This is a genomic window from Bacteroides sp. AR29, from assembly GCF_900217715.1.
Classification (GTDB): Bacteria; Bacteroidota; Bacteroidia; order Bacteroidales; family Bacteroidaceae; genus Bacteroides; species Bacteroides uniformis.
Map to the genome: position 1 here is coordinate 1 of NZ_OBMS01000017.1, position 96892 is coordinate 96892.

84 protein-coding genes are annotated in these 96892 nt (G+C 47.1%); 57 read left to right on the forward strand and 27 right to left on the reverse strand.

What is annotated here, in order from left to right:
- Together CSD97_RS11715 and CSD97_RS11720 are read left to right on the forward strand one after the other, a co-directional pair.
- The coding region (locus CSD97_RS11715) for an OmpA family protein (RefSeq protein ID WP_151882704.1) at nucleotides 1-546 on the forward strand (546 nt) is incomplete at its 5' end.
- Nucleotides 547-673: 127 nt separating this feature from the next.
- Nucleotides 674-1426: a YjbH domain-containing protein gene (locus CSD97_RS11720; RefSeq protein ID WP_098032441.1), complete on the forward strand. Its 753-nt coding sequence runs from the start codon at nucleotides 674-676 to the stop codon at nucleotides 1424-1426.
- An 82-nt stretch (nucleotides 1427-1508) separates the two neighbouring features.
- On the opposite strand, the gene CSD97_RS11725 is transcribed toward CSD97_RS11720, so the two are convergent.
- The 9 genes from CSD97_RS11725 to CSD97_RS11765 form a co-directional block, all read right to left on the reverse strand.
- Nucleotides 1509-2474 (reverse strand): PCMD domain-containing protein, encoded by a 966-nt coding sequence (locus tag CSD97_RS11725; RefSeq protein ID WP_057088318.1) that lies wholly within the window; start codon nucleotides 2472-2474, stop codon nucleotides 1509-1511.
- A gap of 25 nt (nucleotides 2475-2499) precedes the next feature.
- Nucleotides 2500-3606, reverse strand: coding sequence for a sulfotransferase (locus tag CSD97_RS11730; protein WP_022402110.1), 1107 nt, complete (start codon nucleotides 3604-3606; stop codon nucleotides 2500-2502).
- Between the two features lie 63 nt (nucleotides 3607-3669).
- Nucleotides 3670-5142, reverse strand: coding sequence for a sulfate adenylyltransferase subunit CysN (gene cysN, locus CSD97_RS11735; RefSeq protein ID WP_098032442.1), 1473 nt, complete (start codon nucleotides 5140-5142; stop codon nucleotides 3670-3672).
- A 40-nt stretch (nucleotides 5143-5182) separates the two neighbouring features.
- Entirely contained in the window at nucleotides 5183-6094 is a 912-nt protein-coding gene (gene cysD, locus CSD97_RS11740) for a sulfate adenylyltransferase subunit CysD (RefSeq protein WP_005826557.1), read from the reverse strand.
- A gap of 6 nt (nucleotides 6095-6100) precedes the next feature.
- Nucleotides 6101-6706: an adenylyl-sulfate kinase gene (gene cysC / locus CSD97_RS11745; protein ID WP_005836053.1), complete on the reverse strand. Its 606-nt coding sequence runs from the start codon at nucleotides 6704-6706 to the stop codon at nucleotides 6101-6103.
- 21 nt (nucleotides 6707-6727) lie between these two features.
- Nucleotides 6728-8281 (reverse strand): SLC13 family permease, encoded by a 1554-nt coding sequence (locus CSD97_RS11750; RefSeq protein ID WP_035448034.1) that lies wholly within the window; start codon nucleotides 8279-8281, stop codon nucleotides 6728-6730.
- Between the two features lie 7 nt (nucleotides 8282-8288).
- A complete protein-coding gene (gene cysQ / locus CSD97_RS11755; RefSeq protein WP_005826562.1) occupies nucleotides 8289-9113 on the reverse strand; it encodes a 3'(2'),5'-bisphosphate nucleotidase CysQ in 825 nt (274 codons plus the stop codon).
- 400 nt (nucleotides 9114-9513) lie between these two features.
- Entirely contained in the window at nucleotides 9514-10014 is a 501-nt protein-coding gene (locus CSD97_RS11760; protein ID WP_005826564.1) for an SPOR domain-containing protein, read from the reverse strand.
- Nucleotides 10015-10062: 48 nt separating this feature from the next.
- On the reverse strand, nucleotides 10063-10467 hold the full coding sequence (locus CSD97_RS11765) for a lipocalin-like domain-containing protein (RefSeq protein WP_022402107.1): 405 nt from the start codon (nucleotides 10465-10467) through the stop codon (nucleotides 10063-10065).
- A gap of 174 nt (nucleotides 10468-10641) precedes the next feature.
- Here CSD97_RS11765 and CSD97_RS11770 point away from each other — a divergent pair, with 174 nt between their 5' ends.
- The 4 genes from CSD97_RS11770 to CSD97_RS11785 all read left to right on the forward strand — a co-directional run bounded on the left by CSD97_RS11770 (nucleotide 10642) and on the right by CSD97_RS11785 (nucleotide 12867).
- Complete coding sequence (locus CSD97_RS11770) at nucleotides 10642-11919, forward strand: DEAD/DEAH box helicase (RefSeq protein WP_005826566.1); 1278 nt, start codon at nucleotides 10642-10644, stop codon at nucleotides 11917-11919.
- Between the two features lie 92 nt (nucleotides 11920-12011).
- On the forward strand, nucleotides 12012-12221 hold the full coding sequence (locus tag CSD97_RS11775; RefSeq protein WP_005826568.1) for a YtxH domain-containing protein: 210 nt from the start codon (nucleotides 12012-12014) through the stop codon (nucleotides 12219-12221).
- Between the two features lie 19 nt (nucleotides 12222-12240).
- Nucleotides 12241-12594 (forward strand): phage holin family protein, encoded by a 354-nt coding sequence (locus tag CSD97_RS11780; protein ID WP_005826569.1) that lies wholly within the window; start codon nucleotides 12241-12243, stop codon nucleotides 12592-12594.
- Between the two features lie 12 nt (nucleotides 12595-12606).
- Nucleotides 12607-12867, forward strand: coding sequence for a hypothetical protein (locus tag CSD97_RS11785; protein ID WP_005826570.1), 261 nt, complete (start codon nucleotides 12607-12609; stop codon nucleotides 12865-12867).
- Nucleotides 12868-12941: 74 nt separating this feature from the next.
- Here the strand turns inward: CSD97_RS11785 and CSD97_RS11790 are convergent, their stop codons facing one another.
- Nucleotides 12942-13913: a type I phosphomannose isomerase catalytic subunit gene (locus CSD97_RS11790; RefSeq protein WP_005836045.1), complete on the reverse strand. Its 972-nt coding sequence runs from the start codon at nucleotides 13911-13913 to the stop codon at nucleotides 12942-12944.
- 198 nt (nucleotides 13914-14111) lie between these two features.
- Between CSD97_RS11790 and CSD97_RS11795 the strand changes: the two genes are divergently transcribed.
- From CSD97_RS11795 to CSD97_RS11895, 20 genes are all read left to right on the forward strand, one after another.
- On the forward strand, nucleotides 14112-15209 hold the full coding sequence (locus CSD97_RS11795; RefSeq protein ID WP_034528954.1) for an aldose epimerase family protein: 1098 nt from the start codon (nucleotides 14112-14114) through the stop codon (nucleotides 15207-15209).
- Nucleotides 15210-15251: 42 nt separating this feature from the next.
- Nucleotides 15252-16562 (forward strand): sugar MFS transporter, encoded by a 1311-nt coding sequence (locus CSD97_RS11800; protein WP_005826573.1) that lies wholly within the window; start codon nucleotides 15252-15254, stop codon nucleotides 16560-16562.
- Between the two features lie 49 nt (nucleotides 16563-16611).
- Nucleotides 16612-17766 (forward strand): galactokinase, encoded by a 1155-nt coding sequence (galK, locus tag CSD97_RS11805; protein ID WP_005826576.1) that lies wholly within the window; start codon nucleotides 16612-16614, stop codon nucleotides 17764-17766.
- Between the two features lie 266 nt (nucleotides 17767-18032).
- Complete coding sequence (locus tag CSD97_RS11815; RefSeq protein ID WP_008663672.1) at nucleotides 18033-19172, forward strand: aldose epimerase family protein; 1140 nt, start codon at nucleotides 18033-18035, stop codon at nucleotides 19170-19172.
- A 27-nt stretch (nucleotides 19173-19199) separates the two neighbouring features.
- Nucleotides 19200-20894 carry a sodium:solute symporter gene (locus CSD97_RS11820; RefSeq protein ID WP_005826581.1) on the forward strand — a complete coding sequence of 565 codons (1695 nt, stop codon included), beginning with the start codon at nucleotides 19200-19202 and terminating at the stop codon, nucleotides 20892-20894.
- 59 nt (nucleotides 20895-20953) lie between these two features.
- Nucleotides 20954-21631, forward strand: coding sequence for an NUDIX domain-containing protein (locus CSD97_RS11825; protein ID WP_005826583.1), 678 nt, complete (start codon nucleotides 20954-20956; stop codon nucleotides 21629-21631).
- A 42-nt stretch (nucleotides 21632-21673) separates the two neighbouring features.
- The gene (locus CSD97_RS11830) at nucleotides 21674-22360 is read left to right on the forward strand and encodes an L-ribulose-5-phosphate 4-epimerase (RefSeq protein ID WP_005826585.1); all 687 of its coding nucleotides are present in this window, start codon (nucleotides 21674-21676) and stop codon (nucleotides 22358-22360) included.
- Nucleotides 22361-22398: 38 nt separating this feature from the next.
- Nucleotides 22399-23907 (forward strand): L-arabinose isomerase, encoded by a 1509-nt coding sequence (gene araA, locus CSD97_RS11835; protein ID WP_005836040.1) that lies wholly within the window; start codon nucleotides 22399-22401, stop codon nucleotides 23905-23907.
- A 124-nt stretch (nucleotides 23908-24031) separates the two neighbouring features.
- Nucleotides 24032-25630, forward strand: a complete 1599-nt coding sequence (locus CSD97_RS11840) for an FGGY-family carbohydrate kinase (protein WP_098032443.1) — start codon at nucleotides 24032-24034, stop codon at nucleotides 25628-25630.
- 23 nt (nucleotides 25631-25653) lie between these two features.
- Nucleotides 25654-27198 (forward strand): alpha-N-arabinofuranosidase, encoded by a 1545-nt coding sequence (locus CSD97_RS11845; RefSeq protein WP_009036827.1) that lies wholly within the window; start codon nucleotides 25654-25656, stop codon nucleotides 27196-27198.
- A 190-nt stretch (nucleotides 27199-27388) separates the two neighbouring features.
- On the forward strand, nucleotides 27389-29398 hold the full coding sequence (locus tag CSD97_RS11850; RefSeq protein WP_009036826.1) for a transketolase: 2010 nt from the start codon (nucleotides 27389-27391) through the stop codon (nucleotides 29396-29398).
- A gap of 91 nt (nucleotides 29399-29489) precedes the next feature.
- A complete protein-coding gene (gene rpiB / locus CSD97_RS11855; RefSeq protein WP_005826596.1) occupies nucleotides 29490-29927 on the forward strand; it encodes a ribose 5-phosphate isomerase B in 438 nt (145 codons plus the stop codon).
- 175 nt (nucleotides 29928-30102) lie between these two features.
- Nucleotides 30103-30378, forward strand: coding sequence for a tetratricopeptide repeat protein (locus CSD97_RS11860; protein WP_005826598.1), 276 nt, complete (start codon nucleotides 30103-30105; stop codon nucleotides 30376-30378).
- Nucleotides 30379-30394: 16 nt separating this feature from the next.
- Nucleotides 30395-30622 carry a 4Fe-4S binding protein gene (locus tag CSD97_RS11865; RefSeq protein WP_005826600.1) on the forward strand — a complete coding sequence of 76 codons (228 nt, stop codon included), beginning with the start codon at nucleotides 30395-30397 and terminating at the stop codon, nucleotides 30620-30622.
- A gap of 19 nt (nucleotides 30623-30641) precedes the next feature.
- Entirely contained in the window at nucleotides 30642-31727 is a 1086-nt protein-coding gene (locus CSD97_RS11870; RefSeq protein WP_005836032.1) for a 3-methyl-2-oxobutanoate dehydrogenase subunit VorB, read from the forward strand.
- Nucleotides 31724-31897 (forward strand): hypothetical protein, encoded by a 174-nt coding sequence (locus tag CSD97_RS11875; RefSeq protein WP_005826603.1) that lies wholly within the window; start codon nucleotides 31724-31726, stop codon nucleotides 31895-31897. The genes CSD97_RS11870 and CSD97_RS11875 overlap by 4 nt, the downstream gene beginning before the upstream one ends.
- 11 nt (nucleotides 31898-31908) lie before the next feature.
- On the forward strand, nucleotides 31909-32670 hold the full coding sequence (locus tag CSD97_RS11880) for a thiamine pyrophosphate-dependent enzyme (RefSeq protein WP_005836031.1): 762 nt from the start codon (nucleotides 31909-31911) through the stop codon (nucleotides 32668-32670).
- Between the two features lie 22 nt (nucleotides 32671-32692).
- Nucleotides 32693-33238, forward strand: a complete 546-nt coding sequence (locus CSD97_RS11885; RefSeq protein WP_005826606.1) for a 2-oxoacid:acceptor oxidoreductase family protein — start codon at nucleotides 32693-32695, stop codon at nucleotides 33236-33238.
- Between the two features lie 253 nt (nucleotides 33239-33491).
- Nucleotides 33492-35702: a putative porin gene (locus CSD97_RS11890; protein WP_005826610.1), complete on the forward strand. Its 2211-nt coding sequence runs from the start codon at nucleotides 33492-33494 to the stop codon at nucleotides 35700-35702.
- Between the two features lie 11 nt (nucleotides 35703-35713).
- Nucleotides 35714-36544 carry a transporter substrate-binding domain-containing protein gene (locus tag CSD97_RS11895; protein WP_044467289.1) on the forward strand — a complete coding sequence of 277 codons (831 nt, stop codon included), beginning with the start codon at nucleotides 35714-35716 and terminating at the stop codon, nucleotides 36542-36544.
- A 273-nt stretch (nucleotides 36545-36817) separates the two neighbouring features.
- On the opposite strand, the gene CSD97_RS11905 is transcribed toward CSD97_RS11895, so the two are convergent.
- On the reverse strand, nucleotides 36818-38743 hold the full coding sequence (locus tag CSD97_RS11905; protein ID WP_098032444.1) for an NAD(+) synthase: 1926 nt from the start codon (nucleotides 38741-38743) through the stop codon (nucleotides 36818-36820).
- A 297-nt stretch (nucleotides 38744-39040) separates the two neighbouring features.
- Between CSD97_RS11905 and CSD97_RS11910 the strand changes: the two genes are divergently transcribed.
- The 6 genes from CSD97_RS11910 to CSD97_RS11935 all read left to right on the forward strand — a co-directional run bounded on the left by CSD97_RS11910 (nucleotide 39041) and on the right by CSD97_RS11935 (nucleotide 42572).
- The gene (locus CSD97_RS11910) at nucleotides 39041-39475 is read left to right on the forward strand and encodes a transcriptional repressor (RefSeq protein WP_005826619.1); all 435 of its coding nucleotides are present in this window, start codon (nucleotides 39041-39043) and stop codon (nucleotides 39473-39475) included.
- A 26-nt stretch (nucleotides 39476-39501) separates the two neighbouring features.
- Nucleotides 39502-40059: an NADH peroxidase gene (locus CSD97_RS11915; RefSeq protein WP_005836026.1), complete on the forward strand. Its 558-nt coding sequence runs from the start codon at nucleotides 39502-39504 to the stop codon at nucleotides 40057-40059.
- A 124-nt stretch (nucleotides 40060-40183) separates the two neighbouring features.
- Nucleotides 40184-40708 carry a sigma-70 family RNA polymerase sigma factor gene (locus CSD97_RS11920; protein WP_005836025.1) on the forward strand — a complete coding sequence of 175 codons (525 nt, stop codon included), beginning with the start codon at nucleotides 40184-40186 and terminating at the stop codon, nucleotides 40706-40708.
- Nucleotides 40705-41163 (forward strand): hypothetical protein, encoded by a 459-nt coding sequence (locus CSD97_RS11925; protein WP_005826626.1) that lies wholly within the window; start codon nucleotides 40705-40707, stop codon nucleotides 41161-41163. Before CSD97_RS11920 ends, CSD97_RS11925 begins: the two co-directional genes overlap by 4 nt.
- 12 nt (nucleotides 41164-41175) lie before the next feature.
- Entirely contained in the window at nucleotides 41176-41646 is a 471-nt protein-coding gene (locus CSD97_RS11930; protein ID WP_005826627.1) for a DUF4252 domain-containing protein, read from the forward strand.
- Between the two features lie 20 nt (nucleotides 41647-41666).
- Nucleotides 41667-42572 carry an outer membrane beta-barrel protein gene (locus CSD97_RS11935; RefSeq protein ID WP_005826629.1) on the forward strand — a complete coding sequence of 302 codons (906 nt, stop codon included), beginning with the start codon at nucleotides 41667-41669 and terminating at the stop codon, nucleotides 42570-42572.
- Between the two features lie 111 nt (nucleotides 42573-42683).
- On the opposite strand, the gene CSD97_RS11940 is transcribed toward CSD97_RS11935, so the two are convergent.
- Nucleotides 42684-44324: an outer membrane protein transport protein gene (locus tag CSD97_RS11940; protein WP_061412056.1), complete on the reverse strand. Its 1641-nt coding sequence runs from the start codon at nucleotides 44322-44324 to the stop codon at nucleotides 42684-42686.
- A gap of 36 nt (nucleotides 44325-44360) precedes the next feature.
- Nucleotides 44361-45743 carry a hypothetical protein gene (locus CSD97_RS11945; protein ID WP_005826635.1) on the reverse strand — a complete coding sequence of 461 codons (1383 nt, stop codon included), beginning with the start codon at nucleotides 45741-45743 and terminating at the stop codon, nucleotides 44361-44363.
- Nucleotides 45744-46024: 281 nt separating this feature from the next.
- On the opposite strand from CSD97_RS11945, the gene prmA reads away from it, so the two are divergent.
- Nucleotides 46025-46867, forward strand: coding sequence for a 50S ribosomal protein L11 methyltransferase (gene prmA, locus CSD97_RS11955; protein ID WP_005836023.1), 843 nt, complete (start codon nucleotides 46025-46027; stop codon nucleotides 46865-46867).
- A 54-nt stretch (nucleotides 46868-46921) separates the two neighbouring features.
- Here the strand turns inward: prmA and CSD97_RS11960 are convergent, their stop codons facing one another.
- Nucleotides 46922-47794: a glycoside hydrolase family 25 protein gene (locus CSD97_RS11960; protein WP_005836022.1), complete on the reverse strand. Its 873-nt coding sequence runs from the start codon at nucleotides 47792-47794 to the stop codon at nucleotides 46922-46924.
- 69 nt (nucleotides 47795-47863) lie between these two features.
- Nucleotides 47864-49510, reverse strand: a complete 1647-nt coding sequence (locus CSD97_RS11965; RefSeq protein ID WP_005826644.1) for a diphosphate--fructose-6-phosphate 1-phosphotransferase — start codon at nucleotides 49508-49510, stop codon at nucleotides 47864-47866.
- A 307-nt stretch (nucleotides 49511-49817) separates the two neighbouring features.
- Here CSD97_RS11965 and CSD97_RS11970 point away from each other — a divergent pair, with 307 nt between their 5' ends.
- Together CSD97_RS11970 and CSD97_RS11975 are read left to right on the forward strand one after the other, a co-directional pair.
- Nucleotides 49818-50123 carry an RNA-binding protein gene (locus tag CSD97_RS11970; RefSeq protein ID WP_005826648.1) on the forward strand — a complete coding sequence of 102 codons (306 nt, stop codon included), beginning with the start codon at nucleotides 49818-49820 and terminating at the stop codon, nucleotides 50121-50123.
- A 79-nt stretch (nucleotides 50124-50202) separates the two neighbouring features.
- Nucleotides 50203-50700 (forward strand): cold shock domain-containing protein, encoded by a 498-nt coding sequence (locus CSD97_RS11975; RefSeq protein ID WP_098032445.1) that lies wholly within the window; start codon nucleotides 50203-50205, stop codon nucleotides 50698-50700.
- A gap of 90 nt (nucleotides 50701-50790) precedes the next feature.
- Here the strand turns inward: CSD97_RS11975 and CSD97_RS11980 are convergent, their stop codons facing one another.
- From CSD97_RS11980 to CSD97_RS11990, 3 genes are read right to left on the reverse strand one after another with little or no spacing between them, the layout of a single operon-like run.
- On the reverse strand, nucleotides 50791-52167 hold the full coding sequence (locus CSD97_RS11980) for an efflux transporter outer membrane subunit (RefSeq protein WP_005826651.1): 1377 nt from the start codon (nucleotides 52165-52167) through the stop codon (nucleotides 50791-50793).
- A 17-nt stretch (nucleotides 52168-52184) separates the two neighbouring features.
- Nucleotides 52185-55295, reverse strand: a complete 3111-nt coding sequence (locus CSD97_RS11985) for a multidrug efflux RND transporter permease subunit (RefSeq protein WP_098032446.1) — start codon at nucleotides 55293-55295, stop codon at nucleotides 52185-52187.
- Nucleotides 55296-55302: 7 nt separating this feature from the next.
- Nucleotides 55303-56577 carry an efflux RND transporter periplasmic adaptor subunit gene (locus CSD97_RS11990; protein ID WP_057097699.1) on the reverse strand — a complete coding sequence of 425 codons (1275 nt, stop codon included), beginning with the start codon at nucleotides 56575-56577 and terminating at the stop codon, nucleotides 55303-55305.
- A 303-nt stretch (nucleotides 56578-56880) separates the two neighbouring features.
- On the opposite strand from CSD97_RS11990, the gene CSD97_RS11995 reads away from it, so the two are divergent.
- The 3 genes from CSD97_RS11995 to CSD97_RS12005 are packed head-to-tail and all read left to right on the forward strand — an operon-like array spanning nucleotide 56881 to nucleotide 58535.
- Nucleotides 56881-57150: a hypothetical protein gene (locus CSD97_RS11995; protein ID WP_098032447.1), complete on the forward strand. Its 270-nt coding sequence runs from the start codon at nucleotides 56881-56883 to the stop codon at nucleotides 57148-57150.
- Nucleotide 57151: 1 nt separating this feature from the next.
- Nucleotides 57152-57706 (forward strand): 1-acyl-sn-glycerol-3-phosphate acyltransferase, encoded by a 555-nt coding sequence (locus tag CSD97_RS12000; protein ID WP_005826663.1) that lies wholly within the window; start codon nucleotides 57152-57154, stop codon nucleotides 57704-57706.
- Between the two features lie 22 nt (nucleotides 57707-57728).
- Nucleotides 57729-58535 (forward strand): amidohydrolase, encoded by an 807-nt coding sequence (locus CSD97_RS12005; protein WP_009036814.1) that lies wholly within the window; start codon nucleotides 57729-57731, stop codon nucleotides 58533-58535.
- Here the strand turns inward: CSD97_RS12005 and CSD97_RS12010 are convergent.
- A complete protein-coding gene (locus CSD97_RS12010) occupies nucleotides 58507-59208 on the reverse strand; it encodes an SIMPL domain-containing protein (RefSeq protein ID WP_005826670.1) in 702 nt (233 codons plus the stop codon). The two genes, CSD97_RS12005 and CSD97_RS12010, sit on opposite strands and share 29 nt — an antisense overlap.
- A gap of 497 nt (nucleotides 59209-59705) precedes the next feature.
- On the opposite strand from CSD97_RS12010, the gene CSD97_RS12015 reads away from it, so the two are divergent.
- From CSD97_RS12015 to CSD97_RS12045, 7 genes are all read left to right on the forward strand, one after another.
- Nucleotides 59706-61697: a glucosamine-6-phosphate deaminase gene (locus CSD97_RS12015; protein WP_005826674.1), complete on the forward strand. Its 1992-nt coding sequence runs from the start codon at nucleotides 59706-59708 to the stop codon at nucleotides 61695-61697.
- A 169-nt stretch (nucleotides 61698-61866) separates the two neighbouring features.
- Nucleotides 61867-62745 (forward strand): DUF4886 domain-containing protein, encoded by an 879-nt coding sequence (locus CSD97_RS12020; protein WP_005836017.1) that lies wholly within the window; start codon nucleotides 61867-61869, stop codon nucleotides 62743-62745.
- A gap of 148 nt (nucleotides 62746-62893) precedes the next feature.
- Nucleotides 62894-65824, forward strand: coding sequence for a xanthan lyase (locus CSD97_RS12025; protein ID WP_034523129.1), 2931 nt, complete (start codon nucleotides 62894-62896; stop codon nucleotides 65822-65824).
- A gap of 116 nt (nucleotides 65825-65940) precedes the next feature.
- Nucleotides 65941-66255, forward strand: a complete 315-nt coding sequence (locus CSD97_RS12030; RefSeq protein ID WP_005826681.1) for a hypothetical protein — start codon at nucleotides 65941-65943, stop codon at nucleotides 66253-66255.
- Complete coding sequence (locus tag CSD97_RS12035; protein WP_005826683.1) at nucleotides 66256-66474, forward strand: sulfurtransferase TusA family protein; 219 nt, start codon at nucleotides 66256-66258, stop codon at nucleotides 66472-66474.
- Complete coding sequence (locus CSD97_RS12040; protein ID WP_005826685.1) at nucleotides 66471-68309, forward strand: YgiQ family radical SAM protein; 1839 nt, start codon at nucleotides 66471-66473, stop codon at nucleotides 68307-68309. Before CSD97_RS12035 ends, CSD97_RS12040 begins: the two co-directional genes overlap by 4 nt.
- A gap of 35 nt (nucleotides 68310-68344) precedes the next feature.
- Complete coding sequence (locus CSD97_RS12045; RefSeq protein ID WP_005826687.1) at nucleotides 68345-68989, forward strand: hypothetical protein; 645 nt, start codon at nucleotides 68345-68347, stop codon at nucleotides 68987-68989.
- Between the two features lie 19 nt (nucleotides 68990-69008).
- Here CSD97_RS12045 and mfd read toward each other — a convergent pair whose 3' ends face one another.
- A complete protein-coding gene (mfd, locus tag CSD97_RS12050; protein WP_098032448.1) occupies nucleotides 69009-72398 on the reverse strand; it encodes a transcription-repair coupling factor in 3390 nt (1129 codons plus the stop codon).
- A 653-nt stretch (nucleotides 72399-73051) separates the two neighbouring features.
- Between mfd and CSD97_RS12055 the strand changes: the two genes are divergently transcribed.
- The 7 genes from CSD97_RS12055 to CSD97_RS12085 all read left to right on the forward strand — a co-directional run bounded on the left by CSD97_RS12055 (nucleotide 73052) and on the right by CSD97_RS12085 (nucleotide 79466).
- Nucleotides 73052-73807: a polyprenol monophosphomannose synthase gene (locus tag CSD97_RS12055; RefSeq protein WP_098032449.1), complete on the forward strand. Its 756-nt coding sequence runs from the start codon at nucleotides 73052-73054 to the stop codon at nucleotides 73805-73807.
- 44 nt (nucleotides 73808-73851) lie between these two features.
- Complete coding sequence (locus CSD97_RS12060) at nucleotides 73852-75198, forward strand: dihydroorotase (RefSeq protein ID WP_061412044.1); 1347 nt, start codon at nucleotides 73852-73854, stop codon at nucleotides 75196-75198.
- 40 nt (nucleotides 75199-75238) lie between these two features.
- Entirely contained in the window at nucleotides 75239-76165 is a 927-nt protein-coding gene (locus CSD97_RS12065; RefSeq protein WP_061412042.1) for a vitamin B12 dependent-methionine synthase activation domain-containing protein, read from the forward strand.
- 213 nt (nucleotides 76166-76378) lie between these two features.
- On the forward strand, nucleotides 76379-76864 hold the full coding sequence (locus CSD97_RS12070) for a sigma-70 family RNA polymerase sigma factor (RefSeq protein ID WP_057088092.1): 486 nt from the start codon (nucleotides 76379-76381) through the stop codon (nucleotides 76862-76864).
- Nucleotides 76865-76868: 4 nt separating this feature from the next.
- On the forward strand, nucleotides 76869-77495 hold the full coding sequence (locus CSD97_RS12075) for a hypothetical protein (protein WP_005836003.1): 627 nt from the start codon (nucleotides 76869-76871) through the stop codon (nucleotides 77493-77495).
- The gene (locus CSD97_RS12080; RefSeq protein ID WP_022402079.1) at nucleotides 77483-78658 is read left to right on the forward strand and encodes a metallophosphoesterase; all 1176 of its coding nucleotides are present in this window, start codon (nucleotides 77483-77485) and stop codon (nucleotides 78656-78658) included. The genes CSD97_RS12075 and CSD97_RS12080 overlap by 13 nt, the downstream gene beginning before the upstream one ends.
- 49 nt (nucleotides 78659-78707) lie before the next feature.
- Nucleotides 78708-79466, forward strand: coding sequence for a lysophospholipid acyltransferase family protein (locus CSD97_RS12085; protein ID WP_005826706.1), 759 nt, complete (start codon nucleotides 78708-78710; stop codon nucleotides 79464-79466).
- A gap of 83 nt (nucleotides 79467-79549) precedes the next feature.
- Here the strand turns inward: CSD97_RS12085 and CSD97_RS12090 are convergent, their stop codons facing one another.
- Nucleotides 79550-80299, reverse strand: a complete 750-nt coding sequence (locus CSD97_RS12090; protein ID WP_008663699.1) for a DUF4369 domain-containing protein — start codon at nucleotides 80297-80299, stop codon at nucleotides 79550-79552.
- 133 nt (nucleotides 80300-80432) lie between these two features.
- On the opposite strand from CSD97_RS12090, the gene CSD97_RS12095 reads away from it, so the two are divergent.
- From CSD97_RS12095 to CSD97_RS12115, 5 genes are all read left to right on the forward strand, one after another.
- Nucleotides 80433-81668, forward strand: a complete 1236-nt coding sequence (locus CSD97_RS12095) for an anaerobic sulfatase-maturation protein (protein ID WP_005826708.1) — start codon at nucleotides 80433-80435, stop codon at nucleotides 81666-81668.
- 52 nt (nucleotides 81669-81720) lie between these two features.
- Entirely contained in the window at nucleotides 81721-83886 is a 2166-nt protein-coding gene (locus CSD97_RS12100) for a S46 family peptidase (RefSeq protein ID WP_005826709.1), read from the forward strand.
- Nucleotides 83887-84025: 139 nt separating this feature from the next.
- Nucleotides 84026-86185 carry a S46 family peptidase gene (locus CSD97_RS12105; protein WP_098032450.1) on the forward strand — a complete coding sequence of 720 codons (2160 nt, stop codon included), beginning with the start codon at nucleotides 84026-84028 and terminating at the stop codon, nucleotides 86183-86185.
- A 71-nt stretch (nucleotides 86186-86256) separates the two neighbouring features.
- Entirely contained in the window at nucleotides 86257-86553 is a 297-nt protein-coding gene (gene trxA, locus CSD97_RS12110) for a thioredoxin (protein WP_005826711.1), read from the forward strand.
- Nucleotides 86554-86562: 9 nt separating this feature from the next.
- Nucleotides 86563-86991, forward strand: coding sequence for a thioredoxin domain-containing protein (locus CSD97_RS12115; RefSeq protein WP_005826712.1), 429 nt, complete (start codon nucleotides 86563-86565; stop codon nucleotides 86989-86991).
- A gap of 72 nt (nucleotides 86992-87063) precedes the next feature.
- Here CSD97_RS12115 and CSD97_RS12120 read toward each other — a convergent pair whose 3' ends face one another.
- The 6 genes from CSD97_RS12120 to CSD97_RS12145 all read right to left on the reverse strand — a co-directional run.
- The gene (locus tag CSD97_RS12120) at nucleotides 87064-87906 is read right to left on the reverse strand and encodes a histidinol-phosphatase (protein WP_098032451.1); all 843 of its coding nucleotides are present in this window, start codon (nucleotides 87904-87906) and stop codon (nucleotides 87064-87066) included.
- A gap of 44 nt (nucleotides 87907-87950) precedes the next feature.
- Entirely contained in the window at nucleotides 87951-89840 is a 1890-nt protein-coding gene (locus CSD97_RS12125) for an ABC-F family ATP-binding cassette domain-containing protein (RefSeq protein WP_098032452.1), read from the reverse strand.
- 70 nt (nucleotides 89841-89910) lie between these two features.
- Nucleotides 89911-90717, reverse strand: a complete 807-nt coding sequence (locus tag CSD97_RS12130; RefSeq protein ID WP_034528663.1) for a DUF3805 domain-containing protein — start codon at nucleotides 90715-90717, stop codon at nucleotides 89911-89913.
- A gap of 331 nt (nucleotides 90718-91048) precedes the next feature.
- Nucleotides 91049-92896: a SusD/RagB family nutrient-binding outer membrane lipoprotein gene (locus CSD97_RS12135; protein WP_005826719.1), complete on the reverse strand. Its 1848-nt coding sequence runs from the start codon at nucleotides 92894-92896 to the stop codon at nucleotides 91049-91051.
- A gap of 21 nt (nucleotides 92897-92917) precedes the next feature.
- Nucleotides 92918-96127, reverse strand: coding sequence for a SusC/RagA family TonB-linked outer membrane protein (locus CSD97_RS12140; RefSeq protein ID WP_005826721.1), 3210 nt, complete (start codon nucleotides 96125-96127; stop codon nucleotides 92918-92920).
- 461 nt (nucleotides 96128-96588) lie between these two features.
- The coding region (locus tag CSD97_RS12145; protein WP_143272421.1) for a transposase at nucleotides 96589-96892 on the reverse strand (304 nt) is incomplete at its 5' end.

Sequence of the window (96892 nt, forward strand, 5' to 3'; positions counted from 1 at the left end):
ATCAGCAGCCATCGCAAGGCTGAAGGTACAGGTATGCTGACCGCAGGCGTTAGCTACATCTTCGGCGGTAAGAAGTTCGTTCCGGTTTCTAAGATTGACGAAGACGCAGTCAATGCAGAAATCAACAGATATAGAAGTGAACTGGCTCAGGCTCAAGCTGACCTGGCTAACTGCAAGAATGCACTGGCCAACGCTAAACCTGAAGTTAAGGAAGTGACCAAGGAAGTTGAAGTTGCCGGTCCGCGTGCCATCTTCTTCAAGATTGGCAGCGCCCGTCTGGACGACTATGGCAAGGTTAACATCGAACTGGCAGCCAAGATTCTGAAGGCTAATCCGGACAAGAAGTACAAGGTTGCAGGCTATGCCGACAAGGCTACCGGTAGCGCTTCTTGGAACCAGAAGCTGTCTGAAAAGCGTGCTCAGGTTGTTTACGATGCCTTGATTGCTCAGGGTGTTGACAAAGACCAGCTCGAACTCGTTGGATTCGGTGGTACTGCCAATATGTTCGGCAAGAACTTCTTGAACCGCGTAGTTATCCTGGAATAATATACTCCAAGTGACAAATAGACTCTAAAAATGAAGGCGTCTGGGACTCAGACGCCTTTTTTTGGTACTATGTCCGATGCATGTCATAAAGCAATCCATTTTTTATCAGCGACTGAATTTATATGTGATGATGAAGTTTAAGCTATTCTTTATCGTTCTGTTTTGCAGCCTTTCCCTTTCGGCCTTTTCCCAGTTGACGTATGGTACGACCGGGCTGTTGCATGCGCCCTCTGCGGAGATGCAGCGTGACAAGACTTTCATGGTTGGCGGTAACTTCTTGAACAAGGAGCTCACACCGCCCACCTGGTACTATCATACCTACAACTACTTCCTAAATGTCACCATCTTCCCCTTTCTGGAAGTGGCCTACACGTGTACGCTCTTCAAGGCGGAGGCGTTAGGATTGAAGCCATACGGATACAGCGGATTCACGAACCAGGACCGCTACTTTTCCGCCCGTCTGCGTGTGTTGAAGGAGGGGCAGTTCTGGAAATACATGCCGGCTGTCGTGCTGGGGACGTCCGACCCGTTCACTTCCTCCGGCGGCGGCCAGGTCGGCACCACGGAAGGTAACGGCTATTACAGTCGTTTCTATATTGCCGCCTCCAAGCATATACCCGTTGCGGGTAAGGAGGAGATCGGTGTCCATCTTTCCTACCTTTACAACAACCGCAAGGAGTACAAACTGAATGGCTTTGCATTGGGTGTCACCTACAATCCGTCCTTTCATCCGCAGTTAAGGATGATAGCGGAATATGACTCCAAGGACTTTGCCTTGGGAGCCACTTATCTGTTGTTCAAGCATCTGCATGTGCAGGTGGAAATGCAGAGGATGAAATATTTCAGTGGAGGGTTGACATACAAAATTCATCTGAAATAAGAAATAAGAAGTAACCCAAAGTCTCAGTGACTCCATTAAAAAAGCAGCTAAAGTATGACATCCAACTTTAACTGCTTTTATTCTAATATACCAATTTTACATTGTCAATCCACAACGAATTACCGGGAGAACCTATGTAAGCACCACCGTGGCTGGAGGTAAACTGTAACAACAAATGAGTAGGCACATCATCTTCCGTTCCCCAGGCAACCTCCTTAATAGGTACGCTCTCTCCTTTACTATTAACTGCATAGCGTTCTTCAACCTGAAGACGCATCATGTGGGCCTTGTACGCAGGGTCACCGGTAATATCACCGTACATGATGGAATAAGTGGCATTATTATGCCAATCGGTAGTAGTATAATATCTTACGACCATCGTTCCTACGCGCTTGGCATAGATATTCCCCTTCTCATCTTCCCAACGCTTTTGCAGAAACAGATTCACTTCCGGGAAGTCCTTTCCTTCCACATCTGTGATACGGCTAAAGCCCGTTGCACGGATACGCTTCTCGCGGTCGGACATCTTTACTTTATAATCAAACTGTATGGCGATAGGTTTCTTTGTAAACGGTATGCCGGAATTCAGCATTTTCTGCGGATTTTTGGTTCCCTTGATAGGTTCGTGCACCTCACCCAGAAACATAGAGCCGGCAGCCAGCACCGTGATATCTACTATTCCAAAAACCTTCACACTCTCCATACGGGTGTCCATGCGGGCGCAGAAACCATCCCCTCGCTTTTCCGGAAAAACAGAAGTATTAGTTTTCGTGATACCGGCTACCCGGGCCATCACATTGGATGTCGCCCACGGCGAACCTCCCATATTCTTGTATGCCTTGGTTTCGGTGACAGTAGCAGTAGGGCCGATGGCATACACATTCTTCGTGGCACCGCCAATAATACCGGATTCCTTGATTTGGCGGTCAATCCATTGATCCATATTTCCGAAAGGAATCATCTCTACCTCGTGCTGCTGCGCAGAAACGGCTCCGCAACAAAGCATGGCAGACAGCACTCCCAACATACGAATTTTCTTTTGAATCATTTCTCTCATTGATAATTGACAATCATTATAAATCGTACTTCCACTGTTCCAGCGCAAAATTCCAGTTATCCTGAACCAACTGCACTGTACGCTCATCATACTTGTATTTATTCTTCTTATATCCTTTCTTTCCGCCTACATACTTCTCAATATCGGCACGCGCCTCTGCAAAGCCCGGAATGGACAAAGCCTTGTAGATATGTTCAGTCATTCCCATTGCGTCCGCTTCGAAGTCCTCAAACTTCACCTCTATCAAGTTTCCTTCAGGAATGCATGCCTTGTCCGCTTCGTACTTATGATACAGTTTGGCATAAATGGACAAAATATTCTTCTCAAGCTCCTCATGACTGATATCCTGCAGTTTCAACGGCTGAATGGTGTTAGTAAAGAAACTACGTGTGCTTTCGAAAACAGTATAAGGATTACGCATCAGATAGATAAACTTGGCATTGGGGAACATCTTGACAAGCTCTTTCACACGTCCCGTATGAGGCGGATTCTTACTAAGAAACTGGGTTCCGTTCGTATTCCAAAGAGAAATCTTTATCAGTTTGACGAAAGTCTCCTCAAATACTTTCAGCTCTTTCTCTGTGATGTCATCAAACAGCAGGTATTTATCGGCATACTCTTGCTGATATTCGGGCAGGAACCAGAAATTATAATAGGTGTAGGGCATCATATTTGCCAAAGCAAACTCCTCTTCTTGCGGAAGGTCAACGGCAAGTTCCATATTGTCCGTGGGACGTTTGTCCGGCATCAACCAACTCATGTTCTTCTTGAAGAAAGGCTGCCCCCACATCATAAGATGCGGAAATACAGTCTGGTATGTCGTGTTGTAGCCGAAATGCTTGTCGCAGGAGAAAACATTATGCACAAACGTAGTCCCGCTACGCCAGTGTCCCAAAATGAATACCGGATCATGCTCCAAGGGCTTATCTGCCAGGAGCTTTTCATAGCGTCTGTCCTGCAGAGGAGCCAAAGTGGACAGCAGGCGGCAGACGGCTTTTGTCAGCCGATACTTACCTTTGTAGGCAGCACCGATGTCACGACCGCCCGTTATATCCTTGAATGTTTTCCAATCCGCACCTACCAGGGTGTTTATCGGAAGCTTATTGAATTCTAACAATCCCATTATTATCTTTATATTAATATGTTATGGTTTTCTTCCGGTGATGCCGAGAGAGAACCGCAATACTTATAAAGAAGTACTGCGCTCTATCCGTACAGCCACGCCCTGGCGTTCCAGCTCTTTCACAGCCTTTTCTATAGCTTCGTAATGTTCGGGAGCTATACCCAGCTTAGGCAAATTCAGTATAGGCAGGTCCTCAGCTAAGTGCATGTCCTTATCCTCCACCCTATCGATAATCATACCTACAGCACTGGTATTGTTGGTTATCGGGTCTATCAAGATAAACGAACCGGTAGCCTTATTCTTCTGATAAGGGTCAAAGAAAAGCTCTTTGGCAGTAGTCAGCACCACACGCGCAATTTGATTGAGCTGCATCGGCAATGTTTCCTTGCTCAACTTTCCGTTGTCAATGGAAAGATGCTCCATCGTATTGACATCCACCTTATACTTGATGCTGTCGATGCGGGTACGGCTTATATTGGTGGTCTGTTTGATGAAGAATGATTTGTTGATATCCATCGGCTCTTCATCCATCCAAACCAGCATCGTTTCAAAATTGCGGTCCATGACGGGCAGGTTATCCGGATGTACCAGCATTTCCCCTCTCGACACATCTATTTCATCCTCCAGAGTCAGGGTGACGGACTGGGGCGGAAAGGCGTAATCCAACTCGCCGTCGTATGTAACTATACTCTTGATATGCGACTTCTTACCGGAAGGCAATGCCATCACTTCATCTCCCTTACGAACAATACCCGAAGCCACCTTACCGCAAAAACCACGGAAATCGAGATTGGGGCGCAAGACGTATTGAACCGGGAAACGAAAATCCTTCAAATTATGGTCGTTGTCAATATGTACCGTCTCCAGAAAGTCAAGAAGTGAAATACCCTCATACCAAGGAGTACGTTCCGATTTCTCCACCACATTGTCGCCATCCAAAGCTGACAGCGGAATGCAGTTTACGTCAGGAATACCCAATGGAGCTATAAACTTCCGGTATTCATCGACTATCTCATTAAAACGTTCTTCGGAAAAATCCACCAGGTCCATCTTATTGACAGCAAGCACCACATGCTTGATGCCAAGCAACGACACCAGAAAAGTATGCCGGCGCGTCTGCGTAATGACACCCATACGTGCATCCACCAGAATAATTGCCAAGTTAGCTGTAGAGCCCCCGGTAATCATGTTGCGTGTATATTGCTCGTGTCCCGGAGTGTCGGCAATGATAAACTTACGATTGTTGGTCGAGAAGTAGCGGTATGCCACGTCGATGGTGATGCCTTGTTCGCGCTCCGCCTTCAAGCCGTCCAGCAAAAGGGCGTAGTCAATGTGGTCGCCGGCATTTCCCATGCGCTTGCTGTCGCGTTCCAGTGCGTCCAGCTGGTCCTCATATAGCTTCTTGCTGTCGAACAACAGACGGCCTATCAATGTGGATTTTCCGTCATCCACAGAACCGGCAGTCAGTAAGCGCAACAAGTCTTTCTGCTCATCCTTATCAAGAAAAGCCTTTATATCAAGTGTAGAATCGTTCATCCTTAATGATTTAATTTTTAATTCTTAATTTTTAATTCCTTTAGAAGTATCCCTCGCGCTTCTTCTGCTCCATGCTTGCGTCTTGGTCGAAGTCAATGACACGGGTCGTCCGTTCACTCTTGGTGGTGGTCATCATTTCCTCGACAATCTTCTCGATGGTATCGGCATCGCTTTCCACAGCACCGGTCAACGGCCAGCAACCCAGCGTACGGAAACGCACCATACGCATCTTTATCTGGTCGCGGTACTGTTCCGGCAAGCGGTCGTCATCCGCCATTATCAGATTTCCGTCAATCTCCACACAAGGACGTTCCTTGGCAAAATACAACGGCACAATAGGGATGTTTTCCAAACGTATATATTGCCAGATGTCCAGCTCCGTCCAATTACTTAACGGAAATACGCGGATACTCTCTCCTTTATGTACCCGGGCATTATAAATATCCCACAATTCGGGACGCTGATTTTTGGGGTCCCATTGATGGAACTTGTCGCGGAAAGAGAAAATACGCTCTTTGGCACGTGACTTCTCCTCGTCGCGACGAGCACCACCGAATGCCGCATCAAACTTATACTTATCCAATGCGTGGAGCAAAGCCTGCGTTTTCATCAAGTCCGTATGCACCTTGCTGCCATGCGTAAAAGGCCCGACACCTGCATTGAAAGCTTCCATATTGCTTTCCACTATCAGGTTCCAACCATACTTCTTGGCATACTCGTCACGGAACTGTATCATCTCCTTAAACTTCCACTTGGAATCGATGTGCATCAACGGGAACGGCACTTTGCCGGGAGCAAACGCCTTTTCGGCCAAGCGCACCATAACCGAAGAATCCTTGCCGATACTATACAGCATCACCGGATTTTCAAACTCCGCTGCCACTTCACGGATAATATGAATGGACTCTGCTTCGAGTTCCTTCAAATGGCTCAATTTATATTCTTCTTTCATTATATCTTATTTCTTCTGAATTCTTGGTAAAATGAGTTCCAACAGTTTATTGACCGATTCTTCCAGGCTGAGAACAGAGGTGTCCAACGTCAGAGCCGGATGAGCCGGCTCCTCAAAAGGCGCGGAAATACCAGTAAAATTCTTGATTTCTCCCTTACGTGCCTTGGCATAAAGTCCCTTCACGTCACGGCGTTCACACTCTTCAAGCGGGGTACTGACATAAACTTCCAGAAAATCGTCTTGTCCGATAATATCAGCCGCCATTTCACGAATATCGTTATTAGGACTGATAAAAGCCGCGATTGTTATAACACCCGTATCAAGAAAGAGTTTGGAAACTTCGGCTATACGCCGGATATTCTCCACACGGTCGGCCTCCGTAAAACCGAGGTTATTGTTGATGCCACTGCGGATGTTGTCACCATCCAGGATACGGCAAAGCAATCCTCTTTTATGAAGTTCGCGCTCCAAGGCAATGGCTATCGTACTTTTGCCGGAGCCGCTCAAGCCGGTAAACCAAACCATCACGCTGTGCTGCTTCAACAAGTCTTCTTTGTCTTTCCGCATCAGCATTTTGTCAAATATCGGATATATGTGGTTGTTTTCTTCCATATGTTATTATTTCTTCTTTTTTTAAAATGGCCAAATTAAAGGAATCAAGAAAATGGATATCAGGAAAGTAATGATATTCAAAGGTAACCCGATGCGTACAAAATCCGTGAACTTATAGTTACCGATACCTTGTACAATCAAATTAGTCTGATACCCTATAGGAGTGGAGAAGCTGGCAGAAGCCGCCATACAAATTACAACGAAGAAAGGCATCGGACTGACTCCCATCTGTGAAGAGATGGAAAGTGCCAACGGGAAAGCGAGTGCCGCGGCCGCATTGTTCGTAATCAGTTCTGTAAACAAGTTCGTTATGATAAACACAGCAGCCAGCAACACATGGGGGCCATAATGATGGCTCATGCCTATAATGAAACGCGCCACAGCATCTGCCACTCCGGAATTCACCATCGCCTTGCTGATAGCAAAAGCACAAGCAATCGTTATCAGAATATCCCAAGATATATATTTGGTATACTTGCGGGCCGGAAATATCTTTGTCCAGGCCATAATGATAGTAGTAATGGAAACGAAGAAAAACATATCCAACTTGATTTCCGGAAAAGCTTCCTTGACAACCGGAAGTTCACCAACCGTTGCACCCACTATCATCAATATCAGCAAAGCCAAGGCAAACCAGCGCTTTCCCTTTCCGGGCACCGGTTCCGTATCCTTGCCATTGGCCAGCAACACGAACACCGAAGATTCCCCCCAGGTCTTTACAAAAGAGTCATCAGCCATCACCACCAGCGTATCCCCTTCGCGGAGATATTCATTTTCCAGATTTCCAACAATGCTCTGACCGCTACGCTTAATCTCCTTCACTTCGGCCCCATAATGCCGCTTGAAGTTAAAATCACCAAGTTTCTTGTTGATACCGGGAAAACGGGCGCCGAGTACAGCTTCCACCCGATGTAAATCTCCATGCTCCTCCGGTTCCTCATCCAGCTTTACCGCATCCGTACGAACATCCGGCAAAAGCCTTGAGGAAAAAGCGAACAGATAAAGGATGCCTGCAATCGCGACGAAAATGCCCACTTTACCCAACTCGAACATAGTAAAGCCTTCATATCCGGCTTCCAATATCATACCATGCACCACCAGATTGGTCGACGTCCCTATCAGGGTGCAGATTCCGCCAAGTATCGTCACATAAGAAAGGGGTATAAGGAACTTGGTAGCAGGCAATTTTACAGATTCGGCCCAACGCTTGATAATGGGAGCAAAGATAACAACCACCGGAGTATTGTTTAGAAAAGCTGAAATAAAAGCAATGGTGGGCAACATACGGAACTGCGCTTTAAAGACCGTAGTCTTACCTTGGGGAAGCAGCTTCTTGATTACTTGCCCCAAAGCACCCGACTGCCTGATGCCTTCACTGACCAAAAACAGCATGGCAACAGTCATCATCCCCTTATTACTGAACCCTTCCAGCATCTCCTTAGGAGTGAGGATACCTGCACACAAGAACAATACTACGACAGAAAAGAGCACCATGCCCGGACGCATTTTATCCAGAACCAAGGCAATCACCATGCCCAACAATGCCAGCAGCACAAACAATATCTCAAATGTCATAAAGTCGTTATTTTATTTCGGTATGCTTGGGTTCTACGATAAACCACGGATTCAGCAAATCCTCCTTATTATATTGCAAAGGTTCTTCCTTCCCCGCCTGATAAATTTCCATTCCGGCAGCACGTGCAATAGCATGCCCAGCCGCCGTATCCCATTCCATCGTAGGGGCAAAACGAGGATATACATCAGCCTTGCCTTCAGCTACCAGACAAATCTTGATGGAACTTCCACTTGATATAAGCTCAACTTCCGCATGGCTGCATTTCATTTTCTCGATATAATCTTCTGTCTCGGGCGTCAGATGCGAACGGGAAGCCACAATTACAAACCGTTCGTGCACGCTTGTTTCCGGCAGCCGGACAGCTTTCGCAAGCAGTTCATCCCACGACATTCCATCACGTGCAGTAATACCGGATAGCTTATAAGCACCCGAATCATGCACTCCAAAATAGAGCTCCTTTTTTACCGGCACATAAATGACTCCCATTACCGGTACTGAGTGATGCACCAAAGCTATATTCACTGTGAACTCACCGTTCCTCTTGATGAACTCCTTCGTACCGTCCAAAGGGTCTACAATCCATAAAGTTTCCCAACTCCGTCGTTCCGAAAAAGGCAAATGTTTGCCTTCCTCGCTTAGCAGAGGGAAAGGTGTATCAGCCAAAAAACGGCAGATAGTTTCATGAGCCTTACGGTCGGCAATAGTAAGAGGAGAATTATCCGCTTTTTTTTCTACCTGAAAATCCGATGCCGGATCATCGTAAATGGAAAGAATTTTCTCGCCAGCCTGCAAAGCGGCATCAATCGCATTCAGTATATATCGTCGTTCCATACTATATTCTTCTCAAAGATAAGGCACAAAATTAAAAACTTTTTCAGGTCTAAAAGTTTCCACCTCTTGTTTTATAACTTCTTTTAAACGAAAGAGAGAATATTATAAGCACTTTTCACAATCAAGAAAATCAATCCGGAGCAGAGAAATAGAGTGAAATATTCACGAAGGAAGAGGAACTAAAGAGACTGTGACAACATGAGTTTATCTGGGTCTTTTCTCAATTAGTCCGTTAGTTCACAGTACTGAACACTTTGTTTTGCCAAACCAAACACGCGACAGCGCCAGCCTTCACATTCTTTCGGCATATCATGAAAAAGGCAGTAACTTCGCAGTTACTGCCTCATCTTGAAAGGAAACATACATTCCTTTCTGTTATGAATTACCAAAAAGAATTCTATTAATTGACGCTATACAGCAACCATGCCTTCTGGAAGTCATCATTCGAAGGATGTTTAGCTTTGAAAGAGTCGCGCAGATTCTCGGCGGATGCTCTGTCATCGAATGTACCGATAACTACACGATACAGGTTTCTTTCTGCATTGTAAACCACCATTGCAGTATAGCCTTCATTCACCAATGCCTGCTTCACACCTTCCGCATTAGCTTTCACGCTATAAGCTCCGCAAACTACACTAAAGGTTTTCAAGCTGGTACCACCTGATACCACAGTCACCTTTTCCTGACGCATGCCGGCAGGTGCACTTTCCACCACCTTTACTTCTACTGGAGCGGTAACCACTGGAGCCACCTCTTCAGCAGGGGCAGTTGTTTGCGGCTCAGCCAATTCCTGCTGTTTTGCCTTTTCATATGCTTTCTTATAAGCACTTTCACTTGATTTACAAGAAGAGAATGCCAGAGCTATGCATACTCCCATTCCCAATACGGCTAATTTTTTCATCTTTTCTATTGTTTTTATTAGTAAAATCGTCTATTCTTATTCTTTATCTCAAAATTTTCGAAAAATAGATTTCGTGCCCTCATATTCCAAACGCAATGAAGAGTAGGACAAATCTTCTACTTTAAAGGTACATTTTCCTTCCGGCCACCCGAAATAAGTATCATAATTTTTATCGTTAACACTTTCAGGCAACAAAATAATGGAAATTTCAGCACCTTTCAAAGAATAATTTCCAAAAAACGTAGTCACCCCTCCATCTTTCAACAAACATATGGCAGAAAAACTTCCTTTTTGAAAATTATAGAATACACTGTCCACCTTCTCTGATGTACCGTCGGCATATTGATACTGACGCAACTGCCACTTACCGGCCAAGTCACCCCCACCATTCATGCAAGCGGTCAAAATACAAGCCACCAATACAATCCAAAGATATTTTAAATGCAATTTCATCATTTTTCCATGCCACTATCTAAATATGGAACAAAAGTACACCATAACATGCGATTATACCTCAGCATCCTTAGTTAAATATAATTAAACCCCTCCATAAAAAGAGATTTCCCGGAAGACTTGACGTATATTTGCCAAATATAAACAGGGCATGAGGCTCACTTAATTGATTACATGACATTTGAAAATTTGAATTTGATAGAACCTATATTGAAGGCTCTTCAAGAAGAGGGGTATTCCACCCCTACCCCAATCCAGGAAAAATCGATCCCTATATTACTTCAAGGAAAAGACTTATTAGGATGTGCTCAAACCGGAACAGGCAAAACCGCCGCATTTTCCATCCCTATCTTGCAAAAGTTGTATAAAACGGATAACCGCAAAAGTATCAAAGCACTCATTCTGACGCCGACCCGCGAGTTGGCCATACAGATAGGAGAATCCTTCAGTGCATACGGTAAGTATACCGGACTGAGACATGCCGTCATCTTCGGCGGTGTAGGACAAAAGCCACAGACAGATGAACTGAAACGTGGAGTACAAATACTGGTTGCAACTCCCGGACGACTGCAAGACCTGGTCAACCAAGGTTTCATTAACCTAAAAGCACTCGAATTCTTCGTATTGGACGAAGCAGACCGGATGCTGGACATGGGATTCATACATGATATCCGACGCATATTAAAGCTATTGCCCGCAAAACGGCAGACTCTCTTCTTTTCGGCCACAATGCCTCCGGAAATAGAGACCTTGGCAAACTCCATGCTGACGCACCCCGAGAAAGTGGAAGTCACCCCTGCATCGTCTACGGTTGACACAATCTCCCAATCAGTCTATTTCGTTGAGAAAAAAGAGAAAAAAGACTTACTGATTCATCTGCTGAAGAATCCGGCTATCAAGTCCGTACTTATCTTCACCAGAACTAAATATGGAGCAGACAAACTTGCACGTACCCTTAGTAAGTCCGGAATAAGAGCCGAAGCCATACATGGAAACAAGTCGCAGAATGCCCGACAGCGAGCACTGACCGGCTTTAAGAACCATGAACTGCGTGTACTGATAGCAACCGATATTGCAGCACGAGGTATCGACGTGGACCAACTATCACACGTCATCAACTATGAGTTGCCCAACATTCCGGAAACATACGTGCACCGTATCGGACGAACCGGACGTGCCGGCCACGACGGTATTGCCCTCTCCTTTTGCGAATCGGAAGAACTGCCTTACCTGAAAGATATCCAAAAATTGATAGGGAAAAGTATCCCAGTAATAAAAGAACACCCATTTGTCACCGCCGATGGTTTAAAAGCCCAGAAAATCAAGACTGAAGAAATTAAGGCCAAAACCAAGGAAAACAAAATCTATCGCGGGAGCCGTACGAATGGAGACTTTTGGAGAAGAAAAAAGCAAACCTCGCAAAACAACACCCCAAAAGGAGTTGGAAGATAAAGACAATCATAAAAAAACTGATATTCCGAACAAAGTTTCAAAAAATTTGTTAGTTTTGTCGTACGAACCTCAAAAAAGAAAGGAATATCATTATGAAAGGATTAAATGTTTTAGCAGCTTTCCTGGGTGGCGCCGCAGTAGGTGCAGCCCTCGGTATCTTATTTGCTCCTGAAAAAGGAGAAGACACCCGTAACAAAATCGCAGAAATTCTCCGTAAGAAAGGGATTCGTCTGAACCGAAGCGAAATGGAAGACTTGGTAGATGAAATTGCTGCGGAAATCAAAGGTGAAGTAACGGAATAAGGTAAAAAACAGAACCACTATGTTTGCAGACGACAAAAGTATAGAAAATATGCAGCAGCTCTTCATTGAATTCAAGAAATACCTGGAGCTGCAAAAAGAATATACCAAACTGGAAGTCACCGAAAAACTGTCCAAACTGCTTTCTACGCTTTTATTGGTGCTATTGGTCGTCATACTCGGCGTAGTGGTTCTGTTTCATCTGTCGTTTACGCTGGTCTATATTTTAGCTCCGCTGGTAGGCGGGCTAATGATGAGTTTTGCACTTATCACGTGCTTCCATATCCTACTCATCGTTCTGCTTGTCCTATTCCGCAAAAAGCTCATTATTGATCCGACAGTAAAACTTATCGCAGAATTATTCTTAGACAATTAATTCGAAATATTCATGGATAATACGACCAATACGACTCCCGTCACTTTAGAAAGCATCGCCCAGAAAAAAGCCATGCTGCTACAAGAAATACGACTCCAGAAAGAAATCATGACTGGGCTTACACAAGAAATTTTTGCTCCGCTGGAACCAGCTACCAACAAGGCAAATGCCATGATGAGAGCATTCAACACGGGTATGGCTGTTTTTGACGGTATAGTATTGGGGGTAAAGGTAATGAAGAAATTCAGAAAAATATTTGGAAGAAAGAGATAGAATATCGGATAAAAAAAGAGGGGATGGCCATAACAGTCATCCCCTCTTTTTTATCCGATATAGTCTGAGCACTTTTATACGTACGTCTCAAGCAACTTCACTGCTCCTTCAGGCACAATCGTCACTTCTTGGGTTGCAGCTGGCAGCAGGATTGTTTCGCCCGCTTGTACGGAAACTTCATTCTTCTCATTATCAATAATACGGCAAGAACCCTCCACACAAATAAAGATAACAAAAGAATCCAGTTCAGAATAGTCACAAGTGATTTCTTCCGTCATGTCATAGATGGAAGTCGTGAAATACGGGCTTGCCACCATTTCTACCGGTTCATTCTGCACCTGCTCGTACTCCGTACGAAAATCGTCCTGCACATCTGCAAAATTAATGGCATCAATGGCCTGGCTTGTATGCAGTTCTCTTGATTTACCATCCTTATCCTTACGATTGTAATCAAAAATACGGTAAGTGATATCCGACGTTTGCTGTATTTCTGCTACAAAAGCTCCCGCACCGATTCCATGTACCCGACCTGCAGGCACATAAAACACATCGCCCGGTTTAATGGCGCAAGTCTGCAGAACATCCGCAAACGTACCATTATACACTCGTTCCTTATATTCTTTCGGAGTAATCTGCTCTGCAAAACCGGAAATCAGCTTGGCACCCTGGTCAGCAGCAATAACATACCACATTTCATTTTTACCAAAACTGTTATGACGTTTCTTAGCCAACTCGTCACCCGGGTGTACCTGAATCGACAAGTCCAACTTGGCATCAATAAACTTTATCAATAAAGGAAACTTATTTCCGAAACGTGCATAGTTGGCTTCTCCTACCAGGTCTTCCTTATATTTTCTGACCATATCCGGCAGCGTCAATCCTTTGTCTGCACCATTGGCCACTATAGACTCACTGCCTTCTACTGCCGACACTTCCCAACTCTCGCCTACATTGGCAAGGGTATCATTCAAATGTTTGAATGGAATAATCTTGTCGCCTCCCCAAAGCGTCTGCTTCAGAATAGGCTCAAATTTTAGAGGATACATTCGTTGTTTTTATTAGAACTTTCTGTTAATGATGTGATTTTTTTAGATTCCGGGGGCAAACATACAAAAAATATCAATTTGTATTCCATTTGTTAAACGCTAAACTTTCCTAAAATGTTCTCCACATTTCCTTCCAATTACTTGGGGGAACAAAAGAATTTCTTTTTATTTGCAAGAAATTTAATTAATACCATGGATATGATAAACACTACTCCAACAGAAAGTAATTTGTCCGGTTTGAACCAAAAAGACTTTCAAAAGGATATAAATAACAAAAAGACAGATTTGTTTATCCTGAAGAATGCCCAGGGAATGGAAGTTGCAGTTACTAATTACGGCTGTGCAATACTTTCCATCATGGTACCCGACAAAAATGGCAAATATGCCAATGTTGTATTAGGACACGACAGTATTGAACATGTAATCAACAGCCCGGAACCTTTTCTAAACACTACCATCGGACGCTACGGTAACCGGATAGCTAAAGGAAAGTTTACTTTATACGGCGAAGAGCACCAATTGGCAATCAACAATGGTCCCAACTCACTGCATGGTGGTCCGACTGGTTTTCATACCCGTGTATGGGATGCTGTCCAGCCAGAGCCATCAACAGTCATCTTCAACTACACATCCGCTGACGGCGAAGAGGGCTTCCCCGGAAATCTCGAAGTAGAAATGACTTATCGCCTGGAGGATGAGACCAATGCTCTGGTCATCGAATACCGGGCTACTACCGATAAAGCCACCATCGTCAATCTGACCAATCACGGTTTCTTCAATCTTGCCGGTATAGCCAATCCCTCCCCTACAGTCTTAAACAATATCGTTACCATCAACGCAGATTTTTATGTACCCATCGATGAAGTATCCATTCCTACCGGAGAGATATTGAAGGTAGAAGGTACTCCTATGGATTTCCGTACTCCCCATACTCTTGGTGAACGAATTGATGAGAAACATACACAAATTGTGAATGGCGCAGGATATGACCATTGCTATGTACTGAACAAGACTGAAAGTGGAGAGCTGAGCCTTGCAGCCACCTGCATAGAGCCCAACAGCGGGCGAACGATGGAAGTATATACCACTGAAAATGGCGTCCAGCTCTACACAGGAAACTGGCTCGGGGGCTTTGAAGGTGCCCATGGAGCCACTTTCCCTGCAAGAAGTGCAGTCTGCTTTGAGGCCCAGTGTTTTCCCGATACGCCCAACAAGTCCCATTTTCCGTCGGCAGTATTGCTACCGGGTGATGAGTACCAGCAAGTGACAATCTACAAGTTTGGTGTACAAGAATGAAATAACTAATCCAATTTATAAACTTATTAATTTTACAAAACCATGACACAACAAAAACAGAATGGTAAACTCATCGCAATTATCACGATGATCTTCCTTTTTGGTATGATTTCATTTGTTACCAACCTTGCTGCCCCTATGGGAATCGTACTGAAAAATCAGTTTTCAGTATCCAACGCTTTAGGGATGTTGGGTAACTTTGGTAACTTTATTGCATATGCAGTGATGGGAATACCAAGCGGCATCTTACTACAACGGGTAGGGTATAAAAAAACGGCATTGATAGCAGTAGCTGTAGGCTTTATCGGTGTAGGTATCCAATATTTATCAGGTCATTCAAGCCCTGATATGGCTTTTGCCGTATATTTGATTGGCGCTTTCATCGCCGGTTTCTCCATGTGTTTGCTTAATACGGTAGTCAACCCGATGCTGAACAAGCTCGGCGGCGAAGGTAACAAAGGAAACCAGCTTATCCAAGTGGGTGGTTCTTTCAACTCCGTAATGGCCACCATTACTCCGATGTTCGTAGGTATCCTGATTGCCGGTTCCATTGAAAAAGCTACTATCTCTCAGATATTCCCTGTAATGTACACAGCAATGGCTGTATTTGCCATCGCGTTCTTCGTTCTTTTGATTGTGCCCATACCGGAACCCAATGCTGCAACTTCAACAGAACCTATCGGTAAGTTGATGTCAGGCGCTTTAAAATTCCGCCACTTCATTTTGGGAGCTATAGCAATCTTTGTATATGTAGGTGTCGAAGTTGGTGTACCGGGTACTCTGAACTTGTTTTTGACCGATCCGATTGAAAAGGGAGGAGCAGGCATTTCTTCCACCATTTCCGGTTTTGTTGTAGGTACATATTGGTTCCTCATGCTGATTGGACGTCTGGCCGGCGCTTCATTGGGTGCAAAAATCTCCAGTAAGGCAATGCTTACCTTTACTTCCGCATTAGGCTTACTTTTGGTGTTCCTTGCCATCTTCTCATCTACCGGTTCGCTTGTCAATCTGCCGGTACTCCAACAAAGTGCTACGGGAGGTCTCTCTTTCGGATTTGCAGAAGTACCTATCAACGCAATGTATCTGGTACTGGTAGGTCTGTGTACTTCCATCATGTGGGGTGGTATCTTTAATCTGGCCGTAGAAGGATTGGGTAAATATCTGGCAGCGGCTTCCGGTCTGTTCATGGTATTGGTATGCGGCGGCGGCATCTTGCCCGTTATCCAAGGTTTGGTGGCCGACATTGCAGGTTTCATGCCGAGTTACTGGGTTATCATCGCAGCCCTTGGCTATCTGTTGTTCTACGGTTTGGTAGGCTGCAAAAATGTCAATAAGGACATCAAGGTCGATTAACAAGAAAATATAGGTAATTTATTTATTCACCTTATAAAATATAAATATCATGGATATAGAATACGTAAGAAGCCGTTTCATCAAGCACTTTGACGGAACAACGGGAGCTGTTTATGCTTCTCCGGGTCGCATCAACCTTATCGGTGAGCATACAGACTATAACGGTGGTTTTGTATTCCCCGGAGCAATCGATAAGGGAATGATTGCAGAAATAAAGCCCAACGGCACAAACACAGTAAAAGCTTATTCCATCGACTTGAAAGATTATGTGGAATTTGGCTTGAATGAAGAAGATGCACCCCGCGCAAGCTGGGCAAGATATATCTTTGGCGTGTGCCGGGAAATGATGAAACGCGGTGTAGATGTAAAAGGTTTCAATACCGCTTTTGCAGGCGATGTGCCTCTGGGTGCAGGAATGTCCTCGTCAGCAGCTTTGGAAAGTACCTATGCCTATGCTTTGAACGACTTGTTCGGTGACAACAAGATAGACAAATTTGAATTGGCAAAAGTGGGACAATCTACAGAACACAACTATTGTGGCGTAAACTGTGGTATCATGGACCAATTTGCTTCTGTATTCGGAAAGAAAGGAAGCCTCATCCGCCTGGATTGCCGTTCACTGGAATATCAGTATTTCCCATTCGACCCGCAAGGCTATCGTCTGGTTCTTGTAGATTCTGTAGTGAAACACGAACTTGCATCTTCAGCATACAACAAACGTCGTCAAAGCTGCGAAGCTGCTGTTGCCGCTGTTCAGAAGAAGCATCCACACGTAGAATTCCTGCGTGACGTTACCATGGGCATGCTGGAAGAAGCCAAAGCCGACATCAGCGCAGAAGACTATATGCGTGCAGAATATGTCATCGAAGAGATTCAACGCGTACTCGACGTTTGCGACGCCCTGGAAAAAGGCGATTATGAAACTGTAGGCCAAAAGATGTATGAAACACATCATGGCATGAGTAAGTTGTATGAAGTAAGCTGCGAAGAACTCGATTTTCTGAATGACCTTGCATTCGATTGTGGAGTTACCGGTTCACGTGTCATGGGCGGTGGATTCGGTGGATGTACAATCAATCTGGTAAAGGATGAATTGTACAGTACATTCATCGAAAAAGCAAAAGATGAATTCAAGAAGAAGTTCGGCAGAAGCCCAAAAGTATATGATGTAGTCATCAGCGACGGTGCCCGCAGATTAGAATAATAGACATCAGCATTCAAATAAAAGGCGTTTCCCTTTGCAGGGAAGCGCCTTTTTCTTCTCCCCTATTCCACCGTTTTCCACTCTAAAAACAAAATCATCCGAGAAGTTTATTCCGAACACATCTATCTGTACAGCCAGTTGGCACAGATATGTTTCTTGACACTTATGTTGCATAACATATAAAAGTGTACAGCCTACACTAAAGAAAAGTGTTACTTTTACACCCAAAGAAAGATAATCATCTCATTTACATTAAATACAAAACCATGAAAAGACATGTTCTACTTGCAGGAATTGCCGCAATGATGCTAACTGCGTGCAATCAAAAGACAGAAACAACGCTTACGCTGTCCGGTCTTGATCCAGTAAAATTCCAAACAACAGTCAATGACGCCCAGACACAGCTTTATACGCTGAAGAATAAAGCGGGCATGGAAGTATGCATCACAAACTTTGGAGGACGTATTGTATCCATTATGGTACCCGACAAAAATGGAGTTATGCAGGATGTAGTATTGGGCTTTGACAGCATTGCCGATTACATCAACATACCAAGTGACTTTGGTGCTTCTATCGGACGCTACGCCAACCGGATTAACCAAGGGAAAATCGTTCTTGACGGAGATACCATACAGTTACCACAGAACAATTTCGGACATTGCCTGCACGGTGGCCCCAAAGGATGGCAATACCAAGTATACAGTGCCAATCCCATTGACAGCACAACTCTGGAGCTCACCCGCATTTCACCGGATGGAGACGAGAATTTCCCGGGTAATGTTACGGCAAAAGTACTTTTCAAGTTAACGGATGACAATGCCATTGATATAAAATACAGTGCAACAACAGACCAAAAGACGGTTATCAATATGACTAACCATTCTTATTTCAATTTATCAGGTGATCCTTCAAAGGCAGCAACAGACCACATCTTATACATCAATGCAGACAACTATACTCCGGTAGACAGTACTTTCATGACAACGGGTGACATCATCTCCGTCAAAGAAACACCAATGGACTTTACCACTCCCAAGAGTGTGGCACAAGACATCAACCGGACGGACTTTGAACAAATAAAGAATGGAAACGGATATGACCACAATTGGGTACTGAATACTAAAGGTGACCTATCCCAAGTGGCAGCCAAACTGACATCGCCTATAAGCGGCATCACCCTGGAAGTTTATACCAATGAGCCAGGTATACAAGTATATACCGGGAATTTCCTGGATGGCACCGTAAAAGGTAAAAAAGGCATTACTTACAACCAGCGCGCTTCCGTATGCCTCGAGACACAACATTATCCGGATAGCCCCAACAAATCCCAATGGCCTTCTGTCGTACTGGAACCCGGACAAATTTACAACAGTGAATGTGTTTTCAAATTTTCCGTAGAAAAATAACAATAACCTTATAAATCATTTATTATCGTGGAAACATTAGATTGGTTAGTCATTGGAATCTTTTTCCTGGCTTTAATTGGAATTATTGTCTGGGTTGTCAAACAGAAACAGAATGACTCAGCAGACTATTTTTTAGGTGGTCGTGATGCCACATGGCTCGCTATCGGTGCATCTATCTTTGCATCCAACATCGGTTCGGAACACTTAATCGGATTAGCCGGTGCCGGTGCTTCCAGCGGTATGGCGATGGCACATTGGGAAATACAAGGCTGGATGATCCTTATCTTAGGTTGGGTATTCGTACCGTTCTATTCGCGAAGTATGGTATTCACAATGCCTGAATTCCTAGAACGCCGCTATAATCCACAATCACGTACAATATTGTCTGTAATATCTTTAATCAGCTATGTACTGACAAAAGTTGCCGTGACGGTTTATGCAGGAGGATTGGTATTCCAACAAGTATTCGGTATAAAAGAACTTTGGGGAATCGACTTCTTTTGGATTGCCGCCATCGGTCTGGTTATACTGACTGCGCTCTACACAATCTTCGGAGGAATGAAGTCGGTACTTTATACCTCCATCCTGCAGACCCCCATCTTGCTGTTAGGTTCACTGATAATCCTTGTACTCGGCTTCAAAGAATTGGGAGGCTGGGATGAGATGATGAGAATCTGCGGTGCAGTCACAGTGAACGATTATGGCAACACAATGACAGAACTTATACGCAGTAATAACGACCCTAACTTCCCTTGGTTGGGTGCACTGATTGGTTCAGCCATTATCGGATTCTGGTATTGGTGTACAGACCAGTTCATCGTGCAACGCGTACTTTCCGGAAAGAATGAAAAGGAAGCACGGCGCGGTACCATCTTCGGAGCTTACTTGAAATTATTGCCCGTATTCTTATTCCTTATCCCAGGCATGATTGCTTTCGCATTACACCAAAAATATCTCGGAACCGGGGGAGAAGGTTTTCTACCTATGCTGGCAAACGGAAATGCCAATGCAGATGCTGCTTTCCCAACTCTAGTAGCAAAATTGCTTCCTGCAGGAGTCAAAGGTTTGGTTGTTTGCGGTATTCTTGCAGCATTGATGAGTTCTCTCGCATCTTTGTTCAACTCATCTGCTATGCTTTTCACCATTGACTTCTACAAACGTTTCAAGCCGAACACTTCTGAGAAAAAGTTGGTAGGAATTGGACAGATGGCAACTGTTGCGATTGTGATATTGGGTATACTCTGGATTCCCATTATGCGCAGTGTAGGCGATGTACTTTACACCTACTTACAAGATGTACAATCTGTATTAGCACCAGGCATTGCCGCAGCCTTCCTCTTGGGGATCTGCTGGAAACGCACCTCTGCACAAGGCGGTATGTGGGGACTGATTGCCGGAATGATTATCGGTTTAACCCGTCTGGGGGCAAAAGTATATTACAGCAATGTAGGAGATGTGTCAAGCAGTACCTTCAAGTATCTGTTCTATGATATGAACTGGCTGTTTTTCTGCGGATGGATGTTCTTGTTCTGCATCGTAGTGGTTATCGCAGTCAGCATGTTTACAGCTGCCCCAAGCGCTGAAAAGATTCAAGGGCTGGTATTCGGAACTTCAACTCCTGAACAAAAAGCAGCTACACGTGCGAGTTGGAATAAATGGGATATCATTCATACCCTTATCATCCTGGGTATTACTGCTGCTTTTTATTGGTATTTCTGGTAAATCGGTATGTTGCTATGATATATATCCATGCAGCATACCCCTTAAACAAAAATTAAGATATGAGTAATTACTATAGTTCAAATCCGAAACTTTATGTAGGTATCGACTGCATTATTTTCGGTTTCAATGAAGGAGAATTGAACCTGCTGTTGCTGAAGCGTAACTTCGAACCGGCAATGGGCGAATGGTCGCTGATGGGTGGATTCGTGCAGGAAGACGAAAGCGTGGATGATGCAGCCAAACGAGTCCTGAATGAACTAACCGGACTGGAAGATGTATATATGGAACAAGTCCAAGCTTTCGGAGCCATAGATCGTGACCCAGGAGAACGCGTAGTCTCCATTGTTTACTATGCGCTCATCAACATCAACGAATACGACAAAGAATCCGTACAGCAACACAATGCTTTCTGGGTAAATATCAATGAACTGCCAGCGCTAATCTTTGATCATCCGCAAATGGTGGAGAAAGCTCGGAAGTTGATGCAACAAAAAGCGTCCACCGAACCAATCGGCTTTAATCTACTACCTAAACTGTTCACGCTGTCACAACTGCAAAGCTTATACGAAGCTATATACGGCGAGAGCATTGACAAACGGAACTTCCGAAAACGCATAGCAGAAATGGACTATATAGAAAAAACTGACAAAATAGACAAAACGGGGTCCAAACGTGGAGCTGCTTTATATCAGTTTAATGAGAAGGCATACCGCAAAGCTCCGAAATTTAAGCTCTGAGAACCTAATATTCAACAACTTGTAATTAGTAATTTAAATAATATGCTGGAAGCACTGAAAGACAAAGTATTCCATGCTAACCTTGAACTGGTGAAGCACGGATTGGTTATCTTCACATGGGGCAATGTATCGGGCATTGACCGCGAATCTGGTCTGGTAGTCATCAAGCCCAGTGGGGTGAGTTACGATGAAATGAAAGCAGAGGATATGGTGGTAGTGAATCTTGACGGCAAGGTCGTGGAAGGACGGTTAAAGCCCTCTTCAGACACACCGACCCACCTGGTTCTCTATAAAGCATTCCCCGAAATCGGCGGTGTGGTGCACACGCACTCTACTTACGCCACAGCCTGGGCACAAGCCGGATGTGACATACCGAATATCGGGACAACACATGCCGATTACTTCCACGACGCCATACCCTGCACAGCAGACATGACGAAGGAGGAAGTGGAAGGAGCGTATGAACTGGAAACGGGAAATGTCATCGTAAAACGCTTTGAGGGGCTGAACCCGGTACATACTCCCGGAGTATTGGTAAAGAACCACGGTCCTTTCTCGTGGGGAAAAGACGCACACGAAGCGGTACATAATGCCGTAGTGATGGAGCAGGTGGCAAAAATGGCAAGTATAGCCTATGCCGTGAACCCCAATCTGACCATGAATCCGCTGCTGATAGAAAAACATTTCAGCCGCAAGCACGGTCCTAACGCTTATTATGGACAGAAATAACTATCATTCTTTAAATATAAACTATAAAAATAAATTGTATGAACACATTTGAACAATATGAAGTATGGTTCGTAACCGGAGCACAGCTCTTGTACGGAGGTGACGCAGTTATCGCAGTAGACGCACATAGTAATGAAATGGTGAAAGGTCTGAATGATTCCGGGAAACTGCCCGTAAAGGTAGTATATAAAGGTACGGTCAATTCATCCAAAGAAGTAACCGCTACCTTCAAAGCCGCCAACAACGACGATAAGTGTATCGGAGTCATCACCTGGATGCACACCTTCTCTCCTGCCAAAATGTGGATTCACGGTTTGCAGGAACTGAAGAAGCCATTACTACACTTCCATACACAGTTCAACAAGGAAATTCCCTGGGAGACGATGGACATGGATTTTATGAACCTAAACCAATCGGCTCACGGCGACCGCGAATTTGGACACATCGTGACACGTATGCGAAAGAACCGCAAAGTGGTAGTAGGCCACTGGCAGGACGAAAAAGCCCAAAACCAGATTGCCGCATGGATGCGCGTAGCTGCCGCATGGGCTGATGCGCAGGATATGCTCATCATCCGCTTCGGCGACCAGATGAACAACGTGGCTGTGACAGACGGTGACAAGGTCAGTGCCGAACAAGTATTGGGCTATCATGTGGACTACTATCCCATCAATGATGTGATGACACACTACAATGCTGTCAGCGACGAGGACGTGAAGGCACTCGTAGCAGAATACTTCAAGCTCTACGACCACGCTCCCGAACTGGAAGACGCACGTACGGAAGCCTACACCAAAGTATGGAACTCCGCCAAGGCCGAAATCGCCATTCGCCGCGTGCTGAAAGACACGGGTGCCAAAGGCTTCACCACCAACTTCAACGATTTGGGCGACTTTGACCAAATCCCCGGACTGGCCTCACAGCGACTGATGGCGGAAGGTTACGGCTTCGGTGCCGAAGGCGACTGGAAAACTGCGGCACTATACCGTACCACTTGGGTGATGAGTCAAGGCATGCCGAAGGGGTGCTCCTTCCTCGAAGACTATACGCTGAACTTCGACGGAGAAAAGAGCGCCATCCTGCAGGCACACATGTTGGAAGTCTGTCCACTGATTGCCGAACAGAAGCCGAAACTGGAAGTGCACCGTCTGAGCATCGGTATCGACAGCGAAACAGCCCGCCTGGTATTTACCAGCAAGCAAGGTGAAGGTGTAGCCGCTACCATCGTAGACCTGGGCAATCGCTTCCGCCTCATTGTGAACAAAGTAGAATGCATCAAGAGCAAGCCTCTGCCCAAGTTGCCCGTTGCCAGCGCACTGTGGATTCCAATGCCCAACCTCGAGGTGGGCGCTGCAGCCTGGATTCTGGCCGGAGGTACACATCATACCAGCTTCTCCTACGACCTGACGGTGGAATATTGGGAAGACTTTGCCGAAATGGCCGGCATCGAAATGGTAGTCATCGATGAAAATACCACCATCAGCGAGTTCAAAAAAGAACTGCGCATGAATGAAGTCTACTATATGCTGAACAAGGCACTTTGCTGATAATCATTACGGATTACCGATTGCGGACTACTAATTACACGTACCACAAACGTAACTAGTAGTTTGCAATTAGTAATCCGTTGTTTATAATCGTACTATAAATCCGTAAATTATCATTAATACCATGAAATTAGATGCAAAATCAACCATTGAGGCAGGCAAGGCCATCCTTGGTATAGAACTCGGTTCCACACGAATCAAGGCGGTTTTGATTGACCAGGAAAACAAACCCATCGCCCTGGGAAGCCATACTTGGGAGAATCAGTTAGTCGACGGACTGTGGACATATAGCGTCGAGGCTGTCTGGTATGGGTTGCAGGATTGCTACGCAGACCTTCGTACCAATGTAAAGAGCCTCTACGATACAGAGATAGAGACCTTGGCAGCTATCGGTGTCAGTGCCATGATGCACGGCTATATGGCATTCAATGAAAAAGAAGAAATCCTTGTACCCTTCCGTACCTGGAGAAATACTAATACCGGACAGGCTGCCGCAGCCCTATCCGAACTATTTGTCTACAACATCCCTCTGCGTTGGAGCATCTCCCACCTCTACCAAGCCATCCTGGATAATGAAGAGCACGTTCCATCCATCAATTACCTGACCACCCTTGCAGGTTTTGTCCACTGGCAAATAACCGGCCAAAAGGTACTGGGCATAGGAGATGCCTCCGGTATGCTCCCTATCGATCCCATCACCAAAAACTATTCTTCTGAAATGGTGGATAAGTTCGACAAACTTATTGCTCCGAAAGGATACGACTGGAAGCTTCGAGATATTCTGCCGAAGGTATTGTCGGCCGGTGAAAACGCAGGCTTCCTTACTCCCGAAGGAGCCAGTCGCCTCGACGTATCGGGACATCTGAAAGCAGGAATTCCCGTCTGTCCGCCCGAAGGTGACGCTGGAACCGGCATGGTTGCCACCAACGCCGTAAAGCAGCGCACTGGAAACGTATCGGCAGGCACCTCCTCTTTCTCAATGATTGTATTGGAGAAAGAATTGTCCAAGCCCTACGAAATGATTGACATGGTAACCACCCCCGACGGAAGCCTCGTAGCTATGGTGCATTGCAACAATTGCACTTCCGACCTCAATGCCTGGATCAATATTTTCAAAGAATACCAGGAACTGATGGGTATCCCCGTAGATATGGACGAAATCTACAGAAAGCTCTATAACCACGCCCTGACAGGCAATGCAGACTGCGGAGGCCTCATCTCATACAACTACATATCAGGCGAACCTATAACGGGACTGGCAGACGGACGTCCACTGTTTGTACGTTCGGCAAACGACAAGTTCAACCTTGCCAACTTCATGCGCACCCATCTGTATGCTTCAGTGGGAGTTCTCAAAATCGGCAACGACATCCTTTTCAATGAAGAGAAAATCAGAGTAGACAGAATCACCGGTCACGGAGGACTCTTCAAAACCAAAGGAGTAGGCCAGAGAATACTGGCAGCTGCCATCAATTCACCCATTTCCGTTATGGAAACAGCTGGCGAAGGTGGTGCCTGGGGTATTGCCCTCCTCGCTTCCTACCTTGCAAACAACGGAAACGACCAATCCCTTGCCGACTTCCTGGACAAGCATGTATTCACCGGAAATGCCGGTATTGAAATCTCACCGACAGCCGAAGATGTAAGCGGATTCAACACCTACATCGAAAGCTATAAAGCTGGTTTGCCCATCGAAGAAGCAGCAGTAAGATTCAAGAACTAAGTATTTAATAACACTAAAAAACTATGAACACAAAGTTATTTATCAGTAGCATATTTCTCTCCACCTCGTTGTCACTCTTCGCACAGAAAAGTGCCACTATCACTTTACACACAGACCAGAGCGAGCAAATCATTCCCAAAGAAATCTACGGCCAATTTGCAGAGCATTTGGGAACTTGTATCTATGGTGGACTTTGGGTAGGTGAAAACTCCGATATTCCCAACATCAACGGTTATCGCACCGACGTATTCAATGCACTGAAGGAGCTCCGTGTACCCGTCCTTCGCTGGCCGGGAGGCTGCTTTGCCGATGAATACCACTGGATGGACGGTATCGGCCCTAAAGAAAACCGCCCCAAAATGGTGAACAACAACTGGGGAGGCACTATCGAAGACAACAGTTTCGGAACCCATGAGTTCCTCAATCTCTGCGAAATGCTGGGATGTGAACCCTATATCAGTGGAAACGTAGGCAGTGGTACCGTAGAAGAACTTGCCAAATGGGTGGAATACATGACCTCCGAAGGAGACTCCCCCATGGCACGCCTGCGCCGCCAGAACGGTCGCGACAAAGCCTGGAAAGTAAAATACCTCGGCGTGGGTAACGAAAGCTGGGGTTGCGGTGGAAGCATGCGTCCCGAATATTATGCCGACCTCTACCGCCGCTATTCCACCTACTGCCGCAACTATGACGGCAATAGCCTTTTCAAGATAGCCAGCGGTGCCAGCGACTACGACTATAACTGGACCAAAGTGCTGATGGACCGCGTAGGCGGCCGTATGCACGGTCTTTCCTTGCACTACTATACCGTCAGCGGATGGAACGGCAGTAAAGGCGCCGCCACCCAATTCAGTAAAGACGACTATTACTGGACACTGGGCAAATGCCGCGAAATAGAAGATGTCATCAAGAAGCATTGCACCATTATGGATGAATACGACCCTCAAAAGAACGTGGCTCTTATGCTTGACGAATGGGGAACCTGGTGGGACACTGAACCGGGTACCAATCCCGGACATCTGTACCAACAGAATACATTGCGTGATGCTTTTGTCGCTTCCCTCAGCTTCGACATCTTCCATAAATATACCGACCGTCTGAAAATGGCAAACATTGCCCAAATCGTCAATGTATTGCAATCCATGATTCTGACCAGCGGAAAAAACATGGTACTCACCCCCACTTATTATGTATTCAAAATGTACAATGTACACCAGGATGCCACCTACATTCCTCTTGAGCTGAACTGCGACATGATGGATGTACGCGACAACCGCAGAATACCAATGGTCAGCGCTACCGCCTCCAAAGACCCAAACGGCAAGATACACATTTCCATGTCCAACGTAGATGCAGACAATGCACAGGAAGTGACCATCAATCTGTCTGGAACGAAAGCCAAGAAAGCAGTTGGTGAAATATTGACTTCCACCAATCTGACGGACTACAATTCATTTGAAAATCCCGACAATGTGAAACCCGTTCCGTTCAAAGAGGTAAAAATCAATAAAGATATTCTCAAGATTAAACTTCCGGCCAAATCAATCGTTACTATTGAGTTACAGTAAAACTACCGTGCACCGCACAAAATCAGCTAAATACGTTTAGTATCATTTTAGCAGCAAAAAGGCAGTAATACTGATAAAAAAGACACTCTTCGAGTGTTGTGAATTACGCATAAAGAGTTATCTTTGCCCTTGGAAAACCTACAAGGACCAAATAACCTATTGATAATATTCAAAATAAATTAGATTCAATATGAACGACAACAAACTTATGAACCGTGCGGCGGACAATATCCGTATCCTTGCTGCATCCATGGTTGAGAAAGCCAACTCCGGGCATCCGGGCGGTGCCATGGGTGGTGCTGACTTTGTAAATGTACTCTTCTCAGAGTTCCTGGTATATGACCCTGAAAATCCGGCTTGGGAAGGTCGTGACCGTTTCTTCCTCGACCCGGGACACATGTCACCGATGCTTTACTCTACATTGGCCCTGACCGGCAAGTTCACGCTGGACGAACTGAAAGAGTTCCGCCAATGGGGAAGCCCTACTCCGGGACATCCCGAACGTGACATCATGCGCGGCATCGAAAACACTTCCGGACCGCTCGGCCAGGGACACACATTTGCAGTCGGTGCAGCCATCGCAGCCAAGTTCATGAAGGCACGTTTCGAAGAAGTAATGCCACAGACCATCTACGCTTATATTTCTGACGGTGGCATCCAGGAAGAAATCTCCCAAGGCTCAGGCCGTATCGCCGGAGCATTAGGGTTGGATAATCTCATCATGTTCTATGATGCCAACGACATTCAGCTTTCTACCGAGACAAAGGATGTGACCATCGAAGATACCGGCAAGAAATACGAAGCTTGGGGCTGGAAAGTCATTAAAATCAATGGTAACGATCCCGATGCCATCCGCGGTGCACTGAACGAAGCCAAAGCTGAGAAAGAGTGTCCGACGCTGATTATCGGCCATACCGTAATGGGTAAAGGTGCCCGCAAGGCAGACGGCAGCAGCTACGAGGCTGATTGTGCCACGCACGGTGCTCCTCTGGGCGGCGACGCTTATATAAACACTATCAAGAATTTGGGTGGTGACCCGACAAATCCGTTTGTCATCTTCCCCGAAGTGGCCGAACTATATGCCAAGCGTGCAACTGAGCTGAAGAAAATCATGGCTGAAAAGTATGCAGCCAAAGCCGCATGGGCAAAAGCCAATCCAGAAAAGGCTGCCAAACTGGAAATGTTCTTCTCCGGCAAGGCTCCCGAAGTGAATTGGGCCGCCATCGAACAGAAAGCAGGCGTTGCCACCCGCGCAGCATCTGCCACTGTGCTCAGTGCTCTCGCCACTCAAGTAGAAAATATGATTGTTGCTTCTGCCGACCTTTCCAATTCCGACAAGACAGACGGATTCCTCAAGAAAACACATGCCTTCAAGAAAGGTGACTTCAGCGGTGCATTCTTCCAGGCCGGTGTTGCCGAGCTGACTATGGCATGTTGCTGTATCGGTATGGCACTGCATGGCGGTGTAATCCCCGCTTGCGGAACTTTCTTCGTATTCTCCGACTACATGAAACCTGCCGTACGTATGGCAGCCCTGATGGAAGTTCCCGTGAAGTTCATCTGGACACACGATGCCTTCCGTGTAGGTGAAGACGGTCCTACCCATGAACCGGTAGAGCAGGAAGCCCAAATCCGCCTGATGGAAAAACTGAAAAACCACAAGGGACATAATTCCATGTTGGTACTCCGCCCGGCAGATGCAGAAGAAACAACTGTGGCATGGAAACTGGCAATGGAAAATACCACAACCCCAACCGGTTTGATTTTCTCCCGCCAGAACATCGCCAACCTGCCCGAAGGCAACGATTACGAACAAGCTGCCAAAGGCGCTTATATTGTAGCCGGCTCCGATGAAAATCCAAATATAATCCTCGTTGCTTCAGGCTCGGAAGTTGCCACATTGGTAGCCGGTACTGAATTGCTGCGCAAGGATGGCATCAAGGTGCGTATCGTGTCCGTTCCTTCCGAAGGTCTGTTCCGTAGCCAAGCTCCGGGATATCAAGAAGGCATTATCCCGTGTGGTGCCAAGGTATTCGGCCTGACAGCCGGTCTGCCCGTCACACTGCAAGGGCTGGTAGGTCCCCGCGGTAAAGTATGGGGATTGGAATCATTCGGATTCTCGGCACCTTATAAAGTGCTGGACGAAAAGCTCGGTTTCACCGCAGAGAACGTTTACAAACAAGTAAAAGCAATGTTATAATCATTATCCAATGTGCTGATGTGCTGATTGCCCGCGCCCTACAAGCTGCAGGCATCAGCACATTGGCACATTGGTATATTAACTGACCATCATGAAAACAATAGGAATCTGTTCCGACCATGCAGGCTTCGAATTGAAGGAATATGTCCGCGGCTGGCTGGAAGCCAAAGGCTGGGCTTACAAGGACTTCGGGACCTACTCAACCGAGAGTTGCGACTATCCCGACTTTGCACATCCTTTGGCACTGGCCGTTGAAGCCGGAGAGTGCTATCCGGGAATTGCCATCTGCGGAAGCGGTGAAGGTATCAGCATAACGCTGAACAAGCATCAGGGTATCCGCGCAGCCCTCTGCTGGACGGCAGAAATAGCCCATTTGGCACGCCAGCACAATGATGCCAATGTGCTTGTCATGCCAGGGCGATTCATCAGTACCGAAGAAGCCGACATGATTATGAGGGAATTCTTCAGTACACCATTCGAAGGCGGACGCCACCAACGAAGAGTGGACAAGATACCGGTACACTTGTAAAGCAATAGAATCACCTTCTTTATGATATCCGCCCGAAGCTCTGACATTCTGATAGAATCGTGAGAAACTTCGGGCTTTTTATTTGCCCCTTTTTCTTATTTTTCACAGTGAAGATGCTCATTGTCTTCAAATAAAAACTATCTTTGTGGTTCGATAACCCGGATATTTTTTAGATATGGAACGACTGAATACCATAAAAGAGCTTATCAACCAGGGAAATGTAGAGCAAGCCATCCAGCAGCTTGACGAAATACTGCAAACAGACTTTCCCGGCAAAGACGAAGCTTACTACCTGCGGGGAAATGCCTATCGGAAACAAGGCAACTGGCAACAAGCACTGAACAACTATCAGTATGCCATCGACCTGAACCCCGAAAGCCCGGCACAACATGCCTATCAAATGGCTATGGACATCCTGAACTTCTACAACAAGGATATGTACAATCAATAAATAAAGAACGTAAATTATGGCAAAAATCAAAGGAGCAATCGTAGTAGACACCGAACGTTGCAAAGGCTGCAACTTGTGTGTGGTAGCGTGTCCGCTCAACGTAATAGCCCTCACCAAGGAGGTGAATGTGAAAGGGTATAACTATGCCCACCAGATATTGGAAGATACTTGTAACGGCTGCGCCTCGTGCGCCACAGTATGTCCGGACGGATGTATCTCAGTATATAAAATAAAAGTAGAATAAATCTGTAAATCAGTAGAATATGGCAGAAGAAGTTGTATTAATGAAAGGAAACGAAGCCATCGCCCACGCAGCCATCCGTTGCGGTGCAGACGGTTACTTCGGATATCCCATTACTCCGCAATCGGAGGTATTGGAAACTCTTGCCGAACTGAAACCCTGGGAGACGACCGGCATGGTGGTTCTTCAGGCAGAAAGTGAAGTGGCAGCTATCAATATGGTGTACGGCGGTGCCGGAAGTGGTAAAATGGTCATGACCTCCTCCTCCAGCCCCGGTGTCAGCCTAAAGCAGGAAGGTATCTCTTATCTGGCAGGTGCCGAGCTGCCTTGCTTGATTGTAAACGTTATGCGCGGCGGTCCCGGTCTGGGAACCATCCAACCGAGCCAGGCCGACTATTTCCAGACAGTAAAAGGAGGCGGCCACGGTGACTATCGTCTGATTGCCCTTGCTCCGGCTTCCGTACAAGAAATGGCAGATTTCGTAGGACTGGCATTCGAACTTGCCTTCAAATACCGTAATCCGGCAATCATCCTTGCCGACGGTGTCATCGGCCAGATGATGGAAAAAGTGGTGCTCCCGGCACAAAAGCCACGCCGCACCGATGCGGAAGTCATCGAACAATGCCCATGGGCCACTACCGGCAGAACCAACGGCCGCAAACCCAACGTCATCACCTCATTGGAACTGAAACCGGAAGAAATGGAAAAGAACAACATCCGTTTCCAGGCCAAATACAAGCAGATAGAAGAGAATGAGGTTCGCTTCGAGGAAATTCATTGCGATGATGCCGACTACCTGATTGTAGCCTTCGGCTCTATGGCACGCATCGGACAGAAAGCAATGGAGCTGGCACGCGAAGAAGGAATAAAGGTAGGTATGCTCCGCCCCATCACGTTGTGGCCGTTCCCGACCAAAGCCATTGTCGCGTATGCCGACAAGGTGAAAGGTATGCTCGTTACAGAATTGAATGCCGGACAGATGGTGGAAGATGTCCGCCTTGCCGTGAACGGTAAAGTGAAAGTGGAACATTTCGGACGCCTCGGCGGCATTGTTCCCGATCCGGATGAGATAGTAGATGCATTGAAAGAAAAACTGATTAAGAAATGAATCCTGATAAAATAAGAAACGTACTGAACATTCTCTTCATGGTACTTGCCCTGGCAGCTATCATTATATATTTTGCTGCAAAAGATGACTTCAAGCTGTTCATCTACGTCTGCGGCGCGGCGATATTCGTCAAGTTGATGGAGTTTTTCATACGGTTCACCAACAGATAGGAGAAGTGATTATGACAAAAGAAGATATTATAAAGCCCGAGAATCTGGTTGTCAAGAAACCGACTCTGATGAACGACAATCCCATGCACTACTGCCCGGGATGCAGTCACGGCGTAGTTCATAAACTCGTAGCCGAAGTTATCGAAGAAATGGGACTGGAAGACAAAGCAATAGGCATCTCCCCCGTGGGATGTGCCGTGTTCATCTATAATTATATAGACATCGACTGGCAGGAAGCCGCCCATGGACGTGCGCCCGCACTTGCCACTGCCATCAAGCGCCTTTGGCCGGACCGCCTGGTGTTCACTTACCAAGGAGACGGCGACCTGGCTTGTATCGGTACTGCCGAAACCATCCACGCCTTGAACCGCGGCGAAAACATCACCATCATCTTCATCAACAATGCCATCTATGGTATGACCGGGGGACAAATGGCTCCCACTACCCTTGTAGGCATGAAGACATCGACCAGCCCTTACGGACGTGACGTGCATCTGCACGGCTATCCGCTGAAGATGGCCGATATTGCTGCACAATTGGAAGGAACCGCTTACGTGACACGCCAAAGCGTACAGTCCGTTCCCGCCATCCGCAAAGCGAAAAAGGCTATCCGCAAAGCATTCGAGAACTCTATGGCAGGCAAAGGTTCCAACCTTGTGGAAATCGTTTCCACCTGTAACTCCGGCTGGAAGATGTCTCCTGCGAAATCCAATGAATGGATGGTAGAGAACATGTTCCCCTTCTATCCGCTGGGCGACCTGAAAGATAAATAATCATGCTAAAGACAGAAGAACAATGAAAGAAGAAATCATTATAGCAGGCTTCGGTGGACAAGGTGTATTGTCCATGGGAAAGATTTTGGCATATTCCGGATTGATGGAAGGCAAAGAGGTGACTTGGATGCCGGCTTACGGACCGGAACAACGTGGTGGTACAGCCAACGTAACAGTCATCGTAAGTGACGAGAAAATATCCTCACCCATCTTAAGCAAGTACGATGCCGCCATCATCCTGAACCAGCCGTCACTGGAGAAATTCGAAAGCAAGGTAAAACCCGGAGGCGTACTTATCTACGACGGTTACGGCATCATCAACCCGCCGACGCGTAAGGACATCCACGTTTACCGCATCAACGCCATGGATGCCGCCAATGAAATGAACAACGCCAAGGCATTCAACATGATTGTATTGGGTGGATTATTGAAAATCAAGCCGATGGTTACACTGGACAGTGTACTCAGAGGATTGAAGAAGACACTGCCCGAACGCCACCACCACTTGATACCGATGAACGAAGAAGCTATCAAGAAAGGAATGGAACTTATTCAGGAAATGAAATGAAAGGCTATGTAAAGCCACTCCCCATAAGAGGAGGAACTTTACGCCAGAATAAGAGATAAAGAAAAACGGATAAGCCCTTGTGATATTGATTTATTGCAAGGGCTTATTTCATTTCAAGCCGGAAAAGTATGGATTCAAGGGCAGAGAACCGGAAGCAGTATAGAACAAAACAGAAAACAAGACAGTTTAAAAGAAGCAAAAAAGGCTGAATTCAGTAAGCAAATAATTTTTTATTGTATCTTTGCGCCTAATTATGAGACGAATTGTACTGACATATATATTTCTGTCCGTTATAGGGATATGGGGGGCTATGGCGCAAAACACCTTAAACCCGATGAACAATCGCGACCGGTTCGGTAACCAGATTGACCCGAATACCCAGCCGGACAATCTGGAAGACAGTACCAATACTGAGATTCAAAGTCTTCCACCCAAGCTTTACATGTGGAAACTAAGTGAGACACTGGGCAACCGTACCATCATACCTGCCGACACAGCCAGCCTCAACTTCCAGAGCACCAATCTGGTGGAAGGAATGTTCGGCCATTACAACTACTTGGGAAATTTAGGTTCTCCACGCCTCTCACGTCTGTTCTTCGAACGGGAGGAAAGCGAACCTACCATCTTCATGGCTCCCTTCTCCAGTTTTTTCACACGTCCCGACCAGGTGCTTTTCACCAACAGCAACGTGCCTTACACCAATCTTACCTACTACAAAGCCGGCAGCAAAGTGAACGGTGAAGAACGCTTCAAGTCCTACTTCTCCGTCAACGTCAACAAGCAGTTGGCATTTGGCTTTAACATCGACTATCTGTACGGACGCGGTTATTACCAGAACCAGTCCACCTCGCACTTCAATGCAGGTCTGTTCGGTAGCTATATCGGCGAGAAATATCAGGTACAAGCAGTCTACAACAACTTTTTCCTGAAGATGAACGAGAACGGCGGTATTGCAGACGACCAATACATCACCCGTCCCGAAAACATGTCCGGAGGAAAGAAAGAGTACGAGTCCACCACTATCCCGGTCAAATTGGAACAGAGTTCCAACCGTAACAAGGATTTTTATATCTATCTGACACAGCGCTATCGTCTTGGTTTTACGCGGAGAGTACGGAACACACAAGAAGGCAAACCGACGGTATCCGCACCCAAAGCCTCATCCTCCCCGTCCTCTGAAGCCGAAATATCCGCTTCGAACAACGACATAGCATTGCCAAACGACAGCATAGCATCAAAATCGGTCAGCACACTTGCAGCTGCCAATGACAGCCTGCCGTCTGTTTCTACCGCAGACAACGACTCACTTTTCGAAGAAGAGTTCGTCCCCGTCACCAGCTTTATCCATACCTTGAAAGTAGAGCGGTCGCGGCACCAATTCCGTTCGGGAAGCGAGCCCGAAGGATTCTTCCCGGAAGACTACAAGCTTTACAAGAATTACAGCAACGACTCCACCACAGCATTCAGTGTAAAGAACGTGTTCGGAATAGCCTTGCTGGAAGGTTTCAACAAATACGCCAAAGCCGGACTTACGGCTTATATCTCCCACAAGTTCAGCCGGTACGACCTGATGAATACGGACACACTTACCGACATGCGCCGCATCCGCTACACCGAGCAGGAAATCTTCCTGGGTGGCGAACTCGCCAAGCGCGAAGGCAAACTGCTGCACTACAACGTAAACGGTGAAGTGGGGTTGGTAGACAAAGCCATCGGGCAGTTCCGCGTCAACGCCAATCTGGACCTGAACTTCCGTCTATGGAAAGATACGGTGAACTTCTACGCCCGCGGTTATGTGAGCAACACGCTTCCTTCCTTCTATATGCGCCATTACCACTCCAACCACTACAACTGGGACAACGACAACATGGACAAGGAATTCCGTACGCGTGTGGAAGGCGAGCTGAACATTTCCCGTTGGGGAACCAATCTCCGTGCCGGCGTAGAGAATATCAAGAACTACACCTACTTCAACCAAAGCGCCCTGCCCGAACAGAACGGAGGCAACATACAAGTGCTGTCCGCCACACTGAAACAAGACTTCCGCCTCGGTGTCTTCCACCTGGACAATGAGGTGACCTGGCAGAAGACGAGCAATGAAACAGTACTTCCATTGCCCCAACTCTCGCTCTACCATAACTTCTACATACTGGCTAAACTCGCCAAGAAGGTGCTGACCGTTCAGTTGGGTGCCGATGTCCGTTACTTCACCAAGTACAACGCACCTGCCTATGCACCCGGCGTCCAGCAGTTCCATCTGCAACCTACGGACGATTTGGTGGAAATAGGCGGTTACCCCATCGTAAACGTATATGCCAACCTGCACTTGAAGCGGACGCGTATCTTTGCCATGATGTATCACGTCAACGCGGGTATGGGAAGCGCCAATTCCTTCCTGGTGCCGCACTACCCCATCAATCCGCGCTTGTTCAAAATTGGCGTCTCATGGAATTTCTATGACTAACAGATGACTGTATGACGAAAAGCAGACTGCTCAAATACGCACTTCTGGGAATTGCAGCGGCTCTCATTGCCCACTATCTCATCAAGAAAGAAGAGAAACCGAAAGGTCATCCGCGCGATTATGCCGAGATAGCTGCCGAAGGCATCATACATGCTTCGACGGAATACAACTCCATCAGCTTCTATGTGGATGATGACACCTTGTCCGGTTTCCACTACGAGCTGATAGAAGCTTTTGCACGCGACCACGGGCTGCAAGCGGCCATATCACCGGAAATGAGCTTCAACAAGCGGCTGGAAGGCCTGGCCGACGGGCAATATGACGTGATTGCCTACGGCATCCTCGCCACCAGTGAGCTGAAAGACTCCTTGCTGCTTACCACCCCTATTGTGCTGAACAAGCAAGTGCTGGTGCAACGCAAGCTTGAGAATATTTCCGACTCGTCATTATTCATCAAAAGCCAACTGGACCTGGCTGGAAAGACACTGCACGTAGTGAAAGGCTCCCCTTCCATACTACGCATCCGCAACCTGGGAAATGAGATAGGCGACACCATCTACGTTGAGGAAATAGAGAAGTACGGTTCCGAACAACTGATTGCCTTGGTAGCCCATGGAGACATCGACTATGCCGTATGCGACGAAAGCATTGCCCGTACCGCAGCCGACAGCATTCCTCAAATAGACATCAATACCGCCATCAGCTTCACGCAATTCTATTCCTGGGGAGTAAGCAAACAGTCCCCTATCCTGCTGGACAGCCTCAACACATGGCTGGATAGTTTCAAAAAGGGAAAAGAATACAAGAAAATCTACAAACGATACTACGGGAAACGAAACTAAGCTGCACTTTTCCATACACGCAGCATATCCCTACTTTTACAACTAGTTATTAATCAACAGCTTATTACTGCAAAATCCTGCATACATTTTGCAGTGCCACTGCAAAGCCGTTGCAGTGGCACTGCACACCGATATGCAGTACGACTGCAACAGTTATGCAGTGATACTGCAACACGTTTGCAGTCGCACTGCAAAATACATGCAGCAAGAATGCAAACAAGATGCAGTCATCAAATACCCATATCGATATTACGGCATACCCGAAGTAAAGAATTAGAGTCCTTCCACCTCCCTTAGCCACATCTCCGACGAAGCATCGCTCGGCATTCTCCAATCACCGCGCGGACTCAGAGAGATACTGCCCACCTTCGGACCATCCGGCAAACAGGAACGCTTGAACTGCTGGTTGAAGAAACGACGGCAGAAAGTCTGCAACCATTTTTTGATGGTTTCTTCATCATACATCCCCTTGAATGTGCGTGCTGCCAGGAAAAATATCTTGGAAGGACGGAAACCGCAGCGCAGGAAGTAATAAAGGAAGAAGTCGTGAAGCTCATACGGCCCCACCAAATCCTCGGTAATCTGCTGGATATTACCGTTCTCATCTGCCGGAATCAGTTCCGGGCTGATGGGAGTATCCACAATATCGAGCAAGGTAGCACGTGAAGCATCGTCCATATCATGCTCTGCCACCCATTTCACCAAGTGCTTCACCAGAGTCTTGGGGACGCTGGCATTCACACCGTACATCGACATGTGATCGCCGTTGTAAGTGGCCCATCCTAAAGCAAGTTCCGAAAGGTCGCCCGTACCGATAACCATTCCCCAGGTCTGGTTGGCAATATCCATCAAGATTTGGGTACGCTCCCGTGCCTGCGCATTCTCGTAAACCACGTCGTGCACATGGACATCATGGTCTATGTCTTTGAAATGCTGTATGCAGGCCTCCTTGATACTGACTTCGCGGACAGTCACACCGAGGGAGTTCATCAGGTCGATGGCATTCGTGTAAGTACGGTCGGTCGTTCCGAATCCCGGCATGGTGACACCGACAATACCCTGGCGGGACCATCCCAACTTATCGAAAGTCTTTACGCAAACCAGCAGCGCCAGCGTAGAATCCAGTCCACCCGAAATGCCGATAACGGCACTTTTCGCTTTAGTATGCACCAGACGTTGCGCCAGTCCGGACACCTGGATGGAGAATACCTCCTCACAGCGTTCGTCCAACGCTATCCCCTGCGGAACAAATGGATGCGGTTCAAAAGTACGTGTCAGGTTCAAATCCCTGCTGTTGACATACTCCGTAAAGATTCGTACCGGAAGGGCCGAAACACAATTTGCATGGCAAGCCGCGAAGGTCGTATTCACCCGGCGCTCCGTACGCAAGTGTTCCACATCAATTTCACTGATGACCACCTGCCCTTCGAAAGAGAAGCGTTCGTTTGCCGCCAGCAGAGTCCCGTTCTCATAAATCAGTCCGTTGCCGGCAAACACCACATCCGTAGTGGATTCTCCGAAACCGCATGAGCTGAATACATAACCGGCAATGCACCGTGCCGACTGCTGGCTGATAAGCGAGCGCAGATAATTGTGCTTGCCGATACCTTCATTGTCGGCCGAAAGATTGAACAAGATTTCCGCACCTTGCAGTGCCAGCGTGGAACTGGGCGGTATGGGTGCCCACAAATCTTCGCATATCTCCACTCCGAAAGTGGTATCTGCCGTTTCGAACAGCAGGTCTCTCCCCATCGGAATAATCTGCCCGCAAAGGCGCACACTGTTTTCTGCCACATCACATGCGGAAGTAAACCAGCGCTTCTCATAAAACTCCTTATAATTGGGAAGATAAGTCTTCGGGACAACGCCCAGCACTCTCCCCTTCTGAATGACAACCGCCGCATTCAGCAACACACCGTTCAGTGCAACGGGCATGCCCAATATCGAAATGATATCCATCTGGCGCGTATTGTTCAGAATCTGTATCAGCCCCATTTCCGCCTCTTCGAGCAGAAGTTGCTGGGCAAAGAGGTCGCCACAAGTATATCCGGTAATGCACAACTCCGGAAAAGCAATGATTTGCACACCTTTCCCGTCGGCTATAATAATCTCTTTTTCAATCTCTGAGGCATTGAACTTACAGTCAGCCACCTTGACACGGGGCACAGCCGCCGCTACTTTTACATATCCGTAATTCATAAGGATGCTATATTATTTATTCGGTGCAAAGATACGGCAAAATTCTGATTAAGAGAGATAAGAGAAAAACGTTTTCTCTATATCGGCACGAGAAACCGACTGAAGCCGGGGTGCATCCTGCCTTCGCTTTTATGGCAAAAATACGGCAACCTGCCTACAAGAAGAGGAACATATATAAACAATTTTAATGACCGCAACTAAAAATTTTCCAAAAATCTTTTGGAGAATTATAGGAACTTCCTATCTTTGCAAGTGAATTAAAAATGTAATAATTACAAGTTTGAAACTTTAGATTATATGGATGTAGTAAAACGATTGCAGAATCATAATATCAAGCCTTCAGTACAGCGCATAGCCATCATGAATTACTTGATAGAGCATCGTACGCATCCCACGGTGGATGAAATCTATACGGCACTGTCTCCCTCCATACCGACACTGTCTAAAACAACGGTATACAATACCTTGAAACTACTGAGCGAGCAAGGTGCCGCACAAACCCTGACTATCGACGAGCGTAACACATGTTATGATGCCGATACCAGCCCGCACGGTCATTTCTTGTGCAAGCGTTGCGGAAAGATTTATGACTTGATGTGCAATAACAACATCAAGAAAGTGGTCGACATGGATATGGACGGGCACGATGTGCAGGAAATCCACTACTATTATAAAGGAATCTGTAAACATTGCATAGAAGAAGAACGTTTAAGAACAACAAAGAATAACTAATTCAACTAATTAAAATCTGAGAGAAAATGAAAAAATTTAGATGTACTGTATGCGGTTACGTATACGAAGGAGATGCAGCTCCCGAAAAGTGCCCATTGTGTAAAGCTCCCGCAAGCAAGTTCGTAGAAGTTGAAGAAGCAACAGCTGACGGCCCGCTGGTATTTGCCGACGAACACGTAATCGGCGTAGCCAAAGGTTGCGACGACGAAATGATTAAAGACCTGAACAACCACTTCATGGGCGAATGTACAGAAGTTGGTATGTACTTGGCAATGAGCCGCCAGGCAGACCGTGAAGGCTATCCTGAAGTTGCAGAAGCTTTCAAGCGTTACGCTTGGGAAGAAGCAGAACACGCTGCTAAATTCGCTGAACTGCTGGGTGACTGCGTATGGGACACCAAGACAAACCTCGAAAAGAGAATGAACGCAGAATCAGGTGCATGCGAAGACAAGAAGCGTATCGCTACCCGTGCCAAAGCATTGAACCTCGACGCTATCCATGACACCGTTCACGAAATGGCTAAGGACGAAGCCCGTCACGGTAAAGGTTTCGAAGGTCTGTACAACCGCTATTTCAAGAAATAATCCTATACTTTTATAGTAATGTGAAGAAAAGGGACTGCTAATGTTAGTAAGTCCCTTTTTTTATTCCAACTTTTTTCACTTTACAATGTCACGTTTGTATTTCCCATTCGTCTTATCTGTGTAAATGGAACTCAAAGAATTCAAAATAACCGTTCTTCCACTCCGTGCCAAGCTGTTGAACTATGCACGGAAGTTGACCGACGAACCGGAGGATGCAGAAGATGCCGTCCAGGAGGTACTGCTCAAGCTATGGAACAAAAGGCTTGAACTGGAGCAATACCGGAGCATCGAAGCATTTGCCATGACGTTGACGCACAACATCTGTATAGATATGTGGCGCTGCAAACGCAACGACACCCTATCTCTCGACATAGTGCAGGCGGCATCCCCCACCGGAACACCGGAACGGCTGTTGGAAATCAAAGATGAAATCCGTCTGATGCACGAAATCATCGACTCGCTGCCCAATCTTCAACGCACCATCATGCGGATGAAGGACATCGAAGGATACGAAACGGACGAAATCGCCGAAATCACGGGATGCGGACCGGAAGCCATCCGCAGCAATCTGTCAAGAGCCCGGAAGAAAGTGAGAGACGTTTACCTGCGAACCATACAAGAAAGAAAAGAAAGGAGAAATGAGCCATGAAGATAGATGAACTGCTGGATAAATATTTCGAAGGGGAAACTTCCTGCGAAGAAGAGCGTGAACTGCGCCGTTTCTTTACCGAAGAGGAAGTGCCGGAGCACCTGCAAACGTACCGCCCCCTATTCGCTTATCTGAACCGGGAAGCAACTTCAATGGCAGAACCGACAGAGGAAAAATCCGTAACAACAGAATCGGCAAAGGAAGTACCCGCACAGCGGAAGCCTTTCCGTCTCTATCGCACATTCTATGCTGTCAGCGGCATTGCCGCCGGATTGCTCCTGCTTCTCGGGGTAGCTAAGATTATATTTCCGCTTTCCGGTGTTCCCGAAAATTATGTCGTCATCGACGGCCAGCGGTATACAGACGAGAAACTGGTGGAAGCCAAAGCACTAGAAGCCCTGCAGAACGCCAGCTTCACGGATGAAGATTTAAGCAACTTACTGTTTCAACACTAATATAACAAGGTTATGAAAACATCTATACTGATTTGCATACGTAGTCTGTGCCTCTTTTCCCTGCTGATTTGCCTGCCAGCCTTTGTACATGCACAAGAGAGACTGCAAATAGCCGACCTATTCAGCAAGTATGGCGAGCAAAAGGACGTGACCAGGGTAGAACTGAACGGCAGTATCCTGAAATCTTACCGCATGACTACCTACAAGAGCCTTGTGTTCAAGAATGTATCCCCCTATCGCCGGGAAATTCAGCAGGCCATTGTACACGACAAGCAAGATAACGCAAAGAAGGCGCAGGAGGTAATGGAAAGCGGTGTGCTGCGCAGCGCTTATTACCAACTGAAAGAGGTGGAACGCAATGGAAAGAAGCTGAACCGCTACATCATTTTCAAGATAGGAAAAGACTCCATGGGCACTTTGATTTACATAGAGGGTCTGCTCAGTGAAAAGGAAATGATGGATATGCTTTACAAATCGGAATAACACTAAAAACAATATACGATATGAAAACCAGAATTATGATTTTGGCCTGCCTGCTTGCTGTACCGGCCGGCCGCATGGCAGCACAACAACAGACTGACCCTGAACAGAAAGCTACAGTACAGACACAAGGCGACTCCATCATCATCCGGAAAGGAAAAGGAGACATGCGCATCAAGGTGTACGAAGAGCAGTTGGAAGACGGAGAAAAGAAAGAAGTACAAATTTATGAAGGAGTCTATCTCGAGAAAGTGGATGCAGACAAGCGCACTTTCCTCGACGCCCTGCCATTCATCCCCAAAAAGAGAAGATACAATGCTTACGAACCGCACTGTTCCGGTCTGTATATTGGCTACAGCCGGCTGGCTAACGACTTCCTTTCCTTCGGAGCAAGCGACAAGATGGGACTCGACTTATCCAAGTCATGGGAATTCGGCTTCAACATCCTCTCCGTATATCACAACTTCAAGAAGAACCCGCATTGGGGAATCAACCTGGGAGTCAGCTGGGGATACCGTTCTTTCAATATCGACGGTAACTATGCCTTGCTGAAGGAAAACGGAACCAGCATCTTCACCGCAGGCAACGAAGACACCAGTTACAATAAAAGCCGTCTGCGCCATTTCTTCTTCCGTGTACCCGTATTGATGGAATGGCAGCAAAGAGTGGGAAGAAACAAAGTGTTCTTCAATGCCGGTCCCGAATTTGAGATACGTCACAGCGTGAAGTCATTCTCACACATCAACGGAGGCAAGAAGAAAACCGTAGGCAAAGGTATGTATGTGCAGCCCGTCGGCATAAACCTGCTGGCACAAGCCGGTTATGGTAATATCGGCATTTACCTGCGCTACTCCACATACGGATTATTCCAGAAAGACAAGGGACCGGAAGTATCTCCCTATTCATTTGGCGTGGCATGGTATCTGTAATCCCTCCCCTATAACACAAGACTCCCCGAAATGTATTTGTACATTCCGGGGAGTTCTTTTATACCCTAAGGTATTGACAATGAAAGGTTATCTGCAATGAAAATTGTTCTTCTAAAAACGCATGCCCAATGTAAATAGCACTTTACTGCGAGTGTTGGTAACTTCCGTTGTTGGCGGTGTTACCAAGCCATTTATATCATTATAAAACGGATAGAAATCAGATTTATAAGTATCGAATTTATAAGCCAAATCCGCATAAAACGAAGAAAAGCGATAACCGATACCTAAAGTGAAAGTATTCATCGATTTGCTATTGGCAAAATCCGTATCTGTATTTATAGAATTGGAAGGCAATGCCTTAATAGCATCCTTTTTATAGGCTGCAGTACTGTAATTGTAACCGGCACGCAGAGAGAAAGCAGGTATCGGCTTGTATTCTGCTCCTAAACGAAGCGTACTTACCCCCTTCATACAGAGGTCAGCCTCACCCGTTTCCCATGCCATCTCGTCACCTTCAGGATATTTGAACTTCATGCTTGAGTAGTCCTCATATTCATATTCAGCTCCCAAAGCCAGATTATTACCGACTGTATAGCCCAAACTTGCATTAAATACCCACGGGGTTTGCAGCTTAAAATCACGGTCCATATCTCTACCGCCTAATGCAGAATAAGTATCCACAGTGGTACGAGTAAGAGTTTCATCCCCAGCCTCATTCGGTAAAAACAAATCCGAAGTCAGCAACGCTCCCGTAGTATAAGTCAGTTTGTAATAAGTAGGAGTATGCACAGCCAAACCTATACGAAGCGGAGAATCCTCAATCGGCCGGAAGATGGCACCGAATTTGAAGTCGAAACCCGAACCGTGTATACGGTTAAAGCTCTCCAAAGAGTAGCCTTCCTCATAAATCTGCCCGTCGCCCTCCCATTTGTAGGCATACATTTCATCATAGAGAGAATATTTGTTGTAATCCACATCGTAAGCACCCAGAGTAACACCAAAGTAAAAACGGTCATTTATATTGAAGGAGATATTGAAATCATATTGGTCAATACCGCCACGCTCACGCGACAAGAAATAAGCATCCGCTTCGGAAGGAATATAAGGGTCATAAGAATCAGGAGAACCGGTCTGCCTATTCTCAAAAAGAAGAGAACCTTGATAACCTACAGCTCCCAACCAGCCAGCCTCACTGTCACGATAAATGTCATTCGATTCCCAATTCAAGCGTTGCTGATTATAATTGTGGTATACATAATCCTGGGCATCCGTAGCCTGCTGCGCCATACTCCGCACTTGAGATACATATTGATTATCTATGCTTCCCATCAACCCCTGCATCGTCATATTCTTATAGAATGACTTTGATTTGTGGTAATTAAAACCAAAATTCACATACCGCAAAGGAGTATGATTGCCTATCTTCGAAGCTATCACAAAACCGGCATTATCAAAACTCCAGCGGTTCTTGTTCGTTTCAAATTTATTACCTACATAATTGCTTTCTGTGCCCGTCATTGAATAGCCAAAGGTAAGCATAGCATCATTGCTACGATAAATACCGATACCGGCAGGATTGGTTCCTATGGTAGAAATATCACCACCCAATGCTCCCATAGCTCCGCCCATTCCGACAAAACGGGCGGTTCCATTCAATTCCTTCTGTGCTATATTCGTTGCATCATATATTGTCTGTGCCCCTGCGCCTACAGCTGTAAACATAGCAAGGGCTATCATGGTTATCTTCTTCATAATTCTTAGTCTTGTTAGATTAAAACATACTTATACTTACCGTCTTCTGGAACCACCGCCGCCACTGGAACGACTGGCACCACCGCCACCACCACTGGAGTAACTGGAACGTGAGCTACTGCCTGAAGAGAAGCTGGAAGAAGAACGGGTGCTACTGGATGAACGTACTGGAGCAGAATATGAACGACTGCTACTACGATTGTTGTCATTGGAGTAGCTGCGTGCCGGTGCGGCGCTTGAACCTCTGTTATAAGTCGATGAAGTCCTGCTACGAGTGGAAGTTCCAACAGAAGAGCGTACACCGGAAGAACGACTGCTACGAACTCCTTCTACGCTACTATTATATGAGCTACTACGCGTACTGCTTGGACGGGTGTAAGTGGAACGGCGGGTAGAAGCCGCACTCGAACGGTTTACACTTGAGCGAGTTGCAGAAGAACTTGAACGAACTGTAGACGAACTTCTTGTACCTACCACCCGACGGGTTGACGTACCGGTACTGCTACGTCTCACTTGACCGGAAGTAGTACTGCTACGACGTACAGTCTGCCCTCCATTTACAGTAGAAGAACGGCGGGAAGTAGAGGACGATACTCTGTTTCCGGCATAAGAAGAACGGCTCGGACCATAAGAACGTCTATTGGTATATGCATTTCCCCAATGGCCACCTCCCCAATGACCACCGCCACCGGGATAATATCCGGGATGATAGTGATGGTGATGATGATGTCCCCACCAGCCACCGCCGTACCAGCCGCCCCAGCCAAAGCTCCAGCTCGGACCGTACCAGCTGTTCCATCCCCAGCCATAGTAAGGATAGCCGCCCCAACCATAAGAGTTATAGCGCCAATCCCACCACAAGCGGTTGGTGAATGTAGGGAAAGCATATGCATATAATCCGTCGGTATACACGTTCCAATCCCAGGAATTCAAGCCATAGACCACATCCCAATATAGCGGGCTGCTGATGCTGATGGCATAACGGGGATTACGGAAACGGATGATACGGGTAGCATACTCGTAATCATCCTGCGAACCTTCAAATTCACCGTTCACCCATTCGCCGTCCAGGCCGTCATCTTCTTTTTCATTGATGTAAAGGGTATCGTTCTCCATCACGAAATCATTGTCGCGGGAGTCATAACGGCGGTTATATTCGTCCACATCGCGGGTGTTTCCCTTACGGTCTTTTACTACAACAGTAGTGCTTCCCGGCGATGAATAGACAGTGGTCGGTACATTCGACTTTACTACAATCTCTTCTACGGGAGCAGCGACTTTCTTCTCCTGCTTCACCTCTTCTTTTTTCTCTTCCTTATTCTTGGAAGGAGTGTAGTAAAGGTCGTCATCTATACTTTGTGCCACCAGTGTCCATGGGAGGCACAAGGCAAAAAGCGATAAAAAAACAATCTTTTTCATATTAGTTTGGTTTATGGATTTTACGTTTATCTATTTCTTCACGTCACAAAGATAACGCCGGATTTTATCCCATGCAGCAGATTTTCCCCAAAGATTTATAGGGAATTCCCTAAATACCCCGCCTTTTGACGAGGCAAGCGGCACTTCCGCATAAAAAATGAACAAGTTCATTTTATTCTGCCCTCGGTTTACATTACCTTTGCAGTGTGAAAACAAAGATACGCAGAAATAGATTTGTTCTTTAAAATCTTCTTCTGCATTTAACAAACAATCATATTCCGATGAAATATTTAGAATTTACATTCCGCACTGTTCCGTGCACAGAAATAGTCAACGATGTACTTTCCGGAGTCTTGGGTGAAGCTGGCTTTGAAAGTTTTGTTGAGCAGACCGACGGTATCACTGCCTATATACAGAAAGAGCTGTATAACGAATCTCTACTCAAAGAAGCACTTGCAGACTTCCCTCTGCCCGATACACAGATAGAATATAATTTCGTAGAAGCCGAAGACAAAGACTGGAACGAGGAATGGGAGAAGAACTTCTTCCAGCCCATCGTTATCGGAGACCGTTGTGTCATTCACAGCACTTTTCACAACGATGTCCCACAAGCAGAATATGACATCGTCATCAATCCGCAAATGGCATTCGGCACAGGGCACCACGAGACAACAAGCCTCATCATAGGCGAACTGCTGGATAGTGACCTGCAAGGCAAAGCATTGCTCGATATGGGTTGTGGGACTTCCATCCTTGCCATACTGGCACGCATGCGTGGAGCCTCCCCTTGTACAGCTATCGACATAGATGAATGGTGTGTGCGCAACTCCCTCGAAAATATAGAATTGAATGGGGTGGACAATATTGCCGTATCCCAAGGCGATGCCTCCTCTCTGGAAAGCAAAGGTCCTTTTGATATGGTTATCGCCAACATCAACCGCAATATCCTCCTGGCAGATATGAAGCACTACATAGCCCGCATGAATCCCGGAGCGGAATTGTTGATGAGCGGTTTCTACATAGATGACATTCCCGTCATCCGCGAAGAAGCCGAACGCAACGGGCTGCACTTTGTCCACCATCGTGAGAAGAACCGGTGGGCGGCAGTGAAATTCCAAAAATAATAAAGGTCAATACTAAAAAGCTAAAGGTCAATATCAGGAAGCTAAAGTTGACCTTTAGCGTTCTATACAAGGAGTTTTCAACGTAAGCTCCAAAAGTTCCTCCATTGTACCATTAAAGACGTTCAAATCCACCTCTTCTTCAATACCGGGCACAGTGCCTACATCCGTGTGCTGCCAAAAGTGCCACTTGCCCTCATAACGCACGGAATCTACATAATAATGGGCTATCCAATAAGGATAAGCATTGAAAATGGAATCGCTGAGATAGCGTTTCTTGAATTTATAGGAAGTATAAAGAATAGGCTTTACGCCGTAATGCGCCTCTACCCTATCCAGCCAAGTCTTGACTGCCGTTTTAAGTTCCTGCGGTGACTGCTTGCCGGTAGTCTCCACATCAAGTACGGGAGGCAGGTCTCCCTTTGCCAGCTGCACGGTACGGATAAAGAAATCGGCTTGCTTGCGGGCATCGGTCTTAGGGATAAAATAATGATAGGCACCACGGATAAAACCGTATTTACGCGCCTGGCCGAAGTTCTGCGTAAACGTATCGTCACCATGATCGCCGCCTTCGGTAGCTTTCAGAAAAATAAAGTGAATGGGAAATTGGGCTTCTCTATTATGTGTCAGGAGTTCCCAATCTATCTTTCCCTGATAGTGGGATATGTCTATGCCATGCACCTCATAGTTGCAAGGCATACATACACCGTAACCTTTCTGACCATAACAAGGCTTCCAGCGATAAGCATAAGGACGAATGAAAAACCAGTAAAAGCCGGTAGAAAAAACAAGAATGATACAGACCGCCAAAAGATTGCGCAACCATACGGGCATGGTACGCGGCTGCATTTTCTTCTTGCTCCGCGGAGAGGAAGAACGACGGGCGGCAGTAGTTTTACGCCGGATATTTGTGGAGGTCTTGGTTGCCATGAGCAAAGGAAAAGAAAGGGCGGAATGAACCGCCCCTCCGTTTTATTGTCAACTTGTTGATGCATCAACTTATTTAGCCTGCTCCAGCTGCAAAGTCTTCGTAGCCTGGTCGCAAACTTCTGTCGGACCGAAGTACTGGATAGGGCCTGGATAAACGTAGTCTGTTTCCATAGCCCAACGGTCACGCTGAGCAGCGAATGCCTTGAACGGAGCACCGTCCAGCTTCACCAGAGCCTTCTGGATAACCGGCTTCATTTCACCGTGGCGACGTTCCATGTTCATCATCATAGTAATGGGCACACCGCCTGCAATCCATTCTTCGGCAGGAGCAGTAGTGTTGCGTACAGAAGACATGTAACCGGTCTTTCCGTTAGCAATCAATGCAGATGCTGCATAACCCAAAGAGTAGCAGTAGTCAGCATCGAAGTTTGACGGAGCAGCGCAACGTCCTTCGTAACCGAAGAAGTGGTGTTGTGCAGCAAACTTGCCTACGAACTTGCCCTCTTCTTTCCACTGAGCCAGCTTGGTACCCACCATTTCGGACAGCAACTTTTCAGTTTCAATCAGAGATACCTGTACGTTTCCGTGCGGGTCGCGGTCCAGAGACAATTGGCGAGCCACGCCTTCGGGCAAGCTTGCGTAAATGGCAGCATTCTCCGGAGAGAGTTTACGGATGATATAATCGCGTTGGTGAGATTTCTTAATTTGAGCAAACTCTTCTGCATTGGCAGCAAGGAAGTCGTTCAACTCAGCAATCAGACGCTTCATGGCCGGGATGAATTCAACCAATCCTTCGGGGATAAGAACCGTACCAAAGTTGTTACCCTGGGCTGCACGTTCAGCAACGACCTTGGCAATGCTGGTCACGATGTCGTCCAAAGACATATCCTTAGCTTCAACCTCTTCAGAGATGATACACATATTGGGTTGAACCTGCAATGCACATTCCAAAGCGATATGAGAAGCGGAACGTCCCATCAGCTTGATGAAGTGCCAGTATTTACGGGCAGAGTTACAGTCACGCTGGATATTGCCGATTACTTCAGAGTAAGTCTTGCAAGCCGTATCGAAACCGAAAGAAGTTTCAATCATATCATTCTTCAAGTCACCGTCGATGGTCTTGGGGCAACCTATTACCTGCACGCCATAATTCTTGGCAGCATAGTATTCAGCCAGTACGCAAGCATTGGTATTGGAGTCATCGCCACCGATGATTACCAGTGCCTTGATGCCAAGTTCCTTCAGGATTTCATAACCTTTCTCAAACTGTTCTTCCTTTTCCAGCTTGGTACGGCCCGAACCGATGATGTCAAAGCCGCCCGTATTGCGGTATTCATCAATGATGTCAGCAGTCAGTTCCATATAATTATGGTCAACCAAGCCGCCAGGACCCAGAATAAAGCCATACAATTTGCTGTCTTTGTTCAACTTCTTGATACCGTCGAAAATACCGGAAATCACATTGTGACCGCCAGGAGCCTGTCCACCGGAAAGGATAACACCCACGTTCATTGCGGGGAAGTTAACCACCTCATCGGTAGTTTCAAACTTAATCAAAGGCATTCCGTACGTGTTGGGGAACAATTTCTTGATTTCTTCCTGGTCAGCAACAGACTGAGTAGCTGCGCCTTCTGCAGCCTTAACAGTTCCTTTCAGCGCTTTCGGAAGTTTGGGCTGATAGGCAGCCCTTGCAATTTGCAATGCACTTTTAGTCATTTCTCTTAATTATTTAAAGGTGTTAGTAAAGTTCCGTTTAAAAGCGTCGCAAATTTCGCTTTTTTTCGTAAGATATGCAAACGAGAGGCCGAAATAATGTATAAAATGACATTTATCGTTTTTTATCCTAAAATAAAAAGGAGAAGAAAGCAATTAACTGATTTATTGTGTTATCTTTGCCGCAAAGTTTGAGTTACGAGTCGTTATCGCATTGTTCTTCTTTTAATATACAACTATTATTAGGCGGTCTCTTCCATAATTATTCTCCATACTCCAATTTAATAATTACAATTAATTAAAATTTCAAATGAACATTTACATTTCAGGTTTAAATTTCAGCACAACAGACGCTGACTTAAACGATTTATTTTCAGAGTACGGAGAAGTTTCTTCTGCAAGAATCATTACAGACAGAGAAACAAGAAGATCCAGAGGTTTCGGTTTCGTAGAAATGCCGGACGATGCAGCAGGCCAAAAAGCCATTGACGAATTGAACGGTGCTGAATTTGACCACAAACAAATCTCGGTAAACGTGGCACGCCCCCGCGAAGAAAGACCTTCCAATGGCGGCAATCGCGACAGAAGAGGCGGTTACAACTCTAGAAGATATTAATATTCTTAACTACTGACAAAAGCAGGAGGTGTTGTAGCAATGCCCCCTGCTTTTTTTATAACTCAATAAATAAAAATACATGGCCAAATCCATCTCCGCAGACAAGCGTGAAAATGAAAAGAAAAGACTCGCCCGACGAGCTGAAAAACAAAAAAAGAAAGAAGAAAAAAAACTATCCAACAAAGCCAATAGCTTTGAAGATATGATTGCCTATGTTGACGAAAACGGCATGATAACCTCTACTCCTCCGGCAGAAAACACTCCCAAAGAAGAAATAAAGCTGGAAGAAATCGTCATATCAACTCCCAAAAAAGACAAGGAAGAACCGGTCATCCGCAGAGGACCTATCGAGTTTTTCAATGAATCGAAAGGCTTCGGCTTCATCAAGGACTTATCCGGGGTCGAAAAATACTTTTTCCACATTAACAATGTGCTGACAGATATAGCAGAAAACAATATTGTGACGTTCGACCTCGAACGTGGCCTTAAAGGCATGAATGCTGTAAACGTAGCTCTTGAAGTAGAAAAGGCAAAGGAAAAGAAAGAAAACAAGGAGACTCTAAATACAGAATCCTAGATGAAATAAGCCAATTATAGAACAAGGGCGTGTATATACCATCAAATATTTCGGTACATACACGCCCTTGCTGTCTTCTTTAATCACACGTCATTCGGTTTGCCAGCCACCCCCCAATGCCTTATAGACATTTACCATGGCAATAAGTTCGTCGCGGATGGCATTGCTCACCCCTATTTGGGCATCGAAATAACCACGCTGGGCATCGAGCACATCCATATAATTGATGACGCCGTTGATGTATTGCAACTGTGCCAAATCCACATATCCCTTGGCAGAACGTTCAAGTTTGGCACGCAGTTGGTAGACCTCCTTTATCTTATTGAAATCTACAATGGCATTCTTCGCTTCCTTAAAAGCATTCAGCACTGTCTTTTCATAGCTATGCACTTCGGCTTCAAAAGAAGCCTTCTGTGCATTCAATGCAGCACGGTTCTTTCCCCAACCGAAAAGTGGTGCCAAGACTGCCCCATTCAATAAGGAATAGGGAGATTCCAGGAAATTGGATAACACATCACTTTCCAATCCAAATTGTCCGGTCAGGGCCAAACGGGGGAACATATTGGTATAAGCAACTTTCACTCTGGCATGTTCAGCCCTCAACTGCTGCTCTGCCACACGGACATCGGGGCGACGTTCCAACAAATCGGAAGGCAGACCTACCGGTAAGGACTCCGGCACATCCAGTTCCTGCAGAAAATTGACACGCTTGATACGGGTAGGAAATTCCCCCACAAGGAAGGATATATCATTTTCTTTCAGAGAGATACGGCGTTCCAAATCCGGAACAAGAGTAGCCGTACGAGCCAACTCCACTTGAGCCTGTTGATAAGAGGTCTCCGAGGTCAGCCCTCCTTCAAAACGGATACGCGCCAAGCGCACTCCCTCTTCACGCGCCTTTTGTGTCTGGCGCACAATCTCCAGTTCCGTATCAAGGGCTACCAGCTCATAATAAGCCTGCGCCACTTCGGCAACGATGGTCATGCGCAACGCACGCTGCGCCTCCACACTTTGCAAATATTCGGCCACAGCAGCCACTTTCTTCCATCTCAAGTTTCCCCAAAGGTCCAGTTCCCAAGAGAGCAACGCCTTGGCTTCGTAAGTATTGCCTACATCACGGCTATGACCACCGTAATTCTCCACCTCGCGCTCAGCCTCCACCTTTCCGGTGAGCTGCGGCAGAAGGTTGGCAACACTGATACGTTTTTGGGCAGCCATCTCCTTGACACGGGAAGCTGCAATCAGCATGTCTTTGTTATATTCCAGAGCACGGTCTATCAAAGCACGCAGCGTGCTGTCCGTATAAACTGCCTGCCACTGTTCATCGGCTATGCTCATGCTATCCTGCTGCTGTGCCAGGCTATCCGGCAATGCCATCTCCGGACGCACATAGCTCTTGCCCACCTTGCATGAGGTAAGGGCAAACATACTCAGCAACAAAATAATATATATGTTCTTTCTTTTCATAAACGTTGTCTTTAAAATCAGTCTTTCTTAATCTTATGCTGCACTTTGGCTTTTGTCTTGTATACCAGGACAAAGAAGAACGGTACAAGCACAATACCGAATACAATGGCAAATATCATTCCGAAGAAAACACCCGTACCGATGGCCTGACGGCTCGCCGAGCCCGGTCCGCTTGCCAACACCATAGGAAGCATTCCCAATACAAAGGCGAGGGAAGTCATCAGGATAGGCCGGAAACGGAGTTGGGCAGCATGGATGGCAGACTGTATCAAGTCTCCTCCCTTGTCAACCTGCACCTTGGCAAACTCCACAATCAAAATGGCATTCTTTGCCGCAAGCCCCACCAGCATCACCAAGCCGATTTGGAAATAAATATCATTCTCCAATCCGCATATCACAACGCCCAGATAGGCACCCAAAGCGGCAACCGGCAGTGAAAGCAATACAGCGATAGGCACCGTCCAACTTTCATATTGCGCAGCCAAAAAGAGGAATACGAAAAGGAATACCAGCGTAAGCACAAGACCCGTCTGTCCTCCCGCCTTCTTTTCCTGATAGGAAAGGCCACTCCACTCCAGACCGATATTGTCCGGCAAGTGGTCACGTGCAATCTGCTCCATAATCTCCATTGCCTGGCCGGAACTGTAGCCTTGTGCCGCAGAACCGCGGATGACGGCAGTGGTAAACATATTGAAACGCTTGATACTGCCCGGACCGGTGGTATAAGAGGCATTTCCCAAGGAAGTAAGCGGCACCATCACTCCGTCCTTTGCCTTTACAAAGAACAAGTTGATATTGTCCTTATGCTCACGATAAGGAGCCTCGGCCTGGATATACACCTTATATATACGGTTGAACATATTGAAGTCATTCACATATACTGAACCGGTATAGGCCTTCATGGTAGAGAATACATCCGCCAGGGGCACACCCAGCATTTTCACCTTATCACGGTCCACATCAAAATAAAGTTGCGGTATTTCAGACTGCAAGGATGATGAAAGCCCCGTCAGCTCCTTATGCTTCTGGGCATAATACATCAGCGTATCTGCCGCCTGCACCAAGTTGTCAAACGTCGCCTCTCCACGCGCCTCAAGCTGCATTTCGAAACCTCCCGAGGTACCCAATCCCGGAATGACCGGAGGCGTGGAAAGATAGACCTTGCATTCGGGATATTCCTTCAAATCCTGCTCCACATTCTCCATTATCTTATCGATGGAAATCCCCTTACGCTCTTCCCACGGTTTCAGAATAACCGTCAGCTCACTGCGTGCCTGGTTGCTACCCACACGGGGGCTGCTACCCGTCACGTTCTGCACATAGGCCACATAGGGATTCTTCTCCAAGTATTGCACGGCACGGTCGGTCACCACACGGGTTCGCTCCAAAGTAGCACCTTCCGGCAACTCCAACTCTATCTTAAAATAGCCCTGGTCTTCTACCGGCAGGAAACTGGTAGGCACCAACCGGTGGATAATGAAAATGGCAACCAGTACCAGGCCGAACGCACTCATCAAGCGGCGGGGATTCCTGATGACCCGGTTAATGACAGCCACGTATTTGTGATTGCCCAAGTTCAGCCATTCATTGATTTTGCGGAAAACTATGTTCTTTTTCTTTCCACTGTCGGGCTTCAATATGAGCGAACACATGACGGGACTAAGCGTCAGGGCCACTACCGTAGAAAGCAATACGGAAACGGCGATAGTAATGGTAAACTGACGGTATAACTGTCCGGTGATTCCGCTCAAGAAACTTACCGGCACAAACACGGCACAGAGCACCAATGATGTGGCAATCAAGGCACTTGCCAATCCGTTCATCGCCTTTTTGGTAGCTTCATACGGGCTCAATTTCTCCGTCTCCATAAGATGTTCTACATTCTCCACCACCACAATGGCATCATCCACCACAATACCGATGGCGAGAATCAATCCAAGCAAAGTCAGTATGTTCAGAGAGAAGCCGAAAATAAGCATGAAACCGAAGGTACCAATCAGGGAAATAGGTACCGCAACAATCGGTATCACCGTCGCACGCCAGCTTTGCAAGGAAAGGAATACGACCAGCACCACCAGAATCAGCGCTTCGAACAACGTCTTGTACACTTCGTGAATGGATTCGGAAATATAAGTCGTCATGTCGAAGGGAATCTCATAGCTCATCCCTTCAGGGAAATTTGCACTGATTTCCTCCATAGCAGCCTTTACGCTCTTCGCAACCTCCATGGCATTGGCCCCGGGAAGCATATAGATACCGAGCACGGCGGCATTCTCGCCGTTGATTCCACTTTCCGTACTATAGGAAGATGCTTCCAATGAAACACGCGCCACATCGCGCAGACGGATGATGGAACCGTTGGCATTGGCACGGACTACAATGTCCTCAAACTGCTTTACCGAACTTAAACGTCCCTGGGTAGTGATAGGGATAGTAATGTCGAGTCCCTTCACCGGCTGTTGCCCCAAAACACCCGCAGCAGACTCACGGTTCTGGTCCTTCAGGGCATTCTGCAAGTCTTGCACCGTCAGGCCAAAGTTGGCAAGTTTGTCGGGCAACGCCCATATCTGCATGGCATAGTAGCGGCTGCCGATGTTGGAAACACGTCCCACACCGGGGATACGGCGCAACAAGTCGAGCACATTGATAGTGGCAAAGTTACTCAGATAAATTTCGTCGAACTTCGGGTCACTGGAAGTCAGACAGATGGTCATCAACTGGCTGGGAGCCTGCTTTTCCACAGAAATACCGTTCTGAATCACTTCGGCCGGCAAACGGTTCTCCGCCAGTTTCACACGGTTCTGTATTTCTACGGCAGCCAAATCCGGGTCGGCAGACACGTCGAAAGTGACCGTAGCCGAAAAGCCACCGGAATTGGAACTGTTGGACTCCATGTACAACATGCCGGGAGTGCCGTTTATCTCCTGCTCGATAGGGGTTGCCACCGCCTGCGAAACAGTCAGCGCACTGGCTCCCGGATAGGAAGCGCTGATTTTCACTACGGGAGGCGTTATCTGCGGATATTGGTCTACCGGCAGCATCGTCAGGCCAATGATACCGACAATCACAATCACAATCGATATCACCGCCGAGAATACCGGGCGGTCTATAAAGAAACTTACTTTCATGGCATCATTACTTTGAAGGGTTGTTGTCCTTTGATTTATTCTCAGCAGGAGCGGTCGGCTTCGTTTCGGAAACAACCTGCTTGTTCAGAGAATCACTCGTCTGCTCTTCCTCCTTTTTAGGAACGGCAGCCTGGGCACGTACTTTCATACCCGGAGTCAGCTTGTGGAAACCTTCCGTCACAATTTGTTCTCCGGCAACCAGACCACGCTCAACCACCCAATTGTTGCCAAATTCAGGTCCCAGTTCAATGAAACGCTTTTCAACCGTAGAGTCCCGGCGCATCACAAAAATATATGCACCACCTTTCTCAATGGTAACCGCCTTTTGAGGAACGGCGACAGCACCCTCACGTACATCCAGCAATAGCTTAACCTTTGTAAACTGCCCCGGTAACAACACTTTGTTAGGGTTCGGCATTTCGGCACGCACGGAGAATGTTCCGGTCTGAGGGTCCACCTGAGGTTCGGCAAAATCCACATAGCCCTTATAAGGATAGACGGTATTATCCGCCAAAGTAATCGTAATGTTCGGCTGCCAGGAACGTGTAGAGTCCTGACGCCCTATATCGATATTCCGTTCCTTGCTTTTCAGGTAATCCAATGCCGTCATGCTGAAATCTACCAGAACCGTATCACTTTTCACAACCGTAGCCAGCAAGGACTTGCCTCCCGGTCCGACCAATGTTCCCAAATCCACATTTCTTTCACTGATATGTCCCGATAGCGGAGAACGGACCAACGTATATCCCAATTCCAATTCAGCCTGGTCCAAATCGGCCTGGCTCATCGCTACTGAGGCTTCTGCAGTCTCGTAAGCAGCCTGGGCATTGTCCAAATCCAGCTGGCTGGCAGCGTTCTGCGCATAGAGGGGGCGGATACGCTCCAAATCGCGCTTTGCCTTCAATGCCTGCGCTTCATCCTTCTTTAACTGTGCACGAGCTTTGTCAGCCTTTGCCCTATACTGGTCCTGGTTTATCACAAAAAGTACCTGGTTCTTGGTGACATATGTTCCTTCTGCGAAAAGCATATTCTCCAAATACCCTTCCACACGCGCACGTACCTCTACAAACTGCTGAGCGCGAATACGTCCCACGTACTCGCCATATATCTCCACATCTCCTTTTTCCGCAGATTCCACAATCACGGTAGGAGCTTCCGATTCCACCTTCTTAGGCCAAGTCAGAATAACGTAACCTGCCAACAATACCGCCATGCAGGCAACCATCATCAGCAACCTCTTCTTCTTTAGTTTCAATTCTTTTTTCGTAAAAAACTGTCTCATGCTTGTTTGTATATTAAATTTAACCCTGTTTCTTTCTATTAAAGCAAATCCGATGCCAATCTATCACCATCTCATCCATTACGTCTAACAAACTATATATCAAGCAGAAAAGCAGACGGCAGTTCTTTATTCATGGTGGCATCCTCCATTTTTCCCTGTAGAATGTGTCCACAGTTTGTGGAATAATTCCACAAAACTACTAAATTAAAAACACATAAAAACCCTTTTTTGCTCTACACTAACAAAGAAAAACATTATCTTTACCGAAAATAATTCAGATTATTCATTTTAAACGTAAAGATTATGGCAAGTAGAAAAGAACTAAAGAAGAATATAAACTATATTGCAGGTGAATTGTTCACAGAGTGTCTTGTAAACAGCTTATGTGTGCCTGGAACAGACAAACAAAAAGCCGATGAACTGATGGCTGAAATTCTGAAAATGCAAGATGAATTCATAAGCCGCATCAGCCACACCGAGCCAGGAAATGTAAAAGGTTTCTACAAAAAACTTCGTGCTGACTTCAATGCAAAAGTAGACGAAATTATTGACGCAATGGGCAAACTGAAATAAGATGAAGAAAGCCTTTTATAGCTTCATTTATTATCGCCTGCTGGGCTGGAAGACAAACGTGACGGTGCCCGACTACGACAAATGTGTAATTTGTGCGGCACCCCATACTTCCAATTGGGACTTATTTATCGGTAAATTGTTTTATGGTGCCATCGGCCGCAAGACCAGTTTCATGATGAAAAAGGAATGGTTCTTTTTTCCTCTGGGACTGATATTCAAAGCCGTTGGCGGCATTCCGGTGAACCGGGGACGTAAATCTTCCTTAGTGGACCAAATGACCGAAAAGTTTGCAAACAGCAAGCATTTCCACCTGGCTATTACACCGGAAGGAACCCGTAAAGCCAATCCCAACTGGAAGAAAGGTTTTTATTACATAGCACTTAAAGCACAAGTGCCCATCATGCTTATCGGGATTGATTATCCTTCCAAGACCATCTCCTCTACCAAGGCTGTCATGCCTACCGGAGACATCGAAAAGGATATGCGCGAGATAAAACTGTACTTCAAGAACTTTAAAGGAAAAAATCCCGAAAATTTTGATTTAGGAAATATCTAATCAGGTATTAAGCATTAATGCCATGCGAATAAGCATCTTGCAAACAGACATCGTCTGGGAAAATAAACAAGAAAATCTCCGTCGTCTCCGCGAGAAGTTAGAAACTCTTCGTGGAACAACGGAGATTGTTGTTTTACCGGAAACATTCTCCACCGGCTTTAGTATGGACACCGCCAGCTTGGCCGAACCCACAACGGGAGAAACCATCGCAACACTGCGCCAATGGTCCGAAGAGTACCGGCTTGCTCTTGCCGGCAGCTATATTGCCTGCGAAACAGCCTCGGAAGGCGGAAAGCCATCCTACTACAACCGCGCATTCTTCCTTACGCCCGAAGGCAATGCTTACTATTACGACAAACGCCACCTCTTCCGGATGGGGCACGAGACAGAACATTTCACCCCCGGCAACCGGCGTCCCATCATCCGATATCGCGGCTGGAATATACTGCTGCTTGTATGCTATGACCTTCGTTTCCCGGTCTGGAGCCGCAATACGAGCAATGAATACGACCTCCTGATTTACGTCGCCAACTGGCCCATTCCCCGCCGGAAAGTCTGGGACATCCTGCTGCAAGCGCGCGCGCTGGAAAACATCAGTTATGTCTGCGGTGTCAACCGTATCGGCAAGGACGGCAGAGACATTCCACACAGCGGAGGCAGTGTGGTCTACTCTCCGAAGGGGGAAGTGCTTGCCACTGTGCCCGACAACGAAGAGGCGATTGCCACCGCCTCCCTCAACCTTTCCTCCCTGCAGGAGTTCAGGCTAAAGTTTCCCGCTTGGAAAGATGCGGACGAGTTCGTTATTTCTTCAAATAATAGTTCACAGTAGTCACTACACGTACGCTTTTTATATAAGGAGTATAGGCATCGCGGTCACTTATGGAGAACTGCCCTTGCGAGGCATTGCGGATTTTCCCCAGTTCACTGTCCGAATCCTTGGCAAACTTCTCAGCTGCAGCACGAGCGTTCTTCGTGGCCTCCTCTATCATTCTGGGCTTCACTTCGTTGAGACCGGTGAATTCATAAGACACATTATATTTATAATCCCCTCCCGTGATGGCAATACCCTGCTTCAAGAGTTCAGCCTGCCCCGACATGAGCTTACGCACCCTATCCACATTCTTGGAAGTGACAGTGATGACAGACGTGGCATTATAACGATAGGCCACGTTGCGGTCAACGTAACGTTCGGCCTGCATGTCAATCACTTCGGGCGGTGCAATACTGATTTCCTCCTTCTCAATACCGTTGTTTTCAAGGAAACTCACGACGGCAGCGTTTTTCTTCTCCATATTGGCATAAAGCAGTGCAGGGTCATTACCTATGTCTTTGTAGACAAGAGGCCAGACTACCTTGTCGGCAGGCACTTCCATTTCGGCCAGCCCTTTCACACTGACCACACGGTCCTTATTCACAAAATTGTTGATACCGCCTTTTACCATGATTCCCAACAAAAGCAGCCCCACGGCTATGATGGCTGCTTCTACTTTCCAGCTTTTCATACATTGATATTTTAGAGTTTATAAACACACACAAATATAACAAACCCAAACGACAAAAAGTGCGATGAATGGTCTATTTTTATATGATTATCCTCACTTATACCCCAAACGAACGAGACATTATACAAAATGCACCAAATCCTCTTTTTTAGAGTATTTAATGAAAATACCCAAAAGAAGGAGTACATCTTCTCCAAAAAGTACCTATTTTTGTCCTTCGAAACAATGTCAAAGCGACAACATGATTAATTTAATAATTCTAACCCCTAAATCCTATGTTGACCCAACGTAAAATCCATACTCACGGTGGCGGTTGGCCGTGACTTTATGGAATGACCGAAGACACTTTCCGTACAACCGTCAAAACCCATATGAGATATGGGACGACCAGTATTTCTTAATTAATCTTCAGCAATATGCGGATGAACATTGTTTTTCGTATATTTGTTGATTGAAAGAACAGTTCAATACTTAATCATTTATTAATAATAAATTTTATGAAAACCAATCTAAGCTCTCAAATCACTCTCAACAGAGTCTCCCCCAGGTACTATAGACCTGAGAATGCATTTGAACGGTCGGTATTGACCCGACTGGAAAAAATCCCGACAGATATTTATGAGTCTGCGGAAGAAGGCGCCAACCAGATTGCCCTTGACATTGCACAGTTAATCCGTGACAAGCAAAAGGCGGGACGTTTCTGTGTCTTGGCACTGGCAGGCGGTAACTCTCCGCGCAATGTATATGCAGACTTGGTACGTATGCACCAGGAAGAGGGATTAAGTTTCCGCAACGTAGTCATATTCAACCTCTACGAATATTATCCATTAGCTCCCAATGCCATCAACAGCAACTTCAACGCATTGAAGGAAATGCTGATAGACCATGTGGACATTGACAAACAGAATGTTTTCACCCCCGACAGCACCATCGCCAAAGACGCCATCTTTGAATATTGCCGTCTTTACGAGCAGCGCATTGAAAGTTTCGGTGGCTTAGACATCGCTTTGCTGGGCATTGGCCGTGTAGGTAATATAGGTTTCAATGAACCGGGTTCACGCCTGAACTCTACCACTCGTCTGATATTGCTGGACAACGACTCCCGCAATGAAGCTTCCAAGATGTTCGGTAGCATTGAAAATACCCCCATCAGCTCCATCACCATGGGAGTAGCCACCATCCTCTCGGCAAAGAAAATATATCTGCTGGCATGGGGTGAGGAGAAAGCGCAAAAGGTGAAAGAATGCGTTGAAGGTCCGGTAACAGATACTATCCCTGCATCTTATCTGCAGACTCACAACAATGCACATGTAGCTATCGACTTGTCTGCCGCCGCCAATTTGACGCGTATCCAACGCCCCTGGCTGGTAACCTCCTGCGAATGGAACGACAAGCTCATCCGCAGTGCCATCGTCTGGTTGTGCCAACTCACCGGAAAACCCATTCTGAAACTGACCAACAAGGACTACAACGAAAACGGTCTGAGCGAACTGCTGGCATTGTTCGGCTCAGCCTATAACGTGAACATCAAGATATTCAATGACCTGCAACATACCATCACCGGATGGCCGGGCGGCAAGCCGAATGCTGACGACACCTATCGTCCTGAGCGTGCAAAGCCCTATCCAAAACGTGTGGTCGTATTTTCTCCGCATCCCGATGATGACGTTATCTCCATGGGAGGCACCATCCGTCGTCTGGTAGAGCAGAAACATGACGTGCATGTGGCTTACGAAACTTCCGGTAACATTGCCGTAGGCGATGAAGAAGTTATCCGCTTCCTGCACTTCATCAACGGGTTCAACCAAATCTTCAACAACAGCGAAGACCAGGTCATCAATGACAAATATACTGAAATCCGTAAATACTTGAAGGAGAAGAAAGACGGTGACATGGATACACGCGACATCTTGACCATCAAGGGACTGATTCGCCGTGGCGAGGCACGCACTGCATGTACATACAATAATATCCCTCTGGATCACTGTCATTTCCTTGACCTGCCATTCTACGAAACGGGCAAGATACAGAAGAATCCTATCAGCGAAGCAGACGTGGAAATTGTACGCAACCTATTGCGTGAAGTGAAACCCCATCAGATTTTCGTTGCCGGCGACCTGGCCGACCCGCACGGCACACACCGTGTTTGTACGGACGCCGTATTTGCCGCCATTGACTTGGAAAAAGAAGAAGGTGCCAAATGGTTGAAGGAATGCCGCATCTGGATGTACCGCGGTGCATGGGCCGAATGGGAAATCGAAAACATCGAGATGGCTGTGCCCATCAGCCCGGAAGAACTGCGTGCCAAGCGTAACTCTATCCTGAAGCATCAATCGCAGATGGAAAGCGCACCGTTCCTGGGCAATGACGAACGTCTGTTCTGGCAACGCAGCGAGGACCGTAACCGCGGAACAGCTGCCTTGTATGACAGCCTCGGACTTGCTTCCTATGAGGCGATGGAAGCCTTTGTGGAATACATTCCGCTATAAACGGATAAAATATTAACAATAGGATGAGATGTATTGCTCCGGCAATGCATCTCATTTTTTCATGTCTCAGCCTTCTTATATTCCCAAGGAATATTTGCAGATATAAAAACAATCAAATAATTTTGTTACTTATTTATCGAAACGACAAAACTTAAAAACAAACACCATTATGAAAAAGTATGCTATCAACATCCTTGTCATTTTATTCCTACTCACGCCATTTACATTGTTTGCAAATGGATGCCATGCCAATAACGACACCATCAAAGTATTGGCAATAGGCAACAGCTTTTCACAAGATGCAGTAGAGCAATATTTGCACGAACTGGGAGAAGCTGAAGGTATCACCATGATTATCGGCAATATGTTTATCGGAGGATGTTCACTGGAACGGCACGTGCAAAACATACGCAACAACGCTCCGGCCTATGCCTATCGCAAAGTAGAGAAAGACGGGGAAAAAACAGAAACCCGGTCAATGACTATTGAGAAAGCACTGGCCGATGAGAAATGGGACTATATCAGTGTTCAGCAGGCCAGCCCTTTGTCTGGTATCTATGACAGCTACAAAGCTTCCCTACCTGAATTGGTTAACTATATCAGGGAACGAATTGGAAAGGAAACCGTATTAATGGTGCACCAGACATGGGCTTATGCTACCAATGCCAACCACACCGGATTCAAAAACTATGACCAGAACCAAATGAAAATGTACACCAGCATTGTGGATGCAGTAAAGAAAGCCGCCAACCTGGTGGGTATCAAGAAAATTATCCCTTCGGGAACCGCCATACAAAATGCACGTACCTCCTTTATCGGCGACCATATGAATAGGGACGGATACCACCTTGACTTAACCATAGGCAGATATACAGCTGCCTGCACATGGTTTGAGGCATTGACCCATCAGAATGTAACAGAAAACCCATATTCTCCCGAAGGAATGGACCCAATCCATAAGAAAGCAGCTCAAATGGCTGCGCACAACGCCATCCTCTATCCGGACAAAGTTACGGAACTGACAGAACTGAAAAAGATTGCCGATTAATGCTTTTTAATTCTTAAGACTTACTTATATGTCTGCAAAATAATAAAAAGAAAGTAACCCGCTCATCAGTGAAGCTTTCTTTTATGTACTTTTGCACGCACCACCGTCTGGTAAAAGCAGATATTGGCAACTTCAATATTTCATCAGTATGAAAAAACTTATCCTAACCGGCATATGGCTCTTGTGTGGATTCCTCCTTCCGGCACAAGAACTAGAGCAGAATGTGGAAGAACGCCTCCAGACATTCTTTAGGGAATACACCACCCATACGGCCAACATCGGTACCTGCAAGCTGGATAGTTTCCGCATTGACTTCCGGAAGAAGAAATTGCTTGTCTATACAAACGAGTGCTTTGCCTACCAGCCTCTACGGCCTGAAACCGTTGATGCCATTTACCGCCATCTGGGACAAATCCTGCCAGGACCGGTGAACTATTTCGACCTCACCGTCTTTGCTGACGGGAAGAGCATCGAAGAGCTTATCCCCAACCTCTACCGGAAAGGGAAGAAAGACAAGGCACGTCTGTTCAGCCACCTGGAATACAAAGGTACCCCCTGGGTAACCCGTACCTCGCGCCCCTACGACATCACCCGCGGACTGGAAGGACGCCACATCGCCCTTTGGCAAAGCCACGGGAAATATTATATCAATGACAAGGACAAATGGGGATGGCAACGCCCGAGGCTGTTCTGCACTACAGAAGACCAGTTCACCCAATCCTTCATCCTGCCCTACCTCCTGCCCATGCTAGAGAATGCAGGAGCCAATGTATTCACTCCCCGCGAAAGGGACACGCAGAAGCAGGAAGTCATCGTAGACAATGACGGTAGCCTGAGCGGACATGGAGGACAAGGTTCCCTTTATCTGGACGTGAAAAGCCGGAAAGCACGTTGGGAACAGACCTCCCGACCCGGATTTGCCCAACGGAAACGAGTCTATCAAGACAATGAAAACCCTTTCCTCTCCGGCACGGCACGCTTTGCCAAAACTGAAAAGAAGAAAGACAAGGCTTTTGCCGAATGGGTACCCGATATTCCGGAAACGGGAGAATATGCTGTATACGTATCTTACCAAACACTGCCGGGCAGCGTAAGCGATGCCAAATATCTTGTATTTCACAATGGAGGCGTCACGGAGTTCAAGGTGAACCAGCAAATAGGAAGCGGCACATGGGTGTACCTCGGCACATTCACTTTTGACAAAGGCCGGAACGACTACGGCATGGTGGTATTGAGCAACGAAAGCAAAGAGAAAGGCGTGGTCTGTGCCGATGCCGTCCGCTTTGGAGGGGGCATGGGCAACATTGCCCGCGGGGGACAAACCAGCGGCTTGCCCAGATACCTGGAAGGCGCACGCTACTTTGCCCAATGGGCAGGCATGCCCTATCCCGTCTATGGAGGCTATGAGGGAAAGAATGATATGAACGACGATATCAACGTACGTTCCCGTACAGTGAATTACCTTGCAGGAAAATCACTATTCAACCCAACGGAAGAAGGTTTGGGCATCCCCTTTGAAATGAGTATGGCCCTGCATAGCGATGCCGGTTTCAGTAAGGAAGATGAGATTATAGGCACTCTCGGCATTTATACCACCAACTTCAACAACGGTCGGCTGCATGCCGGTACAGACCGCCATGCCTCCCGTGACCTTTCGGACATTCTGCTAACGCAGTTGCAGCGTGATATCCGCTCTACCTTCAACGTAGACTGGACACGCCGCAGCCTATGGAACCGCAACTACAGTGAAACACGCCTGCCCGCCGTCCCTTCCACCATCGTAGAACTGTTGTCGCACCAGAACTTCGCAGATATGCGCTTGGGACATGACCCTAACTTCAAGTTCACCGTCGGGCGTGCGCTCTATAAAGCCATTCTGCAATACATATGCAGCCAGCACGGCAGAGACTACGTTGTCCAACCCCTTCCCGTCAGCCACTTTGCCATCCGCTTCGGTCAAAAGAAGAATACTTTAGAGCTTTCCTGGCAAGGAGAGGAAGACCCGTTGGAGCCGACTGCCAAACCACGTGAATACATTGTATATACACGTATCGGTCGTGGAGGATTTGACAATGGCGTACGCGTCAGCTCCCCATCCCACACCGTAAAAATAGAACCGGGCATCGTCTATTCCTTTAAAGTAACCGCCGTAAACCGGGGTGGCGAAAGCTTCCCTTCGGAAATTCTTGCCGCCTACAAGGCAAAGCGTGAAAAAGGACAGATACTTATCGTCAACGGATTTGACCGCATCAGCGGGCCTGCCGTTATAGACACCCCCGATGCGGCAGGCTTCGACTTGTCACAAGATCCCGGCGTACCCTATCTCTATGACATCTCCCTCTGCGGCGCCCAGCAGAATTTTAGCCGGAAGGAAGCAGGACGACGTCTGGGAGAGAGCAGTGACGAATACGAAGGCATGAAAATCATCGGAAACACTTTCGATTACCCCTTCGTACATGGCAAAGCCATCCAGGCAGCCGGAAATTACAGCTTCGTCTCATGCAGCGACGAGGCTGTGGAAAAGGGCATCCTCTCATTGGAGGATTATCCGATAGTGGACTATATCCTCGGACTTGAGAAAGAAGACAATTCCAGCAATCCGGCACGCAATACCTACTACAAAACATTCTCCTCGCCCATGCAGCGCATACTGACTTCCTATTGCCAGTCGGGAGGTCATCTCCTGGTCAGCGGTGCCTACGTAGGCAGCGATATGGACAGCTCGCAGGGCAATAAAGAATTTATTCAGAATATCTTGAAGTACCGGCATGGCAACTCTCTGAAAACAGACGGGGACAAAATCGCTGTCCGGGGACTGGGGCATACCTTCACCCTTCCCCGCCTGCCGAATGAGCAAAGCTATCCGGTCACTTCCCCTGATTGCATCCTGCCCATGTCTCCCGCTTTTCCAGTCATGACCTATGCCATCGGCAACACACCCGCCGCCGTAGCCTATCAAGGCAGTGATTATCGCACTTTTGTCATGGGATTCCCTTTTGAAAGCATCCGGGAAGAAACATCCAGAAATGTAATTATGGCATCCATACTCCGCTTTCTCACCACAGATTACACAGATTAACACAGACAAAATAGCAATCCCTATAAATAATCTGTGAAAATCTGTGTAATCTGTAGTGAAAAAACTATCTTTGCTTCCATTAATCATTAAACATTAACCACTAAACATTAAACATCATGTACACTATACAAGCCAACCCCAGCGGAACCCGTAGTTTAGAAGTTTCTGAAGAGAATCTTGCCACCATCGAGAAATACGGCCTCTTCCGCCATCTCATCGACAGCAACGGTATTGTGGACGAAACCGTGCTCGACAAGTTGAAACTGAACATCCGCTCCCTCATCGCCGCGCAAGAGGAAGACAGCAAAGACCTGCTCGACCTCTGTATCGACGTTATCTATCACAACAACATGAAGGCCTTCGGACTACAACAGCTCATCAAGCTCTATCTGCAATGGCTTTCCCAACAAGACACCATAGAAGAAGAATAAATGAAAACCATCGACACCTGCGGACAACAGCATTACAGCCCTTTAATCCCTGCCATCAAAGCCATGTGCGAGGCCGGAAAAGGCGAGAAGCTGGAAATCATCATGGACGACGCTGCTGCCTTCAATGACATGAAAGAGTATCTTTCCGAGCAGCAGATAGGCTTCCGTGAGATTTACGACGGAGAACGGATGACATTACAGTTTTTAATGTGCAAATGAAAGAATATCGCCTTACAGACTGGCTTCCTACTACCAAGAAAGAAGTGGAACTACGTGGTTGGGACGAATTGGATGTAATACTTTTCAGCGGTGACGCCTACGTGGATCACCCTTCTTTTGGAGCCGCCGTCATAGGCCGCATCCTCGAAGCAGAAGGATTGCGCGTAGCCATCATCCCCCAACCCAACTGGCGCGACGACTTGCGCGACTTCAAAAAACTGGGACGTCCCCGTCTGTTCTTCGGCATCAGTCCCGGCTGTATGGATTCGATGGTCAACAAATATACTGCCAACAAACGCTTGCGCAGTGATGACGCCTATACCCCGGATGCACGTCCGGATATGCGTCCGGAGTACCCTTCCATTGTATATACCCAGATATTAAAGAAGCTATTCCCCGATGTCCCCGTCGTACTGGGCGGCATCGAGGCAAGCATGCGCCGCCTGACGCACTATGACTATTGGCAGGACCGTGTACGCCCCAGCATCCTCCTCGACAGCGGAGCCGACTCACTCATCTACGGTATGGGAGAGAAACCGGTGGTGGAACTTGCGGAAAGGCTGAAACGCCAACAGACACAGATGGACGCCCCAAGCTTCAAAAAGCTCATCGCCGATATTCCCCAAATGGTTTACCTTGACAAGGAAGTAGTGGTACAAGAAGGGGATATCACCCTCTTTTCCCATGAAGAATGTCTGAAAGATAAAAAGAAAGAAGCTGCCAACTTCCGTCATATCGAGGAGGAAAGCAACAAATATACAGCATCCCGCATCTTGCAAAAGAGCGGCAAGCTGACGGTAGTAGTCAATCCTCCCTATCCCCCTTTGACGGAAGCTGAACTCGACCGTTCTTTCGACTTGCCATACACGCGCCTGCCCCATCCCAAATACAAGGGAAAACGTATTCCGGCATACGACATGATAAAGTTCTCCGTCAACCTGCATCGCGGATGTTTCGGAGGATGTGCCTTCTGCACCATCTCCGCACACCAGGGCAAATTCATCGTAAGCCGCAGCAAGGAGAGCATTCTGAAAGAGGTGAAAGCCATCACGGAGCTGCCAGACTTCAAGGGTTATTTGAGCGATTTGGGAGGCCCGTCGGCCAATATGTACCGCATGAAGGGACGGGATGAGGCCGTCTGCAGGAAATGCAAACGCCCGTCGTGCATCTACCCCAAGGTATGCCCCAACCTGAATACGGACCACCGTCCGCTGCTCGACATCTATCATGCCGTAGATGCCCTGCCCGGCATCAAGAAGTCCTTCATTGGCAGCGGTGTACGCTATGACCTGCTGCTGCACCAGAGCAAGGACCCGAACACTAACAAAAGTACGCAGGAATATACCCGCGAGCTCATTGCCCGCCATGTCAGCGGTCGCCTGAAGGTAGCACCGGAGCATACGTCAGACCGCGTGCTCAACATCATGCGCAAGCCTCCGTTCAGCCAGTTCGGTGAGTTCAAGAAGATATTCGACAGGATTAACCATGAAGAAGGACTACGCCAGCAGCTTATTCCTTATTTCATCAGCAGCCATCCCGGATGCAAGGAGGAAGATATGGCAGAACTTGCCGTCATCACCAAGCGACTGGACTTCCATCTGGAACAAGTGCAAGACTTTACCCCTACTCCCATGACCGTTGCCACCGAAGCATGGTACACGGGCTTCCATCCTTATACGCTGGAACCGGTATTCAGTGCCAAAACGCAGCGCGAGAAACTGGCTCAACGCCAATTCTTCTTCTGGTACAAACCCGAAGAGCGCAGGAACATCATAAACGAACTGCGCCGGATAGGACGGACGGATTTGATAGACAAGCTATACGGGAAACGATAAAAATACGATATTTCCAAGAAACTCACAGCAACTGCATGAAACGATTCCTCCTCCTCTGCCTATCCCTACTCCCCATTGGAGCGACAGGTCTGCTGGCACAAAGCGAATGCCTGCCGCAAAATTACAGTATCATCTTCGGTGGCGGTGTATCCTTACCTCATGTAGAGGGAAACCGTAACGACTTCTTCAGCAAGAATGGCAACCGGGTGGGATATGACCTGATGACAGAAGGCCGCTACTACATCACGCCCCTATTTGCCGCAGGACTTCAATATGACTATCTACGCATGGCACGCCTGCCGGATAAGGCACATCTGCACTGCATACGCCCCAACATCACATACCGGCCCTTGTGGAGCAACGGGAATCAAGGACTGTTCCTCTCGTTCGGCATCGGGTATATGAACTATCAGGAACGGACATATAAACGCGGTGAACGGAACGGACACCTTTTCCATAAAGGATATTGTGGAATAACTTTCGCAGCAGGCTATGAGTTCCGCATCAGCCGTAAACTCTCGGGCATGATTCGCTGTGATTTCCTGACAGCAGACTGGTTTGCCAACCCCGATGCACGACTTTATAACACAGACGGGTATGATGACGGAGTAGACCATAGCTGGTTCAAAAACAACATCACTTTCTTCAATTTGGGATTCGCCTTGCAGTTCGGACGTTAGTGGCAGGAGTGGCAACAGTTTACTCTTCCACCTGCATTGCCACTACCTCCTGCAACACACAGACAGCTTCTTCTACCGTCTTGACATCCTTCACCAACATACTCCGTTTGTTGTTCTGTTCGCGCAGGTCACAACGCCGGGTGTACTTCATCATGTAGGCAATGACCTTACCGAAAGCCTGGCTCTGATAGTACGGGCTGTCCGGATTGGAGACGAAGAACAGGGACATGCGCCCACCTTTCAGAAAGACTTTCTCCACGCCGAGGCGGGCAGCCAGGCGTCGCAAGGGAACGATGTGCAGCAGTTCTTCCGTTTCGGGAGGAATCGGGCCGAAGCGGTCTTCGAGGCGGGAACGGAAAGCATCCACATCCTTGTCGAGTGTCAATCCGTCCAACTCGCGATAGAGCAACATACGCTCGCTGCTGCCAGTCACGTAATCGGCAGGCAACAGAAGTTCGAGGTCGCTTTCCACCTGGCATTCGTCCACAAACTGCTCGCCACTGATGACGCCTCCGTCTGCTTTCAGTTCTTCGGCATAAAGGTCGGCAAACTCGTCGGTCTTCAGTTCGTGCACAGCTTCGGAGAGAATCTTTTGATACGTCTCGTAGCCTAGGTCGGCAATGAAACCACTCTGTTCGGCACCGAGCATATTGCCTGCGCCACGGATGTCAAGGTCCTGCATGGCAATGTGGATGCCACTGCCCAGGTCGGAGAAGTTCTCGATGGCTTGCAGGCGTCGTTTTGCTTCGGGAGTAAGGGAGGACAAAGGCGGTGCCAGCAGGTAACAGAAAGCTTTTTTATTGCTCCGCCCCACACGTCCGCGCATCTGGTGCAAGTCACTGAGGCCGAAGTTCTGCGCCTGGTTGATGATAATGGTATTGGCATTGGGTATGTCGATGCCACTTTCGATGATGGTAGTGGCAAGCAGCACGTCGTAATCGTAATTGACGAAATCAAAGATTATCTTCTCCAGTTCGGCAGGCTCCATCTGTCCGTGTCCGATACAGACACGGCAGTCGGGAATGTGCCGCTCTATCATGGCCTTCAACTCAAACAGATTGGAAATACGGTTATTCACGAAGAATACCTGCCCGTTACGGCTCATCTCAAAATTGACGGCGTCGGCAATGATTTCCTCGTTGAAGGTGTGCACTTCCGTCTGGATGGGATAGCGGTTAGGCGGCGGTGTCTGGATGACGCTCAAGTCGCGCGCACCCATCAGCGAAAACTGCAAGGTACGGGGAATGGGTGTAGCCGTCATGGTCAGCGTATCCACATTCACCTTCAATTGGCGGAGTTTCTCCTTGACGGAGACGCCGAACTTCTGCTCCTCATCAATAATCAACAAACCAAGGTCTTTGAACTTAACGTCTTTTCCCAGGATACGGTGGGTACCGATAAGAATATTCACTTCCCCTTCGGCAAGCCCTTTCACTACAGCCTTTGCCTGAGCAGCGGTGCGGGCACGACTCAGATACTCCACCCGGCAAGGCAAGCCTTTCAAGCGCTCCTTGAAGGTCTGGAAATGCTGATAGGCAAGTACGGTAGTGGGCACCAGTACAGCCACCTGCTTATTGTCCGCCACAGCCTTGAAAGCGGCACGAACAGCCACCTCCGTCTTGCCGAAGCCCACGTCACCGCACACCAGGCGGTCCATCGGACGGGCACTCTCCATGTCGACCTTCACGTCGGAAGTAGCCTTGCTTTGGTCGGGGGTATCCTCATAGATGAAGGAGGCTTCCAACTCCCGTTGCAGGAAGCTGTCGGGACTGTATTGGAACCCCTTCTCCTCGCGGCGTTGCGAGTAGAGTTTTATCAAGTCGCGGGCAATATCCTTTATCTTCGTCTTGGTGCGGTCTTTCAGCTTCTCCCAGGCTCCGGTGCCGAGCTTGTTGAGGCGGGGCGCTTCACCCTCCTTTCCCTTGTACTTGGAAACCTTGTGCAGAGAGTGGATGGAGACAAACACCACATCTTCGTTCTGATAGACAATCTTCATCACCTCCTGCGTGGTGTCACCGTTGGGGATACGTACCAGTCCGGCAAAACGCCCCACACCGTGGTCGGTATGCACCACATAGTCGCCGGGGGTGAATTGGTTCAGCTCCTTCAGGCTCAAGGCCACCTTGCCGCTGCGTGCCTTGTCGCTCTTCAAGTTATACTTGTGAAAGCGGTCGAACAGCTGATGGTCGGTAAAGACGCAGATACGCAAAGTGTCGTCGGCAAAGCCTTCGTGCAGTGTCCGTTCCACGGCGGTAAAGGATATGTTGTCTCCACGGTCCTCAAAGATGGCACGGATGCGGTCGGTCTGTTTCAGGCTGTCGCTGCATATGTAGATGGTGTAGTGACGGGAGAGGTATTCGCGGAAACTCTCCGCCACCATGTCGAAGTTTTTATGGAAGATAGGCTGTACCGTAGTATGGAACGAGACGGTAGCATCCGGCGTTCCGGTGGGCTTGTTGCCGAACTCCATCCGGCGGAAATCGAGGGCGCGCAGGGTGAACTCGCCACCATCAATCAGCTTGCCTTCCAGCGTGATGGCTCCATTCTCCTCCGACTCACGGGCGGCGATGGCCTGTGGGGTGAGCGATTCGTCGTGCACGGTCTGGATGCGTTCGCGTAGCCAGAGAAAGTCGCGCATGGCAAGCAAGCTGTCCGACGGAAGGAAATCGAGGAACGACACCATGCCGCCGCTTCCCTTTTTTTCCAGGCTATGGCTCAAGTCGGGAACTATCACGATGCTTTCTTTCTTCTCCTTCGAGAGCTGTGTTTCCACCTCGAAGGTACGGACGCTTTCCACCTCATCGCCGAAAAAGTCTATACGGAAGGGATATTCGGAAGAGAAGGAAAAGACGTCGATAATACTGCCACGAACGGCATACTGCCCCGGCTCGTAGACGTAGTCCACATATTCGAAACCGTAGCTGCGCAATACGTCCGTCACGAAGTTCATATCCACCCTCTCGCCTGCATGCAGTTTCAGTGTATTGTCTCCAAGTTCCTTACGTGAGACCACCTTTTCGGCCAGCGCATCCGGATAGGTCACCACGCAAAGCCCCTCTTCTCCTTTTTGCAGGCGACTCAGCACTTCTGTACGGAGTATTTCGTTTGCCGCATCCTTCTGCCCGTACTTGATGGCGCGGCGGAACGAAGAAGGAAAAAACAATACCTGCTCTGTCCCCAATATCTGCGTCAAATCATGATAGAAATAACCGGCTTCCTCCATATCGCCCAGAATGAAAACGAGCGGACAAGTAGCCCGCTGAACCAATACAGACGAAAACAAAGAAGCGGCAGAGGCATATAAACCTCCGCAATATAGGTGACGGACAGAGTTATCTTTCAGAAGCCTGCACACCCCCTCTACATTGGGATGGGAAGCATAAGATTGTTGCAGTTCAGTTATATTCATTGCTTTGCGCTTTTTCCCCCGGTATTACCTCTCATAAGGTATCCTACCGAAATAAATTCGGTGCAAAAATACACAAATAATCTTTAGCTTTGACCTGTCGGCAACTATGTTCTCTGAAATAATCTTTCTGCTGTCAGCCTGCACATCCTTCACCTTTTTTCTGTATCGCCCTATTTATCGGGGAAGGCAATGAAACTTCTTTTCCTCCAATTATGAATAACACAGCCTGCACAATCCCTATTCAGGAGTTATGTTACACAAAGTTTATCCCCAGCCTGCGGACATGTATCCCAGGGTTTGGTCTGTCTATCCCAAGGCTTGGGATAGACAGACCAAGACTGAAGAGCACTTTTTCTCCCTATATCTACCCACTTTATCCTTTATACTTCGAAAGTTTTTCTTTAATAGTTTGAATGTTTTCTGTTAATGATTGAAACGGGAATAGCTAAAGATTGAGGCTAAAGTTCAAAGTCAAGCATACGGTTCTTTGATTTAACCTGCATTCCTCATAGTCAGGAGTTAGAAGGAACTACATAAATGAAAGAGTCGTGGCGCCAGAACTTTGCAAAATCAAGATTTGTGTGAAAATGCTGCCAGATAAAAAAGAAATGTATTACATTTGTTCCCAGTTATAACCCCCATTACCTATAAGTATGCAAACATCAGACAGCATTGTCATCATCCCCACCTACAATGAACGGGAGAATATAGAAAATATCATCCGTGCCGTTTTTGCTCTGAAACATGGTTTTCACATCCTTGTCATTGAAGACGGTTCGCCGGACGGAACGGCTGCCATTGTAAAGACCTTGCAGCAGGAGTTTCCCGAACGCCTCTTCATGGTGGAGCGCAAAGGAAAGTTAGGACTGGGTACAGCCTACATAGCCGGCTTTAAGTGGGCATTGCAACGAGGTTATGAGTATGTATTCGAAATGGATGCCGACTTCAGCCACAATCCCCAAGACTTGCCGCGACTCTACCGCGCCTGCTCCGAAGAGGGTGCCGATGTAGCCATCGGTTCACGTTATGTGAGTGGTGTGAACGTAGTGAACTGGCCCATGGGACGTGTACTGATGTCTTATTTTGCCTCCAAGTATGTGCGCTTCATCACCAGGCTGCCCATCCACGACACTACAGCCGGATTTGTATGTTACCGCCGCCGGGTATTGGAGACTATCAATCTGGACGGCATCCGCTTCAAAGGATACGCCTTCCAGATAGAAATGAAATTCACCGCCTACAAATGCGGCTTCAAGGTAAAGGAAGTGCCTGTCATCTTCATCAATCGCGAACTGGGCACCTCCAAAATGAACAGCAGTATTTTTGGTGAAGCCGTATTCGGAGTGATTCGGTTGAAATGGAACAGTTGGTTCCATAAATATCCTACCGTAGATAAGGAGATGAAGTGATAGGTGATAGAGTGATAGGGGTTTACTATAAATATTAGGAAGATATGAAAAGAACATTGATACATAACGCTACGATTGTCAACGAAGGACAATCCGTGAAAGGTTCCGTAGTGATAGAAGACGGGCGCATTGCAGAGGTACTGACCAACTGGAAACCTCTCTCCGCCCCTTGTGACGAGACCATAGATGCCACCGGATGCTATCTGTTGCCTGGCATCATCGACGACCATGTACATTTTCGCGATCCCGGGCTGACCCACAAAGCGGACATCCTCACCGAAAGCCGTGCGGCTGCCGCAGGTGGTGTGACCTCCATCATGGATATGCCCAATACAAATCCGGTGACCACTACGCTGGATGCCTTGAACGCCAAACTTGATTTGCTGAACGAGAAGTGTATCGTAAACCATTCCTGCTACTTCGGCGCAACAAACGACAATTACAGCGAATTCGGCAAGCTGGACAAGCACCGCGTCTGCGGTATCAAGCTATTCATGGGCTCCAGTACCGGAAACATGCTGGTAGACAAGATGAACAGCCTGCTGAACATCTTCAACGGTACAGACATGCTGATTGCCGCCCACTGCGAAGACCAGGAAACCATCAAGAACAATATTGCCAAGTATAAGGAAATGTTTGCCGGAGAGAATGATATTCCCATAGGCAAGCATCCCTACATCCGCTCCTCGGCAGCATGCTATGCATCTTCTGAGCTGGCAGTACGGCTGGCAAGGATTGCCGGTGCACGGCTGCATATTCTGCATGTGTCCACAGCCAAGGAACTGCAACTGTTCAATGACTATTCACTTTCCGAGAAGCATATCACCGCCGAAGCATGCGTTGCCCATCTCCTCTTCACGCTCAGTGACTATCGCACGTTGGGCACACGTATCAAGTGCAATCCTGCCATTAAGAAGCAAGCCGACCGCGATGCCCTGCGTGCAGCCGTCAACTCCGGCCTGATAGACGTTATAGCCACCGACCATGCGCCCCATCTGCTCTCCGAAAAAGAAGGAGGTGCCTTGAAGGCCATGTCCGGCATGCCGATGATACAGTTCTCACTTGTCAGCATGCTGCAACTGGTGGATGAGGGAGTATTCACACTCGAAACCATCGTTGAAAAAATGTGCCATGCTCCCGCACAAATTTACCGCATCAACGAGCGCGGCTATATCCGTGAAGGTTACCGGGCAGACCTTGTGCTGGTACGCCCCGATACCCCGTGGGAAGTGACAGCCGACAAAGTTTTGAGCAAATGCGGCTGGAGCCCATTGGAAGGACATACCTTCAACTGGAAAGTGGAAAGGACTTTTGCCAACGGACATCCCGTTTATAGCGACGGCATGGTGGACGATGCTTATCGTGGCGAGGAACTGAGATTTGGGGAGTGAAGGCTAGGAATTAAGGATTAGGGATTAAGGATTAAATGGGATGAAAAGGACAATACTGGCACCGGGGCATGAATTGCTTTCGTATCGGATTCATGAAGTAACCCCTTACATCAACTGGATTTATTTCTTCCATGCCTGGGGCTTCCAGCCTCGCTTTGCGGCTATTGCCAACATCCATGGCTGCGATTCCTGCCGTGCACTTTGGCTGACGACCTTTCCCGAGGAGGAACGTACCAAAGCTTCCGAAGCCATGCAGCTCTTCAAGGAAGCCAATAGAATGCTCGACCGACTGGACGAAACAATCTCCATCCATTGCATCTTCAGGCTTTGCCAGGCAAATGCAGACGGAGATAACCTCTTGATAGAAGGAACAACCTTCCCTCTGCTCCGACAGCAGACACCACAACCCGATGGCGGTCCATTTCTCTGTCTGAGTGATTTTGTACGTCCCCTCTCTTCAGGCACGCCCGACATCGTAGGGCTTTTCGCCTCTACCATCAGTGAAGAGGCCGAAGAGACTTACAAGAACGACCCTTACAAACATCTCCTTGTACAAACCTTGAACGACCGCCTCGCCGAAGCCGCCACAGAAAAGATGCACGAATATGTCCGCAAGGAGGCTTGGGGCTATGCCCCCGACGAATCCTTGTCCATTCCGGATTTGCTGGTCGAGAAGTACCAAGGCATCCGCCCCGCTGTGGGATACCCCTCCCTACCCGACCAATCCGTGAATTTCCTGCTGGACGAACTGCTCGGCATGAAACAGATAGGCATCACGCTGACTGAACATGGAGCCATGCATCCTCACTCCTCCGTCTGCGGCATGATGCTGGCACATCCCGCATCCCGATACTTTGCAGTGGGCAAGATTGGAGAGGACCAGCTGGAAGATTACGCCCGCCGCCGAGGAATGCCAATAGGGAATATGCGGAAGTTTCTGGCAGGAAATTTAGAAAGCGTATCATAATGCTGATAATTCGGTACATTGAAAAAGGAGTTACACAGACGACACAGATTAAACAGATTTTCACTGATAATTTTGTTCATCATGAATTTCTCATCTGTGGTCATCTGTTTAATCTGTGTCACCTATGTGCCATAAAAAATAATCCTTTTGAACTGTGATTTATCGCCCCTTTCCGCGACTAACAGTGCAAAGCAACTCGAAAGAAGCAAAAAGATGGAAAATGCAGAACAAGAGTTTGTATCCGTGGTACGAGAGTATGAGCGCGTGATATATAAGGTGTGCTATCTGTACACCACGCCCAACGCTACCCTCAACGACTTGTATCAGGAAGTGGTACTCAACTTATGGAAAGCATTTCCCAAGTTCCGGCGGGAGTGCAAGATTTCAACATGGATTTACCGCATCGCACTGAACACGTGCATCAGCTTTATCCGCAAAGAAAAGAACATCCCCGAAATCGTTACCCTCAACCAAGAAGCCGACCGGACTGAAGAAACCGACGAGACACAAGCCATGCTACGGCAACTCTACCGGATGATAAACCGGCTGGGACAATTGGAAAAATCCATCATCCTGCTCTATCTGGAAGAGAAAAGCTACGAAGAAATTGCCGAAATCACCGGGCTGACTTTGACAAACGTTGCCACCAAGCTCAGCCGCATCAAAGACAAATTGAAAAGAATGAATAAGGAGGAATAGATATATGGAACTGGATGAACTGAAGAAATCATGGAACGCACTGAATGAACAGTTGCAGAAAGAACCGATTGCTGATGAACAGCAGATTACAGAACTGATTGCCGGCTACAAGGCAAATACCCGCAAAAGTCTGGGACGCCTCGTAGTCATACAACGCTTCTCTATCGGAATAGGAACGATATGTCTGGCTACCCTTCTTCTTATATGGCTGCTACTGCCCACCTTCGGTTTCAACGAACAACTACAAGAAAAGATTGTTCCCTTTTTAGGATTCATTGCCATCAGCATTCTCGCAGGCATGTGGTGGGACTGGAAAACATACCGTTGGAATAAGAATACACATATTGAAGAAATGAGTGTTGCCGAAGTCAGCCGCCGTATGACCACTTTCCGCCAATGGACCAAATATGAGGTGATGGGCATCTCCATCTGGATTATCCTTTTCAATATCCTCAATTATTGGGTGATGGAATATCATCTGATGTCCGTTGGCGTGCAAGCCATACTGATTACCCTCTTTGTAGTATTTGATGCGTTGATTATCTATATTCTCTACAAAAAAGTGATTTACAAACATCTGGACAATATTAAAAAGAACATTGAAGAATTGAAAGATATATGCACCGAGTAACTCTTGTTTTCATCCTTTTCCTTCTCATCCCCGACCTTTACATTTACTTGGTTTATGTAGTAAGAAAAACCAGAAAGGCAGTCCTTCACTGCCTTTATTGGCTTCCCACCTTGCTATTAGCGGCAGGCTATGTTTACTTCATGTTCCTCACGGGCGACAATGCGATGTCAAACCATACGCAGGCCATAGGCAGACTGGCAATTACCATCATGCTATTTGTCTTTCCAAAAACCATATTCATGCTTTGCTCGCTGGTGGGAGTACTGGCACACTTCATCATCCGTCGTTGTCCCCGCAGCCCGTTCACCGCTATAGGACTGGTTTTGGCTGTCGTCAGCTTCTTCAATATCCTTTACGGTACCCTGGCAGGCATCACCCGTTTCGATACAAAAGAAGTGGAATACCGTTCTGCAAATATTCCGGAAGGTTTCGACGGCTACCGCATCGTGCAAATATCGGACATACACATCGGCAGTTGGCAAGGCAATCCGGACCCCATCAAACAGCTGGTCGATTTAGTCAACGGACAGAAGCCGGACCTGATTGTCTTCACCGGTGACCTCGTGAACCAGCAGAGCCATGAACTGGATGGTTTCCAAGAAATACTCTCCCAACTATACGCACCGGACGGAGTATACTCCATCCTCGGCAACCATGACTATGGCTCATACTATCACTGGCAAAGCCCGAAAGCAGAAATCGCCAATCTGGACTATTTAATCCGGCAGCAGAAAGCAATGGGATGGAAACTGCTGAACAATGAGCATGACATCCTTCATCACAAAGGTGACAGCATAGCCCTCATCGGTGTGGAAAACGACGGGGAGCCTCCTTTCTCCCAATTTGCAGACTTGCCACAAGCCATGCAGGGCACGGAGGGAATGTTCCAAATATTGCTCAGCCATAACCCTACCCACTGGAGGCGCGAGGTACTGCCCCGATCGGATATTTCACTGATGCTTGCAGGACACACCCACGCCATGCAAGGCATCTTGTTCGGGCACTCCCTTGCCGAACTTATCTATCCGGAATGGAGAGGAATGTACTACGAAGGCAAGAGGGCTTTGTACGTAAATATTGGCATCGGCTATGTAGGACTGCCGTTCCGGTTCGGGGCATGGCCGGAAATTACAGTACTAAAATTAGTAAGAGAGAAAGAGTGACGAAATAAGAAAAAGGTATATCTTTGTAGCAATAAAAAATCCGACACCTATGAAGATACTTTATATTATTTATCAGGTTTGCTTTGCGTTGCCCATTTTATTGGTACTGACTATCCTTACAGCATTGGTCACCATCATCGGTTCGCTGATAGGAGGAGCGCATATCTGGGGTTACTATCCCGGTAAAATCTGGTCACAGCTCATCTGCTATATACTGCTTATTCCGGTGGAGGTACATGGAAGGGAGAAAATACATAAACGTACTTCCTACGTGTTTGTGCCCAATCACCAAGGTGCCTTCGACATATTCCTGATATACGGATTCCTGGGACGGAACTTCAAATGGATGATGAAGAAGAGCCTGCGCAAAATCCCGTTTGTCGGCAAAGCATGCGAGAGCGCAGGACATATCTTCGTCGACCGTTCCAGCCCCAAGAAGGTGCTTGCCACCATGCGGCAGGCAGAATCATCTTTGAAAGACGGCGTGTCACTGGTAGTATTTCCCGAAGGGGCACGTACCTTCACGGGACACATGGGGTACTTCAAGAGAGGTGCTTTCCAGTTGGCAGATGAACTGCAACTGGAAGTGGTGCCCGTCACTATAGACGGCTCGTTCGAGATTCTTCCACGCACCGGAAAGTGGATACACCGCCACCGGATGATACTGACCATCCATGAACCTATTCCTCCCAAAGGGAAAGGGGCAGAAAACATCAAGGCAAGCATGAACGAGGCTTATGCGGCGGTGGAGAGTGCATTGCCGGAAAAGTATAAAGGGATGGTGAAGAACGAAGACCAGGACAGATAAAGACATAATGACAAACGGGAATGCCTGAATATCTTGATAGGATATTCAGGCATTCCCGTTTGTCATTATCAACTCATTCCTGTTTATTTCTGTCCTCCTACAGAAGCATTTTGCTTCATGCGTTTCTGCTCTTCAATCAGCTGCATGTTCTCCTTCGCCTTTGTAAGGAAATCCTTCACCAAAGTATTCTCTTTAAAAGACAAGGGAGCAGTTCTCATGATGTCCTCAATCTGCGGAGTCATCACCGGATAGGGCAGTGTGCTGCACATCATCATGAATACACTGGGGCCCAGCACATTCTCAAAGTTATCTACAATGAACTGCCGGACGTAGTCGTTCATCTCCTTCACAAGTGCTTCGCCTTCCTTTGCCAACTGCCCATGCACGTCATCCAGATTGGCACCGTCCAGCACCATACGCGCCTCTTTCCGTTCCAGCTCCTCTATCTTCACTTCCAGGGAATTGCGCTTGTCTATGAACTCGTACAGTTTGTCATTCAAAGGAGTCCCTTTGGCAATCAACTGAGTATTGGAGATGGAAACCACGATTTTGCCGTCTTCCAGCACCAAAGGCATAATGCCCTCGTGGTCCATATAAAGAGTCACCATCATCACGGAATCGGCCCGGCCTTTCATCTTGAAATGCCCATGGATAACCTCTGCCGAGTCGACGTTCACCCATTGCCCGTCCCGAAGCGTCTTGAGGAACAACATCTTTCCGTCAAGGCTGGTTACCGAGGAACTGCCCTCTATCTTATACTTGCGGTTGCAAGAAGTAAAGAGCACAAGCAGGAGCAAAAAGGGTAAAATGCGGTTCACACTCATTCTAATCATGCAAGAAACGATTTTTGAATTACACCCAGCAAAGGTATTAATATTCCTTATAAACCGAATAGAAAGAAAGGATTTTTCATTCGGTTTACGTATTTTTGCACAATTATAAATCATAAAAATAGAGAAAATATACATGTCAACCTATGCACCTTTTGCCAAACCGCTCTATGTAATGCTGAAACCGGTAGGTGCGGTATGCAATCTGGCATGCGATTATTGCTATTATCTGGAGAAATCCAAACTATATAGAGACAACCCCAAGCATGTGATGAGCGAGGAACTGCTGGAAAAGTTCATCGAGGAGTACATCAACTCGCAGACCATGCCCCAGGTTCTGTTCACCTGGCATGGCGGAGAGACGCTGATGCGTCCGCTCTCTTTCTACAAACGTGCCATGGAGCTGCAAAAGAAATATGCCAACGGACGCACCATAGACAACTGCATACAGACCAACGGCACGTTGCTGACCGATGAATGGTGCCGGTTTTTCAAAGAAAACAACTGGCTGGTGGGTGTCTCCATAGACGGGCCTCAGGAGTTCCATGACGAATACCGGAAGAACAAGCAGGGCAAGCCCTCTTTCGTCAAGGTGATGCAGGGCATCAACCTGCTGAAAAAGCACGGTGTGGAATGGAACGGAATGGCAGTGGTCAATGACTACAACGCCGACTATCCGCTGGACTTCTATAATTTCTTCAAGGAGATAGGATGCCATTACATCCAGTTTGCCCCCATCGTGGAGCGCATTGCCCCTCATGGGGACGGACGCCATCTTGCCTCCCTGGCAGACAAGGAAAAGAGCACGCAGCTGGCAGACTTTTCCGTCACGCCGGAACAATGGGGAGACTTCCTATGCGCCTTGTTCGACGAATGGGTAAAGCAGGACGTGGGTACTTACTACATACAGTTATTCGACTCTACCCTTGCCAACTGGATAGGCGAACAACCGGGTGTATGTTCCATGGCAAAGACTTGCGGCCATGCAGGCGTCATGGAGTTCAACGGAGACGTATATGCGTGCGACCATTTTGTTTTCCCCGAATATAAACTGGGCAACATCCATCAGAATACACTGGTGGAGATGATGTACGGAGAACGGCAACAAGCCTTCGGACTGATGAAGCAACAATCTCTCCCCACCCAATGCAGGGAGTGCGAATGGCTGTTTGCCTGCAACGGCGAATGTCCAAAGAACCGTTTTGCACGTACAGCCGACGGAGAGCCGGGACTGAATTACCTTTGTGCAGGATATCATAAGTTCTTCAGTCACGCAGCCCCATACATGGACTTTATGAAGAACGAACTGATGAACCGGCGTCCGCCTGCAAACATTATGGAAGCAATAAGAAACAATGCCATAAAGCCATAAGCCCACAAGCGATGACAATGAAATTCAAAGACATTACTTAATAATTGATTATATGAAGATTACATTTAAGAAAGGTTTGCTTGCGGCCATTGCCGCACTGACAGTCTGCTCTGCGCGTGCAGACGAAGGAATGTGGTTGTTGCAACTGATGAAGCAGCAGAACTCCATCGACATGATGAAAAAGCAAGGACTGAAGCTGGAGGCTGACGACCTTTATAATCCCAACGGCGTGTCACTGAAAGATGCTGTAGGTATCTTTGGCGGTGGCTGTACCGGCGAAATCATCTCTCCGGAAGGACTGATTCTGACCAATCACCATTGCGGATACGGTGCCATACAGCAGCACAGCAGCGTGGAACACGATTATCTGACAGATGGTTTCTGGGCCATGAACCGCAGTGAAGAACTGCCCACCCCGGGATTGAAATTCCGTTTCGTGCACCGCATTGTAGACATCACCGACCTTGTCAACGCTAAAATAAAGGCAGGCGAAGTGACGGAAATCGATGCACTGACTTCCCCGTTCCTCAACAAACTGGCAAAAGAGGAACTGGAGAAGAGCGATTTGAAGGGTAAACCGGGCATTGAAGTGCGCGCACTCCCCTTCTATGCAGGAAACAAATTCTATATGTTCTATTATAAGGTATACAGCGACGTGCGTATGGTTGCCGCTCCTCCCTCCTCGGTAGGTAAGTTTGGCGGTGAGACCGACAACTGGATGTGGCCGCGCCACACGGGCGACTTCTCCATGTTCCGTATCTATGCCGATGCCAACGGAGAGCCGGCTGAATACAGTGAAAGCAACGTACCCCTGAAAACCCCGAAGTTCCTGCCCATCTCCATCAAAGGTCTGAACGAAGGTGACTACGCCATGATTATGGGCTTCCCCGGCAGCACAGAACGTTACCTCACCCAGAGCGAAGTGAAGCAACGCATGAACGCCGTGAATCAGGCAATGATTGATATGCGCGGCGTACGCCTCGAAGTGCTGCGCAAGTATATGGATGCCAGTGACAAGACCCGCATCCAGTATGCCAGCAAGTTTGCCGGAAGCAGTAACTACTGGAAGAACTCCATCGGTATGAACAAGGCAATCATCGACAATGACGTGTTGGGCGCCAAAGCCGAAATCGAGAAAAAGTATGCCGCCTTTGCCCAAGGAAAACCCGAATACGAGGGTGTGGTAGAGAAAATTGATGCCATCATCGAGAAAAGCACCCCCACGCTGCGCCAGCTCTACTATACCAACGAAGCATTGCGCGGTGCTATCGAATTCGGCAGTACCTACCTTATCATGGATAACATAAAGAAAGCGCTCGAAGAGAAGAACGACTCATTGCTGCAAGCTTCGAAGAAGCAGTTGGAAAATGCATACGATGGTATCCACAATAAAGACTACGACCACGAAGTGGACCGCGCCGTAGCCAAAGCCATCCTGCCCGCCCTTGCCAAGGCACTGAACGCCGACGAGCTGCCCTCCTTCTACCAAACCATCAACGGAGAGTTCAAGGGCGACTACAACACATACGTAGACAACATTTACGACAACTCCATCCTCTCCAACCGCAAGAACCTGGATAAATTCCTGGCAAAGCCCACCGTGAAAGCCATCGAGAAAGACCCTGCTACGGCTTACTCGCGCTCCAAGAACGAAAAGCTGCAGGAACTCGGAAAGCAATACATGGAACTGGAAAGCGGAATGGAACTGCTCCACAAGGCCTACATCCGTGGCTTGGGTGAAATGAAACAGCCCGTCCCCTCCTATCCGGATGCCAACTTCACCATGCGTCTGACCTATGGTAATGTAAAATCATACAGCCCACGCGATGCCGTACACTACGACTACTATACCACTACCGACGGTATCCTTGAAAAAGAGAATCCCGAAGACCGTGAATTCGTGGTACCCGCCAAGCTGAAAGAACTGATTCAAAAGAAAGACTTCGGACGCTACGCCATGGCAGACGGCACCATGCCGGTTTGCTTCCTCACGACGAACGACATCACCGGCGGTAACTCCGGCAGCCCCGTCATCAATGGCGAAGGACAGCTCATCGGTACTGCTTTCGACGGCAACTGGGAATCTCTGAGCGGTGACATCAACTTCAACAATGACCTGCAGCGTTGCATTGCACTGGATATACGCTACGTGCTCTTCATCCTCGACAAACTGGGCAATTGCAGTCATCTGATAAAAGAAATGAACATTATAGAATAAATTAAAGCCTCTGAGAGATTACCTCCCATACTGAATGGCATTCAGTCGTATAGTGAATGCCATTCAGTCGTATACTTAACCCTATTCAGTCGTATACTGAATAGCCCCCCTCTCAGATGCTCTTCTAACGCACATCACCATGAAAAGGATCCTATTATCATTATTCATTACATCTTCTGTCCTTGCCGCACACGCCGACGAAGGTATGTGGATGCTCACCGACCTGCAAAAGCAGAACGAAGTAGCCATGACGGAACTCGGACTGCTCATCCCCGCCAACCAAATCTACAATCCCGACGGCATTGCCCTAAAGGATGCCGTGGTGCATTTCGGCGGTGGCTGTACCGGCGAAGTCATCTCTGCCGAAGGCCTGGTACTGACCAACCACCACTGCGGCTATGGCGCCATACAACAACACAGCTCGGTGGAACACGACTACCTGACCGACGGTTTCTGGGCTATGTCCCGCGAAGAGGAGCTTCCCTGCAAGGGACTCACCGTCACCTACATCGACCGGATACTGGACGTGACAGACTACGTAAACGAACAACTGAAAACCGACGACGACCCGAACGGCACCAATTATCTGTCTCCCAAATACCTGAAAACAGTAGCCGACCGCTTCGCCAAGTCCGAAGGCATCGCCCTGACACCCGGCCGCAAACTGGAACTGAAAGCCTTCTACGGTGGAAACAGATACTATCTGTTCGTAAAGACCACCTATAGCGACATCCGCATGGTAGGCGCTCCCCCCTCCTCCATCGGCAAGTTCGGTGCAGACACCGACAACTGGATGTGGCCCCGCCACACGGGAGATTTCTCCATGTTCCGCATTTATGCCGACAAAGACGGGAAACCCGCCGCTTACAGCAAAGACAACGTTCCCCTAAAAGTGAAGAAACATCTCACCATCAGCCTTGACGGCTATCGCAAGGGCGACTTTACCTTCGTCATGGGATTCCCCGGACGCAACTGGCGCTACATGATTTCCGACGAGGTGGAAGAGCGTATGCAAACCACCAACTTCATGCGCCACCACGTGCGCGATGTCCGCCAGAAAGCTCTGATGAAACAAATGTTGCAAGACGATGCCGTACGCATCCACTATGCCAGCAAGTATGCATCTTCTGCCAACTACTGGAAAAATGCCATCGGTATGAACGAAGGTCTCGTCCGTCTGAAAGTATTGGACACTAAACGTGCACAGCAAGAGGCACTCCTGGCACGCGGACGCTCGCTGAACGACAATAGCTATCAGCAAGCATTCGACCAGATACGCGCCATCGTAAAGCAACGCCGTCCAGCCCTCTACCACCAGCAAGCCATTCAGGAAGCACTGGTGACGGGACTCGATTTCATGCGTATCCCCAGCACCGCAGGACTGGTATCTGCCTTGAAGAACAAGGACAAAAAACAGATTGCAGCAGCTAAAGACAGCCTTCAGAAGGCAGCCGACCGCTACTTTGCCTCTGTCCCCTTCCCCGAAGTGGAACGTATTGTTGGCAAGGAAATGCTGAAAATCTACATGAAGTATATCCCTGCCGAACAACGCATCGGTATTTTCCAAATCATAGACAAGCGTTTCAAAGGCAACAGCGACGCTTTCATCGACGCCTGCTTTGAACATTCCATCTTCGGCAACAAGGAGAACTTTGCCAAGTTCATCCTCAAGCCCAGCCTCTACAAGATTAATACAGACTGGATGGTCTTGCTGAAATATTCCATCACGGACGGCCTGCTTCAGACCTCCATTGCCATGATGGATGCCAATAAAAACTACAATGCCGCCCACAAGGTATGGGTAAAGGGCATGATGGACATGAAACTTGCCAATGGTCAGCCCATCTATCCGGATGCCAACTCCACCTTGCGCCTGACCTACGGTCAAGTACTCCCCTACGCTCCGGCAGACGGTGTGAAATATGATTACTACACCACTCTGAAAGGAGCTATGGAAAAGGAAGATCCCGACAATTGGGAGTTTGTAGTCCCCACCAAACTGAAACAGCTGTATCAAGCAAAGGATTTCGGACGTTATGCCATGCCGAACGGCGAAATGCCCATCTGCTTCATTGTCAACACAGACAATACCGGTGGAAACTCCGGCAGCCCAGTGTTCAATGCCAAAGGAGAACTGATAGGTACCGGCTTTGACCGCAATTACGAAGGTCTGACTGGCGACATTGCCTTCCGTCCGTCCTCCCAACGAGCAGCATGTGTAGACATCCGCTACACCTTGTTCATCATCGACAAATACGCGGGAGCTTCGCATCTCATTGAAGAGATGACGATTAAATAATGATTTAGCGAACAAATCCTCCTCCTATTTTGTTATCATTACAAATAAATAAAAACAGAAAGGAAAAAATTATGGAAAAGTTTGAAGAATTGATACAATCAGAAAAGCCCGTTTTAGTTGATTTCTTTGCAACCTGGTGTGGCCCGTGCAAGGCCATGCATCCGGTACTGGAGGAACTCAAAAACGAAATAGGAGATGCTGCCCGTATCGCCAAAATAGATGTAGACCAGCACGAAGAGCTTGCTGCCCGCTACCGCATACAAGCAGTACCGACATTTATCGTATTTAAGAAAGGTGAAGCCGTATGGCGCCATTCGGGTGTCATCAGCGGTAAGGATTTGAAAGCCGTTATAGAACAAAACTCTTAACAAGAAGAAATGAAGAAGATTATAGCAATGGTTGCCCTCGTGTTTTCTTGCATGCTGGCCTATGCTCAAACAAACGGAGAAGTTATCGTCATGAACAAAGCCATGTTCATCAAGGATGTGTTCGACTATGAGAAATCCCAGGACTGGAAATACAAGGGAAACAAGCCTGCCATCATAGACTTATATGCCGACTGGTGCGGACCTTGCCGCATGGTGGCTCCCATTATGAAGGAACTGGCCAAAGAGTATGCCGATAAAATCGTTGTCTACAAAGTCAATGTGGATAAGGAAAAGGAACTGGCAGCGTTGTTCAATGCAACAAGCATCCCTCTTTTTGTATTCATCCCTATGAATGGAGAGCCTCAGCTCTTCCGCGGAGCAGCCGATAAGGCTACCTACAAAAAGGCGATTGATGACTTTTTACTAAAAACAGAATAGTTCATAATAGAAAGAAAAACTCCTGACTACCTTTACAAAAAGGCAAGTCAGGAGTTTTTGTATCCTATTCACTCAAAACACGATAGGCATCTCTTTCCATTCTCCTCCGTGTAGTTCCATCACCGATTCATATCCAGCTTTCCTCAAGGCACGCAAAGCTTCGGGACGTCCGTTGTTTATCCGTTCCGGATAGTGTGAATCACTGTTCACCTGCACACGTACACCCAAATCATGCAGGTAGGAGAAATACCGCTCATTGGGATAGAAAGTGCCCAAGTCATGATAGGCTTTGGTATTGACCTCTACCTGATAGCCGCGACGGGCAATATCTGCGAAATACGCCCTAACCAGCTCATCATACCAAGGCTCGTCCAGCAATCCCGGGCGATAGCATGCTGCATTGTAGTGCATCTTATCGGCATGGCCCACAATATCAAAACCACCCAGCTCGAGCATCCTCGTCAACCTACCATAATAGAGACGGACCACATGCTCCAAGTCACCGCAGAAATGTCCGTCTACAATGGTCTTAAAGGTATCCGCAGGTACATCTACATCCACCACTTCCCCTTTGTCATTGTAGAGAAGATGTACAGAACCAATACGGTAGTCCAACGGCAACTCCCTGAAACGGGCGATGGACGGATTACTCGCTTCATTCAGATAATCAATCTCCAGACCGATATACAGTTCGATACGTCCGGCATACTTCTCCTTCAGACGATGGAATTCAGATAGATAGCCGTCCATGATATCCCACTCCATAGTCCATGCCGTAGAAAAAGGCAATGGAGCATGCGATGAAAAGCCATAAGATGTAAAACCTTCACTCAATGCAAAACGCACAAAGTCCTCCATGCCGGCACGCCCGTCACAATAAAGGCTATGGCTATGATAATTCGTCAGATTTCCCACTTTCTCAGTTCTAATTTTTAATTCTTAATTTTCAATTTCGAACTTCAGTTCGATTTTATCTCACTCAGCTCCAGCCAGCGCAATGTTTTTTCGTCAATCAAGTCCGACAATTCCGGCAAACGTTTCGACTTCTCCGTCAGTTCGTCCACAGACAAAGTACCGCTGCACAAAGCCTCTTCAATTGCATTCTTTTCGGTTTCCAGGTCAGCTATCTCCTGCTCCAATTGTTCAAACTCGCGTTTTTCCTTAAAAGACATGCGCCGCTTTTCGTTCAGACGCACCTTCGCCGTCTTGTCCTCCTGAGCCTTGGCGGCTTCTTTCTCTTTCTCCTTTTCCTGATGGACTTTCGCATCTTTCCAGTCGCGATATTGTGTATAGTTGCCGGGAAAGTCGCGGATGTCCCCTTGTCCGTTGAACACTAACAGATGGTCTACCACTTTGTCCATGAAATAACGGTCGTGGCTCACCACAATCACGCATCCTTTGAAATTCTGCAAATACTCTTCCAGCACATTCAGCGTCACAATATCGAGGTCATTGGTCGGCTCATCCAGCACCAGGAAGTTGGGATTGCGCATCAGGACCGTACACAGATAGAGGCGGCGGCGTTCTCCCCCACTCAGCTTGTAGACATAGCTGTGCTGTGTCTCGGGAGTAAACAGGAAATGTTGCAGGAATTGCGATGCCGTCAGCTTCTTGCCGTTGCCCAGTTCTATGACTTCGGCAATGTCCTGCACTACATCAATCACTTTCATCTGCTCGTCAAACTGCAAGCCGTCCTGCGAGTAGTAACCGAAGCGGACCGTCTCGCCAATGTCCAGCGTACCGCTGTCTGCCTGCTCCAACCCCATCAGTATCTTGATGAAGGTCGACTTGCCCGTACCGTTATTCCCTACGATACCCATCTTTTCGTAACGGGAGAAGATGTAGGAGAAATCATCCAGAATCTTCAAGTCACCAAAGGATTTGTACAGATGGTCTGCCTCGAATATCTTACTGCCTATATAAGAAGCCTTAACGTCCAGCTTTACATTGTCGTTGTTGAAACGCTGCTTAGCCACCTTCTCCAACTCGTAAAAGGCATCCTCCCGATAGCGTGCCTTGTGCCCGCGGGCTTGCGGCATGCGGCGCATCCATTCCAGCTCTGTGCGGTAGAGGTTATTGGCACGTTCTATCTCCACAGTCTTGGCCTCGATACGCTCTTGGCGCTTCTCCAGATAATAACTGTAATTGCCTTTATACTGATAAATCTGCCGGTTGTCTATCTCTACGATTTCGGAGCATACCCGGTCGAGGAAATAACGGTCGTGCGTCACCATCAGCAAGCTGAGGTTGTTCCGGCGGAGATATTCCTCCAGCCACTCCGTCATATCGAGGTCGAGGTGGTTGGTAGGCTCGTCCAGTATCAGCAAATCGGGTTCAGTGATAAGGGTATTGGCAAGTGCCACACGCTTCAACTGCCCGCCGGACAGATGTTTTACGTGCTGACTGAAATCACGTATTTTAAGTTGAGACAGAATCTGTTTCGCCTTCTGCTCGTACTCCCAAGCTTTTTCATGGTCCATACGCACCAGAATTTCGTCCAAGCCGGGATGCCCCTCCGTTTCCATGCAACGTTCATATTCCTTGATTAACTCGACAGTACTGTTGCCATGATGGAAGCACGCTTCGAGCACGGTCAGCTCTTCGGGATATTGCGGGTCTTGTTCCAGATAACCCACACGCAAATCACGACGGAAGGAAATGGTGCCATTGTCATACCCTTCCTTGCCGGAAAGGATATTGAGCAATGTCGTCTTGCCACTGCCGTTCTTGGCTATCAACCCGACACGCTGTCCCTCGGACAAGCCCAAAGAAATATTTTCGAATAGTACCAAGTCACCGAACGACTTGGTCAAGTTTTCCACCTGAAGAATTGAATTTACTGCTGCCAATGCTTTAATAGTTGAAAAATGAAAATTGAAAATTGAAAGTTGAAAATCACAGTACCGAGATGACCGGACCTTAGAACAAGGAGCTGTATATCTCCAGCAGATTCACTTTACCTCCTGCCTTTACTTTGCTCCAAACCAGCTTCATGGGGTCTATCCATTCACCGGTAGACGTGTTCAGCAATATGGGCGCTTCCCGGTTTCCGTCCACCAAGGTACGCCATTCCATACCGTCCACTTCATTGGCGAAAATAACACAAAGCACAATGCCAAAAGCCAGCCACGCATCTTTCTTTTTAGGGCTGATGTTGCTTTCTTCCATCATCTGCTGCATCTTGGCAATGTCTTCCTCGGCTCCCTGGAAATCCTTCTTCAACAATTCCTTTATAGTAGTATCCACCCACTCGTATGCTTCATTAATCTGGTAGATTTCCGAAAGGCGCACCGGAATTATCTCCGCTGGATACTTCACTCCATCCTTCCGCGTTTCCAGCGAAGCGATAATCTTCTCCGCTTCTGCAACTGGCTCTCCTTTCTTCACCGTAAACGAACATTCAAAGGCAACTTCATCCGCGCCCGTTATCCATAAATGGGAAGTATAGTACGCACCTTCTTCCTCGAACATTTCCTTACTATATGCACATTCCATCCGGCCTATCCTAACCGGAATGGCAGAGGAGTTTTCCCGTAACTCTTGCTTCACGGAGTCCTTGCCATATGTAGCATTCCCTTTGAAAGCCGAAATGCGAAAATTACCGGTCCACTCATTGGGGTTATAAAAAAGGAAAGAGCCTTCCCCGTCCTCGAATTCATTCCAGTCTGCCGGATAAGTCATGGAGAACCATGCCCCCGGAGAGATAAATTTCTTGCTTTGTTCCATATATAGACTAATCTTTGCAAAGACAGTTCCTACCATCTCAGCTATTTCTCGCAAAGATAGTACAAACCGAATGCAAAATAAAATGAACTTGTCCATTTTTTATGCTGAGGTGCAGCCTATCTTCGGTTTTAGGGCAAAAGTAACATATTACCGCCGTTGATATGCAAACAAACGAAACAAAAAAACAGCCGATTCTCACGAACCGGCTGTTCCAATCATCATCTATGAATGAAGACCATTAGAGCCTTCAATATCTTAACTATATCTTAAAATCCACATTTTGGGCGTAAAGATAATGAATTTGTATCACAAAATAAAATGCAATGAAAAATTAGTTTTGGGCACTGTCCCACCATACGGGTAAAGTCCATACGTCCTCGGCAGCATTCCAAAGTGCAATTGAAGTATCAGCTCCCGGAACAGTGGCACCGATAGCTTGCAGATTGGCCGTATTGTAGTTGAGCTCATGACTGCATTGCTGCCAACGACGGAACTGTTTACCCTGCGGAATATTCTTTTGGGCAGTAGCATCAACGCCATAGCGTGCAGGAATACCCCAGCCTAAGAAAAGCTCCGGATTAAAATCGTAGCGACGCATATCGTTCCAAATTTCCATGGAAAAATGCAATGCCAAACGCTTTTGAGTAAGAATCTTGCCCAAAGTAATATTCTCTTCAGTGCCGATACCATTGTTCAAATAGTTGTCAATGTCGGTTTGCGTCATAGGAGAGAATGAAGGACATGCTTCCAAATTGGCATCTTCACGGCACCACACTTTCAATTTATCGTTCATACCGTCGATACTGGCTGCAATACCTTTCTTATAAGCATTAAAAGCCGCTCCTTTATTACCTTGGTTAAAGAGTACTTCAGCACGTATGAAACAAGCTTCGGCATAGGTTCCAATATAGGTGGGAGAAGACACGCGAGTATAGAAAGTTCCCGATTCGCGAGAGGCATCAGTACCATCGCGACGATAAAGTAAATCAGGACGTCCTTGATAAGCTTTACACTGACTGGTACACTCTACATAAATAGTGTCCCCCTTACGGGTAGAAGATTCACTGTCAATCCACCAACCTTTGGCTGCCGAGAAGTTCGAGCGCAACGGTCCGCCGGTAAGGCTGGGACTATCATTGCCAATCATGTCTACACCCATAGAACGACGCCAACCGTTTTTGAACTTCACCTCTGCGGGTGAATTACTTGATTGCTTCGAATATGCCCAAGGTAAAATCTTATCGGCACGCGGATCTTCTATTCCACTTCCGGCAAAATTTGTCAGATTATCGTAAAGCATCTTGGTAGGCATATAGCCGGCATTCATGCCACATACAGAAAAGAGCGGTGAATAATCAACCGGTTCGTCCCATCCCAATACATCATGCGAATTATTGGCATCAATATGATTGAATACGGTATTGTCGGCATTGCTTTGCTGAGCCTTGTCAAGACAAGCCAAGATTTCTGCGGCATCGTATTTCCCTTCAAGATAACTGCCTTCACCCTTTTTAATAAGCTTGTTAATGTAACGTGCTTTAAGTAAATATGCCAATTTAAGCCACTTGTCTACACTACCACCATTCCAAATATCGCCTACAGCCAACGAAGCTGTCGCAGACCCTTGCTCTTTTTGAAACATCTCGATAGCGGTGTCAAGATCGGCCAAACAGCCCAAATAGATTGTTTTTCCGTCATTATAGGTAGGAGTAACACCGGCTTCAGCCTCACTCGACTTGTAAGGCATTTCTCCATAAAGGTCTGTCATAAGCATAAAACCATAGGCACGAATTACGCGAGCTGCACCCACATAATGCCAAGCCTCGGCTGCCGTAGCCTTGTCAATCAAAAATGGAATATTTACAGCAGCTCCACAGAACCACCATTGGTAGGGAGTGGTAACGGCACCGGTCTGAGGACTCCAATAAGACATGCTCCAATAAGTACCGCCGTCATAATAGCGTGTCCAATCGCCCATAGACATACTGGAACGCCAAGCAGCAAACTGAGTGGCACTGTTGGTATAAAATTCAATATGTGCCAATCGTGAATCATAGGTCGCATTTCCGGCTGTGGGATTTTCGGGATCGACATTTACATCGAGCCAGTCACTACACCCCGAGAACAAAGTCATAAGGGCACCCACACTACATAATATCATAGATTTGAATAATTTCATATTGCTTCTGTTTTTTAAGAGTTAGAAAGTAAGATTCAAGCCAAATGACATGGTAGAAGTGGCAGGTACACCGCAGTAGTCAAATCCTACTGATGATGAGCCACCTACACCCGCACCAGCGGCAGCCACTTCAGGATCACCGTCGTAATTGGTGATGAGCAATAGATTGGTAGCAGCTACCGATACCGAAGCACGCTTTACAAATCCAATCTTGGAAAGCCACGTTTTAGGAAACTCATAGCTCAATGAAACAGAACGCAAACGCAAAGAGTTGACATCGGTAATATAGTTGGCTGACTCCTTAGAATAATAGTTCTGATAGTAATCCTTAATGATGTTGTAACCACTCATTTGTACTCCATTAAAAGTATAGGTTTTATCGGCCTCCCAAGTATTGGTCACTGGGTCACCATTGGCATTGACACCCGTTACAGTGAGAGAACGATTGCGTACATCGGCAGAGAACTGGCTCACACCGCTGTTATCCATAGCATATTGAGTACCGTTGACCACATCGCCACCTACACGGAATTCCCATAGCATATTGAAAGTAAAATTCTTCCAAGTAAGGGTGTTGTTCAATCCACCGGTAAACGATGACTCACGATTACCTACTGCTACAAGGGTTTTGTCATAAGTAGGCATACCGTTTTTGTCGAGTATCACCTCACCGGCGTCATTACGTTTCCATTTGGTACCGGCAATACCCATAAAATCTCCACCGCTGAACGAGGCTGCCTGCATACCGGCATATTGCACATCGGTAACATACATCACGCCCATACCTTCGGGAAGCCCGTCCAAAGTACCACGATTACCTGCCATGTTCAAGCCAATGTCCCATGTCCAGTCCTTAGTCTGTATGGGAGTTCCCGAAATAGAGAGTTCCATACCTTTGTTATACACATTGCCCGCATTGATACTCCAAAAGATGTAACCGGTAGATTGCGGACCGCGAGGAGCAAGAATCTGATTATATGAATCGTTGGTATAGTAAGCATAGTCTATGTGCAGGCGGTTTTTGAAGAAACTCAATTCCACGCCTATTTCGGTAGACTTGGTCATTTCCGGTTTCAGTTTGTCATTACCGCGTGTCCAAGTATTTCCCACACCTACCGTACCGTCAAGATAGGTACCCGTAGGCCATAAGGCAGTTTCCAATTCGTACACACCGGTATCTTTACCTACCTTGGCCCACGATGCACGCAATTTACCAAAGTTGAGCACACTGTCATCCAGCCAACCGAGTCGCTGCAAGGCTTCAGTAAATACGAATGAACCGCTTACCGAAGGATAGAAGTACGAACGGTTTTCAAGAGGAAGAGTAGAAGTCCAGTCATTACGACCGCTCACAGTGAGATAGAGCATATTTTTCCATGATGCACGGAATTCTCCAAAAGCTCCTACCAAACGTTTCTTAGTAGCTGCATGTGTGAATTGCTTATTGTCTTTACTGGCATTGGCGTATGAGAAGAAATCAGGAACGGAAAAGTTCCAAGCCATCATCGAGCTACGGTCTGTCTTGGTTTCGTCCATTGTGGCACCCAACAAAAGATTCAAATCGAAATCACCGAACTTATGGCTCATGTTCGACATAAAGTCATGGCTCATATAGCGGAACTGCTGGGTGTTGTCACTCATCATACCTTTTTGCCACACTTGTTTAAGCACGCCATTGGCAGCCAAACGGTTGGAAGCAGTTTGGGTATAACGGTCAATACCTATTTTATAAGAAACAAACCACCATTTGGCAATATCGGCTTTTATACTGAGCATCCCATTGAAACGGTCGATGTCGTCATACATGTGGTTACGATTGACAATCCAATAGGGGTTGTCGCGTTCGTCCCATGGATCAAGACGATCGCCAAACAAACGATAACGGGTACCATCCTCGTTCTGATAGTGGGTCATTCGGTCGAAAGGAGACCAGTTGTACACACCATAAAGAGCACCATTACCACTCGAATTATAAAGCCCGGCACCCGTCAAAGTACGGTCCGTATGAGCATCGCTATATGCGGCACTGGCGTTAAAGGTGAAAATCCCCACCTTCTGCTCACCATTGAAACGGAAAGCATATTTCTTGTATCCGGTCTCGGGCACAACACCTACCTGATCATAGTAAGACCCTGAAAGATAGAATTTACTATTCTTGGTACCCCCAGCTACGCTGGCACTTTCATCGAAAATGTTTCCGCCTTGAAAGAAATCACCTATGTTATCATAAGTAGCTGCGTTCGACTTCTCTCCCCACGAAGTATAAGCAAAGTCATTAAACACAGTACCAGTATAGTTCTTCTTTGAATCATATTGGTCTTCCATATATCCACGGGCATATTGGCGTTGCGTTTGCGGCAGGCTCTTTACCCATGAAGCAGTAAACTTAGAATTGATATTCACTTCAACCACGCCCTCTTTACCTTTCTTGGTAGTGATAAGAATAACTCCGTTGGCTGCACGTGAACCGTATAAAGCGGCAGCTGCAGGGCCTTTGAGCACCGACATACTTTCTATATCTTCGGGATTTATATCCATCAAACGATTGGAAGTAGTAGAGGCAGAACGCATAGAACCATCGAAAGCCGAATTGCCCACCACTGATGAAGAGTTATCAAAAATAACACCATCCACCACAAAGAGCGGCTGATTGTCTTTGCCTTCAGCACCCGACGTTCCTCCACGCAATATAATCTGAGCGCCCGCACCAGCGGCACCGGATGACTGAGTAACATTCACACCGGCCACTTTCCCCGAAAGGGATGAAATAGGATTGGCAGTTTTCATCTTCATCAATTCATCCGACTTCACATCCTCCATTGAATATCCCAAAGCTTTGCGCTCTTTCTTGATACCCATTGCCGTCACAACCACTTCGTCCAGCGCTTGCGAGTCATCTTGTAAACTCACAGTATAAGTAGTGGCGTTCGTCACCTTCAATGTCACTGTTTTGTACCCAATGAAAGATACCTCCAATGTGCTACCCACCGGCGCCTCTACAGAAAAATTTCCATCAATATCCGTCACAGCGCCGGTACCAGAACCTTTTACTAACACGCTGGCGCCGATGATGGGTTCGCCTGCCGCATCTAAAACTTTACCTGTGATTTTCTTGGCTTGCTGAGTACTTTGGGAACTTAGCACACTTTCAACAGCTGCATTAGCAGCAAAAGGTGCAGACACCCCAAACAATGCAAGCAACACTAATGATAAGCAATAATTTCTTTTCATAAGCTCTATTATTTGGATTTGTTTGCAAACATATGAATTAATTTAGAAATTCTATCATCAATCGAATTAAAAATTACTAAATAAATATTAAAACATTTGCATTTATATTTTTGCAAAGTTTTAAATATCTATTTAGTAATTATTCAAAGCATTAACTCTTAATCATATTAATGCCGTACTTGTATATAATATATCTCAATGATGCGAAAAAACAAAAAACACATCACATTTATCATTTATATATAGCGATGTTTTGAACTATTTGATTTACGCATTAAAGCATATTCATAAATCTTTTTATATAAAAAGAACTTGATTACGTGGGGATATTGGTATGGATAAGGATTCTAAAAAGCAAATTAGTTAAAATGATTCATAAGTTCATCAAAAAATAGTGTTAGACTATTAACAATAATAAATTCCATCATTAGTGTCCCGTTAAAATGGGACGAGTTAAACAATTAATCAAATAGCCCCGGAATAAGGGGATTATTTAGATCTTTGACATCATTGAAATTAGTCTTATCGAACAGGTCACGCAAGTGGGTTTTGTCAGTCAATGATATGCTGAGAATTTGCAAAACTTCATAGGTTGAGCGTTTCAACTTCATATCATGTTGGACAATAGCCACAAGGCAGTATGTGATAATAGCCACACTGATTTGTATGCGAACAGCGTTCTCTGTTGTGCCCCAAAATTTCTTTATCTTGAGATGCTGCTTGAGCCATTTGAAGAACAGCTCGATTAACCATCTTTTCTTATAA

Excerpts from the sequence above, each read along its gene's own strand:
- prmA (WP_005836023.1), top strand. The coding sequence starts at position 46,025 with ATGAAATATTTAGAATTTACATTCCGCACTGTTCCGTGCACAGAAATA.
- CSD97_RS11770 (WP_005826566.1), top strand. The coding sequence starts at position 10,642 with ATGACATTTGAAAATTTGAATTTGATAGAACCTATATTGAAGGCTCTT.
- CSD97_RS12090 (WP_008663699.1), bottom strand. The coding sequence starts at position 80,299 with ATGATTAGAATGAGTGTGAACCGCATTTTACCCTTTTTGCTCCTGCTT.
- CSD97_RS12060 (WP_061412044.1), top strand. The coding sequence starts at position 73,852 with ATGAAAAGAACATTGATACATAACGCTACGATTGTCAACGAAGGACAA.
- galK (WP_005826576.1), top strand. The coding sequence starts at position 16,612 with ATGGATATAGAATACGTAAGAAGCCGTTTCATCAAGCACTTTGACGGA.
- CSD97_RS11970 (WP_005826648.1), top strand. The coding sequence starts at position 49,818 with ATGAACATTTACATTTCAGGTTTAAATTTCAGCACAACAGACGCTGAC.
- cysD (WP_005826557.1), bottom strand. The coding sequence starts at position 6,094 with ATGAAAGAAGAATATAAATTGAGCCATTTGAAGGAACTCGAAGCAGAG.
- CSD97_RS12140 (WP_005826721.1), bottom strand. The coding sequence starts at position 96,127 with ATGAAAAGAAATTATTGCTTATCATTAGTGTTGCTTGCATTGTTTGGG.
- CSD97_RS11925 (WP_005826626.1), top strand. The coding sequence starts at position 40,705 with ATGAAGATAGATGAACTGCTGGATAAATATTTCGAAGGGGAAACTTCC.
- CSD97_RS12075 (WP_005836003.1), top strand. The coding sequence starts at position 76,869 with ATGGAACTGGATGAACTGAAGAAATCATGGAACGCACTGAATGAACAG.
- CSD97_RS11775 (WP_005826568.1), top strand. The coding sequence starts at position 12,012 with ATGAAAGGATTAAATGTTTTAGCAGCTTTCCTGGGTGGCGCCGCAGTA.
- CSD97_RS11880 (WP_005836031.1), top strand. The coding sequence starts at position 31,909 with ATGACAAAAGAAGATATTATAAAGCCCGAGAATCTGGTTGTCAAGAAA.
- mfd (WP_098032448.1), bottom strand. The coding sequence starts at position 72,398 with ATGAATATAACTGAACTGCAACAATCTTATGCTTCCCATCCCAATGTA.
- CSD97_RS11845 (WP_009036827.1), top strand. The coding sequence starts at position 25,654 with ATGAACACAAAGTTATTTATCAGTAGCATATTTCTCTCCACCTCGTTG.
- CSD97_RS12045 (WP_005826687.1), top strand. The coding sequence starts at position 68,345 with ATGAAACGATTCCTCCTCCTCTGCCTATCCCTACTCCCCATTGGAGCG.
- CSD97_RS11945 (WP_005826635.1), bottom strand. The coding sequence starts at position 45,743 with ATGAAAAAGATTGTTTTTTTATCGCTTTTTGCCTTGTGCCTCCCATGG.
- CSD97_RS11730 (WP_022402110.1), bottom strand. The coding sequence starts at position 3,606 with ATGGGATTGTTAGAATTCAATAAGCTTCCGATAAACACCCTGGTAGGT.
- CSD97_RS11800 (WP_005826573.1), top strand. The coding sequence starts at position 15,252 with ATGACACAACAAAAACAGAATGGTAAACTCATCGCAATTATCACGATG.
- CSD97_RS11980 (WP_005826651.1), bottom strand. The coding sequence starts at position 52,167 with ATGAAAAGAAAGAACATATATATTATTTTGTTGCTGAGTATGTTTGCC.
- CSD97_RS12025 (WP_034523129.1), top strand. The coding sequence starts at position 62,894 with ATGAAAAAACTTATCCTAACCGGCATATGGCTCTTGTGTGGATTCCTC.
- CSD97_RS11930 (WP_005826627.1), top strand. The coding sequence starts at position 41,176 with ATGAAAACATCTATACTGATTTGCATACGTAGTCTGTGCCTCTTTTCC.
- CSD97_RS11960 (WP_005836022.1), bottom strand. The coding sequence starts at position 47,794 with ATGGCAACCAAGACCTCCACAAATATCCGGCGTAAAACTACTGCCGCC.
- CSD97_RS12100 (WP_005826709.1), top strand. The coding sequence starts at position 81,721 with ATGAAGATTACATTTAAGAAAGGTTTGCTTGCGGCCATTGCCGCACTG.
- CSD97_RS12105 (WP_098032450.1), top strand. The coding sequence starts at position 84,026 with ATGAAAAGGATCCTATTATCATTATTCATTACATCTTCTGTCCTTGCC.
- CSD97_RS12015 (WP_005826674.1), top strand. The coding sequence starts at position 59,706 with ATGAAAACCAATCTAAGCTCTCAAATCACTCTCAACAGAGTCTCCCCC.
- CSD97_RS11850 (WP_009036826.1), top strand. The coding sequence starts at position 27,389 with ATGAACGACAACAAACTTATGAACCGTGCGGCGGACAATATCCGTATC.
- CSD97_RS12040 (WP_005826685.1), top strand. The coding sequence starts at position 66,471 with ATGAAAGAATATCGCCTTACAGACTGGCTTCCTACTACCAAGAAAGAA.
- CSD97_RS12005 (WP_009036814.1), top strand. The coding sequence starts at position 57,729 with ATGCGAATAAGCATCTTGCAAACAGACATCGTCTGGGAAAATAAACAA.
- CSD97_RS11890 (WP_005826610.1), top strand. The coding sequence starts at position 33,492 with ATGAGACGAATTGTACTGACATATATATTTCTGTCCGTTATAGGGATA.
- CSD97_RS11795 (WP_034528954.1), top strand. The coding sequence starts at position 14,112 with ATGATAAACACTACTCCAACAGAAAGTAATTTGTCCGGTTTGAACCAA.
- CSD97_RS12065 (WP_061412042.1), top strand. The coding sequence starts at position 75,239 with ATGAAAAGGACAATACTGGCACCGGGGCATGAATTGCTTTCGTATCGG.
- CSD97_RS11760 (WP_005826564.1), bottom strand. The coding sequence starts at position 10,014 with ATGAAAAAATTAGCCGTATTGGGAATGGGAGTATGCATAGCTCTGGCA.
- CSD97_RS11990 (WP_057097699.1), bottom strand. The coding sequence starts at position 56,577 with ATGAGACAGTTTTTTACGAAAAAAGAATTGAAACTAAAGAAGAAGAGG.
- CSD97_RS11910 (WP_005826619.1), top strand. The coding sequence starts at position 39,041 with ATGGATGTAGTAAAACGATTGCAGAATCATAATATCAAGCCTTCAGTA.
- CSD97_RS12055 (WP_098032449.1), top strand. The coding sequence starts at position 73,052 with ATGCAAACATCAGACAGCATTGTCATCATCCCCACCTACAATGAACGG.
- CSD97_RS12085 (WP_005826706.1), top strand. The coding sequence starts at position 78,708 with ATGAAGATACTTTATATTATTTATCAGGTTTGCTTTGCGTTGCCCATT.
- CSD97_RS11940 (WP_061412056.1), bottom strand. The coding sequence starts at position 44,324 with ATGAAGAAGATAACCATGATAGCCCTTGCTATGTTTACAGCTGTAGGC.
- CSD97_RS12010 (WP_005826670.1), bottom strand. The coding sequence starts at position 59,208 with ATGAAAAGCTGGAAAGTAGAAGCAGCCATCATAGCCGTGGGGCTGCTT.
- CSD97_RS11920 (WP_005836025.1), top strand. The coding sequence starts at position 40,184 with ATGGAACTCAAAGAATTCAAAATAACCGTTCTTCCACTCCGTGCCAAG.
- CSD97_RS12130 (WP_034528663.1), bottom strand. The coding sequence starts at position 90,717 with ATGGAACAAAGCAAGAAATTTATCTCTCCGGGGGCATGGTTCTCCATG.
- CSD97_RS11750 (WP_035448034.1), bottom strand. The coding sequence starts at position 8,281 with ATGACATTTGAGATATTGTTTGTGCTGCTGGCATTGTTGGGCATGGTG.
- CSD97_RS11780 (WP_005826569.1), top strand. The coding sequence starts at position 12,241 with ATGTTTGCAGACGACAAAAGTATAGAAAATATGCAGCAGCTCTTCATT.
- CSD97_RS11935 (WP_005826629.1), top strand. The coding sequence starts at position 41,667 with ATGAAAACCAGAATTATGATTTTGGCCTGCCTGCTTGCTGTACCGGCC.
- CSD97_RS12080 (WP_022402079.1), top strand. The coding sequence starts at position 77,483 with ATGCACCGAGTAACTCTTGTTTTCATCCTTTTCCTTCTCATCCCCGAC.
- araA (WP_005836040.1), top strand. The coding sequence starts at position 22,399 with ATGAACACATTTGAACAATATGAAGTATGGTTCGTAACCGGAGCACAG.
- CSD97_RS11905 (WP_098032444.1), bottom strand. The coding sequence starts at position 38,743 with ATGAATTACGGATATGTAAAAGTAGCGGCGGCTGTGCCCCGTGTCAAG.
- CSD97_RS11895 (WP_044467289.1), top strand. The coding sequence starts at position 35,714 with ATGACGAAAAGCAGACTGCTCAAATACGCACTTCTGGGAATTGCAGCG.
- CSD97_RS12115 (WP_005826712.1), top strand. The coding sequence starts at position 86,563 with ATGAAGAAGATTATAGCAATGGTTGCCCTCGTGTTTTCTTGCATGCTG.
- CSD97_RS12030 (WP_005826681.1), top strand. The coding sequence starts at position 65,941 with ATGTACACTATACAAGCCAACCCCAGCGGAACCCGTAGTTTAGAAGTT.
- CSD97_RS11815 (WP_008663672.1), top strand. The coding sequence starts at position 18,033 with ATGAAAAGACATGTTCTACTTGCAGGAATTGCCGCAATGATGCTAACT.
- CSD97_RS11975 (WP_098032445.1), top strand. The coding sequence starts at position 50,203 with ATGGCCAAATCCATCTCCGCAGACAAGCGTGAAAATGAAAAGAAAAGA.
- CSD97_RS11965 (WP_005826644.1), bottom strand. The coding sequence starts at position 49,510 with ATGACTAAAAGTGCATTGCAAATTGCAAGGGCTGCCTATCAGCCCAAA.
- CSD97_RS11785 (WP_005826570.1), top strand. The coding sequence starts at position 12,607 with ATGGATAATACGACCAATACGACTCCCGTCACTTTAGAAAGCATCGCC.
- CSD97_RS11765 (WP_022402107.1), bottom strand. The coding sequence starts at position 10,467 with ATGAAATTGCATTTAAAATATCTTTGGATTGTATTGGTGGCTTGTATT.
- CSD97_RS11725 (WP_057088318.1), bottom strand. The coding sequence starts at position 2,474 with ATGATTCAAAAGAAAATTCGTATGTTGGGAGTGCTGTCTGCCATGCTT.
- cysC (WP_005836053.1), bottom strand. The coding sequence starts at position 6,706 with ATGGAAGAAAACAACCACATATATCCGATATTTGACAAAATGCTGATG.
- CSD97_RS11870 (WP_005836032.1), top strand. The coding sequence starts at position 30,642 with ATGGCAGAAGAAGTTGTATTAATGAAAGGAAACGAAGCCATCGCCCAC.
- CSD97_RS12035 (WP_005826683.1), top strand. The coding sequence starts at position 66,256 with ATGAAAACCATCGACACCTGCGGACAACAGCATTACAGCCCTTTAATC.
- CSD97_RS11915 (WP_005836026.1), top strand. The coding sequence starts at position 39,502 with ATGAAAAAATTTAGATGTACTGTATGCGGTTACGTATACGAAGGAGAT.
- CSD97_RS11860 (WP_005826598.1), top strand. The coding sequence starts at position 30,103 with ATGGAACGACTGAATACCATAAAAGAGCTTATCAACCAGGGAAATGTA.
- CSD97_RS11875 (WP_005826603.1), top strand. The coding sequence starts at position 31,724 with ATGAATCCTGATAAAATAAGAAACGTACTGAACATTCTCTTCATGGTA.
- CSD97_RS12020 (WP_005836017.1), top strand. The coding sequence starts at position 61,867 with ATGAAAAAGTATGCTATCAACATCCTTGTCATTTTATTCCTACTCACG.
- CSD97_RS12135 (WP_005826719.1), bottom strand. The coding sequence starts at position 92,896 with ATGAAATTATTCAAATCTATGATATTATGTAGTGTGGGTGCCCTTATG.
- CSD97_RS12095 (WP_005826708.1), top strand. The coding sequence starts at position 80,433 with ATGTCAACCTATGCACCTTTTGCCAAACCGCTCTATGTAATGCTGAAA.
- CSD97_RS11840 (WP_098032443.1), top strand. The coding sequence starts at position 24,032 with ATGAAATTAGATGCAAAATCAACCATTGAGGCAGGCAAGGCCATCCTT.
- trxA (WP_005826711.1), top strand. The coding sequence starts at position 86,257 with ATGGAAAAGTTTGAAGAATTGATACAATCAGAAAAGCCCGTTTTAGTT.
- cysN (WP_098032442.1), bottom strand. The coding sequence starts at position 5,142 with ATGAACGATTCTACACTTGATATAAAGGCTTTTCTTGATAAGGATGAG.
- CSD97_RS11885 (WP_005826606.1), top strand. The coding sequence starts at position 32,693 with ATGAAAGAAGAAATCATTATAGCAGGCTTCGGTGGACAAGGTGTATTG.
- CSD97_RS11720 (WP_098032441.1), top strand. The coding sequence starts at position 674 with ATGATGAAGTTTAAGCTATTCTTTATCGTTCTGTTTTGCAGCCTTTCC.
- CSD97_RS11830 (WP_005826585.1), top strand. The coding sequence starts at position 21,674 with ATGCTGGAAGCACTGAAAGACAAAGTATTCCATGCTAACCTTGAACTG.
- CSD97_RS11995 (WP_098032447.1), top strand. The coding sequence starts at position 56,881 with ATGGCAAGTAGAAAAGAACTAAAGAAGAATATAAACTATATTGCAGGT.
- CSD97_RS12070 (WP_057088092.1), top strand. The coding sequence starts at position 76,379 with ATGGAAAATGCAGAACAAGAGTTTGTATCCGTGGTACGAGAGTATGAG.
- cysQ (WP_005826562.1), bottom strand. The coding sequence starts at position 9,113 with ATGGAACGACGATATATACTGAATGCGATTGATGCCGCTTTGCAGGCT.
- CSD97_RS12000 (WP_005826663.1), top strand. The coding sequence starts at position 57,152 with ATGAAGAAAGCCTTTTATAGCTTCATTTATTATCGCCTGCTGGGCTGG.
- CSD97_RS11865 (WP_005826600.1), top strand. The coding sequence starts at position 30,395 with ATGGCAAAAATCAAAGGAGCAATCGTAGTAGACACCGAACGTTGCAAA.
- CSD97_RS11985 (WP_098032446.1), bottom strand. The coding sequence starts at position 55,295 with ATGAAAGTAAGTTTCTTTATAGACCGCCCGGTATTCTCGGCGGTGATA.
- CSD97_RS11825 (WP_005826583.1), top strand. The coding sequence starts at position 20,954 with ATGAGTAATTACTATAGTTCAAATCCGAAACTTTATGTAGGTATCGAC.
- CSD97_RS11790 (WP_005836045.1), bottom strand. The coding sequence starts at position 13,913 with ATGTATCCTCTAAAATTTGAGCCTATTCTGAAGCAGACGCTTTGGGGA.
- rpiB (WP_005826596.1), top strand. The coding sequence starts at position 29,490 with ATGAAAACAATAGGAATCTGTTCCGACCATGCAGGCTTCGAATTGAAG.